We start from the raw sequence: 111,120 nt of genomic DNA, 5'->3' as shown, positions 1-111,120 counted from the left end.
CCACCCACCCCATACGACAACGTCGGCCTTCAAGACCACAACCGGGTCTTGAAGGCCGACGTCACGCTAGGCCCCGGAATTAACCAACGGCATCGGACTCGAGACCGCGGGGCCCTCCTTCTCGTCAGCACCGGCGTCAGGGCGGCGCCGGTGCCTGGAAGCGGCGCCGGGGGGTGCGCCGCCTGCTTTTCGGCCCTGAACTCTGGCGGACGGGCGATCCGGGTGGTGACGGGACGATGCCGTTGTCTGCGCGGGGACTTGGGGGCTTCTGCGCATCGTGCGGGACGCCCTGGGCGTCCGCGACCGTTCGACCCGGCACTGGTGCTTTCTGCAGTTTTCCGCCGGCCGGCTCCGGGCGTCCCCGGAGCCGGCCGTTCTCTTGGGTGACCGGGCTGCTGTCCCCTGCCGTCCGGTCACTTACCTGGAGCGAGGTCCCACGGCGTTCGGCACGACCCGTACGCCTCATCGCTCCAGCGAGCCACGCGTGGTTCTGTCGGGCCCGCCCCTGGCTGGCACGGACAACCGACTCAACGAAGCGGTGCGCGGGCCGGTCACGCGCCGTACGGGTGAGGGCATGCTCGAACTCAGATGCGACCCCGGCAGAGCTCCAGCAGGGTCATGGCGAGGGCGGTGCCCGGCTTGCCCAGGGCGTCCCGGTAGTGGCCGAGGATCTCCATCTCGCGGGAGAGGTTCACCCGCCGTCCGCCGGAGGCGATCCGGGTCTGCTGGACGACGCCGGAGACGGCCATCCGCTCCTGGACGAGGCCGATGATCCGGTCGTCGAGCGCGTCGATGCGGTCCCGGGCGTCGGCGATGATCTGCTCCGGCCCCGCGACGGCCTGCTCCGGCCCTGTGGCGGCCTGCTCCGGCCCTGTGGCGGCCTGCTGCGGCTCTGTGGTGGTGGGGGTGCTCATGGTGTCGGGGCTCCTCGTGAGGTGGCTGAGGGATGCCCCGGATCGGCAGAACCCGGAAAACGACAGGCGCCCCGGGCCTTGTCGGCCCGGGGCGCCTGGGAAGTCGCTTGGCGTTGCTCAAGCAGGACGACCATGGCAGCCGGCGGGCCGGTTGCCATAGGTAAAGGCGAAGGTCGTCTGCGTGTGCATGCACCCAGTATGCCACGGCGCGGTCTGCCCGACCGGGGCGGGGCCCCGGCCGACGGGAGCTGCCCCACCGCACCCCCGTTAGAATCGGAGACACAGACCCCCGCCCAAACCGCCGGAAGGCACCCCGTGTCATCAGCGACTCCCGCTGCCGCCACCCCCGACACCGTCCTGGTCGTCGACTTCGGCGCGCAGTACGCCCAGCTCATCGCCCGTCGCGTCCGCGAGGCGCGGGTCTACAGCGAGATTGTGCCCAGCACCATGCCGGTCACCGAGATGCTCGCCAAGAACCCCGCGGCGATCATCCTCTCCGGTGGCCCCTCCTCGGTCTACGAGGAAGGCGCCCCGCGGCTCGACAGCGCGCTCTTCGAGGCCGGCGTCCCCGTCTTCGGCATGTGTTACGGCTTCCAGCTGATGGCGCAGGCCCTCGGCGGCACCGTCGACAACAACGGTGCCCGCGAGTACGGCCGTACCGACCTGCACGTCTCCCGCACCTCCTCCACCCTCTTCGAGGGCACCCCCGCCGAGCAGCACGTGTGGATGTCGCACGGCGACGCCTGCTCCGCCGCCCCCGAGGGCTTCACCGTCACCGCGTCCACGGACCTCGTCCCCGTGGCCGCCTTCGAGAACGACGAGAAGAAGCTCTACGGCGTCCAGTACCACCCCGAGGTCATGCACTCCACGCACGGCCAGCAGGTCATGGAGCACTTCCTCTACCGCGGCGCCGGCCTCCAGCCGAGCTGGACCACCGGCAACGTGATCGAGGAGCAGGTCGCCGCGATCCGTGAGCAGGTCGGCGACAAGCGCGCCATCTGTGGCCTGTCCGGCGGCGTGGACTCCGCCGTCGCCGCCGCCCTCGTGGCGAAGGCCATCGGCGACCAGCTGACCTGCGTGTACGTCGACCACGGCCTGATGCGCAAGGGCGAGACCGAGCAGGTCGAGAAGGACTTCGTGGCCGCGACCGGCGTCAAGCTGGTCGTCGTGGACGCCGAGGAGCGCTTCCTGACCGCGCTCAAGGGCGTCACCGAGCCCGAGGAGAAGCGGAAGATCATCGGCCGCGAGTTCATCCGCGTCTTCGAGCAGGCGCAGGCCGAGATCATCGCCGACGCGGGCCCGGCCGTGGAGTTCCTGGTCCAGGGCACCCTGTACCCGGACGTCGTCGAGTCCGGCGGCGGCACCGGCACCGCCAACATCAAGTCGCACCACAACGTCGGCGGCCTGCCCGAGGACCTCGAGTTCCAGCTGATCGAGCCGCTGCGCAAGCTGTTCAAGGACGAGGTCCGCATGGTCGGCCAGGAGCTCGGCCTGCCCGAGGAGATCGTCCAGCGCCAGCCCTTCCCCGGCCCCGGCCTCGGCATCCGCATCGTCGGCGAGGTCACCAAGGACCGCCTGGACCTGCTGCGCGACGCCGACGCGATCGCCCGCGAGGAACTGACCGCGGCCGGTCTCGACCGCCAGATCTGGCAGTGCCCGGTGGTCCTGCTCGCCGACGTCCGCAGCGTGGGCGTCCAGGGCGACGGCCGCACGTACGGCCACCCGATCGTCCTGCGCCCGGTCTCCTCCGAGGACGCCATGACCGCCGACTGGTCCCGGCTGCCGTACGACGTCCTCGGCCGCATCTCGACCCGCATCACCAACGAGGTCCGTGACGTCAACCGCGTCGTCCTCGACGTGACCTCGAAGCCCCCGGGCACCATCGAGTGGGAGTGAGCGCCGGCTCCGCGCGGGTCTGGCTCCGTGTGAACTGAGTTCCGCGTGAACTCAGTTCCATGTGAACCGAGCTGTGAACTGTGAGCTCCGTGTGAAAGAGGTGGAACGGCTACGGCTGTTCCGCCTCTTTCCCGTATCCGGCCCCGGCGAGAGCCTCTGTCGTGTTTGCTCCCCGTACGTGTTCTTCACCGCACGGCACTGCCCTTTTGCGCTGGCCGGGGGTAACTTCCGGCCGTACGCACAACCCGACGCTGGAGGACCTATGCACGGGCCCACTCCGCCCCTGCCGCTGCCCACCGACCAGCTGCGGTTCGCCATGCCGCCGATGCACGACTCGGCCGAGGACGAACGCCGGCACCGCAAGGAGCGGCTCGCGGGCGCGCTGCGGATCTTCGGGCGCTCCGGGCTGGAGGACGGGGTGTCCGGGCACATCACCGCGCGCGATCCGGAGTTCACCGACTGCTTCTGGGTCAACCCGTTCGGGATGCCGTTCAAGCACGTCACCGTCAGCGACCTGGTCCTCGTCAACCAGGACGGCCAGGTCGTCGAGGGCCGCTACCACGTCAACCAGGCCGCCTTCACCGTGCACGCCCAGGTGCACGCGGCCCGCCCGGACGTCGTCGCCGTCGCCCACTGCCATTCCGTGCACGGCCGCGCCCTCGCCGCGCTCGGCGACCTGATCGACCCCATCACCCAGGAGAGCTGCGCCTTCTACGAGGACATCGCCCTGTACGACGCCTACACCGGCGTCACCGTCGACACCGAGGAAGGCCGCCGTATCGCCGGCGCCCTCGGCTCCCGCAAGGCGCTCGTGCTGCGCAACCACGGGCTGCTCACCGTCGGGGACTCGGTGGACGCGGCGGCCTGGTGGTTCCTCTCCCTCGACCGGTCCTGCCAGGTCCAGCTGCTGGCCAGGGCCGCCGGCCGCCCGGTCCTCATCGACCACAGGCAGGCCGTCGCCACCCGCGAACAACTCGGCGGCGACCTGGTGGCCTGGATCAACTACCAGCCGCTGTGGCAGGACATCAGCCGCAGCGAACCGGACCTGCTGAGCTGACCCGGATCGGCTTCAGCCGAACCCCTTGAGCACCCCGTCGCGGCGCAGTTCGCCCAGTTCCCCCGGCCGGGTCAACACCGCGCACCGCGCTTCACCCGCCACACCCCGGACCGGTCGACCCCTACTGGCTCAGGTAGGGCACAATTCGCAGTCAATACAAGGGAGTTGCGGGGCCGGAGCGCGCACGGTGAGTGACGTCGGCCGCCGTGTCCTGGGTCATGGGGAAGGCAGGCGTCGGGCGTGGCGGTGCAGGAGGCGAGACAGGGCGCGGCAGCCGATGCCGTGGAGCCCCACGGGGGCGGCTGCACCTGCGGGGACTGCCCGCACGGGGCCCGCGAGGGACACCGGCGGGCCGTCGCCGCGTTCCTGCGCCGACGCGACGAGTTCGCCGCCGGACAGGGCCTGCCCGCGGCCGTGGCGCACTCGGCGTCGGCGTCCCGGCAGTGGGTCTCCGCCGAACTGGCCCAGCGCGCACAGGCCGTCGCCGAGCGCGCCCGCGCCGAGGGCGAGGCGTGGCTGGCCGGGCTGTGGCGGCGGACGGCGTACGTGGCGTGGGGCGCGGTCGCCGTCCTGCTGCTCGTCGAGGCGCTCACCGCGATCGGCGCGGGCTGGAGCAGCGCGCGCACGGCCGGGCTGGTCGCCGCGGTCCTCGTCGCGGGCACGCTGACCGCCGCCTCCTGGCTCCACCGGACGCGCGGCGGGGCGCTCGCCCCGGTGATCGGCGAGGACAACCGGATGTCCACCTCCCGCACGGTGGCCGCCGCCTGGGTGCTGTTCGTCGTCTACGCGATCCTGCTGCTGGCCGGCCGTCTGGCCGCCGCCTCCGACCCCGCCGACCGCGACACGCTGCTCTCCGGCCTCGACCTCGCGCACGGGGCGGGCACGGCGACCGTCCTCGCCGTGGTGTGCGGCATCGCCGTCCTGGTCCGCCGAGTGGTGGGACTGCGCGTCACCGGCCAGCGGCTGCAGAAGGTTCCGGCCCACCGCCCGCGCCCCGCCGACCTGCTGACCGACGACTCCGGCCGGGGCGCCTTCGCCGACATCCAGTACGTCGTCGTCAGCGCCGTCGCCCTGCTGTTCGCCGCCGTCCGGCTGGCCCGCCGCCCCGACCAGCTGCCCGACCTGCCCTGGGCGCTCGCGGTCGTGGTACTGATCTCCGCCGCGACCTACCTGGCCGGCAAGTACGCCGAGGGCGGCCGCCCGGTGATCCTCTCCGTGGTCCGCGCCCGCGAGCCCGGCGACCTGGACGGCCCGATCCGCACCGGCGACGACATCGAGATCCGCGGCACCTGCTTCGTCCCGCCCGGCGCACAGAGCGCCGACCGCCTCGCCCGGATGGTCGTCCGTATCGGCCGTCGACGTCCAGGTCCCGCTCGTCCCCGTCACCGGCGGCTTCCGCAACCCCACCGACACCGTCCTGACCGTCCCCGTTCCGGCCGAGGTGGAGCCGGGCCCGATGGAGGTCCAGGTGGTGACGGCGGCCGGGACGGCCACCAACCGGTACCCGGTCGAGGTGGCCGACTGACACCCCGGGCAGACCGAGCCCTGACCCACGTTCGCCCCGACCCATGTCCAGTGCGCCGGAATCCGGAAAAAAGTCCGGGACAGGATTGAACCATCCTCTCCCGTCATACGTATCGTCCCTGTGGGACTTGGCCACGGCGGGCGAGAGGCGGCTAGCAGCGATGACTCAAGGTATTCGAACCGACACGCGCACCACGCTACTGAACCGTGACCGCGGCTGGCGGGACACCGCGGCGCATTACGCCCTCCTTCCCCTGCGCGTCTTCCTCGGCGTCACTTTCGTCTACGCCGGTCTGGACAAGCTCACCGACAGCGCCTTCATGAAGTCCGGCGGCGCCGGCTCGATCGGCGAGACGATGCGCGGGGTCCGCAGCTCGGCGGCCATTCCGGCCATGGTCGACATGGCCCTGAAGAACCCGGTCGGCTTCGGCTACGCCGTCGCCCTCGGCGAGCTGGCCGTCGGCATCGGCATCCTCGTCGGGCTGTTCGGCCGGCTGGCCGCCCTCGGCGGCGCGCTGATCTCCCTCAGTCTGTGGCTCACCGTCAGCTGGTCCTCCACCCCCTACTACTACGGCAACGACCTCGCCTATCTGATGGCCTGGCTGCCCCTCGTCCTCGCGGGCACCCCCTATCTGTCCCTCGACGCGGCCCTGCGCTCCCGACGACGGCGCTGGACGGGCGGCTACTGAGCGGCTACTGAGCGGACCCCGGCAGAGACGACCCCGGTACCTCGGCGGGACCGCCCCCGGTACCTCGGCGGGACCGCCCCCGGCACCTCGGCGGGACCGCCCCCGGCACCTCGGCGGGACCGCCCCCGGTACCTCGGCAGGGACGACCCACGCAGGACCGATCCGGACACCGACTGCCCCCGGCAGGGCAGGCGGTCGCGTCCAGGGCCTACCCTTCGGCGGCACCGCGCCGTCTGCGCCGTACACCCCGGGCCACCCCCGCCGCGATGCCGGCCAGGCACAGCCCGCCCACGATCACCGGTATCGCCACGAACCACGGGATCTCCCACAGGCCCCGCGCGTCCCCCGCGTACAGGATGGCCGCGGCGGTCAGGGAGAGCCCGGCGACCAGCTTCCCGGGCTGGAACTCATGACGCAGCACGGCTGATCACCACCTGTCCGACGCCCACCTGGAGCGTGACCTTCAGCGTGCCTGTGCCTGTGCCTCTGCCCTTTGTGCCTGTGCCCGTGCCCTTGCCGCCCAGGGCCGGGTCCAGGGTGACGTCCTTGTGTCTGCCGGGCTGCACGTCCACGTCCTTCTTCCTGTTGTCACCGGGCAACCGGATGTCACCCACACCCACATCGATGCTCAGCCGCACGGTCGTGTCCGCCGGCACGATCACCTTCAGCCTGCCCGCGCCCACCTGGGCACGCGTGGCCACCGTCTGCCCCGTGCCAGGGTGGACCCTGGTCAGGTCCAGGGTGCCGACACCGGTGCCGAGGTCGTAGGCGGAGCGGACGTCCGCGGCGGCGACGGGCTTCCACGACGTCTCCTTCCAGTGCGACGTGATGTCCTTCGGCAGAGCCGCGGCGCCGACGAGCAGTGCCGCCGTGACAAGTGCCAGGAACACCGAGCCGGACCCGGTGCGCCCGAGGAACGCGCTGAGTGCGATGCCCAGCCCGAACACCGCGAGCGCGCAGGCCAGACCGATCTGCAAGCTGGTGCCGAGCGGACGCGTGTCCCAGGTCAGGCCGGAGCCCAGACCACCCGCCAGCAGGGCGGACAGGAACACACAGCCGCCGATCCAGTGCGGGCCGCGAGGGCCGCGCGGTCTCGGGGGGCCGGCGCTCGGGGTGCGTATGGACCCATGGGCGGTCCAGGGAGTCTCGATCCTGATGTCCAGGGCCGAGGCGAGGTCCTGTCTGCGGGTCTCGCCGGGCCCCCAGAGATATCCGGTGCCGCCGACGTGGGTGCCGTCCTTGACGATCGGGTCCCGCCACCAGGAGGGGAAGACGATGTCCATCGGCGGTGCCTGGGCCTCCGGCGGGGCGTCGGCGGCGGCCTGCGCGGACAGCGGATCGGGATCGGGAGCTCCCCGGCGTCTGGACCAGTACCCGGCGCTCGCCAGCAGCAGGGAGAGGACGACGGCGAAGGCCAGCACCCCGCCGTTGCGCAGCGTGGTCAGAATGATTCCGCAGCCGACCAGCGCGAACAGCACGGCGGCCAGGGCCTGTCCGTCCACCCGGCCCGTCAGCAGCTTGCGGACCTCGTTCTCCTCCTCGTCCTCGTACGGCACGAGGAGCCAGGCGAAGCCGTAGAAGATCAGGCCGACGCCGCCGGTCGCGGCCAGCACGGCCAGGGTGATCCGGTAGATCACCGGATCCATGTCGGTGTGCCGCCCCAGTCCCGCGCACACACCGGCGATCATCTTGTGCCGGCGGTCGCGGCGGAAGCGGGGCGGGGCCTCGGCTGCCGCGGCGGGCGCGGCATCCGACGGTCCGGTGCCCGGGGCCGGGCGCGGGCCGGAGCCGGGTCCCGGACCCGTCGCGGCGTGCTCGTGATCCGTCATGCGTCCATGGTGACGGGCCGCCGGTCGCGACGGCAGTCGGGACGACCCTGGACGAACCCTGATATCGGCCCCGAGACGAGACCGGGAGGTGTTCGAACCCGGCAAGGGACCCCGTTCCGGGCAGGCCGATCGGGGATCGGGGAGACCCGCTCGAAGATCAGGGGAGTCTAGGGGGTGTCGTTTGGATCATCCCGGCGTCGCGGGCCCTGGCACGCACATCTGCGGCGTTGTCGTCGATCGCCGACTCCCCCACGCTCGGCTTCGCTCGCGCGGGGGGACCCCCATCGCGTCGACTCCCTCCTCCGCCTTGCATCTGCACGCACCAGACCCCGCTCGGGTCGGCCGGTCCGCACTGTCGGTCCAGGCCGGCCTGATCCAAACGACACCCCCTAGGGGCCGGACCCTGATGCTCCGCCCCCGCGGGCATGTGACCATCGATGGCATGCCGGAAGCCGCAGCAGCGCCACTCGACGACCCGCGGCCGCCGCGCAAGCTCTACCGCAGCGGTGACGGCCGCTGGCTCGGCGGAGTGGCGCGGGGCCTCGCCGGGCATCTCGGGCTGCCCGTGGGATGGGTGCGACTCACCTTCGTCGGCCTGTCCATGGCCAACGGGCTCGGCGCGCTGCTGTACGCCGCGTTCTGGTTCTTCGTCCCGCTCGGCGTCGGCGGCGTCGGCGATCACAAGCCGTCGTCCATCGTCGGCACCGAGACCTCGCCGGACGGCCGCCGCAGACTGGTGGCCCGCAAGCCGGACAAGGGGCAGATCGTCGCCCTGCTCCTCATGGTCACCGTGTCCATCGTCTTCGTGGGCAGCGTCAACGTGACCAACCAGGCCAAGGCCTATCTCCTGCCCGCCGTCCTGGTCGCGGCCGGTGTCGCCCTGGTCTGGCGTCAGGCGGACAACGCCCGGCGGGCCCGCTGGGTCGAGGTCGGCAGCCGCCGGCGCACCCTCAGCCTGGTGCGGGCGGGCGCCGGTGTCCTGCTGGTCACCGCCGGCGTCTCCGCCATCTTCGTCCTGCAGGGCTCGGTGGCCCACCTCGGTGCGGTCCTGCAGGCCGCGATCATCGTCCTCGTCGGCATCACCCTGCTCGCCGGCCCCTACCTCGTCCGCATGACCCAGGACCTCTCCGAGGAACGCCTGATGCGCATCCGTGCGCAGGAGCGCGCCGAGGTCGCGGCCCATGTCCACGACTCCGTGCTGCACACCCTCACCCTGATCCAGCGCAACGCCGAGAGCGCGGCCGAGGTCCGCCGCCTGGCCCGCGCCCAGGAACGCGACCTGCGCACCTGGCTGTACAAGCCCGAGGGCACCGGCAAGGACGAGGCCGACGAGCCGGACACGGTCGCGGAGGCGGTCAGACGCAACGCCGCCGAGGTCGAGGACAAGCATGGCGTGCCCATCGAGGTCGTCGTGGTCGGCGACTGCCCGCTGGACGAGAGGACAGGGGCACAGATGCAGGCCGCGCGCGAGGCGATGGTGAACGCCGCCAAGTACGGTGGCGAGGGCGGTGCCGTACAGGTCTACGCCGAAGTCGAGGGAAGGACGGTCTTCGTGTCCGTCCGCGACCGCGGCCCCGGCTTCGACCTGGACTCGATACCCGCCGACCGCATGGGCGTCAGAGAATCGATCATCGGCCGCATGGAACGCAACGGCGGAACGGCCCGGCTGCGGTCGGTGCCGGACGGTGGCACGGAGGTCGAGCTGGAGATGGAGAGGGCGGAGAAGACGTCATGAGCGACGCGACCGAGGGGAACGGCACGACGGAGGCGGCGGAGGCGGCCGGGTCCGGACGCGCCGGCGGCGACGCGGGCGGGCGGCATGTACGGGTGGTGCTCGTCGACGACCACCGGATGTTCCGCACCGGCGTCCAGGCCGAGATCGGGCAGACCGCCGAGACCGGCGTCGAGGTGGTCGGGGAGGCGGCCGACGTCGATCAGGCGGTCACGGTCATCACCGCGACCCGACCCGAGGTGGTCCTCCTCGACGTCCACCTGCCGGGCGGCGGCGGAGTGGAAGTCCTGCGCCGGTGCACGCCGTTGATGGCGGACGCCGAGCAGCCCGTGCGCTTCCTCGCGCTGTCCGTGTCGGACGCGGCGGAGGACGTGATCGGGGTGATCCGGGGCGGCGCCCGCGGCTATGTCACCAAGACCATCACCGGCACCGACCTGATCGACTCGATCTTCCGGGTCCAGGAGGGCGACGCGGTCTTCTCCCCGCGCCTGGCCGGGTTCGTCCTGGACGCTTTCGCCTCCACCGACGCCCCGCCGGTCGACGAGGACCTGGACCGTCTCACCCAGCGCGAACGCGAGGTGCTGCGGCTGATCGCCCGGGGCTACGCCTACAAGGAGATCGCCAAGCAGCTGTTCATCTCCGTGAAGACGGTCGAGTCCCATGTCTCGGCGGTCCTGCGCAAGCTCCAGCTGTCCAACCGCCACGAGCTGACCCGGTGGGCGACGGCGCGGCGCCTGGTCTGACCCCTTACGGGGAGGCCGGCCTTTCGGGGGAGGCCGTTCCCTACGGGGCCGGTCCTTATGGGGGGCCGGTCTTTGCGGGGGAGGCTGGCCCTTGTGCGGGTGGACGGTCCTTGCGGGGGTGGCCGGTCCCTATGGGGAAGTCCGGGCCCTTGATGGGGGAGTCGGGCTCTTGCGGGGTCCTGCTCACGCCACCCGGGTCGCCCCCGCGAACGGCATCTCGTCGATCGGGGCCACGCGGACCGGCGCCGAGGGGTTCGGGGCGTGGATCATCCGGCCGTTGCCGATGTAGAGGCCGACGTGGCTGATGCCGGAGTAGAAGAACACCAGGTCGCCGGGCTGGAGTTGGGAGCGGGAGACGCGTTGGCCCGCGTTGATCTGGGCGTAGGTGGTGCGGGGCAGGGAAACGCCGGCGGAGCGGTAGGCGGCCTGGACCAGACCGGAGCAGTCGAAGGCGTTCGGGCCGGTCGCGCCCCACACATAGGGGCTGCCGAGCTTCTGGTAGGCGTAGGCGATGGCCGCCGCGGCCCGGGAGGTCGGCGCCGCGACGGCCTGGGTCTGCTCCAGCGGGTCCCGGGTGCCCGAGGCCTCGCGTGACGCACGGCCCGCCGCGGTGCCCGTGCCGTCGCCGTCGCCGGTGCCCGTGCCGTCGCCGGTGACCTCGGTCCGCTCGTGCGGAGTGAGCCGGTCCAGCAGCCTGCGTGCCTCCGCCAGCTTCTCGGTGACGTCCTTCTTGCGCCGCTTCAGTTCCGCCTGCCGCGACGTGAGCGATGTGAGTTCGACGCGGGCGGCGCCGCGTAACTGCTCGATCTGGCGCAGCTGTTCGCGGACCCGGGTCACCGTGCCTGCCTGCCTCTCGCCGGCCCGTTCGGCGAACGCGGCGCCGTCCAGGTACCTGTCGGGGTCGTCGGACAGCGCGAGCTGCCAGGCGGGGGAGAAACCGCCGTCCCGGTACTGCGCCGCCGCGAACGAACCCAGTGCCCGCCGGGCCGCGTTGAGCCCGGACTGCTTGCGGGCGGTCTCGTCCCGCAGGGAGTTCAGTCGCCGCCGGCTCGCCTCCGCCTTCTCCTTGGCGCCGTTGTACTTCTCCGTGGCGGCCTCCGCCTCCTGGTACAGCTTGTCCACCTTGGCCTTCACCTGCGCCGGTGTCAGCTGCGGCGCGGCGTGTCCCGTCCCGTCGAAGGCCGTCGCGGTGGCCGCGCCCGCCAGGGCGAGGGTGGCGGCCGTGCGGGCCGTGTTGCCGCCGAGCAAGCGCTGTCGGGGCTTTCGGTGCGCTGCCACCTCGACGTCACGTCCTTCCGTGGGACTCGTACGGCCGAGGACGCGTACGACCGGGCGGTGGGTACGTCAGGCGGCGGCCCGCACAGGGGAGCGGGCCGCCGCCGGACCTTCCTCGGCGGTGGTGGCCGGCTGCCGCCCCTGGCCCGGGCGGCGGTGAGGAGCCGGTCACCTGGGGGAGGACGCTAGGCCCGACTGTGACAGCTTGGTAACACGGTGTACGGAACTGGCTACGACGGGCCGGGGCATGACCGTATGTGAGCGGATTGCCGGGACGGAGGTGTCGTCTTCACGCGGCGTGATGACCGATGCGGGAAATGCGGGGCACCAGGAGGAAGCGGGGTGCTATGGGGCGCATATATGCAAGGGCCGCCGCGGTGACCCGGGCCCGGTGGCAGGTGGCCCCCGGGCCCCTGGTTAGGCTCCGGAGTCATGGACGTACTCATCCAACTCTTCGTCGGCCTCCACATCATCGGCATCGCCGCGCTGCTCGGCGGTTTCCTCACCCAGATGAAGGCGATGGGCCGGGGCACCGCCCGCTTCGTCCCGGGGATGCTGCACGGCGCGTTCACCATGCTGGCCACCGGCGTGGTCCTGGTCGGGCTCAACGAGGCCGACGACCACCACGTCAACACCGTCAAGATCGGCGTGAAGCTGGCCCTGCTGATCGTGATCCTCGGGCTGGTCTACGTGAAGCGCGACGAGGAGAAGATCGACAAGGGCGTGTTCGGGCTGGTCGGTGCGCTGACCATGACGAACATCTTCATCGCCGTGCTCTGGACGTGACGCCGGGCGTCCCCGTCCCCTCCCCGTCGGTACCGGTGCGCGCCGACAGCACCGCGCCGGCCGCCGCCGCGAGCCACGCGGCCACCGACACCCACACCAGCACCCGCCCCGGGCCCTTCAGCCAGTCGACGCCCAGGGCGTCCGCGACCGACAGCATGGCCGCCGCGGTCATCCCCAGGGGGAAGACCGTCGCCCATCGCCGCAGGTCGTAGCGCGGCCGCGGGTGCGTCACCTCGGCCACGACCAGGACGACGCACCAGGCCAGGTCAAGGGTGACCAGAGCGAGCGTCAGGGTGCGCAGGACGCCGTGGCCGTCGTCGTTCCACAGGTACAGCCGGGCGCTGTCGGCGGACAGCAGCTTCGCCCCCGCGAGCGCCGAGATGGCGAGCGCGCCGCCCGCGATCCAGTGGTCGCCGGCGCCCTCGACGACCTGCCGGTGGTCGAAGCGGGTCAGGGCGAGGCCGTAGAGCACCAGGCCCAGCCAGAACAGCGCCAGCGCGGCCCGCGCGAGCCACGCCGTCGTCTGCACGGCGGCCAGCGTGGCCGCCAGCACCGAGAGCCCCTGTGTGGCCACGCAGCACAGGAACACCGCGCCCGGCATGCGCGACGCCTCCCAGTGCCGTACGACGAGGACCAGCAGCACGGGCCACAGCAGCGCCGCGAGTGCCAGCAGCGCCTCGGCCAGGGTCTGCCGGCCCAGCACCGAGAGCTGGGTGCCGAGCACCGTCGTGGCGGCGACCGCGGTGAGCGCGCCCAGGCTCCGCGCCTCGGCCGCCCAGCGACGCCGGTGACCCGCCAGCCGTACGACGAAGACCGCGGCCAACGCCACCCAGGTGACGCAGGCCAGGACCAGGACGATCAGGGACAGCGTCTCGGCGCCCGCCAGATGCAGGCCGACCGACACGATGCCGGTCGCCATCACGGCGGCCCCAGTCGCCGGTGGACACTTCGTCCACCACGCGCTCACAGCCGAGACGTCGATCATGAGCCCGATGGTAGGGCGTGCCCACGCGCGTGGAGCCCGAAAAGGGACCCGGGACAAGGTGGGGGAGCGGGGGAGCAGGGGGAGACCGTCACCGACGCGATCGGGCCGTCAGACCGGCACTGCCCCCGCCTGCCGCCTGCTGCAGGCCGTCAGACCGCCGGCCTAATGGCCTGGCGGCCTGGCGGCCCGGACTTACTTCAGGTGCCGGTCGAAGAACCGGTCGCCGTTCTCCCTCTCGAACCACGGGGTGCCGAGGTGCCCGCCCAGATTGGCGTGCAGCGTCTTCTCCTTGCTGCCGAAGGCGTCGAACAGGTCCAGGGCCCGCTGCCGCGGGTTCCCCTCGTCGTCCCACTGCAGCAGGAGCAGCAGCGGGACGGTGACCTGCCGGGCTTCCTCGCGCTGGGCGCGGGGCACGTAACCCCCGGCGAAGAAACCGGCGGCCGCGATGCGCGGTTCGACCGCCGCGAGGCGGATGCCGAGGGCGGTCCACCCCGAGTACCCGACCGGGCCGCCGATCTCGGGCAGCGCGAGGAGGGCGTCCAGGGTGGTCCGCCATTCCGGGACCGCGTTCTCGACCAGTGGACCGACGAAGGACTCGAAGATCTCGTCGACCGGCTCGCCGACCCGCATCGCCCGGCGCAGGTCGGCGCGGGCCTGCTCGTCGGCGGCGGAACGGGGCCGGTCACCGCACCCGGGGGCGTCGATGGAGGCCACCGCGTAGCCGTACGCCGCGGAGAGCCGGGCGCGGGCCACCAGCCGGGGTTCCGCCTTGGGCAGGCCGTTGTTGTGGGCCATCAGGATCAGCGGGACCGGTGTGGCGGACTCAGGCGTCCACAGGGTGCCGGGGGTCTCGCCGAGGATGAACTCGCGCTCGAGGACGCCGTCGTCGAGGCGTTGTTCGGAAGTGAAGTGCATGGTCGTGCCTTTCGGGAGTGCGCGTGAACGGCGCTCCCGGACGACCTATCGCCCGACCGTGACCCCGGAGGGGAGCACCCATGTCGATATTGCGTTCACGGGTACCACCTCCTCGTTCTCTCGCACGGCCTCCGGAAAAGTAGCAGTGGCCGCCGTGGTCCGCCAACGGGTTTTCGCGGAGGGCTCCGTGGACGGCTCCGTGGCCGGATGCCACGGAGCCGCTCGCCGGCGGATCCGAAGCGGCTATGCCGCGCGCTCAGGTCCGAAGCCGTCCTGCGGCGCGCTCAGGTCCGAAGCCGTCCTGCGGCGCGCTCAGGTCCGAAGCCGTCCTGCGGCGCGCTCAGGCCGGGCGCACCACGCTGTGGATGATCGACGAGCCGGCGTAGTAGATCGACTCCTCGCGGACGTACGCGCCGGGCTTGGGCGCGTGGATCATCATGCCGTTGCCTATGTAGATGCCGACGTGGCTGATGTCGTCGTAGAAGAAGATCAGGTCGCCGGGCCGGGCGTCCGTCAGGGACACCGTGGTGCCCGCGGCGACCTGGTCGTACGTGGTGCGCGGGAGGCTGACGCCGGCGGCCTTCCAGGAGGCCTGGGTCAGGCCGGAGCAGTCGTACGAGCCCGGTCCGGTCGCGCCCCAGACGTACGGCTTGCCTATCTGGGCGCGGGCGAAGGCGATCGCCTTCTCGGCCTTGGTGGTCGACGTGCCGGTGGACGTCGAACCACCGGACGTGGAACCGCCCGACATCGATCCGCCGGACGTCGATCCGCCCGACGATGACGAACCGCCGGTGGTCGACGAACCGCCGGACGTGGACGACTCGCTGTCCTGCTGAGCCTGCGCCTCCGCCTGCTGGCGTGCCCGTTCCGCCGCCGCCTGCTTCTTCGCCAGCGCGGCAGCCTCGCGCGCGGCCTGCTCCTGCTTCTGCTTCTCGATGGCCGCGAGCCGCGCCTTCTCCTCGGCCGTCAGCTCGGACAGCAACTCGCGCGCGGAGGCGAGCTTCTTCTGGACGGTGGACTTGGTCGTCCGCAGTTCCCGCTGCGACTCGGAGAGGGTCTGGAGGCTCTCGGCGGCCTCCCGGCGCTTCTTCATGGTCGCGGACTGCTCGGTGACGTAGTCGTCGACCGCGGTCTTCTGCCGTGAGGTCAGCCGGTTCATCAGCTGGGTCTGGTCGAAGTAGTCCTGCGGGTCGTTCGCGAGCAGCAAGGTGGCGGTCTGGGGCGTGGCGGCCCCGGTCCGGTACTGGGCGGCGGCGAACGTGCCCAGCTCCTCGCGCGCCTGGTTCAGCCGCTCGGTGCGCTTGGCCACGTCGTCGCGCAGGGCGTCGACCTGCTTGCGCTGTCTGCCGGCCCGCTCCTTGGCGGCGTTGTACTTCTCGGTCGCCGACTCCGCCTGGCGGTAGAGGTCGTCGACCTTCTTCTCGACCTCCTCCACGCTCGGCTTCCCGCCGGCCGAGGGAGCGGCGTCGGCCGTCTGGGACAGCACGGCCACCGAGGTGAGGGCGGCGGTGGCGAGCATGGGGGTGCGAAGACCTGCTCCGAGCGTGCCCGAGGGGCGCGGCTTGCGGTGCGACGCCAAGGGAGGCGACTCCTTCCGTCTGCCGCCTACCGGGTTAGCTGTCGGGTTCGGGCGGGTGGTTCGGAAGGCTTGCCCTACGGCTCGCGTCCCGTGCGGAACGTGGGCCGATTCACCCCAGGGAACGGTGGGTCCCCGGCTCCGCGCGCCGCGCAGCGACGCGATGGACTCGGCGGAGGCCGCGCGACCCGGCGGGGTTCGCCGGTAACGGGCGTGCGGCCCGACCGGCAACCTAGCCAACTCGTGTGACTCGTGTGAAGGTTGGTGCACCATATGTCCGATACATTTTCGTGACCTTGTCGTGGGACCGCTCCCGGGTCACGAGGTGATTCCGCTGCGTGAGGGCCCGGTGGCCGCCGGAATACGGCAAGAACGCGCCCCGGCAAGGAAGATCGACCGCCCTGTCGAAGCGGCCGGGTTCCCGATGCGGCACCGGTTGTCAGTGCGGCGCCCTAGACTCGGAGAGCGATGAGCAGCCTCTTTGACGACAGCTTCCTGGCGGACCTCCAGAGCCCTCGCGGGCAGGAGGGGGAGCCCCCGCCGCCGCCCGAGGACGATCACGTTCCGGAGTCGATTCCGGACGATCTGTTCGGCGGGAAGTTCGACGCGCCCCTGGACCGCGACGATTACTACCGCGACGGCGCTCCCCGGCCTGCCCTCGACGCGGCGGCGCTCCTTGAGGGGCTGAACGAGAACCAGCGCGCCGCGGTCGTCCACGCCGGCTCCCCGCTGCTCATCGTCGCCGGCGCCGGTTCAGGCAAGACCCGTGTGCTGACGCACCGCATCGCCCACCTGCTCGCCGAGCGGCACGTGCACCCGGGCCAGATCCTCGCGATCACCTTCACCAACAAGGCCGCGGGCGAGATGAAGGAGCGCGTCGAGCAGCTCGTCGGCCCGCGCGCGAACGCGATGTGGGTCATGACCTTCCACAGCGCGTGCGTCCGCATCCTGCGCCGCGAGTCGAAGAGGCTCGGCTTCACCTCGTCCTTCTCGATCTACGACGCCGCCGACAGCAAGCGCCTGATGGCCCTGGTCTGCCGTGACCTGGACCTCGACCCCAAGCGCTTCCCGCCCAAGTCCTTCAGCGCCAAGATCAGCAACCTCAAGAACGAGCTGATCGACGAGGAGGACTTCGCCGCCCAGGCCACCGACGGCTTCGAGAAGACCCTCGCCCAGGCCTACGCGCTCTACCAGTCGCGGCTGCGCGAGGCCAACGCGCTCGACTTCGACGACCTGATCATGACGACCGTCAACCTGCTGCGCGCCTTCCCGGACGTCGCCGAGCACTACCGCCGCCGCTTCCGGCACATCCTCGTCGACGAGTACCAGGACACCAACCACGCCCAGTACGCCCTGGTGCGCGAGCTGGTCGGCACCGGCGAGCGCCCCGCCGCGGACGTGGACGCCCCGCCGGGAGAGCACGACCTCCCGCCCGCCGAACTGTGCGTCGTGGGTGACGCGGACCAGTCGATCTACGCCTTCCGCGGCGCGACCATCCGCAACATCCTCCAGTTCGAGGAGGACTACCCGAACGCGACGACGATCCTGCTGGAGCAGAACTACCGCTCCACGCAGACGATCCTGTCCGCCGCCAACGCGGTCATCGAGCGCAACGAGTCCCGTCGCCCGAAGAACCTGTGGACCAACGCGGGCCAGGGCGCGGGCATCGTCGGCTACGTCGCCGACACCGAGCACGACGAGGCCCAGTTCGTCGCCGACGAGATAGACCGTCTCACGGACGCGGGCGAGGCCAAGGCCGGCGACGTCGCCGTCTTCTACCGCACCAACGCTCAGTCCCGTGTCTTCGAAGAGGTCTTCATCCGCGTCGGCCTGCCCTACAAGGTCGTCGGCGGCGTCCGCTTCTACGAGCGCAAGGAGGTCCGGGACGTCCTGGCCTACCTGCGCGTCCTCGCCAACCCCGAGGACTCCGTGCCGCTGCGCCGCATCCTCAACGTCCCCAAGCGGGGCATCGGCGACCGCGCGGAGGCGATGATCGACGCCCTCTCGCAGCGCGAGAAGATCAGCTTCCCGCAGGCGCTGAAGCGGGTGGACGAGGCGTACGGCATGGCCGCGCGCTCCACCAACGCGGTCAAGCGGTTCAACACGCTGATGGAGGACCTGCGGACCATCGTGGAGTCGGGCGCCGGACCGGCGACCGTCCTGGAGGCCGTCCTCGAACGCACCGGGTACCTCGCCGAACTCCAGGCCTCCACCGACCCGCAGGACGAGACCCGCATCGAGAACCTCCAGGAACTCGCCGCCGTGGCCCTGGAGTTCGAGCAGGAGCGCGAGGAGGGGGAGCAGGGCACCCTGGCCGAGTTCCTGGAGAAGGTCGCCCTGGTCGCCGACTCCGACCAGATCCCCGACGAGGACGAGGACGGCTCCGGCGTCATCACGCTGATGACCCTGCACACCGCCAAGGGCCTGGAGTTCCCGGTCGTCTTCCTGACCGGCATGGAGGACGGCGTCTTCCCGCACATGCGCGCCCTCGGCCAGACCAAGGAGCTGGAGGAGGAGCGGCGCCTGGCGTACGTCGGCATCACGCGCGCGCGGGAGCGGCTCTACCTCACGCGGTCGGCGTTGCGCAGCGCCTGGGGCCAGCCGTCGTACAACCCGCCCTCCCGCTTCCTGGAGGAGATCCCGCCGGCCCACGTCGCGTGGAAGCGGACGGGGGCGCCCGCGCCCAAGCCGTCCGGCCCGGCCTCAGGGATCGCCGCCTCGCTGTCCTCGTCCCGCTCGCGTTCGTCGGCGGCGGGCGCGTCCGGGTTCGCCACCCGGCGGGCCTCCGAGAAGCCGGCGGTCGCGCTGGCCGTCGGCGACCGGGTCACCCACGACCAGTTCGGCCTCGGCACGGTCGTCGCGGTGGCCGGCGCGGACGACAAGGCCCAGGCCACGATCGACTTCGGGGACGGCAAGCCGAAGCGACTGCTGCTGCGGTACGCGCCGGTGGAAAAGCTGTAGGAGAGCGGGACGGCGGGAGCCCCGTCAGGAATGGCGCGGGCCCCGTGGGGAACGGCGGGGGCCACGCCGCCAGGAAGCGCTCAGGTCAGGAAGAACCCAGGTCGGGCAGAACCCAGGTCAGGCAGAACCCAGGTCGGGCAGAACTCAGATCGGGCAGAACCCAGGTCAGGAAGAACTCAGGTCGGGTCCAGGCCGTGGCTGCGCAGCCACGGCAGCGGGTCCACGGCCGCTCCGCCCGCCGGCCGTACCTCGAAGTGCAGGTGCGGGCCCGTGGAGTTGCCCGAGTTGCCCGAGTAGGCGACCGGTTCGCCGGCCTTGACGACCGTACCGGCGGTGACGCGGTAGCTGGAGAGGTGGCAGTACCAGGTCTCCGTGCCGTCCTTGGCCGTCACGATCATCATGTTGCCGTAGGCGCTGTTCCACTTCGTCGAGACGACGCCGTCGGTCGCCGACATCACCGTGGTGCCGTACGAGACGGGGAAGTCGATGCCCGTGTGCACGGACATCCAGTTCACACCCGCCTGTCCGAAGTAGGCGCTGAGCCCGCGCTGCATCACCGGCAGCGCGAACTTGGGGCGCAGCCGCTCCTTGAGCGCGGCCTCCGCGGCGGCCTTCTTCTTCTCCAGCGCCTGCTGTGTCCTGAGGTCGATGCGCTCCTGCGTACGGCTGGCCCGGTCGGCGAAGTCGTCGGCGCCCGCGGAGACCCTCTCGAGCTGGGTGTCCAGCTTGCTGTTGGCGACGGACGGCTTGACCGCGTGCGCGTCCGGGGCGGTCGCGGTGGTGTCCGTGCCGTCGTCGGTCAGGTGGCCGACGGAGGCGGCGGCGATACCGGCGACCCCCATCACACAGGCCGAGGGCACCGCGATGGTCAGCAGCGCGGAGCGCTTGGCAGGCGTACGGCGCCGGGAGCGGGCGGCGCCGCGCGAGCCCGCGGGCCGCACCGGAGCGGCCTCTTCCTGATCCTCGAGCAGCTCGGGGACGACGAGCGTCTCGCCGGTGGCACCCAACTCGTCCTCTTCGGAGGCCGGTTTGAGGGTCGGTTCCGCGAGGTCTTCGTAGGCGACGCCGTCGTAGGGGGTGTCCTGGTGAGACGTGTCCTCGTACGGCGTGTGCTCATACGGCGCGTGCTCGAAGGCGCCGGTCGCGTGCGGGTCGCCGACCTGCTCGAACGTGGCCGTGGCCGACGGGTCGAACGGTTCGGCGAGCTGCTCGTGCTCGACGGCCGTGCCGTCGGCGTTCCACTGCGTGGCGTCGTACGCACCCGTGTCGCCGGTCTGGGCGTCCCAGTACCACTGCTGCTGGGCCGGGTCCACGGCGGCGGTCTGGTCCGGCTGGAGCCAGGCGCTCGTGTCCCACTGACCGCTGACGTCGTTCCCGGTGGGCTGCGCGGGCACCGTCCAGCCGGTGGCGTCGTACGTGCCGGAGTCGTAGGCGGCGTGGTGCTGGGCTGTGTACGGGTCGTAGGCCGGGGACGGGGACGGGGATGAGGCGGTGCCGGTCTGCCAGTGCGTGGTGTCGTAGCTGCCGGTGGTCTGCGCGTCGCCCGGGAAGCCGCCGAAGAGCGGGTCGGTGTCGAAGGATCCGGTGCCGTTCGCGCCCGCCGCGAAACCGCCGGCGTCGTAACCGCCGTACGTGGTGAGGTCGTCGTAGGGGGCTTCCTGCGCTCCGTACGACGCGTAGTGCGCGGACGAGGCGTCGGAAGCCGGACCCGGGGTGGTCATGGTCCCCGAGGGGTGACGGTCGTTCACCAACTTCTCTTTCGCCTCGACAACAGGGGCTGCCAGAGCAGTGCGGTGACTGTACCCGGCGGTATGCGGGCGCGACAATCTTCGGCCGGTTTCGCGTGGGCCGGAAACGGGCATTCGGCCGTGTTTCGGGGGGTGACGGGCGCGACTTTGCCTTTGTGTTCGATGAATGTTCGACGTCGACAGGGGGCCGGATGAGTGCCGGGCGGGTGCTCGTGGGGTGCCGGACGGCATCCAATGACCGGTCCCGTGCCGGTGTTCGCGACTGTCACGCAGGCACCGGGTGACTCTCAAGTCGGCATCGGGTGCCCGTCGGTCCGGGGTCGGTCGGTCCGGGGCCGATCGGCCCTCACGCCACTGTCAGACCACCGGCGAGCAGATCGCCGGGGTGCGGGGCGTCGAGGGCCTCGCGTATGCCGGCCGCGACGGCGGGGTGCACGGGCAGGGCGAGGTGTCCGATGCCGGACACCCGGACGTTCTGCGCGTCCAGGTCGTCATGGTCGATGCAGGCCGCTTCCAGCGGGTCCATCACGGAGTCCAGGTCGCTCCAGAAGCTGACGAACCGCGTACGGCAGCCGGTCGCGGGCCGGGCCAGTTCCTCGAGGACCTCCGAGCCGGGGCGCATCTGCCGCACGATCGGATGGGCGTTGGCCAGCGGCACCGCCCGGGTCCCGGAGTGCGGGGTGCCCAGCGTGACCAGGGTGCGTACCCGCAGGTCACCGCCGAGGCGCTGGACGTAGTACCGCGCGATCAGGCCGCCGAGGCTGTGCCCCACGATGTCGACCCGGTCGCTGCCGGTGCGCTCGCAGATCTCCTCCACGTGCCGGCCCAGCAGTTCGGCCGCGGTGCGTATGTCGCAGGTCAGCGGAGAGTAGTTGAGCGACTCCACCCGCTGTCGACCGTGCTGTGCGAGGCTGCGGCGCAGCAGGACGAAGACCGAGCGGTTGTCGATGAAACCGTGCAGCAGGACGACCGGCGGGCCGGGCGCCACGGGCAGTGGTGTGGTCCCGTCCGGGCCCGGGAGCGCGGCAGGCCGGCGTTCCTGGGTGAAACCGGTCGGATAGAGCAGCAGGTGCCCGGCGAGGATCGCGGCCTCGAGCGCGGTGGCCTTGAGGAGTGTCACGGACAGAGAGGCCAGTCTGCCGGGCCACAGGCTCCGGCAGAGCGGGAGGAAGAGTGGCAGTACCCCGGTGACCTTCATTGGCCGACCTCCTGTCGGCACACGGGGAGGCGGCTCCGTCCCCCGTGTGCCCTGATGTCCCACCGTGTGATTTCCCCCTCGCCGCACACCGTGAAACTGCCGGTTGCGCGATGCTGGAGATAACGTTCGTTCACTTGCCGACGGGTGGCGGAACGTGCCATATGTGCGGTACTTGTCGGTACGGCGGGAGCAGTCGCTTCCGCGGTCGTTCGATGGAGGCAGTGATGGGTGTGGCAGCCGGTCCGATCCGTGTGGTGGTGGCCAAGCCGGGGCTCGACGGCCATGATCGCGGGGCCAAGGTCATCGCGCGGGCCCTGCGTGACGGTGGCATGGAGGTCATCTACACCGGGCTTCACCAGACCCCGGAACAGATCGTCGACACGGCCATCCAGGAGGACGCCGACGCGATCGGGCTGTCCATCCTGTCCGGCGCGCACAACACCCTCTTCGCCGCCGTCATCGACCTCCTCAAGGAGCGCGACGCGGCGGACATCCTCGTCTTCGGCGGCGGGATCATCCCGGAGGAGGACATCGCGCCGCTGAAGGAGAAGGGCGTCGCGGCGATCTTCACGCCCGGGGCGACGACCACGTCGATCGTGGAGTGGGTCCGCGAGAACGTGCGTCAGCCGGCGGCGTCCGGCGGCTGAGTCCCGGCCGGGCGCGGGCTGCCGGTGCCGGGCGGGCTCAACTCCTCGGCCATCGTCGCGCGCAGGCGCAGCGTGGTGACGAGGCGCTGGAAGGCCTCCGCCCAGTAGCCGCCCGCCCCGGGCGACGCGTCCTCCCGTTCGTCGGGTATCGCCAGCAGGCCGTCGAGACGGGCGGCCTCCGACGGGTCCAGGCACCGTTCGGCCAGGCCCATCACCCCGCTGAAACTCCAGGGGTAACTGCCGGCGTCCCGGGCGATGTTCAGGGCGTCCACGACCGCTCGGCCCAGCGGCGCCGTCCAGGGCACCGCGCACACCCCGAGCAGCTGGAACGCCTCCGACAGGCCGTGGGTGGCGATGAACCCGGCGACCCACGCCGCCCGTTCACCGGACTCCAGCGCGGCCAGCAGCTTCGCCCGCTCGGCGAGGGACACCGCGCCGGGACCGCCAGCCTCCGGCGCGGACGGTGCGCCGAGCAGCGCCCTCGACCACTCGGCGTCCCGCTGCCGCACCGCCGCCCGGCACCAGGCCGCGTGCAGCTCGTTCTGCCAGCCGTCCGCCACCGGCAGGCCCACGACCTGCTCGGGTGTACGTCCGCCGAGCCGGTCCGGCCAGGTGGTCAGCGGCGCCGCCTCCACCAACTGGCCCAGCCACCAGGATCTTTCCCCGCGGCCCGCCGGCGGTTTCGCCATGATGCCGTCCCGCTCCATACCGGGGTCGCATTCGTGCGGTGCCTCGACGACGATCGTGGGGGCGTCCCCGGTGCGGTCGACGGCGACGCACGCCCCGGCCCGCACCGCCATCCGCCCGGCGAGCGCGGACTTCGGCAGCGCGGACAGCAACTCGGCCGCCGTGGCACGCACGTTGCGGCTGCGGTCGGTCAACGCCTTTTCCAGGAAGGGCTCGTCCTCGGCGGACAGGCCCGTGCGCAGCGAGTCCAGGAACATCAGCCGGTCCTCCGCCCGCTCTGTGCTCCAGGTCGCGGCCAGCAGGTCGCGTGCGAAGTCGGGCGTACGCGCCCGCAGCGCGGCCAGCAGGGCGACCCGCTCCGCGAACAGACCCTCCTCCCACAGCTTGTGGACCGCGGAGGTGTCCCCGGGGTCCGGCAGGGCCGTGCCGCCGCCGGGCGCCGAACGCTGGGCGAACCGCCAGTCCGGGTTCAGCCTGGCCAGCCACAGCGCGCGCGGTCCCATGAACGCCAGCGCCGCCGGCCGCAGGTCCGTGCGGCCCCGGGCGGCGTCCAGCAGCGCAGGCAACGCCTGCGGCGGAGCCGCGTAACCGTGCGCGTTGGCCACCGCGAGCCACTGCGGCAGCAGCTCCATGAGGTCGGGCGAGGTGCCCCGCCGGCTGCCGCCCCCACCGGACCGGTCCGCCAGCAGCAACGCCAGCCTGCGCGCCGCCGCCTCGGGCAGCGCCGGCCGCGCGTCCTGCGGAGCGGGCTCCGGCCGCCGCGCCGCCCGCCCGGCACGGAGCCCGGCCCGCCGTCGTACGACCGCGACGGCGGCGGCGTCCAGGAGAGCGAGGGGTGCCTCCTGACCGGCCCTGGCCCCGGCCGGGGGGCGTCGGTCGGTGCCGAGGAGGGCGGTGGTGACCAGGTCTTCCCAGGACGACGAGGCGGGCAGACGCGGCTCGCTCGTGGCCGTCGAGGGGGATGGTGCCGTCGGAGTCCCGTGCACGAGGTTCCCTTCCGTTCCGTCGCAGTTGCCGGGGCGGGCCTGGGCAGGCCGGCGATGTGGGTCAGGTCAGTGACGTGGGTCAGGTCAGTGATATCGGGGTGCCCGCGGCCCGGGGCCAGGCGGTGAGCGGGGTGAAGCCGCGGTGCCCGCACTCGCCGAAGACCCTGACGGGGGCGCCGCCGGAGAGGGCGACCAGGCGCCACAGGCCCGGCCGTGAGCGGGCGGACGGGGTCAGCGGAAGCGCCGAGTCCGCCGTGGCGTCGGCCAGTTGCCAGGAGTCGGGCTGCTCGCCCGGCTGCGGTACGACCGCTTCCAGGGTGACCGGGACCGAGTCCAGCCAGGGATCCTCGCGCAGAGCCTCCCCGTAACGGGCCGCCGCCTCGGCCGTGGTCACGCCAGGCGGACGCGTCTCGGCGGGGAGCGGCGGTGCGTGCTGCTCGCCGAGCGCGGCACGCGGCTGACCGGAGCCCGGGAAGACGGACAGGTCCGCGTCCAGGGCCAGACCGACCGGCAGGGACAGCTCGGGCGCACGCCCGGCCGCGCCATAAGAAAGGAGCAGCCGCGTCTCGCCCGACTCGGTGCCGTGCAGCCAGATGCGGCGGGTCGTCAGTTTCGGGTCCGCCGTGTCGTACTGGGCGAGCACCAGCCAGCGGTCGCGCACCGGCGGGCCGTCCGCCGAGGCGGGCAGGCCGAGCCGGGAGCGGACCGTCGCCGCGAGGGAGTCAGGCAGCCCCTCGCGGCGCAGCCAGCCCTGGTCGAGCAGATGCAGCAGCGCGCACTCCTCCAGCAGCCGGGCCGGCCAGCCCGGACCGGACGCCGGTATCGCCCCCAACTCCCGCACCCGCGAGGCCAGTCCGGGGGCCTGCGCGTCGACCATGCGGGCCGCCGTCTCCTCCCACAGGCCGTATGCCGCCTGCTCGGCTGAGGCCAGGCCGCCGCGCAACAGGTCCGCCAGGCGCTGCTCCAGCTCCGTCGCACCCGCCGTGACCCGCTCGGCGCGGCGCTCCGCCCGGCGCCGCGCCGCCTCGGGGTCGGCGGAGGCGGACGCGGGACCGCCGCCGCCCTCCGGCCGTTTGCCCTCAGCCCGCTCGCGTCTGCCCGCGAGCCACTCCTCGGCCCAGTCCGGCGGCTCCGCCACCGCGGGCACCGCGTCGTCCCCGCTCGCCCACAGCAACAGCAGCCCGAGCGCGTGCTTGCACGGGAACTTCCGGCTCGGACAACTGCACTTGTACGCGGGCCCCGCCGCGTCCGCGAGGTCCACCACCGTCTGGTACGGCTTGCTGCCACTGCCCTTGCACAGGCCCCACACCGTCCCCTCCGCGCGACTGCCCGCCCCGGACCACGGCCCGGCCGTGCCCAGTTTGCTTCCCGCTTTGCGCGACGAGGCGTCAGGTGCCAGTGCCAGCACCTGGTCCGCACTCCAGCGCACCCCCTGCTGAGTCATGCCAACGACGTTAGATCCCCCCACTGACAATCGGCCCAGCGAGCGCATCTGTGCTGGTCAGAGCGATTGTCAGTGGCGTGGTGCACCGTTGGTGCCAGAACTCGAACCGGCCGAGCTGGAGGGGGCCTCAGCCATGACTGTGACCGTGGAACCGACGACCGCCGAACCGAACCCGAGCCAGGCGCCGCAGGCGTTGCGGCCGCACGCCGAGCACGCCTTCGCGGCCGAACTCGCCGCGCTCGCCGCCCAGGACGACCGCCCGCGCCCGGCCCGCTGGAAGCTGTCGCCGTGGGCGGTGGCGACGTACCTGCTCGGCGGCACCCTGCCGGACGGCACGGTGATCACCCCCAAGTACGTGGGCCCGCGCCGTCTCGTCGAGGTCGCCGTCACCACCCTGGCGACCGACCGCGCCCTGCTCCTGCTCGGCGTGCCCGGCACGGCCAAGACCTGGGTGTCCGAGCACCTCGCGGCAGCCGTCAGCGGCGACTCGACCCTGCTGGTCCAGGGCACCGCCGGCACCCCGGAGGAGGCCATCCGCTACGGCTGGAACTACGCGCAGCTGCTCGCGCACGGACCCAGCCGCGACGCCCTCGTGCCCAGCCCCGTCATGCGCGCCATGTCGGAGGGCATGACCGCCCGCGTGGAGGAACTGACCAGAATCCCGGCCGACGTCCAGGACACCCTGATCACGATCCTGTCCGAGAAGACCCTGCCCATCCCGGAACTGGGCCAGGAGGTGCAGGCGGTGCGCGGCTTCAACCTCATCGCCACCGCCAACGACCGCGACCGCGGGGTCAACGACCTCTCCAGCGCGCTGTGCCGCCGCTTCAACACCGTGGTGCTCCCGCTGCCGGAGAGCCCCGAGGCCGAGGTCGACATCGTCACGCGCCGTGTCGAGCAGATCGGCCGTTCCCTGGAACTGCCGGCCGCGCCCGACGGCATGGACGAGATCCGCCGGGTCGTCACCGTCTTCCGCGAGCTGCGCGACGGTGTCACCGCCGACGGCCGCACGAAACTGAAGTCGCCGAGCGGCACCCTGTCCACCGCCGAGGCGATCTCCGTCGTCACCAACGGGCTCGCCCTGGCCGCCCACTTCGGCGACGGAGTGCTGCGCTCCGCGGACGTCGCCGCCGGCATCCTCGGCGCCGTCGTCCGCGACCCGGCCGCCGACCGCGTCATCTGGCAGGAGTACCTGGAGACCGTCGTCCGCGAGCGCGACGGCTGGAAGGACTTCTACCGCGCCTGCCGCGAGGTGAGCGTGTGAGCGACGACGAGTCCCCGCGGGCAAGCGGGGAACACAGCGGGGAGCACCCCCTGCACGGCGGGGAGCACCCTCCGCACGGCGGGGCGTACGCGTCCGGACCGCTGCTGCTCGGCGTCCGGCACCACGGACCCGGCTCCGCGCGCGCGGTACGAGCGGCCCTGGACGCCGCCCGGCCCGCCGTCGTCCTCGTCGAAGGGCCGCCCGAGGCCGACCCGCTGATCCCGCTCGCCGCCGACCCCGGCCTGAGGCCCCCGGTCGCCCTCCTCGCCCACGCCGTGGACGAACCCGGCCGCTCGGCCTTCTGGCCGCTGGCCGAGTTCAGCCCCGAATGGGTCGCCATCCGGTGGGCCCTGGAGCACGACGTCCCGGCCCGCTTCATCGACCTGCCCGCCACGCACACGCTCGCGTGGGAGACCGAGGCCGAGGCGGACGCGCGGCAGGGCACAGGCGACGAACCCGACGCCGATCACGACCACGACGACCGCGACCATCACGACGACGGCCGCAACCGCGACCACCGCGACGACGGCCGCAACCGCGACCACCGCGACGACGGCCGCAACCGCGACCACCGCGACGACGGCCGCGACCACGACCCTCACGACGACGACCGCGACCACGATCCGCGTGTCGATCCGCTCGCCGTGCTCGCCGAGGCCGCCGGGTACGACGATCCCGAGCGCTGGTGGGAGGACGTCGTCGAGCACCGGGGGCCCGGACGGCGGGACCCGTTCGCGCCGTTCGCCGCGCTGGAAGAGGCCATGGGGGCGCTGCGGGAGCGGTACGGCGTCGGCGGACGGCAGCGCGACCTGGTGCGCGAGGCGCACATGCGGCTCCAAGTGCGGGCGGCGCGCAAGGAGTTCGGGGACGCGGTGGCCGTGGTGTGCGGGGCGTGGCACGTGCCCGCGCTGCGCGAGAAGGCGACCGTCACGGCGGACCGCGCCCTCCTCAAGGGGCTGCCCAGGACCAGGGCCGACCTGACCTGGGTGCCCTGGACGCACCGCAGGCTCGCCCGCTCCAGCGGCTACGGCGCGGGCATCGACGCGCCGGGCTGGTACGCGCACCTGTTCCGGGTACCGGACCGGCCGGTCGAGCGATGGCTGACCAAGGTGGCGGGACTGCTGCGCGAGGAGGACCGGATCGTGTCCTCCGCGCACATCATCGAGGCGGTGCGGCTGGCCGAGACCCTCGCGGCGATGCGCGGCCGTCCGCTGCCCGGCCTGGGCGAGACCACCGACGCCGTGCGCGCGGTGATGTGCGAGGGCTCGGACGTCCCGCTGTCCCTGGTCTACGACCGGCTGGTGGTCGGCGACGTGCTGGGGGAGGTGCCGGAGACGGCGCCGGCGGTGCCGTTGCAGCGCGACCTGGCCCGGGAGCAGCGCAGGCTTCGGCTCAAGCCGGAGGCGCTGGAACGCGAGCTGGAGCTGGACCTGCGCAAGGACACCGACACCGGCCGCAGCAGACTGCTGCACCGGCTGCGGCTGCTCGGCGTCGGCTGGGGCGAGCCCGCGCGGTCGCGGGAGAGCACGGGCACGTTCCGGGAGACCTGGCGGCTGCGCTGGGAGCCGGAGCTGTCGGTGCGGGTCGCCGAGGCCGGGGTGTGGGGGACCACCGTGCTCGCCGCCGCGACGGCCAAGGCCGAGGCGGACGCGACCTCGGCGGTCGCCCTCGCCGACGTCACCGCGCTCGCCGAACTGTGCCTGCTCGCCGGGCTGCCGGACGCGCTGCCCCTGGTGATGCAGGCGCTCGCCGACCGCGCGGCCCTCGACGCGGACGTCGGCCATCTGGCCCAGGCCCTGCCCGCCCTGGTCCGTTCCCTGCGCTACGGCGACGTGCGCGGCACCGACACCGGCGCCCTGGCCGGCGTCGCCGCGGGCCTCGCCGAGCGGGTCTTCGTCGGACTGCCACCGGCCTGTGCCGGGCTCGACGTGGAAGCGGCGGAGGAGATACGCGGCCACGTGGACGCCGTGCACGGCGCGGTGGGCCTCCTGGCCGAGACCCTGGCCGGCGCCTCGATCACCGCGCACGGAGACCTGCGCGCCCGCTGGCGCTCGGTGCTGCGGACGCTGGCGCTGCGGGACACCGTGCCGGGTGTCGTACGGGGACGTGCGGTACGGCTCCTGCTGGACGAGGGCGAGTGGGAGCCCGACGAGGCGGCACGCCTGATGGGTCTGGTGTTGTCGCCGGGGACGCCGCCCGCCGACGCCGCCGCGTGGATCGAGGGCTTCGTCGGCGGCGGGGGCGGCATGCTGCTGGTGCACGACGAGCGGCTGCTCGGCCTGGTCGACGCGTGGCTGACCGGGGTGCCCGCGGAGGCGTTCACGGACGTACTGCCCCTGCTGCGGCGCACCTTCTCGGCGTACGAGCCCGGGGTGCGCAGAACCCTCGGCGAACTGGTGCGGCGCGGACCGGGAAGTGGCACCGGACCGGGCGACCGGGCGACCGGTCTGCCTGGCCTGCCCGGCTTCGCGGCGGAGCCGGACGCCGGACGCGCCGACGCCGTACTGCCGGTGCTGCGCCTGCTGCTCGGGCTGGACGCGGGCGCGGATCGGGAGGCGGGGGATCCGGAGACGGGGCGTCGGAAGACGGCGGGCCCGGAGTCAGGGGAGCGAGAGACGGTGGGTCGGGAGGTGCCGGCCGGGGAGGCGGCGGCGCCGATGACGACGGACGACAACAGCTGTGCGGGGGTGGGCAGATGACGACCGGACCGAGGCAGGCTGAAGCGAGGAAGGCTGAACCGAGTCTGACTGAAGCGAGTCCGGCTGAACCGAGTCCGGCTGAACCGGGGCTCGTCGAGACCGGCGACCCCGCGCGCGAACGGCTGCGGCGCTGGCGGCTCGTGCTCGGCGGGGACCAGGCCGACGGCACCGGATGCGCGCTGTCCGGCCGGGACGCGGCGATGGACGGGACGCTGGCCGCGCTGTATGGCAAGGCGGACAAGGGGCAGGCGGGCCGGGACCGTTCGGCGGGGCTCGGTGCGTCGGCACCGTCCGTGGCGCGCTGGCTCGGGGACATCCGCACCTACTTCCCCTCCTCCGTCGTCCAGGTCATGCAGCGCGATGCCATCGACCGGCTCGGGCTGGCCTCGCTGCTGCTGGAGCCGGAGATGCTGGAGGCGGTCGAGGCGGACGTGCACCTGGTCGGCACGCTGCTCTCGCTCAACAAGGCGATGCCGGAGACGACGAAGGAGACGGCGCGGGCGGTCGTGCGCAAGGTGGTCGAGGACCTGGAGAAGCGGCTCGCGACCCGCACCCGGGCCACGCTCACCGGTGCCCTGGACCGCAGTGCCCGTACCAGTCGGCCGCGCCACCACGACATCGACTGGAACCGCACCATCGCGGCCAACCTCAAGCACTACCTGCCCGAGTACCGCACGATCGTGCCGGAACGGCTCATCGGGTACGGGCGGGCCGCGCAGTCCGTGAAGAAGGAGGTCGTCCTCTGTATCGACCAGTCCGGGTCGATGGCGGCGTCCGTGGTCTACGCGTCCGTGTTCGGGGCGGTGCTCGCCTCCATGCGGTCGATCGACACACGGCTGGTCGTGTTCGACACGGCGGTCGTCGATCTCACGGACCAACTGGACGACCCGGTCGACGTCCTCTTCGGCACCCAGCTCGGCGGCGGCACGGACATCAACCGGGCGCTGGCGTACTGCCAGTCGCAGATCACCCGCCCCGCCGAGACCGTCGTCGTCCTGATCAGCGACCTGTACGAGGGCGGCATACGTAACGAGATGCTCAAGCGGGTCGCGGCGATGAAGGCGTCCGGGGTGCAGTTCGTGGCGCTGCTCGCGCTGTCCGACGAGGGGGCGCCCGCGTACGACCGGGACCACGCGGCCGCGCTTGCCGCGCTCGGGGCACCGGCCTTCGCCTGCACCCCGGACCTGTTTCCCGAGGTGATGGCGGCCGCGATCGAGAAGCGGCCGTTGCCGATACCGGACACAGCGTGACGCGGTGCGGGAAGGTGCGGAAAAGGGGACATGGGTACTCATCGGTAACAGGGGGTTGCGCAACCTGAGGCGTCCCGTGCGAGGATCGACGCCGCCCGCGTCGTACCCCGTCGCCGTTCCGCCGCACGGGAGGAATCCCCTCTGTTGACCCTGCCAGCCACCCTTTTCGGCACCACCGTGCGCGTGTTGCGTACGGCGGCCGGACGGCGTGTGCTGCAACTGGTCCTGCTGGTCGGGGGTTTGTTCCTGCTCGGCTTCCTCTGCGGTGAGCAGGCGCACGCGGCCGAGGGGACGCCCGTGACCCCGGCGGCGCCGGTGGCACGCGCGGAACACGCGGCGCCCGTGGCCGAGTTGCTGTCGGAGGCCGGGCACCCGGGCAACTCGGACGCCATCGAGGCCGTACAGGGATCGGGCGGCAACACCCTGCGGGCCGTCACCTCACATGTCGTCAGCCCCGTTCTCGCCGTCACCGAGCGGGCGGTCACGCCCGTGCGGACGGTGGTCGACATGACGAATCGTTCCCTCGGCGAGGTCCAGGCGGAGGTTCCGGATCCGGCCGGCGCGCCCGATGTGGGTGCGCCGGGCCTTCCTGAGGTGACCGAGCCGCCGGTGCGGGAACTGCCGGTGCCGGTCGGCCTGGAGCCCCTGCCGGGGAAGCCTGGCGGAGGAACGGCGCACCCGCCGGTGCCGGCGGGCGGTCACCATCAGGGCGCCCACGCCAAGGCTCGTGCCGGCGCCGGTGTCGGCTCCGGTGCTGTGGTCGTACTGCCGTACGCCGCGCCGGGACCGTTCGCGCTCCCGGTGTCGAGCCTGCCCGCGCACCCGGTCGCCCACCGCGTGGGCACCCCCGCCGACGCCCCCGGCCGCCCCGTGCCGGCGCCCACCGGAGACCCGGACGGGGTGCTCGGCAAGCAGGTCGCCGACGGGAACTCGCTGCGGCACGGTGACGCGCAGGCCGTCGCTCCCGCAGGCCGGGCGCCGCTGCGGCTCGTGCCCGGTGCCGCCGCGCCCGTCGACGCGCCGCACACCAGGGAACGGCACCGGGACATCCCGGTCTTCCCCGGCTAGGCAGCAGGGCCGGCCCCCCGTCACGGATCAGCCGTGAGCGCCCACCACGGGCCTGCCGCGCGGGACGTGACAGGTCCGCCCGCCTCTGCCCGTCCGTCCGGACGCCCCGCCACCTCTGTGGCGCGCCGTCTCATCGGCCCGCCACATGATCGGCCCGCCACCTCCCGTGGTCGCGCGGCCCTTCGGCCCTCCAGCCCTCCGGCCCTCCGGCCTTTTGGCTCACCGGCCCTTGGCCCGGCGCTCCCCGGACGGAAACCCCAGCCCTTTCCGAAGCCGTCTCCGGAAGCCGTTTCCGAAGGATTTGACGCACACATGAACAAGAACATCCGTCGTTCGATCGTGATAGCCGCCGGTGTCACCGGTGCGTGGGCGCTCGGCTCGGCCGTTGCCAGCGCCGACGATCTGGCCATGCCGGCCGCCTCCGCGCCGCACGCCGCCCCCGGCAGCACCTCCGTCACGGGCGCCCTCACCAACACCGCCGACGGTGTCGTCACCGACGTCCGGGACACCGTGGCCGGCGTGCCGGGCGCGGTCACCGACCAGCACCGTCGTCTCGTCGAGGGGAACGTCGAGGGGAACACCGTGTCCGGCGCGAAGGTCAGGGGCGGCCAGGCGATCACCGGTGCTCGCGCGGCCCGCGCCGCACAGGCGCGGGTCCGGGCGGACGCGGCGCACGTGCAGGGCCGGGTCGGCCACAGCGCCCACCAGGTCACCCACACGGACGACCGTGTCACCCGCACGACCGCGCCCCTCGCCCACCAGATCGCCCCCTTCGCGCAGGACCTCGCCGGAACCCTCCAGGGCGCCGGTGGCCCGCCGGCCAGGCACGCGGTCGACGGCGCCGAGGGCGTCGCCCGGTCGGTCACCCCGACGTACGCGCAGCAGGCCGTCAGCCATCAGGCCGTCAGCCACCAGGACGTCGACCACCAGGGCAGCGCCAGTCACCAGGGCAGCGCCAGTCACCAGGGCAGCGCCAGTCACCAGGGCTGAGCCCCCTCTCGAAGGCCGAATACCCCGAACGACTTCGTGGGGTCGTCGGGCCCGGACGGCCGAATGCCGTCGGACCGTCCGGGCCGCTCCCCGCGGAGGGGCGAGTGGTCCCCATTGGGGTGGGGATCAACCGCCCCGGGTCCCCCAAGGGCCCGATCAGAGGCCTCACCGGGTCAACCCCAGCCCGGTGAGGCCTCGCCTCTTCCCGGTCGCCCGCCGGGGCACCGACCCAGCTCGCGGCACGCTGTGCCACGAATTCCGGCATCATGTGACAGGTATCACCGCTCGGGTGTGACCCTCGATTTAGGGCCTCCCCTCAAGCGGCGATAACCTGCGAGACGGACATGCCGCGCGCTCGGTCACCGTGTGCGCCTCCCTAGTGACAGCGGACGTCACGTTGCCCTTCGCGGCACGCCCACGCATCCAACGAACCGCGAGATCACTGATAGGGACGGAAGCGCGTGGACCTGTTCGAGTACCAGGCGAGGGACCTCTTCGCCAAGCACGATGTACCGGTGCTGGCCGGTGAAGTCATCGACACGCCTGAGGCGGCGCGCGCGATCACCGAGCGACTGGGCGGCAAGTCCGTCGTCAAGGCGCAGGTGAAGGTCGGTGGTCGCGGTAAGGCCGGTGGCGTCAAGCTGGCCGCCACGGCGGACGAGGCCGTCGCCCGTGCGACGGACATTCTCGGCATGGACATCAAGGGCCACACGGTCCACAAGGTCATGATCGCCGAGACCGCCCCGGAGATCGTCGAGGAGTACTACGTCTCCTACCTCCTCGACCGTGCCAACCGCACCTTCCTCTCCATCGCCTCCGTCGAGGGCGGCATGGAGATCGAGGAGGTGGCGGCCACCCGCCCGGAGGCCGTCGCGAAGACCGCGATCGACCCGATCGACGGCGTGGACGAGGCCAAGGCCCGCGAGATCGTCGCAGCCGCCAAGTTCCCGGCCGAGGTCGCGGACAAGGTCGCCAACGTCCTCGTCACGCTGTGGGACACCTTCATCAAGTCGGACGCCCTCCTCGTCGAGGTCAACCCGCTCGCGAAGGTCGCCTCGGGCGAGGTCATCGCCCTGGACGGCAAGGTGTCGCTCGACGACAACGCCGAGTTCCGCCACGACTGGGACGACCTGCACGACAAGGCCGCGGCCAACCCGCTCGAGGCCGCCGCCAAGGAGAAGAACCTCAACTACGTCAAGCTCGACGGTGAGGTCGGCATCATCGGCAACGGCGCGGGTCTCGTCATGAGCACCCTGGACGTCGTCGCGTACGCCGGAGAGAACCACGGCAACGTCAAGCCCGCCAACTTCCTGGACATCGGCGGTGGCGCCTCCGCCCAGGTCATGGCGAACGGCCTGGAGATCATCCTCGGCGACCCGGACGTCAAGTCCGTGTTCGTGAACGTCTTCGGCGGCATCACCGCCTGCGACGAGGTCGCCAACGGCATCGTGCAGGCCCTGAAGCTCCTCGAGGACCGTGGCGAGAACGTCACCAAGCCGCTCGTCGTCCGTCTCGACGGCAACAACGCCGAGCTCGGCCGGCAGATCCTCACGGACGCGAACCACCCGCTGGTGCAGCGCGTCGACACCATGGACGGCGCGGCCGACAAGGCCGCCGAGCTGGCCCACGCCGCCAAGTAAGCACTCAGGACGAGGACACAACACACCATGGCTATCTGGCTCAACAAGGACAGCAAGGTCATCGTCCAGGGCATGACCGGCGCCACGGGCATGAAGCACACCAAGCTCATGCTCGCTGACGGCACCAACGTCGTGGGCGGCGTCAACCCGCGCAAGGCGGGGCAGAAGGTCGACTTCGACGGCACCGAGGTGCCGGTCTTCGGCACTGTCAAGGAGGCCGTCGAGGCCACCGGCGCCAACGTCTCCGTCATCTTCGTGCCGGAGAAGTTCACCAAGGACGCGGTCGTCGAGGCCATCGACGCCGAGATCCCGCTGGCCGTCGTGATCACCGAGGGCATCGCCGTGCACGACACGGCCGCCTTCTGGGCGTACGCCGGCAAGAAGGGCAACAAGACCCGCATCATCGGCCCGAACTGCCCCGGTATCATCACCCCGGGCCAGTCGAACGTCGGCATCATCCCGGGCGACATCACGAAGCCGGGCCGCATCGGCCTGGTCTCGAAGTCCGGCACGCTGACCTACCAGATGATGTACGAGCTGCGTGACATCGGCTTCTCGACCGCCGTCGGCATCGGTGGCGACCCGATCATCGGCACCACGCACATCGACGCCCTGGCCGCGTTCCAGGACGACCCCGACACCGACCTGATCGTGATGATCGGTGAGATCGGTGGCGACGCCGAGGAGCGCGCGGCCGCGTTCATCAAGGAGAACGTGACCAAGCCGGTCGTCGGTTACGTCGCGGGCTTCACCGCCCCCGAGGGCAAGACCATGGGCCACGCCGGCGCCATCGTCTCCGGCTCCTCCGGCACCGCCCAGGCCAAGAAGGAGGCCCTGGAGGCCGCGGGCGTCAAGGTCGGCAAGACCCCGACCGAGACGGCCAAGCTGGCGCGCGAGATCCTCAGCGCCTGAGCGTCTCAGCTGAACGCAGGCAGGCCCGCCCCGATTTCATGGGGGCGGGCCTGCCTGCGTCTCCGCTCAGCGGCGCCGACCGGGTCCCCGCAGCCACGGCGGCCACACGGCCGACGGGGCTGCGACTCCCCAGGGGCGCGGGGAACCGCGCGGCCGGCCGCACCGGACCCTCACCTGAAGGCCGGCCGCACCGGACCCTCACCTGAAGGCCGGCCGCACCGGACCCGCACCCCACCGCGCCCCCAAACCCCACCGCGCCCCCAAACCCCACCGCGCCCCCAAACCCCACCGCGCCCCCAAACCCCACCGCGCCCCCACCTCACCGCGCCGTCGGAAAGACCCGTTCCGGTCCGCTCCCCGCCTCCCCCCGCAGCTTGGCCCGGAGGGCGACCTCGGCGGAGGACAGCGGCCCCATCGCCGGAGGCACCGGCACCCCACGGACCGCCTGCGCCGGGGCGATCGGCGGTTCGTAGTGGGTCGGCGCGGTCCGCAGCGTCAGCGTCGTCGCCCCGATGATCGTGACGGTGAACGCGATCGCCGCCCGCGTCCAGAAGACGTTCCGCCGCTCACCCACCGTCCGCACCGCCGTCGGCTGAGCGGAGCGCAACCGCTCCGTGGAGGCCAGTTCGGCGAGCCGCCGGTGCAGCGCGGCGGGATCGGCCAGCTCCGGGACACGCGCGGCCACGACCTGCCGCGCCCGGGTCAGCCGTCCGGCGGCGGCCGGCGTGCTCGCCTCCGTCTCCGCCGCAGTCTCCGGCAGGTCGAGCCCGACGCCGTCGTACAGCACGAGCGTGCGCCGGTACGACGGCGGCAGCGTGAGCAGCGCGCTCAGCAGGGCGCGGTCGGCGGGGTCGGCGGGGGGCGGTTCGGGGGAGCGGTAGCGGGGACGGAAGCGGTGCCACGGCGAGAGCGCGTACTCGTACGCCGTCGCCCGCACCCACCCGGCCGGGTCCCGGTCCCGGGCCACCTCGGGCCAGCGCTGCCAGGCCAGTTGGAAGGCCCGCTCCACCGCCTCCCGGGCCAGTTCGCGCCGCCCGGTGAGCAGGTAGCTCTGGCGTACGAGCGCGGGCGCGCAGAACGCGTACAGCGCGTCGAACGCCTGATCGGCTGTCAGCGAGGGCAGCACGGGTGGCGAAGGCACCGCTGGCGGTGAGGGGAGTGCGGGTGGCGAGGACCGTGCGGGTGGCGCGGGCGCCGCCTGTGCCGGTTCCTGACCCTCCGCCGGCTGTGCGAGCGCGGCGAGCAGGCGGGCGTACGCGTCGCGCTGGGGGCCGCCGGGGGCGCTCTTGCCCCGCTCCCACGCGCGTACCGTCGCCCGGCGGACGCCGAGCCGCGCGGCGACCTGAGTCTGCGTCAGCGAACCGGCCTCACGCAGGCGTCGGCGTTCCTTCGGCGGTGGCAGCGGACTGGTGGTGCTCTGCGTCACGACTCACCCCTCCGTGGGAAAAAGTACATAAACATATAATGAGCGACACATCCGGGCTTCGCGTGTTACGCCGGGAAAGCGCGTGTCGTTGGGAGCATGGCGGGCGTGATCCAGCTGACCGCTCGCCGTTCACCGTCCTCGTCGCCCCTGCTGGCGCGGGTGCGCGACCGTTCGCCCGGGTTCGCCGCGAGCCTGATGGGCGGGGTGCTCGCGGCCGGGCTCGGGCTCGGTGCGTTCGCCGCGCTCGTGATGGTGCTGTGGGTCAGTTCGCCGTACCCCGACAGCGGGCCGGGCAGCGCGCTGCACATGGCCACCGCGCTGTGGCTGCTGGCGCACGGCGTCGAACTCGCGCGCACCGACACGCTCTCCGGCACCGCGATGCCCGTCGGCGTGACCCCGCTGCTGCTGCTCGCGCTGCCGGTGTGGCTGCTGTACCGGGCGGGGCGCGACGCGACGGACGCGCCCGACACCCCCTACGGACTCGACGGACTCGACGGCCCGCCACCCGTCCCGGCACGTACGGCGTGGACGGGCGTCGTCCTCGGCTACCTCGGCGTCGGCGCGGCCGTCGCGCTGTACTGCTCAGGCGGCGAACTGCGCCCGGAGTGGGACTGGGTGACGACGTGTCTGCCGTCCGTGGCCGCGGGCGCGGCGGGGGCCGGCGTGTGGTCGGCGCACGGCCGCCCGCGCGAGCCGTTGCTGAGCCTGCTGCTGTCGCTGCTGTCGCTGCCGTTGCCGCCGGGGCCGGTGCGGCGGCGGGTGTCCGAGGGCGAGGCGCGGGCGTGGCTGGGTACGACCGTACGGGCCGCCGGGGCCGGTACGGCGATGCTGGTCGGGGGCGGTGCGCTGCTGCTCGCGGTGTCGCTGGTGTGGCACGGGGACGACGTCCGGGGCGCCTTCCCGCAGCTGACGGAGGGCTGGACCGGGCAGTTCGCGGTCCTGCTGCTCGGCGTCGTGCTGATCCCCAACGCGGCCGTGTGGTCGGCCTCCTACGCCCTCGGCCCCGGATTCGCCCTCGGCACCGGGCACACGGTCGACCCCCTCGCCTCCCACCCCGCCCCGCTCCTGCCCCCGTTCCCGCTGCTCGCCGCCGTACCGGACGCGGGCGCCGGAACCCCGCTCAACTGGGCGGCGGCCGTGGTGCCGGTGGCGGCCGGGGCGACGGTGGCGTGGTTCGTGGCACGGGCGGCGGTGGCGTCCGAGGAACGGCCCCCTGTCGCCTCGGCCGCCTCTAACGCCTCCAACGCCTCGTCCGCCTCGGCCCGCCCGGTGGACGCCCCGGCCCACTGGTCGGCCGGCCGGACCGCCGGCGCGCTGACCCTGGCCGCCCTGCTGAGCGCGGCGCTCCTCACCCTGCTCGCCATGCTGGCGGGCGGCCCGATGGGCGTGGCCGCGCTGTCCCGTTTCGGCCCGCCCGCGTGGCGGACCGGGGGAGCGACGGGACTCTGGATCGCGGTGATCGGCCTGCCCGTGACGCTGACCGTACGGGCATGGCGGCTGCACGGGACGGAGTCCGGGAGCAGGGCGGAGCGAAAGGCTCACAGAACAGCGAGCAGAACCGCGAACACTGCGAGCAGAACCGCGAACGCTGCGAACAGGGCCGCGAACAGGGCGGCCAAGAAGGCGGCCAAGAAGGCGGCGAAGCAGGCGGCCAAGGCGGTCAGGGCAGCCGCGAAGGCCGCCTCGACGGGCGCCGCGATGAGCGAGGCCGAGGCCATGGCCGGGCCGACGGCGAACGCGACCTCGGCCGGCGCCCCACCGTACCCGGTGCCTGCGCCCTTCGCCCCCGAGCCCGCCGAGGACGGCGACCTCTACGACTTCCTCCCGGCCGACGACCCGCACAGCACCCCGTACGACTCCCCGGACGCCACCCTGCACGGCGACGTGTACGCGTCGGCCTGGCAGCACGACGACCTCTCCCGCGCCTCCCGCTGGGCGGCCCTGCGCGAGGCCGCGACGGCTCCGGAGAGCCACGAGCCGGACCTCCTGCCCGACCGGCCCCCACCGCCGGAGCCACCGAGCTGACCCGTCACCGAGGTGTCGCCGAGGCGCCCCCGGCGACGTGTGCCGGCTCCTGTCAGCTGTTGCCGATGTCAGGTGTTGCCGACGCCCAGCATCCCCCGCAGCCCCTTCGGCAGAAGCTGGTCGCAGGACTGCTTGGCCTCGTGGGTGAGGGCGTCGCCGACGCAGGTGTAGTAGTCGCGGTAGACCAGCTGGACGGCGAAGACCGAGCCCACCAGGGTCAGGGTCAGGCAGGCCGCGAGCAGGCCGCCGATGGCCGCCGTCGTCTGCGGCCGGGGGCCCTGGGCCGGGCCGGGTGCGGCCGGTGCGGCGGGTGTGTCCGGGTCGGCGGGGCGGGGCTTGGCACGCAGGGCGCTGATGCCCCAGTACAGGGAGAGCGAGCCGAGCAGCAGGGCGATGTACGTCCAGCCGAACAGCACGAAGAAGACGCCCCACATGCCGGACAGCAGCGCGTACCGGGCGCGCCGCTGGTTGGGGTCCGTCGGGTCCCAGCGCATACGGGATCCGCCCGGACCCGGGCTCTCGGGGCCGCCGCCGGGCCGCTCGCCGAAGCCGCCGGGGGAGCGGCCGGGCTGCTGGTCGCTCCACTGGCCGCCCCACGGGCCGCCGCCGCGCGGGCCGCCCGCCGGGCCGGAGTCCGCGGAGCCCGTAGAGCCTGCGGAGCCCTCAGGGTGCCGCGGCTGCCACGGCTGGTCGGGGCTGCCCTCCGGAGGCGGTGCGAACGGGTTGTCGTCCTGCTGCCGGCCGCCGCGTCCGTCGCCGGTGCCGTCGCCGTCGCGCGGGGCCTCGGGCGGCGAGGCCGGCCGCTCCCGGAGCAGCACGGCACCACGCGCGCCTCCCCGGGCGGGGGGCGAAGGGAACGTGAGGAGTCGCAGGCTGCGATCGGGCATCAAAAGAGCGTCTTCCCCTAGGTGAATACGGCTGTCGCACATGAGCTTCCACCCCGTCAACGCACCGCGTGACGACCGCGTTCCCGAGGCTGTCTCTCCTTGATTCCCTGCGAACGCTACCTTCCGGCCACGCCCCCGTCCCGTGGGGGCCTCCCGGAGTGCCGGTATCGTTGCTGGCGGTCGGCCGCTTCGTAGACTTCCCCGTATACGGGGGCGCGAAGCATTCGTACGACTGTACAAACCGCCGGCCGGACAGACGGTCGGCACCATCGCTTTTCGAGAAAGGGCCCCATCGTGGCCGCCACCCCCCCTGGCCCCGCGGTCAAGCGCCTTGTCGTGCTGGTCTCCGGATCCGGCACCAATCTGCAGGCGCTCCTGGACGAGATCGAGCGCACCGGAGCCGAGTCGTACGGCGCGCGGATCGTCGCCGTCGGGGCCGACCGCGACGGCATCGAGAGCCTGGCCCGTGCCGAGCGGGCCGGGCTCGCGACGTTCGTGCGGAAGGTGAAGGACTACGGCAGCCGGGAGGAGTGGGACGCGGCCCTCGCCGAGGCGGTGGCGTCGTACGAGCCCGACCTCGTGGTCTCCGCCGGGTTCATGAAGATCGTCGGCAAGGAATTCCTCGCGCGGTTCGGCGGCCGGTTCGTCAACACCCACCCGGCCCTGCTGCCGAGTTTCCCGGGGGCTCACGGCGTGCGCGACGCGCTCGCGTACGGCGCCAAGGTCACCGGCTGCACCGTCCACTTCGTCGACGACGGTGTCGACACCGGGCCGATCATCGCCCAGGGCGTGGTCGAGGTCCGGGACGAGGACGACGAGAGCGCGCTGCACGAGCGCATCAAGGAAGTCGAGCGAAGGCTGCTCGTCGAGGTCGTGGGGCGGATCGCCCGGCACGGCCATCGCATTGAGGGACGAAAGGTAGTTATCCAGTGACCGCCACCGCCGAGAGCACCAAGCGGCCCATCCGACGCGCGCTCGTCAGCGTCTACGACAAGACCGGGCTGGAAGACCTCGCGCGCGGGCTGCACGAGGCCGGCGTGGAGCTGGTCTCCACCGGGTCCACGGCCGGCCGGATCGCCGCCGCCGGTGTCCCCGTCACCAAGGTCGAGGAGCTGACCGGCTTCCCCGAGTGCCTGGACGGCCGGGTCAAGACCCTGCACCCGAAGGTGCACGCGGGCATCCTGGCCGACCTGCGCCTGGACAGCCACCGCGAGCAGCTCGCCGAGCTGGGCGTGGAGCCGTTCGACCTCGTCGTCGTCAACCTCTACCCGTTCCGTGAGACCGTCGCCTCCGGCGCCTCGGACGACGAGTGCGTGGAGCAGATCGACATCGGCGGCCCCTCGATGGTCCGCGCCGCCGCCAAGAACCATCCGTCCGTGGCCGTGGTGACGAGCCCCGAGCGCTACGCCGACGTCCTCGCCGCCGCCCAGGCCGGCGGTTTCGACCTCGCCACCCGCCGGCGGCTGGCCGCCGAGGCCTTCCAGCACACCGCCGCCTACGACGTGGCCGTCGCCTCCTGGTTCGCCTCGTCCTACGCCCCCGCCGACGAGTCGGGCTTCCCGGACTTCCTCGGCGCCACGTTCGAGCGCGCGCACACCCTGCGCTACGGCGAGAACCCGCACCAGCCCGCCGCGCTGTACGTCACCGCCGACGGCACCGGTCTCGCGCAGGCCGAGCAGCTGCACGGCAAGGAGATGTCGTACAACAACTACACGGACACGGACGCAGCCCGCCGTGCCGCGTACGACCACGACGAGCCCTGTGTCGCGATCATCAAGCACGCGAACCCCTGCGGCATCGCGACCGGCGCGGACGTCGCCGAGGCGCACCGCAAGGCGCACGCCAGCGACCCGCTGTCCGCGTTCGGCGGCGTCATCGCCGTCAACCGGCCGGTCAGCAAGGAGATGGCCGAGCAGGTCGCGGAGATCTTCACTGAGGTCATCGTCGCCCCGGACTACGAGGACGGGGCCCTGGAGGCCCTCACCACGAAGAAGAACATCCGTGTGCTCAAGGCCCCGAACGGCCCGTGCAACCGGGTGGAGGCCAAGCAGATCGACGGCGGCCTGCTGCTCCAGGAGACCGACCGCCTCCAGGCCGACGGCGACGACCCGGCCAACTGGACGCTCGCCAGCGGCGAGGCCCTCTCCGCCGAGGAGCTGAAGGAGCTGGCCTTCGCCTGGAAGGCCTGCCGTGCCGTCAAGTCCAACGCGATCCTGCTCGCCAAGGACGGCGCCTCCGTCGGCGTCGGCATGGGCCAGGTCAACCGCGTCGACTCCTGCAAGCTGGCCGTCGAGCGGGCGGGCGAGGAGCGGGCGCGCGGCTCCTACGCGGCCTCCGACGCCTTCTTCCCCTTCCCCGACGGCCCCGGGATCCTCATCGCGGCCGGCGTGCGGGCGATCGTCCAGCCGGGCGGCTCGATCCGCGACGAGCAGGTGATCGAGGCGGCGAAGGAGGCCGGCGTGACCATGTACTTCACGGGCACGCGCCATTTCTTCCACTGAGCGGCTGAGTCCCTGAGTGCCTGAGCACCTCACGTACGCCTGAGCGTCGCACACAACGGAAGCGGCCTCCGGTTCCCCCTCGCGGGGGCCGGAGGCCGCTTCCGTTTTTCCGTCCAGTGCCCAGGGCGGCGGATCAGCCCTGGTTGCGGATGACGATCGAGCCGCAGATCTTGTCGGCGAACGTCTGGCGCTTGGCGTCCCACGCCGGCCACAGGTAGCCGAGGTAACAGGGCAGGCCGTCCACGATGTGCGCCAGCTGGCGCACGAACGCCATGCCGCCGCCGAGCGGCTGCCCCGTCTCCTCCTTGAGGGTGCGGATGTTCAGCGCCTTCTTGCCGACGGTCTGGCCGGTCTTGCCCTCCATGATCACCTGCCAGACGAACAGGCCGACCAGGCCGATGAAGCCGATGAGCGAGAGGATCGGGGTGTTCTTGCCCACGGCGATGAGGATGTAGGGCACCGCGTACACGAGCATGTCGACCAGCCGCGCGAGGAAGCGCTGACCCCAGTTGGCGTACGACGGCTGCGCCCCGTACCCCTGCTGCGGGTAGCCCGGGTAACCCGGCTGCTGCGGGTAGCCGTAACCCTGCTGCGGGGGCACGCCCTGCGGGGCCTGCGGGTGGCCGGGCTGCTGCTGCGGGTAGCCGTAACCCTGCTGCGGGTCCTGGGGCTGACCGTAAGGGGAGTTGGGCGAGCCGAAACTCATGGCGGATTCCTCCGATTTGCCTGCGGGGACGACGCGGAAGGCACGGAGGAACGTCACACATCGAGCGGTTTGCCCCCCACCGGACCGCGATACTGCGCCGTTCATCGTTATGGAGAGTCAAGTCGTTGTCCAGCCGGATTCGAGAGGTGTTGTGCAAGTGCAACATCAACGATCACCGGCGGACATCCGGGACGCGGCGGTGACATGACAGCGGCGGTCCGGCGGGACCCCGGATTGGAACCCGGGGCCCGTCATCCGCGAGGATGGTGTCATGACCGCCCAGATTCTCGATGGCAAGGCCACCGCAGCCGCGATCAAGTCCGATCTGACCGCCCGCGTGGCGGCGCTGAAGGAGAAGGGCATCACGCCCGGCCTCGGCACGATCCTCGTCGGGGACGACCCCGGCAGCCAGAAGTACGTCGCCGGCAAGCACCGCGACTGCGCCCAGGTCGGCATCGCCTCCATCCAGCGCGAACTGCCCGCCACGGCGACCCAGGAGGAGATCGAGGCCGTCGTCCGCGAGCTGAACGAGGACCCGGCCTGCACCGGCTACATCGTCCAGCTCCCGCTGCCCAAGGGCATCGACGAGAACCGGATCCTGGAGCTGATGGACCCGGACAAGGACGCGGACGGCCTGCACCCGATGAACCTGGGCCGGCTCGTCCTCAACGAGCCCGCCCCGCTGCCCTGCACCCCCAACGGCATCCTCGCCCTGCTGCGCGCCTACGGCGTGGAGACCAAGGGGGCCGAGGTCGTGGTCGTCGGCCGCGGTGTGACCATCGGGCGCTCGATGCCGCTGCTGCTCACCCGGCGCAGCGAGAACGCCACCGTGACGCAGTGCCACACCGGCACCCGTGACCTGGCCTACCACCTGAAGAAGGCCGACATCATCATCGCGGCGGCCGGCTCCGCGCACCTGATCCGCGCCGAGGACATCAAGCCGGGCGCGGCCGTCCTGGACGTCGGTGTCTCCCGCAACGCCGAGGGCAAGATCGTCGGTGACGTCCACCCGGGCGTGACCGAGGTGGCCGGCTGGATCTCCCCGAACCCCGGCGGAGTGGGCCCGATGACGCGTGCCGAACTGCTGGTCAACGTGGTCGAGGCGGCGGAGCGCAGTGCCGGCTGAGGACACCCGCCACAGCGCGGGACCGGCCGCCTCCGGCACCTCCGGCACCACCGGGGGCGCACGGCGGCCCACCCGCCGCTTCCCGCTGCTCACCAAGGACACCGCGCGCCCCGAGGGCGGCGGCCGGGCCGCCCGCGGCGACGCCCCGGCGCCCGCCCGGCAGTGGCCCATGCTGGTCGTGCTGGCCACGGCCGGCCTCGGCCTGCTGCTGACCGCGTTCGACCTTTTCCGCGTCGGCACCATGCTGGTCGGCATCGCCCTGCTGGCCGCGGCGGTCATGCGCTGGATACTGCCCAGCGTCGGCATGCTCGCCGTCCGCTCGCGGTTCACGGACATCGTCACCTGCGGCATATTGGGCCTGGTGATTGTCCTGCTCGCGCTGATGGCCCAGCCCAAGCCGTGGCTGGTCATCCCGTTCCTCAAGGGCACCCTGCACGTCACCCTCACCACGAAGTAGCGGCGCGCATTCCCGTCGCCCCAGGTGGGCGGCGTCCCGCCCCCTCCCCCGAGCCGGGGCGGGCCGCCGGTGTTCACCCTTCCCTGCTGTGAAGTGCCTGTTCAATGCCTGTCCGCGCGCTGTGGCACGGAAGTGACCGTTCCGGCACGGTGTCCGTGCCCTGCCACAGACGTGCGCGCACTGTCGACGTCCGACAGTTCGGGGATTACCTTGCGAAGACACCGTAGAACCGGCCCAACGTGACGAAGGCCGCCCATTCCTGACGGTCCGGTGGATCCCGGGGCGAGGGGTGCGAGAGTTGCGGGCGGTGGGCGCGGTGGGGGCGGTGCGGGCGTGGTCGCGCGGTGTCGGGGGGCGAGGGGGAAGCGATGCCTCGGTGGAATGCGTTGCCGGACGAACTGGACCCACAGATCAAGGAGTTCACCGGCCTGCTGCGGCGGCTCGTGGACCGTGTCGGCCTGAACGCCGCGACGCTGGCCGCCCGCACCGGCTACAGCGAGAGCTCCTGGGAGCATTACCTGAACGGCCGGCTGCTCGCCCCCAAGGCCGCGGTCATCGCCCTCGCCGAGGTCACCGGCACATCTCCCGTCCACCTCACCACGCTGTGGGAACTGGCCGAACGCGCCTGGAACCGGGCGCAGGCGCAGGCGCAGACACAGACACATCCGCGGTCACAGGCCGCGGGCGGTGATTCCGGCAGCGGCGGATCCGGCAGGCGGCGGTTGACGATGGTTCTCGCGGGGCTTGGCGGAGTGCTCGTCATCGTTGCCGGAGTCTTCGTCTTCACCTATCACGGCGGCCGGGACGGGCGCGAGCGGGCAAAGCCGTCGCCCTCCGCGGCCGTGCGCACGCACGTGAAGTTGCCCGCCGGGGTCAGGTGCGCCGGCTCCGCCTGCACGGGCAAGGACGCGGAGGCCATGGGGTGCGGCGGTGATCTGGTGACCACCGCGAAGACCGCCACCGTCGGCACGGTCACCCTGGAGGTCCGTTACAGCAGGGTCTGCGGCGCGGCCTGGGGCCGGATCACCGGTGCCGCGTCGGGCGACCGGGTGGAGGTCACGGTCGGCACGGTCCGTCAGGCCGGTGACATCACCGCCGGCGGGGACACCGTCGCCTACACACCGATGGTCGCCGTCAAGGACGCCTCCGCGGCCAGGGCCTGCGCGATCCTGGCCTCCGGACGGACGGGATGCACGAACTAGAGTGCTGGAGAGCTGGAGAGCTGGAGAGCTAGAGCGCTGGAGAAGGAGAAAGGGATGTGCGAAGTAGGCAGATATGGCCCGGCAGGGTGTATCAGTTCGGGTGAAATTCCGGGGACACGGGCATGGGCCGCCGGATCCTGGGCACGCGAACGGTACCCCCACGGGAGTCCGGTCAGCCGGTACCCCACGGACGGCGGCCGTCCTCGTCTCTCCGTTTCCCGGACGGACAGGCGGCCGCCGTCTTCTCCGTCGAGGACCCGCCACAGGCCCGCCGAGGGCTCCCCGGACGCCCAGTGGGCGTCCGCCGCAAGATCCGGTCTGTGGGGTGAGCCACAGGACCCCCCGGACGTCTCGCATGCTGGTTGCGCGATAGCCTGACCGCTGGATTCTCTTGACGCCAAGAGATCGATCACCCGCCGGGGCAGTGACGCCCCACCGCCAGCTGTCATACGGAGAACGCCATGACCCGCACTCCCGTGAACGTCACCGTCACCGGCGCGGCCGGCCAGATCGGTTACGCCCTGCTCTTCCGCATCGCCTCCGGCCAGCTGCTCGGCGCGGACGTGCCGGTCAGGCTCCGCCTTCTGGAGATCACCCCGGCGCTGAAGGCCGCCGAGGGCACCGCCATGGAGCTGGACGACTGCGCGTTCCCGCTGCTCCAGGGCATCGACATCTCGGACGACCCGAACGTCGCCTTCGACGGCGCCAACGTGGCCCTCCTGGTCGGCGCCCGCCCCCGCACCAAGGGCATGGAGCGCGGTGACCTCCTGGAGGCCAACGGCGGCATCTTCAAGCCGCAGGGCAAGGCCATCAACGACCACGCCGCGGACGACATCAAGGTCCTCGTCGTCGGCAACCCGGCCAACACCAACGCCCTGATCGCCCAGGCCGCCGCCCCGGACGTCCCGGCCGAGCGCTTCACCGCGATGACCCGCCTGGACCACAACCGCGCGCTGACCCAGCTCGCGAAGAAGACGGGCTCGACGGTCGCCGACATCAAGCGTCTGACCATCTGGGGCAACCACTCCGCCACCCAGTACCCGGACATCTTCCACGCCACGGTCGCCGGCAAGAACGCCGCCGAGGTCGTGAACGACGAGAAGTGGCTGGCCGAGGACTTCATCCCGACCGTCGCCAAGCGCGGTGCCGCGATCATCGAGGCCCGTGGCGCGTCCTCCGCCGCGTCGGCCGCCAACGCCGCGATCGACCACGTCCACACCTGGGTCAACGGCACCGCCGAGGGCAACTGGACCTCCATGGGCATCCCGTCGGACGGCTCCTACGGCGTCCCGGAGGGCCTCATCTCCTCCTTCCCGGTCACCACGAAGGACGGCAAGTACGAGATCGTCCAGGGCCTGGACATCAACGAGTTCTCCCGCACCCGCATCGACGCGTCGGTGCAGGAGCTGGCGGAGGAGCGCGAGGCTGTTCGCGCGCTCGGCCTGATCTGAGAACGCGTGCGGCGGTGACGCCGTAGAGCATCGTGGGCCCCGCTCCGGTTTCCTCCGGAGCGGGGCCCACGGGCGTTTCGGCGGTCCTGACATGTGTGCCCTGAGGCGTACGTCCGTTTAATCGCCTTTCCTTCCGTTAATTCAGTGACCCGGCGCACTTTCGGCCGGCGAATGCGCATGCCCCTCCAAGGCCAGGGCAGGCGGTCACGGTCCCCGAGCGTGACCCGAAAGTGACGCAGGGGCACGGAACAGGAGCGGAAGGCAATACCGATCATGGCGGACAGAACGGAACGACAGGCCCAGGCGACCATCCACGCGGGAGGCGAGTGGCTGGAATCGATCTCCGGCGCGACGCGCGAGATCCTCGACCCCGCGGACGCCCGGCCGTTCGCCGTGGTGGCCGAGGGCGACGAGAAGGACGCCGAGCGCGCGGTGGGCGCCGCCCGGCAGGCGTTCGACCACGGCCCCTGGCCCGGCACCCCCGTCGCCGAGCGCGCCGCCCTGCTGCGCCGCGTCGCCGGCCTCCTCGTGCGCGACCGCGAAACCCTCGGCCGGCTGGAGGCCCAGGACGCGGGCAAGACCGTCGAGGAGGGCCGTATCGACATCGACTGTGTCGCCGACGCCTTCCGCTACTTCGCGGACCTGGTCGCCGCCGAGGCCCCCGGCCGGGTCGTCGACGCGGGCTCACCCGGCATCCACAGCGTCGTCGTGCACGAGCCGGTCGGCGTCTGCGCGCTGATCACCCCCTGGAACTACCCCCTCCTCCAGGCCAGCTGGAAGATCGCCCCGGCGCTCGCCGCCGGCAACACCTTCGTGATCAAGCCCAGCGAGATCACCCCGATGACCACCATCGCGCTGATCGGGCTGCTGGAGGAGGCCGGGCTGCCCGCCGGCGTCGCCAACGTCGTCACCGGCCCCGGCCACACCGTCGGCGCCCGGCTCGCCGGCCACCCCGACGTCGACCTGGTCTCCTTCACCGGCGGCCTGGCCAGCGGCGTCAAGGTCGCCCAGGCCGCCGCCCCGGGCGTCAAGAAGGTCGCCCTCGAACTCGGCGGCAAGAACCCCAACGTGGTCTTCGCCGACGCCTGCGCCACCGAGGAGGGCTTCGACACCGCCGTCGACCAGGCCCTCAACGCCGCGTTCATCCACAGCGGCCAGGTCTGCTCGGCCGGTGGCCGTCTGATCGTCGAGGAGTCGGTGCGCGAGCGCTTCGTCGCCGAACTCGCCCGCCGGGCCCGGAAGATCAGGCTCGGGCGCGGCACCGCCGACGGCGTCGAGTGCGGCCCGCTCGTCTCCGAACAGCAGCGCGCCAAGGTCGAGGCGTACGTCGCCTCCGCGCTCGCCGAGGGCGCGGTGCCGCGCAGCGGCGGCAAGCGGCCCGAACCGGCCGAGGACCGCCCGGAAACCGGCTACTTCTACGAGCCGACCGTCCTCGACGGATGCCACCGCGAGATGAAGGTCGTACGCGAGGAGGTCTTCGGACCGGTCCTCACCGTCGAGACCTTCCGCACCGAGGACGAGGCGGTGCGCCTCGCCAACGACACCGAGTACGGCCTCGCCGGCGCCGTCTGGACCGCCGACGCCGGCCGGGCCCGCCGTGTCGCCGCGCGCCTGCGCCACGGCACCGTCTGGATCAACGACTTCCACCCCTACCTGCCGCAGGCGGAGTGGGGCGGCTTCGGCAAGAGCGGCGTGGGCCGCGAGCAGGGGCCGACCGGGCTCGCCGAGTACCGCGAGACCAAGCACGTCTACCAGAACCTGGCGCCCAGGCCGGTGCGCTGGTTCACGGGCTGAGCCGCCCCCCTCGACCCCCACACGACGTCCCCCGCCTTTCTGCGACGTCCCACCCCCCTTTGGAGCACCACCCCATGGCCCCCACGCCCGAGACCACCCACACCTACGACTACGTCGTCATCGGCGGCGGCACGGCGGGCTCCGTCATCGCCGCCCGCCTCACCGAGGACCCCGACGTCACCGTCGCCGTCATCGAGGGCGGCCCCACCGACGTCGACCGCGACGACGTGCTGACCCTGCGCCGCTGGATGGGCCTGCTCGGCGGCGACCTCGACTACGACTACCCCACGGTCGAGCAGCCCCGCGGCAACTCCCACATCCGGCACAGCCGCGCCCGCGTCCTCGGCGGCTGCTCCTCGCACAACACCCTGATCTCGTTCAAGCCGCTGCCGTCCGACTGGGACGAGTGGGAGGAGGCCGGGGCCAAGGGCTGGGGCGCCGTCCCCATGGAGGCCTACTTCGCGCGCCTCCTCAACAACGTCGTCCCCGTGGACGAGAAGGACCGCAACGCCATCGCCCGGGACTTCGTGGACGCCGCGCAGTCCGCGCTCGGCGTGCCCCGCGTCGAGGGCTTCAACAAGAAGCCGTTCACCGAGGGCGTCGGCTTCTTCGACCTCGCCTACCACCCCGAGAACAACAAGCGCTCCTCCGCCTCCGTCGCCTACCTGCACCCGGTGATGGGCCGGCGCCCCAACCTCCACATCCTGCTGGAGACCTGGGCGTACAGGCTGGAGCTGGACGGCACCCGCGCCGAGGGCGTCCACGTGCGCACCAAGGACGGCGAGGAACTGCTGATCCGCGCCCGCGACGAGGTCGTCCTGTGCGCGGGCGCCGTCGACTCCCCGCGCCTGCTGATGCACTCGGGCATCGGACCCCGCGAGGACCTGGAGGCGCTCGGCATCCCCGTCGTGCACGACCTTCCGGGCGTCGGCGAGAACCTGCTCGACCACCCCGAGTCGGTCATCGTCTGGGAGACCGACGGGCCGATACCGGAGAACTCCGCGATGGACTCCGACGCGGGCCTGTTCGTGCGCCGCGACCCCGAACACGCGGGCCCGGACCTGATGTTCCACTTCTACCAGATCCCGTTCACGGACAACCCGGAGCGACTGGGCTACGAGCGGCCCGAGTTCGGCGTCTCGATGACCCCCAACATCCCCAAGCCGAAGAGCCGCGGCCGCCTCTACCTGACCAGCGCCGACCCGTCCGTGAAACCCGCCCTGGACTTCCGCTACTTCACCGACGAGGACGACTACGACGCGCAGACCCTCGTCGACGGCATCCGCATCGCCCGCGAGATCGCCAGGACCGAACCGCTCGCCGGCTGGCTCAGGCGCGAAGTGGCCCCCGGCCCCGAGATCGTGGGTGACGAGGAGCTGAGCGAGTACGCCCGCAAGGCCGCGCACACCGTCTACCACCCCGCCGGCACCTGTCGGACGCGGCCTCCGGCCCGGCCGTCCGCCCGGCGACCTCGGGGTGAGCGGGCACATCGGCTGGTTCGTCCCGACGTACCTGGCCAGGCAGCACCCGGACATCACCGACTGGCGGAACCTGAACAAGTACGCCTCGCTCTTCCGCACCCCGGAGAGCGGCGGCAAGGGCCAGCTGATGGACGGCTCCCCGTCCTACGTCACCAACGACAAGGCGCTGGTGGACAACCTGAAGCTGGACTACCAGGTCGTCTTCGCCGGTTCCGAGGCGGCGCAGATCACCCAGATGAAGCAGTTCGCCAAGGACAGGAAGCCCTTCCTCACCCACTGGTACTCGCCCCAGTGGCTGTTCAGGAAGGTCCCGATGACGGAGGTGAAGCTGCCGGCGTACAAGGACGGCTGCGACGTGGACGCGGCCAAGGTCGCCTGCGCCTACCCGCACACCCCGCTGCAGAAGTACCTCAACGCCGACTTCGCGCAGTCCGGCGGCAAGGCGGCGGCCTTCCTGAGGAAGTTCCGGTGGACGACGGACGACCAGAACGAGGTCTCCCTGATGATCGCCGACCAGAAACTCAGGCCGCAGGAGGCCGCGAAGAAGTGGGTGGACAGCCACCGGTCCACATGGAAGCAGTGGCTGTCCTGACCGGGTTCAGCCCCGCGGCCCGCCCCCGGTCTCCCGCAGCCCGTCCGTGGCCTCCCGCATCCCGTCCGTGGTCTCCCGCAGCCCGGCCGCGATCTCCCGCAGCGCGGCCGTGGCCGCCCGCTGGAGTCCCGGCCCGAACGTGACGCGGGTGGCCCCGAGTTCGCCGAGTTCGGCGGGCGAGGGGCCCTCGCCGTCCAGCCGGGCCGCCATGTTCACCGGGCCCTGGATGCCCGACCGCAGCAGCGGCAGGACGGCGGTCGGCGCCAGGATCGGGTAGACGCAGTCGGCGCCCGCCGCCACGTACAGCGCGGCCCGCTCGATCGCCCGCTCCGGATCGCCGTCGCCGTGCAGGAACGTGTCGATCCGGGCGTTGACGAAGAGCCGGCCGGCGGCGGCCGAGCGGACCTCGGCGAGGAACTCGGCCTGCTCACGCGGGTCCTTCAGGACACCCCCGGCGGAGTCCTCCAGGTTGCACCCCACGGCCCCCGCCTCCAGCAGCCGCTCCACCAGCTCCTTGGGCGCGAGCCCGTACCCGCCCTCGACGTCCGCCGACACGGGCACGTCCACCGCGCGCGTGATCCGGGCCACCGCCGCGAACATCTCGCCGGCCGGGGTCGCCCCGTCCTCGTAGCCGAGACAGGCGGCCACGCCCGCGCTCGGCGTGGCCAGCGCCGGGAACCCGGCCGCCACGAACACCCGGGCGCTCGCCGCGTCCCAGGGCCCCGGCAGGACGAGAGGATCCCCCTGGACGCGCCCTCGGTGCAGGGCGCGGAACAGGTCCGCCCCGGTCACCGATGCCGGCCCGGCTGGTAGTGGCCGGGGACCATACGGGTGCTCACGCCGAAGCGGTTCCAGGCGTTGATCACCGTGATCGCGGCGATCAGCCGGGACAGCTCGGCCTCGTCGAACTGCTCGGCCGCCCTCGCGTACACCTCGTCGGGCACGAAGCCGTCGGTCAGGACGGTGATCGCCTCGGTCAGCTCGATCGCCGCCAGCTCCTTGTCCGTGTAGAAGTGCCGCGACTCCTCCCACGCGCTCAGCTGCACGATCCGCTCCACGCTCTCGCCGGCCGCGAGGGCGTCCTTGGTGTGCATGTCGAGGCAGAACGCGCAGTGGTTGATCTGCGAGGCGCGGATCTTCACCAGCTCGTACAGCTTGGGGTCCAGGCCCTGCCGGGCGGCGCCGTCCAGGCGGACCATCGCCTTGTAGACCTCGGGCGCGTGCTCGGTCCAGGCCAGCCGGGGGGCGTGTTCGGGGGCGTACTCGACGGTTTCCTGTGCTGTGCTCATGCCTCGACCCTAGGCACGGGAAAGCCCAGGAGTATGGTCCATTTCCATGGCGAGACCATGGGCCGCTTTCGGGGTCGACCTCCACCTGGAACCCGCCGGGACCAGCGGGTTGCGGCGCGGTCTGACCGACGCGCTGCGCGACGCGGCCCGCACCGGCCGGCTCGCCCCCGGCACCCGGCTGCCCTCCTCCCGCTCCCTCGCCGCCGACCTCGGCATCGCCCGCAACACCGTCGCCGAGGCCTACGCCGACCTGGTCGCCGAGGGCTGGCTCACCGCCCGCCAGGGCTCCGGCACCCGGGTCGCCGACCGGGCCGTGCCCGCGCCGTCGGCTCCCGAACCGGCACCACGGCGCCGCGAACCGGGCGCCCCCGTCCACAGCCTCATCCCCGGCAGCCCCGACCTCGCCGCGTTCCCGCGCACCGAGTGGCTCAAGGCCGCCCGCCGCGCCCTGGCCACGGCCCCCTTCCAGGCCCTCGGCTACGGCGACCCGCGCGGCACCCGCGAACTGCGCACCGCCCTCGCCGGCTATCTCGCCCGCGCCCGGGGCGTCCGGGCCGACCCCGGGTCGATCGTGATCACCGCGGGTTTCTCGCACGCGCTGCGGATCCTCGGCACGATGCTGCGGGCGCGCGGCGTGCGGACGGTGGCGGTGGAGTCGTACGGGCTCGACGACCACCGGGCGCTGCTGCGCGCCGCCGGACTGACGACACCCGCGCTGCCGTACGACCGGCTCGGCACGGACACCGGCGCGCTGACCGGCCAGGGCGCGGTCCTCCTGACCCCCGCCCACCAGTTCCCGATGGGCGTGCCGCTGCACCCCGACCGGCGCACCGCCGTCGTGGACTGGGCGCGGCGGACCGGCGCACTGGTCCTGGAGGACGACTACGACGGCGAGTTCCGCTACGACCGCCAGCCCGTCGGCGCGCTCCAGGGCCTCGCCCCCGACCGGGTCGTCCACCTCGGCACCACCAGCAAGTCCCTCGCTCCCGGGCTGCGGCTCGGCTGGATGGTCGTGCCGTCGCCCCTGCTGGACGAGGCGGTCGCGGCCAAGGGCCGGATCGACACCTGCGGTGTGCTGGACCAGCTGACCCTGGCCGAGTTCATCACCTCCGGCGCCTACGACCGCCACGTCCGCTCCGCCCGCCTGCGCTACCGCCGGCGCCGCGACGCCCTGACCGCCGCCGTCGCCGACCGCGCCCCCGAGATCCGCGTCAGCGGCATCGCCGCCGGCCTCCACGTCCTCCTCGGCCTGCCCCCGGGCACCGAATCCTCCGTGATCCAGGCCGCCGCCTGGCAGGGCCTCGCCCTCCAGGGCCTCTCCGCCCACCGCCACGAACAGGCCGTCGCCGAACCGCTGGACGCCCTGGTCGTCGGCTACGGAACCCCACCGGACAGCGCCTGGGCGGCAACACTTGAGGCACTGTGCCGGGTACTGCCCTGACCCCCGAACGAAATCACCGCCGGCGTCAACGAGCCGAAAGCGGCGCGGAGAACCGCGCGCCCAGCCACCCACGCCCACCGCACCTCACCCGGCGCCCCGCAGGCGAAATCACCGCCGGCGTCAGCGAGCCCGAAGGGGCGCGGGGAACTGCGCGACCAGCCACCCACGCCCCGCACCCGCCCACCGCACCTCACCCCCGTGCCCCGTAGGCGAACACCCCGCGGACCTCAGCGCACCGCCTCGTCCGCCGCCCCCACCGGCGCCTCCCCGAACCGTGCCAGCGCCAGCGCTCCGGCCACCGCGACGGCGAAGCCGAGCGCGGCCAGCCAGGTGAGGCCATCCCTGGTCCGGTCGCCGAGCCAGACCACCCCGACCGCCGCCGGACCGATCGTCTCGCCGATCACCATGCCGGCCGTCGCCGTCGTCACCGAGCCGCGCTGCAGGGCGGAGGTCAGCAGCACGAAGGCGGCGGCGCCGCCGACGAGGAGGGCGTAGGACGCCGGGTTGGTGAGCAGGCCGGACGGGCGCAGCGAGTCGATCAGACGGACCGAGACCTCCACCACCCCGAACCCGAAACCGGCACCCAGACCCAGCAGCAGCGCCCGCAGCCGCCCGGACAGCCGCCCGCCCAGCAGCGCGAGCACCAGCATGCCGACCGCCGTGGCGAGCATCGCCCACTTCAGGGCCCCCGACCCCGCCACGTCCCCCTCCGGGCCCGACGCCAGCCCCAGCATCGCGAGCCCGGCGCAGACCACGCCCACCGCACCCCACTCGGTCCCGCTGAGCCGCACCCGCAGCAGTCGCGCCGCGACCACCGCCGTCACGGCCAGACTCGACGCCAGGGCCGCGCCGACCGCGTAGATCGGAAGCGAGCGCAGCGCCGCGATCTGGAACAGGAAGCCGAGACCGTCCAGCGCGAGCCCGGTCAGATACCGCCACTGCCGCACCGCCCGCAGCAGCAGCGCCGCCTCGCCGCCCCCGCCCGTACCCGCCGCCCGCGCGGCCATCGCCTGCAACACCGTCGCCGTACCGAAGCAGACCGCCGCCCCGAGCGCGCACACCATTCCAAACAGCACGAAGCGACTGTAGGGGAGCCGGAGAACGCGGGGTCCCCCGTACGGACAATCACACCGGTCTCTAGGCTGGCCGACGCACACCGCAGCACATCCGACGGGGGAGACACCGATGGCGCCCGCACACCCACAGATACGCAGGCAACTGCGTTCCACCACGGTCGTCCTCGGCGGCATGGGCCTGCTCGCCGCCGCCCTGACCGCCTGCTCGTCCGACCCGGACAAGCGCTGCGTCGACCGGGGCAGCTACAACCTCGCCAAGGGCTACAAGGTCGTCTCCGACAAGAACTGCAGGTCGGCGAAGGCATACGTGAACAGCGACTGGTACTACGGCGGAAAGAAGAAGGGCTCCTGGGTCGACGGCGGCTCCTTCGTCAAGCCCCGCTCCGGCTCGGGCAGTTCCTCCGGCAGCAGCCACCACGGCGTCCACCGCGGCGGCTTCGGCGGCGGCCACGGCAGCTCCGGCGGCTGACCGGGGACTGGGCACCGGGGACTGGGCACCGGGAACTGGGCACCGGGAACTGGGCACCGGGAACTGGGAACCGAGCGGACACGGACACCGTCGCATGGAACGCCGTATCACCACCCCCCGCCCCGGCTGGCAGCAGACCGTCGAGGAACAGGGGCTCATCTATCCCCTGACCCGCCACCCCGACGACTCCCTGCGCCCCTACTGGGACGAGAGCGCCTACTACGTCTTCTCCCTGGAGGAGATCGAGGCTCTGGAGGAGACCGTCGAGGAACTGCACCGCATGTGCCTCACGGCCGCCGGGCACATCGTCACCACCGGCCGCCTCGCCGACCTCGGCATCACCGACCCGCGCGTCGCCGAGGCCGTCGCCGAGGCCTGGCACCGGCGCGCCGAACTCCCCTCCGTCTACGGCCGTTTCGACCTCCGCTACGACGGCACCGGTCCGGCGAAACTGCTGGAGTACAACGCCGACACCCCCACCTCGCTCGTGGAGGCCGCCTCCCCGCAGTGGTTCTGGATGGAGGAGCGCTTCCCCGGCGCCGACCAGTGGAACTCCCTGCACGAACGCCTGGTCGACGCCTGGCGGAAGCAGGCCGCCCTGCTCCCGCCCGGCAGCCCCCTGCACTTCGCGCACTCCGCCGTCGACGAACTCGGCGAGGACCTGATGACGGTCGCCTATCTGAAGGAGACCGCCGAACAGGCGGGCCTTCAGACCGACTGGATCTCCATGGAGGAGATCGGCTGGGACACCCTCTCCGGCCGCTTCGTCGACAACCAGCTCCGGTTCATCCGCGCCGTCTTCAAGCTGTACCCCTGGGAGTGGCTCACCACGGACGCCTTCGCCGGGCACGTCCTGGACACGCTCGACAACGGCGGCGGCACCGGCTCCACGATGTGGATCGAGCCCGCCTGGAAGATGCTGCTCAGCAACAAGGCCCTGCTGGCGATCCTCTGGGAGCTGTACCCCGGCCACCCCAGCCTGCTGCCCGCCTACCTGGACGGCCCGCGCGAGCTGGCGGGGACGGCCGGATACGTCGCCAAGCCCCTGCTCGGCCGGGAGGGCGCGGGCGTCACCGTGCACGAGCCCGGCGCCCCGGCCGTCCTGCGGGACGAGCCCTGCTGCTACCAGCGACTCGCGCCGCTCCCGGCCTTCGACGGCAACCACGTCGTCCTCGGCGCCTGGGTCGTCCAGGACGAGTCGGCGGGCCTCGGCATCCGCGAGTCCTCGGGCCTGATCACCGACGAGTACGCCCGCTTCCTGCCACACGGGATCCTCTGAACCCCCTCTTCAACTCTCCGGGCCCTTCGAAGCGACTCTCCGGGCCCTCTGAGCCCCCTCCGAGCCTTCTCAACCCTCTGACCGGCCGGTTTTCGCCCGCATGGTGGACGTCCGGCCGAGTCCGCCCGGCGTGGCCGGTAGGCTGGCCGCGGGCCGTGACTGGCGCGCTGGGATGGGACGGACCATCGGGGAGCGGCCCGGTGGGAATCAGTGCCGTGCGCCTGGGCCGAACGTGAACGCTGTACGCACACCGTCCGGAGGTCCCCATGCCAGAGCAGCAGCCTCTCTCCAGCGAGTCCACCGCCTTCCGCGCCGCCCTCGACGTCATCCGCGCCGTCGAACCGCGGGTCGCCGACGCCATCGGCCAGGAGGTGCACGACCAGCGCGAGATGCTCAAGCTGATCGCCTCCGAGAACTACGCCTCCCCGGCCACGCTGCTCGCGATGGGCAACTGGTTCAGCGACAAGTACGCCGAGGGCACAGTCGGCCGCCGCTTCTACGCCGGCTGCCGCAACGTCGACACCGTCGAGTCCCTCGCCGCCGAGCACGCCAAGGCCCTCTTCGGTGCCCAGCACGCCTACGTCCAGCCGCACTCCGGCATCGACGCCAACCTCGTCGCCTTCTGGGCCGTCCTCGCCCAGCGCGTGGAGGCCCCCGCGCTGGAGAAGGCCGGCGTCCGCCAGGTCAACGAGCTGACCGAGGCCGACTGGGCCGAGCTGCGCCAGGCCTTCGGCAACCAGCGCATGCTCGGCATGTCCCTGGACGCCGGCGGCCACCTCACCCACGGCTTCCGCCCGAACATCTCCGGCAAGATGTTCGACCAGCGCTCCTACGGCACCGACCCGGTCACCGGCCTGATCGACTACGAGGCGCTGCGCGACCAGGCCCGTGACTTCAAGCCCCTGATCATCGTCGCGGGCTACTCGGCGTACCCCCGGCTGGTGAACTTCCGGATCATGCGCGAGATCGCCGACGAGGTCGGCGCGACCCTCATGGTCGACATGGCCCACTTCGCGGGCCTGGTCGCGGGCAAGGTCCTGACCGGCGACTTCGACCCGGTCCCGCACGCCCAGATCGTCACCACGACGACCCACAAGTCGCTGCGCGGCCCGCGCGGCGGCATGGTCCTGTGCGACGACTCCCTCAAGGACCAGGTCGACCGCGGCTGCCCGATGGTCCTCGGCGGCCCGCTCCCGCACGTCATGGCCGCGAAGGCCGTCGCCCTCGCCGAGGCCCGGCAGCCCTCCTTCCAGGACTACGCCCAGCGCATCGTCGACAACTCCCGCGCCCTCGCCGAGGGCCTCATGCGGCGCGGTGCCACCCTGGTCACCGGCGGCACGGACAACCACCTCAACCTGATCGACGTGGCCGGCTCCTACGGTCTCACCGGCCGCCAGGCCGAGGCGGCGCTGCTCGACTCCGGCATCGTCACCAACCGCAACGCCATCCCGGCCGACCCGAACGGCGCCTGGTACACCTCCGGCATCCGCATCGGCACCCCGGCGCTGACCACGCGGGGTCTCGGCACCGCGGAGATGGACGAGGTCGCCGGTCTCATCGACCGCGTCCTCACCACCACCGAGCCGGGCACCACCAAGTCGGGCGCCCCGTCCAAGGCGTCGCACGTCCTGGACGAGAAGGTCGCCGAGGAGATCGCCCAGCGGGCGACCGACCTCGTGGCGGGCTTCCCGCTCTACCCGGAGGTCGACCTGGGCTGAGCGCCCACACCTTCCAGGCGGCGATCAGAGGTCGATCAGCTGCTGACGCGGTCCCTCCCGCGGCGGGCCGGCACCGTGCCGGCCCGCCGCGCGGCGTATCAGGAACCCCGCGGCGACCCCGACCAGCAGGCCGGGCACCGCCCACCGGACACCGTCCGGCACCCGCCCCCGGTCCTTCGCCGCCGGCCGCGCGCCGGAACCCAGCAGACCCGCACGGTCCAGTCGCCGGAACACCTCCTGCGGGGCCCGATGCCAGCGGATGTCGTCGTCCACCACGTCCGGCGAGGGGTCCGAACGCACCCAGGCGGTACCGTCGGCCGCGACGAACAGCTGGTCCTGCCGTTCCATGGCGACGTCCCCGCCCGGCGCCCGCCGCGTCTGCGGCCAGCCCCCGACGCCCGTCAGACCCCACAGGACCGTGACGCGCACCGCCGGATACCGCCCGTCGGTCCAGGCCCGCGGCACCGGCTCCGTGCCCACGGAGGCCGGCTGCAGCAACTGCCGGAAGCGGGCGAAGTCCGGCTCACCGGAGCGCAGCGTCCGTGTCCGCCCGGTGTCGCCCGAGACGACCAGCGCCAGATCGGGCCCGTCACCGGCGGCCCGGGGCGCGGCGGACGCCGGCGGAGCGACGACCAGCGCCACGGACGCCACCAGCGCCGACCACGCCACCAGCCCTGGCCACGCCACCAGTGACGGCCGCCACGGCACGAGCCGGGCGAGCCACGCCACCACGCGTCCGCCACCCCGCCCACTCGGCCCACCCCGCCCACTCGGCCCACCCCGCCCACTCGGCCCACCGCGCGACCCCATGATTCCCCCTCCGCGTTCTCATCCTCGGCACACCGCACCCCTTGGTACACCGCCCGTGCCCCATCGGTACCCATCACGTCGCGGCCAGTTCCGGATCGGGTCCGGACACCTGAGAGAATGGTGAGCATGGCCTCTGATCGACCCCGCGTGCTCTCCGGCATCCAGCCCACCGCCGGCTCGTTCCACCTCGGCAACTACCTCGGCGCCGTCCGCCAGTGGGTGGCCCTGCAGGAGTCCCACGACGCCTTCTACATGGTCGTCGACCTGCACGCCATCACGGTTCCGCAGGACCCGGCCGAGCTGCGCGCCAACACCCGGCTGGCAGCGGCCCAGTTGCTGGCCGCCGGCCTGGACCCGGACCGCTGCACCCTCTTCGTGCAGAGCCATGTCCCCGAGCACGCCCAGCTCGCCTGGATCATGAACTGCCTCACCGGCTTCGGCGAGGCCAGCCGCATGACCCAGTTCAAGGACAAGTCCGCCAAGCAGGGCGCCGACCGGGCGAGCGTCGGCCTGTTCACGTACCCGGTCCTCCAGGTCGCGGACATCCTGCTGTACCAGGCGAACGAGGTGCCGGTCGGCGAGGACCAGCGCCAGCACATCGAGCTGACCCGTGACCTGGCCGAGCGCTTCAACGGCCGGTTCGGGCAGACCTTCGTGGTCCCGTCGCCGTACATCCTCAAGGAGACGGCGAAGATCTACGACCTCCAGGACCCGTCGATCAAGATGAGCAAGTCGGCGTCCACGCCGAAGGGCCTGATCAACCTGCTCGACGAGCCGAAGACGACGGCCAAGAAGGTCAAGAGCGCCGTCACCGACACCGACACCGTGATCCGCTACGACGCGGAGAACAAGCCGGGCGTGTCGAACCTGCTCACCATCTACTCCACCCTCACCGGCACGTCGATCGCCGAGCTGGAGCGGGAGTACGAGGGCAAGATGTACGGCGCGCTCAAGACGGACCTCGCCGAGGTCATGGTCGAGTTCGTGACGCCGTTCCGGGAGCGCACCCAGCAGTACCTGGACGACCCCGAGACGCTGGACTCGGTCCTGGCCAAGGGCGCCGAGAAGGCCCGTGCCGTCGCCGCGGAGACCCTTGCCCAGGCGTACGACAGGGTGGGTTTCCTGCCGGCGAAGCACTGACCGGCGCCCCCGGAGCACACCGGGGCGCGAGGGCGTACGGCCGGACATCCGTCCGGGCGGGCAGAGCGCTGCACATCACTTCCGTTGTGCCTGCCCACAGGACCGCTGTGGCCGTACAGTCGATAGGCGATGGCCGAGACGGAACGCCGGCCGAGCGGACGTCACACGACGACAGCGGACGTCACACGACGACAGCAGACATCACACGACGACAGCAGACATCACACGACGACGGGAGACGACGTGGGGACCGTAACGATCGGCGTGTCGATCGCGGTCCCGGAGCCCCACGGCAGCCTGCTCCAGGAGCTGCGCGCGGGCTTCGGCGACGCCGCGGCTCACGGCATCCCCACGCATGTCACCCTGCTGCCGCCGACCGAGGTCGAGGAGACGGCGCTGCCGGCCGTCGAGGCGTACCTCACCGAGGTCGCGGCGACCGGCCGGCCGTTCCCGATGCGGCTGTCCGGGACGGGCACCTTCCGTCCCCTGTCGCCGGTCGTCTACGTGCGTGTCGTGCAGGGCGGCGAGGACTGCGCCCTGCTCCAGCAGCGGGTGCGCGACACCTCCGGTCCTGTGGCGCGCGAGCTGCAGTTCCCGTACCACCCGCACGTCACCGTGGCCCACGGCATCGAGGAGGCGGCGATGGACCGCGCCTTCGAGGAGCTGGCCGGATTCGAGGCCGCGTGGCCGTGCACCGGGTTCGCGCTGTACGAGCAGGGCCCGGACGGGGTGTGGCGCAAGCTGCGGGAGTACACCTTCGGCGGCTCCGTCGTACCCCCGCAGGCGGGCCCCGTCGAGCAGGACAGCGTCGCCAGCCTGTAGCCCGACCCCCCGGCGCCGGGCCGGCACCCTCCTCGGCCCGGCCGGGACCGGCCGCCTCGGCCCGGCCGTGTCAGACCGGCCGTGTCAGACCGGCAGTCTCCGGAAAAGCGCGCGCGGCGCGTGCCGCAGCACGGACATCACCACGCGCAGCGACCCCGGCACCCACACCGTCTCCGAGCGGCGCCGCAGGCCCAGCTCGACGGCGGCGGCGACCGCGTCCGGGGTGGTGGCGAGCGGGGCCGGGGGCAGGTCGGCCGTCATCCTCGTACGGACGAATCCGGGGCGTACGACCATGACGTGCACGCCCGTGCCGTACAGGGCGTCCCCGAGGCCCTGCGCGAAGGCGTCCAGGCCGGCCTTGCTGGAGCCGTAGATGAAGTCGGCGCGGCGCACCCGCTCGCCGGCGGCGGAGGAGAGCACCACGAGGGAGCCGTGGCCCTGGTTCTGCAGGGCGCGGGCGCTGAACAGGCCGGCCGATACCGCCCCGGTGTAGTTCGTCTGGGCGACCTGGACCGCGCGCAGCGGCTCGCGCTCGTCGTGCGCCTGGTCGCCGAGGATGCCGAAGGCCAGCAGCACCATGTCGATGTCGCCCTCGGCGAAGACCTTCCCGAGGACCGTCTCGTGGGACGCGGGGTCGAGGGCGTCGAAGACGACGGTCCGGACGTTCGCGCCGAGGCCGCGCAGGCTCTCGGCGGCCTGTTCCAGGGCGGGCGTGGGGCGGCCCGCGAGCCAGACGGTGCGGGTGCGGCGGGCGATCAGCCGGCGGGCGGTGGCCAGCGCGATCTCGGACGTGCCGCCGAGGACGAGCAGGGACTGGGGAGGACCGAAGGCACCAGACATGCCGGTGACCGTATCGCCCACATATGGGCGATACGACATAAGGCGGCGGGAAGCGGCGCCGCGCTCCCCGCAATGGGTGATTAATTAGGGGCATGGACTGGCTGAAGAAGCTGCCCGGGATAGGGCCGATCGTCACCTGGCTGACGGGCACGCACGCCTGGAAGGCGTACGAACGGCTGGACCGGGTGAAGTGGACGCGGCTCGCTGCCGCCATGACGTTCGTCAGCTTCATCGCGCTGTTCCCGCTGCTCACCCTGGCCGCCGCGATCACCGCGGCCACGCTCAGCCCGTCCCGGCAGAAGTCCGTCGAGAACCGGATCGCCGATCAGTTCCCGGGCCTGGGCGAGCAGTTGAACGTCGGCTCCCTGGTGCACAACGCCGGCACGGTCGGCGGCATCGCGGGTGCCGTGCTGCTGCTCACCGGTATCGGCTGGGTCGGCCAGGTGCGCGACTGTCTGCGGGTGGTGTGGCAGCTGCCCGACCGCGAGCAGAACCCGATCGTCGCCAAGGTCAAGGACGCCGTGGTGCTGATCGGACTCGGCGGCGCCCTGCTGGTGACGCTGGCCGCCTCCACGTTCGCCTCGGGCGCCGTCGGCGTGCTCTCACGGCACCTCGGCCTGGCCGAGCACGGCTGGGGAACCCTGCTGCTGCGGCTCGTCGCGTTCGCCGTCGCCGTGTTCGCCGACTTCCTGGTGCTGCTCTACGTGCTGACCCTGCTGCCCGGGGTCGAGCCGCCGCGCCGCCGCCTGGTGGTGGCCGCGCTCATCGGCGCGGTCGGCTTCGAACTGCTCAAGCTGCTGCTGAGCGGCTACATCCAGGGCATCGCCGCGAAGAGCATGTACGGCGCGTTCGGCGTGCCCGTGGCGTTGCTGCTGTGGATCAACTTCACCTCGAAACTCGTCCTGTACTGCGCCGCCTGGACGGCGACGCAGAGCGAGGACGACGATGTGGCCGAGGCGGCTGCGGAAGCGGAGTCGGGCCCGGCGGGCGGGGCGGCGGGGGTCAGGGGCGCGTCCGACGGCGCATCAGGTCCGGCAGCGGCCAACGGCGGTTGACCAGGTAGGCCCCGCCGCCGAGCAGCACCAGCAGCCCGGCGATGATGCTCAGGGCGATCCCGACGCCGCTGGCGCCGCCCGCCGTGGTCGAGGACGCCACCGGCTTCGTGCCGCCGGTGCTGTGGGCCGCCGTCCCGGCGGAGGCGGACGGGGAGGCGCTGGTCCCGCCGGAGGGCTGCGCGCTCTTCGGCGGGACCAGTTCGCCGACCGGCGTGACCTTCCCGGCCGCCTGGAAGCCCCAGTCGAGGAGCTTCGAGGTCTCCTTGTAGACCTCGTTGTGCTCGTGCTTCTCCGGGTTCATCACCGTGACCAGCAGCACCTTGCCGTTGCGTTCGGCGACGCCGGTGAAGGTGGCGCCCGCGTTGGTGGTGTTGCCGTTCTTCACGCCCGCGATGCCCTGGTAGACGGGCACGTCCACGTCGCCGCTCAGCATCCGGTTGGTGTTCTGGATCTCGAAGGTCTCGCGGACCGGCTTGCCCTTGCCGTTCTTCGCCATGTCGCCGGGGAACTTGGCCCGGACCGTGGAGCAGTACTCCCGGAAGTCCTTCTTCTGCAGCCCGGAACGGGCGAACAGGGTCAGGTCGTAGGCGGAGGACAGCTGGCCCTTGGCGTCGTAGCCGTCGGGCGAGACCACATGCGTGTCGAGGGCCTGGAGTTCGGTGGCGTGCGCCTGCATGTCGCCGACGGTCTTCCTGACGCCGTCGTTCATCGCGGACAGCACGTGCACGGCGTCGTTGCCGGAACGCAGGAAGACGCCGAGCCACAGGTCGTGGACCGTGTAGGTCTGGTTCTCCTTTATCCCGACCAGGCTGGAACCCGACCCCATGCCGGCCAGGTCGCCGGGCGCGACCCGGTGCTCCATCGTCTTCGGGAACCTGGGCAGCAGGGTGTCCGCGAACAGCATCTTCAGCGTGCTCGCGGGGGGCAGCCGCCAGTGCGCGTTGTGGCTCGCGAGCACCTCCCCGGACTCCGCGTCGGAGACGATCCAGGAGCGGGCGGTGAGGTCCTTGGGGAGGACGGGGACGCCGGGAGCCAGGTCCACCTGCGTACCGGGCTGCCCGAGCCGGGCGCCGCCCACCTGCGACATGAGCGCCGGGGGAGTGGCCGTCGGGCTCGCCGAGGGGGCACTCGGAGCCGCGAGGGCGGCCGGCGCGGCGCCAACGGCAGTGACAGAAAGGGACAACAGGGTGGCCGAGGTGATCAACAGGGATCGCCTGACGGTCTTCTTCGGTACGGACACGACCGAGAACGTACCCGCCACGCGCCCCGAAGTCCCACGCACCTCCCCACCCCGGACACGGATCCCCTCCGGGTGCAGCTGGTTCATCCGGATCACCTTTCACAAGCAACTGACCGTCACGACAGCGGAACCAGGAGAAAGATCAGGTCACACACATGACACCGTTGGTCGTCCTCCCCTCTGTAGAGCACGTGGACACGGTCAGGGTTGCCCTCCGCGCGGGTGCGTTTCCCGTTGAGCGAGCGGCGGGGTGGCGGTCACGCGACGACGAAGTCCGGCTGGGAGCGGGCGATGTACTGCCGTTCGTGTTCGAGTCGACCGTGGAATTCCCCGTAGGCGTCGAAGTCGCCGTTGCGAGGTCATGGCGATCGGCAGGTCGATGGCCTGGCAGAGGTCGCGGGCGCGCATCGGCCGGCCCTCGTCGGCCAGGGCGTTGAGGATCTGCCGGTAGGCGGGGTGGTCCGGGATGTCGGGGCGGTCCGGCCCGGCGGCGGGTGAGGGCAGCGGTAGAGCGAGGAGGGTCTTACGGGTGATGTGCAGGTTCTCGTTCTCCGCATCGATCTCGCCGAGCTGCCGGGTGAGCCCTTCGATACTGGCCCTCAACTGCTCAGCCTGATCAACCAGTTCGCGCTCGCGGGTTTCGATGTGTTCCAGGATGGCTTTGACCTGTGGGTTCTCACTCATGCGGTCCTCCAGGAGGCGAGGGTGGCTCCGGTGAGACGGCGACTCATGACGGAGGTCATCGCCCACAGGACGCGGGAGCGGGAGGAGGCGGGACGGTGTTCGTAGTCGCGTACGAGACGGCGATAGAACATCAGGATCCCGTTCGTCTGCTCCACGATCCACCGCTTGGCCTGCACGACGAAGCCTTTGTCGGCCGGGTTGCGCTCGACGATCTCGACGTCGATGCCCACGTTCTTGCCGTGCTCGACGACCTTCTTCTTGAAGCCCTGGCCGGCCAGAGCCTTGGTCACCGTGTCGCAGGGGGCATGGCTGGCGGCCGTGCAAAGCGGACTTGTGCGCGCTGCCGGTGAGGAGTGGTTCGGGTGGGTGCTCGGCTTCCGTGGCCGGGTTGGTGGTGGGGCGAGGGCGGCCGTCATGGCGGGGATGTCAGGCCGGAGGTCTGCCCTGGAGGGCAGGGGTTGCTGTGGGGGCCGGGTTTGGGTGGGGGTGGCGTCTAGCGTGGGTGGGTGTGTCTGGTGTTCCCGGGCTCATTTCGCTGGTGTGGGGAGGGTGTTGGGTGGTGGGGCTGCTCGGTGGTCTTCCCGGCTGGTGTGCCGGTGCCGGTGTGGGTCTGCTAATGAGAGGCGGGACGCTCCGTGGGTGATCTGCAGATGCCGGGTGTGGTGGCGTGGGTGGCTGATGTGGTGGTGGGTGAGGCGTTTCCGAGGGGGTCGGAGTCGGGGTTGGCGGCGTTGGGGGCTGCGTGGTCGGCGGGTGGGCGGGAGTTGGCGGTGTTGGGGTCGGGGCTGGGTGCGTCGGCCTCAGTGGTGTCGCAGAGCGTGGGGGGTGATGTCGAGGCGGACTTCCGTGACTTCGCAACACAGTTGGAGTCGTTGGTGCCGGGGATGGCGCAGGCGGCGTTCGAGTTGGGGGATCTGGCGGACTCGACGGCTGTGCGGGTGGAGTACACCAAAGCGATGATCATTGTGCAGACGGTTCTGGTGGGTCTGCAGATTCTGCATTTCGCGTTGTGGGCGCCGGAGGAGATCCCGGCGGCGATCACGGGTGGCCGGGTGGCGGTCCGGGAGCTTGTGAAGCGTCTGGCGGTGTCGGTGGGGATCGGCGCCGCGCTGAACGTGGGCAGTGACGTGCTGGTCCAGGTCGGGCAGTTCCTGGCGGGACACCGCCACGCCTGGGACACGGACGCCACCGTCTCCGCCGTGGAGTCGGGTGTGATCGGTGGTGCGGTGGGTGGTGTGGTGTTCGGTCTGGGCGGCATGCTCAGGCCGGCGTTCGCGCACTCACTGCTGGGCAAGCTGGCCCTGGGCGCGGTGACCGGCGGCGTGACCGAGGGTGTCTCCTACGGGATCTGGGGCGGGGACACGTCCGCGTTCGGGTCGGCGGTCACCTCCGGGTTCATCGGCGCGATCGAGGGCGGCAGCAAATTCCGCCTTGGACGCCATGCCGACGGCACCGGCCCGCTGAACGCCCTTCACCTGCGCACTGCCCGCCTGCGCCTGCCCGGCACCGGCCACACCACCGACACCACCGCCGGCCTCCTCACCACCTCCGGGACGGGCGTCCTCCTCACCGGCACGGCCGAAGTCCTCGGGACCGCCGGGATTGCCGGCGCCCTTGACGACACTGCCGGCATGGGCCGGACCTTCGACGCTGCCGGCGCCGCCACTGGCACCGGTCACGGAAACAGCCGCACCGGCATCAGCACCGGCAGCGGCGTTAGCACCGGCGGCAGGGGTGTCCGTGACTCTGTCGGGGGTGCCCGGGAAGAGTCGGACGCGGGGCCGGGTGTGTCCGCAGGCGTGGCGGGGAAAGCCCGGACGGGTCTGGACACACTCAAGGCCACCACCGTGCGCACCAGCAGCGCTGGCGCGGACGCGAGCAACAGCAACGATCTCTACACAGCCCGCAACCACACCACCGCGACGACAACCGAAACGGCCGCGGCACGCACCGCGACCACGACCACGGCGGGGGCGGGGGCCGTGAGGGGGCGTGCGGTTTCTGTGCGGGGCGGGGAGCAGACACCGGACGGTCTTGTGCCGGGCCGGCCGGTCACCGTCGCGGCGGGCGGCCACAGCACCGCCGTGCACGGCATCCCCGCCGGGGACAGCGCCGGGGACAGCGCTGCGGGCATGGCCGCAGGCGTTGCCTCCAAGAACGCGGACGGGCCGGGCGGCTTGCTGCCGGGCCATCCCGGCAGCACCGCCCGGGCCGGCCTCGACGGGGTCGTGCACCGCGCCACCGGCCCGGCCACCGCAGGCACGCCGTCCACCACGGCCGGGGCCACCGGCCCACGCCCCGGACCTGCCACCGGCACGGCCGGCACCATCACAACCACCGCGGCCACCGCGACCGTCACGGGTACCGGTACCGGGCGGCCTGGGGCAGCAGCCCCCGCACCAGCAGACAGCACCACCCCCCCACCCGGCAGCCCCGGCCCTCTCACCCACGACACCCGCCGCACCAGCGACAGCCCGCTCACCGCTGACGGCGGTCTGCCCGGCTTCGGGACAGACCAGCCCGCACCCCATGCCCCGCCACCCGCCGGCCCGGTCCCGGACACCCACCGTCCCACCAGCACCTTCACCGGAACCGGCCACGACGAACTCACCGCCCGCAGCATCCACAGCGAACTGACCCGACTGCTGCGCCCGTCCCCGCCCGACCCGGCCGTCCTCAGCAACACCATGAAAACCGCAGCCCGCACAGCACGGGCCGCACACGGCGACGAGATCGCCGACGCCATCCACACCACCGCCGAACTCATCGCCGCACACGGACCCGGCTACACCCACCACCTCGGCACAGCCCTGACCAGGCTCGCCCGCCTCGCCGCCGAAACCCTCGGCAACCAGCGCAACACCCCCACCATCGCCGCCAGGACCACCGACCTCCTCCTCACCGGCCACCCCACCCGCACACTCGGCGGAACCCCAACACAACACACCCAGAACAACCAGAACAACCACGCCCAGCCACACCCCACCACCAGCACCACCAACCCCCACACCACCCACGACAGCAACTCCACCGACCAGAACAACCACACCAACAGCCCCGCAAACCCCGTCACCGAGGACCCCTACACAGACCTCTTCGGAGACCCCATCACCCCCGCACCCTCCCTCCACCTCCCTCCCCTCCCCGGCACCACCGCGTTCTCCCTCCCCGGCCCAGCCGAACCCCACCCCACCCCACCGAACCCCACCGCACCCCGGCACCCCACCCCCATCAACGCCGACGACTACCTCCCCCCCGTCCCCAGCGAGGCCGCCACCCACACACTCGGCCCGGAACTCGCCCACCGCCCCTGGAACACACCACCCGACACCGGATTCCTCCCCGGCGAACTCCCCGCCCTCACCCCCCAGCAGACAACCGAACTCCACACCTACCTCCAACAACACCCCCACATCACCTTCGGCCAAGTACACGACCACATCCGACAAACCATGCAACACCCCCACCGCGTCATCAAGAAAAAAGACGGCGACGAAACACACCCCCTCTCCGGACAACCCATCACCCTCACCCCCCAACAACTCCACACCCTCCACCGACAACACCCACACCAACAACAACACGCACCCGAACCGGTGGAACCAACCCCCCAACCCACCCCAGTCCAGAACTTCGACTACGTCAGCATTGCCGCGAAAAGTTTCAGAAATAGGCCTGAACTGTACGCCCGGGCCCTCAGGGAATGGCGTGTCGCGTATCCGCGCACGGAAAAGTTCCACAAAAAAACTGTATGGATTCTCCGCGGCCCTAATGGCGAGAGCATCAAAGTTCCTCTCGGCCAGCATTTTATCGACAGAAAGCAAAAAGATGGGGATCCGTTGAAGATTTCAAGAACTGAGATGGAGGCGCTGAAAGAAATCAGATTTCCAGATCTGGACAGATTCGACGTGAGCGGCAAAGTTGAATGGGGCGCTTTCCGCGATAATGCTTACGCAGCCCTGGACGCCTTCGTCAAACAGCATCCCGGTGACAGGCTTAATAGAGGGACAGAGGTATGGATATCGCGCCCTGACGGACAGAAGATCCTCGTCCAGGTCGGAAAATATTTCAATCGTATTCGATCGGGTACGTCTCTTCCGGACGAGGTGTGGGAGAACTTGAAAAAAGCCCAGTACGGCCCCAGGGAGAAATTCGCGAACTACGGCACTGCGAAAGGCGGGCCCGTCAGAGGATCGGCAATCCGACAGTACAGGAAATTCGATCCAGAAGAAGACAAATATGCCAGAGCTGTTGAGCGTTTTTTCGACCGGTATCCAGCCGCAGGAATAGTCGCCCGTACGAAAGTGAATGATGTCCCCCGGCCCGACGGCACAACGGAAACCGTTAACCTCGGCGCGTACCTGCGCTATATGATAGGGAAAAAAGGGTTGCCTCCGAGGCTGTACGACCTGCTCGCCCTTCATAGTTACCCGCGCCTGAAAGAGGCTACGCGTGGTCCGGAGCTGAGCGAGATCTACTCCCCGGCCGGCCGGCCATTGCTTCGCCACCGTGACCCGGACGGGCCGGGCACGTCGGGTGGTGTGGTGTCGAGTGTGGTGTTGGTGCGGGTAGCGGGTGGGGGGCGGGAGTACTGGCGGGTCGATCATCGTGCGGACGGTTCTGTGGGCTGGTTCCGTCCTGGCAGCCGTGAAACCCTGAGTGAGTTGCCGGCGGGTGTGGAGGTTCTGGGGCAGGCGGGCGCGGCGGCGGCTGGTGGTGGGGTGCGTGCGGCGTTGGAGGAGGATCCGATCCCGCCGGACGGGAACTGTTTCTACGCCACGCTCGGTGTCCTTCTCGGTGAGGGCAACAGTCACGAGACGGCCGTCGAACTGCGTCGGGCTGTCGTGGAGTGGTTCGACCGTGACGAGGGCCGGCACGTGCGGGAACTGGCCGCCGCGTTCGGCGACCTCGACGAACTGCGGTACACCATCGCCACCGACGGGGCCTGGGCCGGCGGGGGCGGCGACCTCGCCCCCTACATCGCCGCCAACGCCCTGCGCGCCACCCTCCACATCCACCACGCGACCAACACCACCACCATCACCCCCCTCACCCACACCCACGACGGCCAGCCCCTGCCCCCACCCACCCGAACCTTCCACCTCCACCTCCGCAACAACCACTACACCCTCACCACCCCCAACCCCACCCCACCGGCCCCCACCCCACCGGCCCCCACCCCACCAGCCGCCACCGACACCTCCATGGACACGGATCGACCCGTTTCCGGTCAAACACCCGGCGGGCCCATTCCCAGCCAGGCCGACCCCGACCGCATGGCCGGCTTCTTCGACCCCGCTCTGCTCGCCGACACCACCGCGCCTGTCCTGGAGGCAGGACCCGGCGGGACCGCCTGGAGATCGGGTCCGGGCGACGCTTCGCACAGCGTGGACGAATTCTTCGATCCCTCCCTGCTCGATACCCGTGCCGCCCACGACGACCCCATGGACAGCACCGCGCCTGAGCACATGGACGTCGACACGGGTGTACCGGCCTGGCCTTTCACGGACAGGCCGTTCACGGATGCCACGCAGGCACCCTTCCCGGCCACATGGCCCACAAACGGGACAGCCCTGCCCGACCCCTTGTTCGACCTGAGCTTCCTCGACAACCTCCAGAACCCCTACCTCACAGCCGACCCCACCTACCACATCCCACTGGATCCACAGGCCACAGCATTCCAGGACACTCTCCACGGCATAACCGACAGCGGCCTCCGCGACGCAATGGCCCCTGGCCGGCCCGTTCCGAACCACTACACGAACCCGCTCGAGCCCTACCTGGGTGCCGGCACGACTGACTCCGGCATCTACCAGGAGATCGACGCAGCCCCCGGCACACACGCGCCCGCCCCACCCCCTCCACACACCACACCCCCCCACCCGGCCCCACAGCCCACAGACGCAACAACCCCACCCGGCCCCACGACCGACCGGAACCCCCTCAACCCCAACATCTACCAAGTACACACCCCCGACCTCGCCGAACAACTCCACCAAGCCCTCCACCAAGCCCGCAACACAACACCCCCCAACCCCCGCGAAATCACAGCCCTCGAAAAAGCTCTCACACACGCACAAACCACCCACACCACACACCACAACACCCACACCCCCAACGACGACGGCCTACCCGACTTCACCACCACCCTCCACCCACCACACACCACCCCCAACACACCAACCCACAACCATCCCAACCACACCAGCACCAGCACCGGGTCCGTCCCGCCCAACGGTCACACCACCAGCGCCCACCACGACGCCACCCGTGACACCGACACCACGGCCCCCACAAGCCCGGACCCCTACCCGCCACTGGGGTCTGCCGCACGATCGGGTGACATCTGAAGTGGCTTGCCCTGTAGGGCAAGTGGGAAGGATGTCGCTGTGCCGAAGCCTTATCCGGAAGAGTTCCGCCAGGACGTCGTGCGGGTCGCGAGGAACCGCGGCCCAGGTGTGACGGTCGAGCTCTAGTGGAGATCGGTCGCCTGCGCCGCGGAGGTCGCGCGGACGGCTCCCGTCATCCGGCGCGCCTGCCCGTGGAGACGTAGAGCGTGATCGGGTTCGTGGCGGGCGCGGCTTCGGAGCCGGGCGCGGGTGTCTGGCCGACCACCGTGCCCTTCCCCCACTTCTGCTCGTCCCGGTGCCGGACGGTGAACGCCCAGCCGGCCGCGTCCAGGCAGGTCCGCGCCGAGTCGAAGGATACGAACCTCAGGTCCGGCATGCGGACCGTGACTTCGCCGCCTGCACTGACATGCCCCGTCGCGTGGGTGCAGTTGCTCGGCTTCACCACCAGGCGCGGATCACCGAGTTTGACTGAAGCGCCCCCTCCGGTGCCGTGGGCCGCCGCCAGCAGCGCGGCCGACACCAGGACCACGCCGGCCGAGCCGAAGGCGATGAGCGGGATCTTCTTGCCCCGGGCGCGGCGCGGCGGCCTCGGGGCGGAGGACCCGCCTGGCGGACGCGGTGTCGCCTGCGGGGCCCACCGGCCGTTCGGTGGCGGGGCGGGGGCCGCTGGCCCGCCGATCGGTGCGGGCGCCGTCCCGGCGTTCGGGCTCCGGACGGTGACAGGCGGCAAGGGTGCGCCCGTGACAGGCGGCAAGGCCGCTCCGGTGTCCAGTGGGAGGGCCGCTCCGGTGGCTGATGGGACGGCCACGCTGTCGACCACCGTCGCGATCCGCTCGCACTCCTGGCGCATTTCGGCCGCGGTGAGGAAGCGGTCGGAGGGGTCCTTGCGCAGGGCCCGGCCGATCAGCGTGTCCACCGCCGGAGGCAGCGACGGATTGACGGACGAGGGCGCCGACGGCTCCTCCTGCACATGCCGGTAGACCATCGCCAGGGGCGAGTCGCCGTCGAACAGCAGCCGTCCGGTGAGCAGTTCGAAGAGCATGCAGCCGACCGAGTACAGGTCGGAGCGTTCGTCGACGCCGCGCCCCATCGCCTGCTCCGGCGAGAGGTACTGAGGGGTGCCGACGACCGTGCCGGCCTGCGTGAGGGACGCCGCGTCCTGCTCCAGCGCCCGAGCGATACCGAAGTCCATCACCTTGACCACGCCCTTCGCGGTCACCATCACGTTCCCCGGTTTGATGTCGCGGTGGACGAGCCCCGTCCGGTGGCTCTCCGCCAGTGCCGCCAGGACTTCCCCGGTGATTCTCAGCGCCTTGGCCGCGGGCATGTGGCCGTACCTGGCCCTGTCCTCGCCGAGTTCCTGCCACAGCGGCTTGCCGTCGACGTACTCCATGACGATGAACGGCACCGACAAGCCCTCGATGACGTCCTCTCCTGAGTCGAAGACCGAGACGATGTTGGTGTGGCTGAGCCCGGCAACCGCCAGCGCTTCGCGCCGGAAGCGCTCGCGGAGGGACTGCTGGTGGCCCAGGTCGCCGCGGAGCACCTTCACCGCGACCGGGCGCTTCAGCACGGTGTCGTACCCCAGATGGACCGAGGCCATGCCGCCCTTGCCCAGCAGCCGGCTCAGCCGGTAGCGGCCACCCCCGACGCTCCTGTCGGCGACCTCGTCCTGCGCTTCACCGCTCATGCCAGGCTTCCTTCGACCTCTCGATGCACTGCGTGATCCTGTCTCAGCCGTTCACTGACCCCCGCCGGTCCGCGGAGCCGCCCGCCGCGGATGCGGCGGGCGGCTCCGCGGGCGTCAACTGCCCTGCCTACTCGACGTAGGCGGTGCCGGCGCTCTGGGACGGGCCGGCGTCGCCCGCGGACACCACCGCCGGCAGAACCTTCATGCCGGTGGGAGACACCGCGAACCAGGTGCCGCCGACGCCTTCGCCGTTGGTCTGGCCCGGTGCGGTGTCCTTGCTGAACCGGTAGACGGGCCAGCCGCCGATGGTGACCTGCAGGCCGCCGTCGTTCCGCCGGACCACGCCGATCTCGGACTTCGGCACGCCGTCGACGAAGATCTTGGAGCCCGGACCGACCAGGACCGGCGGCCACGTGGTGGCGCAGGCGCCGTCGCAGTTGGACGTGGACGGCTTTGCCGTGTCCTTGTCGAACCGGTAGAGGGTGAAACCGGCCGCGTCGTGCACGATCGGGTTCAGGCCGCCCGCCGAGCCGGCCGTCAACTGGACCCACTTCTTCGCCGCGGGGTCGCTGTGGGACCCCTGGTAGAAGTCGCCCGTGTTCTTGGGCGCGTGGTTCTGGGCGGCCGTGCCGTTCTGGTAGCCGATCCCGGTGGAGTCGGTGCCGGCGGAGGAGGGCAGGGCCTTCCCCCCGGTCGGCGTCACGCCGAACCAGGTGCCGCCGACGCCTTCGCCGTTGGTCTGGCCCGGTGCGGTGTCCTTGCTGAACCGGTAGACGGGCCAGCCGCCGATGGTGACCTGCAGGCCGCCGTCGTTCCGCCGGACCACGCCGATCTCGGACCTCGGCACGCCGTCGGTGAAGATCTTGGAGCCCGGACGGACCAGGACCGGCGGCCACGTGGTGGCGCAGGCGCCGTCGCAGTTGGACGTGGACGGCTTTGCCGTGTCCTTGTCGAACCGGTAGAGGGTGAAACCGGCCGCGTCGTGCACGACGGGGTTCAGCTTTCCTGCCGCGCCGGCGCTCAGCTGCACCCACTGCATGGCGGCGCGGGAGTTGCGGGGGCCGTGGTAGAAGTCGCCGGTGTTGGCGGGGGCGTGGTTCTCCTTGGCCGTTCCGGTCTTGAAGTCCAGTGACGCGAGGGCCTTCTTGGCGACGGCGGCGCCGGCGGACAGGGGTGCCTTCGCGGCATGGGACACCGAGGAGCTGTCGACCGGCCCGCAGGCGGTGAGAGCGATGGTTCCGACGGTGACGGTGGCGGCCAGCAGGGTGAGTCGATGACGCAACACGGTTGTGCACTCCTATGGTTCGCTCCGGACTGTCCGGGGTCGACACGCCGGAGCACGTACCGCAGGACGCTTTCGGGTCAACCGTGCACCGTTCTGATACACAACGCAGACCGATCCGTGGTGTTTGGCCCGGCGGACCATTCAGGACCCTCGCGGAACCCCTCGCGGTTCCGCACCGACTGCCGTGATCCTCGCCTCATTCCCCCGTTGAACCACGAACGCGGCGGCGTCGTTTCCACTTTCGCCAGCCGGAGTACCGGCCCATTTACGGAGGTATCACCATGAACGCCCGGATCAGCACCCGCCGCTCCACGGCCCTGACCATGGTGGGCCTGGCGGCTGTCGCAGCCGCCGCGCTCACGGCGTGCAACCCGTCGACCCAGGACGGTGCCGCCCAGTCGTCCGCGTCGCAGAGCGGTTCCCCCTCGTCGTCCATGCCGGGTATGGCCGGTACGGCGAACATGCCCGTGGCGCACATGTCCCAGTACAACCCCACCAACCTGGCCGGCTCGACCTTCTACGCCTCGGTCCTCAGCGGGCTGAACGAGATTCCCGACGCCTCGGGGAAGAAGACGGGCGACAAGGACGGCACCGCGCTGGCCCTGATGCGCATCCAGGGCGACCAGGTCTCGTTCGCGTTCACCTGGAACGGCATCGGCACCCCCACCGCCGGTCACATCCACGCCGGCGCGGCCGGCACCGACGGCGACGTGAAGATCCCGTTCTTCACCAGCAAGCTGCCCGACGGCAAGAGCCAGGTGTACGGCACCGTCAAGGTCGCCGACCGGCAACTGCTCGCCGACATCAAGGCGCACCCGCAGAACTTCTACTTCAACCTGCACACCGCCGAGTTCCCCGGAGGCGCCGTGCGCGGCCAGGTCTTCGGCGTGCCGATGCGCTTCAATCTGCTCAGCGCGCTCCGCGACACCAGCGTGAAGTCCGTGATCAAGGGTCACCAGATCTACGCCTGCACCACGGGCGCCGGCGGGGCGACCGCGTTCACCCAGGACAACGTCGACGCCGACCTGCAGGGCGGTATCAAGCACACCTTCCTGAAGGCCGGCCCCGCCGGTCCGCCGCAGTGGGTGGCCCCGGACGGCTCGGCCGTCGCGGGCAAGGTGCTGGAGAAGATCGACAACGGTCCCGGGAACATCCCGGTACTGGCGCTCCAGGCAGTCCAGGAGGGCTCCGCACACGGTGTGCTGTCCCACACCGAGGCGGTGTTCCGGCTCAACACCAAGGGCGGAGTCGCGCCGGGGGGCACCTGTGACGCCAAGGCCCAGCCGAAGGTCTCCGTGCCGTACACCGCCGACTACCTCTTCCTCGGCGGCGCCCACTGACATCGGTCACGGCCCCCTGCCTCGCCGCTGTCGGAGCGGGGGCGGGGCCGGCTCCGACACAGCGGGTCCCGGGTGCAACAAGTCCGCACTTCCAGGCACTTCGCCTGTCCCGAGGGGCCGGTATCGAAATGTTCGTGGCACTCTGACCAGGTGCGAAGACGAATACGAGCCAACGCGGCGACGCTGGGCCTGACGGCCGTCGCCGTAGTCGCGGTGCTCATGGCGGCACTGGTGTTCATCAACGCCGGCGGCATGAAGCTGGCCACGGGTGCCTCCGAGGTGGGGCCCTTCCCCCGCGACTTCACCGACATCCGGAAGGTCCCCGTCGCAGCCGAACCCGTTCCCGGGCCCGACGCGTCACGGGGCACGGTGACGCAGGACTGCGGCCGCAACCAGGAAGAGCACCGCAACGCCGACAACGTCGTGGTCTCTCCCGGCCTGCCCCAAGGCGCACACCACACCCACGACTACGTGGGCAACCTCTCCACCACGGCCTTCTCGACCGACAAGAGCCTGGCGCGGGCGTCGACGACCTGCAGGAACGGCGACCGCTCCACGTACTACTGGCCGGTGCTGCGCCGCCAGGACCGGCCAGGACCGACCGGCGCGTACCACGGCAACATCGGCCAGATCCTGGACCCGGTCTCGGTCACCGTCCAGTACCTCGGCAACCCGGCGAGTGCGGTCGTCCCGATGCCGAGGTTCCTGCGGATGCTCACCGGCGATCCGGTGGCGGGCACCGTGGGAACCGCCCATGCCCATGCCCAGTGGGGCTGCTCCGGGTTTCCCGGAAGGCTCACCATGCAATATCCCCGATGCCCGGCCGGCAGCCGGACCCTGCGCAGGCTGGACTTCCCCAGCTGCTGGAACGGCCTGGACACCGACAGCTTCGACCACCGCACCCACGTGGTCTTCCCCGCCGCCGGCGGCGTCTGCCCACCCGGTACCTTCCCCGTCCCGCAGGTGCGCATCGAGGTCGCCTACGACGTGGCCCCGGGCGTGCCCATCGCGCTGGACGCCTTCGAGGAGCAGAAGCACAACCCGGACACCGACCACGCCGGATTCGTCGACGTGATGACCGACCGTCAGATGGCGGCCGTGGTGACCTGCCTCAACGACGGCCGGCACTGCTGATTTTCTACGGGTTCCCGTGAACCCTTTTCGGCCCGCACTCGTGTTAGGCGGGGACATCCTCAAGGGACAGGACGGAGCGAGTGGATGACGGCATTGCGGTCCCGCACTCGACAGAGCGCGAGTGACGAGGCACTGATCCGTGCGCTCTACGAAGAACACGGCAGGGCCCTCCTGGCCTACGCGACGCGGCTGACCGGCGACCGCGTCGCCGCCGAGGACGTGGTCCAGGAGACGCTGATCCGGGCCTGGCGGCATCCGGAGGCCCTGACCGACGGGAGGGCCACGGTACGCGGCTGGCTGCTGACCGTGACCCGCAACATCGTCATCGACCGCTACCGGGCAAAGGCGGCACGTCCCACCGAGGTCGCCGAGTCGCCGTCCTCCGTTCCGGTCCAGCGGGACCACGCGGACGCGATCGTGGACTCGCTGGACATGATGGAGGCCCTCGCCCAGCTGTCGCCCGAGCATCGCAACGTGCTGGTGGAGCTGTACTACCGGGGCCGTACGGTGCCGGAAGCGGCGGAGCAACTGGGAGTGCCGGCCGGTACGGTCAAGTCCCGGGCGCACTACGCTCTCAAGGCACTTCGCGGGTTCTATCCGAACAAGGCCGACCGAGGCGGCAAGCTCCAGGAGGTGGCCGCATGACGACGCAACAGCACCGCAACGAGTTGCTCGGAGCGTACGTTCTCGGGGTGCTCGGCGACGAGGAGGCCAGGCAGGTCGAGGAGCATCTGGCGTCCTGCCAGGAATGCCGGACGGAGGTGGCCGAGATGCGTCTGCTGGAGGAAGCCCTCGGTGAGGTACCGCCGGAGGCGTTCCTGGACGGTCCGCCCGACGATGCGGACCTGCTGCTGCAGCGCACCCTGCGGCAGGCCCGCTCGGAGCGGACGGCGTCACAGCGACGCCGGTCGTTCACGATCGGCATGGCGGCTGCGGCCTCGGCGGCCGTGGTCTTCCTCGGTGGCTACCTGGTATCCGGCACCGGGTCGTCCGGGGCGACCGCGCAGCGGCCCCCGGTGACGACGACCGCCGGACCCACGACCGTCACGCCGCCGGCCGGCGTCAAGGTGGCGTCGGGCGTCGACCCGGTCACCCAGGCGCGCATGGTCGTCAAGGTGACCCCGGCCGCCGGCTGGGTACGGCTCAACGCCGCGGTATCCGGAGTCCCCGCGGGCCAGCGCTGCCGCCTGGTGGTCGTCTCGAAGGACGGCAGCCGGTCGGTGGCCGGCAGCTGGATCGTCGGCAAGGACGGCCACGGCGGGGGCAAGGGTGCCGACCTCGACGGTTCCGCGTCGATCGCGCCGCACGACGTCTCCTCGGTCGTCGTGGAGAACGAAGCGGGGAAGAAGTTCGTCAGCGTGCAGGTGTGATCAGCGCGCCGCCCCGCCCGTGATCCTCCCCCGTGGATCACGGGCGGGGCTTTTCCGCGTGCGCGCGCACGCCCCGGAAGCCGATGACGCCAATGGCGGTGCCTAGGATGAGCGACGTGATCGCAAGGGTGAGATGGACCCAGAAGTACGTGGTGGGGCTGCCGTTCTCAAAGGCGAGCCCGCTCGCATCCTTGGCCAGGTTCTTGATGAACGTCGTCCAGACCACCCAGGACCACACGCCGAAGGCGAGCAGGAACCAGGAGACGGGGCGGCTGAGTTTCATGGAGGGGCGTCCTCTGCTGCGGGGGAGCGATGCCCTGCCAGTGTCCTACCAGCGCACACGTGCCCTGCCGTGGGGGGTGCCGGCCACATGCTCACGGATCACTTTCGTCGGGTTGCGCGGGCCGCGCGCGCTGCGCCGGTCGTCATAGCGGGGGATACGGCAGCGTGGTCATCGTCTTCGCGCTCGTCGCGCTGATCGTCCTGGCCGTCCTGGTCCTGGGGCACTGGTACGTGTGGCGCCGTCTGGTCCGTGACACGACGCGCGGGCCCGGACCCGCCCGCCGGGCCGGCACCGCGGTGTTCACGGCGGGGCCGGTGCTGATGGTCGCGGCCCTGGTCGCCGAGCGTTCCGGCGCGCCTTTCTGGCTGCAGCGCACGCTGGCCTGGCCCGGTTTCCTGTGGATGGCCCTGGCGCTGTACCTGCTGCTCGCGGTGGCGGCGGGGGAGGTCGTACGGCCCCTGCTGCGGCGCGTGCTGGAGCGCGGGACGGCGCGCGAGTCCGTGCGGGATCGGGAGTCCGTGCCGGTCCCGGCGCCCGCTGCACCTGCCTCGTCCTTGCCGGTCCCGGCGCCCGCTGCCCCTGCCTCGTCCTTGCCGGTCCCGGCGCCCGCTGCCCCCGCCTCGTCCGTGCCGGACACCACGCCCGCCCCGGCACCTTCGTCAGTGCCCACCCGCCGCCTCTTCGTCTCCCGTGTCGTCGGTGGCGCGGTGGCCGCCGCCGCTGTCGGGACGGTCGGCCTCGGTACGTACGGCGTGCTGCGCGGGCCGCAGGTGAGGCGGGTCACCGTGCCGCTGGCCAAGCTGCCGCGCGCCGCGCACGGGTTCCGGATCGCGGTCGTCAGCGACATCCACCTGGGCCCGGTCCTGGGCCGGGACTTCGCGCAAAGGGTCGTCGACACGGTCAACTCGACGCAGCCCGACCTGATCGCGGTCGTCGGCGACCTGGTGGACGGCAGCGTCAAGGACCTCGGTCCGGCCGCCGCTCCCCTCGCCCGGCTCACCGCACGGCACGGCGCCTACTTCGTCACCGGCAACCACGAGTACTTCTCCGGGGCCGACCAGTGGGTCGCCGAGGTGCGCACGCTCGGCCTGCACCCGTTGGAGAACGCCCGCACCGCACTGCCGTACTTCGACCTGGCCGGGGTCAACGACCTCCAGGGTGAGAGCGAGGGGGAGGGCCCCGACTTCGGCAAGGCGCTCGGCGACCGGGACCCGGCGCGCGCGTGCGTGCTGATGGCCCACCAGCCGGTGCAGATCCACGAGGCCGTACGGCACGGCGTCGACCTCCAGCTCTCCGGCCACACCCACGGCGGCCAGCTCTGGCCCGGCAGCCTGATCGCGGCAGCCGCCAACCCGACCGTGTCCGGTCTCGACCGCTACGGCGACACGCAGTTGTACGTCAGCCGCGGCGCGGGCGCCTGGGGACCGCCCACGCGCGTGGGGGCGCCCTCGGACGTGACGGTGATCGAACTGGCCTCCACGCGCGCGTAACCGCAGGCCGCGAGCCTGGCGGCAACCCGGCGGGAGCCCAGCCGGAAACCCCGGCGGAAACCCCGGCGGAAACCGCTTCCCCTCCTGCGAAGGGGCTGTGAAACACAGCCGTAAACATTATGTCGGTAAGTTCTTGTTCATCTGTTCGGACCCCCCTTCCGCCAGGTGAGACACGTGTGATTAGGTGAGCCGCGCCACTGGGGGAGTGGCGAAATTGTGCTGGTCCAGGGGTAGGGCCTTGGAGGCCTGGGGAGGGCACCACCATGCGATCTGTTCGCATGCGCATTCTGTTGACACTGCTTGTACTCGCCGTAGTCGGCGTCGGCGCCTGGCAGTTGCTTCCGTCGCAGCAGAACAAGAACAAGACCATCACCGTCGGAACGACGGACGCCGTCACGGCACTGGATCCGGCAGGCGCTTATGACGCCGGTTCCTGGGCGTTGTTCAGCAACGTCTTCCAGTCCTTGCTGACCTTCGAACCGGGAGGTGTGGCACCGGTCCCGGACGCGGCGAAGAGCTGCGCCTTCGAGGGCAGCGGCCTGCGGGTCTACCAGTGCAGGCTGCGTGAGGACATCACGTTCCCGAGCGGGCGCAAGATGACCGCCGAGGACGTGAAGTACTCGTTCGACCGGGTCAAGAAGATCAACTCGCCGGTCGGTCCGGCGTCTCTCTTCTCCACACTCGGCTCGGTGACCGCCGACAACGACACGACGGTCACCTTCCACCTGTCCTCTCCGGACGCCACCTTCCCGCAGAAGGTCGCCACGGGCGCCGGCGCCATCGTCGACAAGGACATGTACCCGGCCGACCGGCTGCGCGCGGACTTCGGCGTCGACGGCACCGGCCCGTACACGCTGGCGTCGTACACGAAGGACAAGAAGGCGGTCCTCACGCCGTACACGAACTACCGGGGCTTCATCGACGGCACCGGCCCGCCGGTCGACCTGCTGTACTACCCCGACTCCGCGTCGCTCGACCGCGCCTGGAAGGGCAAGCAGATCGACGTGGCCACCCGGACGCTGCCCCCGGACGTGCTGTCCGGGCTCAACCCGAGCGACCCGAACCACCGGGTCACCGAGTCCGACAGCGCCGAGACCCGCAACCTGTACCTCAACACCCGGGCGAATTCCCCGCTGCACGACGTACAGGTGCGCCGCGCGATGGCCTGGCTGGTCAACCGTGAGCAGCTGGCCGCCACCGTCTACAAGGGCACGGTCGACCCGCTCTACTCGCTGATCCCGACCGGTATCACCGGCCACACGACGTCCTTCTTCGACGCCTACCCGACGCAGAACGCCAAGAAGGCGCGGGAGTTGCTCACCGAGGCCGGGGTGAAGCTGCCGGTGCGCTTCACCTTCGGTTACGGCAAGGGCCGGGGCGCGGGCGCGGAGGAGGCCGCCGCGCTGAAGAAGCAGCTGGAGGCCGACGGCCTGTTCAAGGTCGACATCCAGGGCTACGAGTGGACCGACTTCCAAAAGCGCTGGGCCGCCGGGAAGATGGACGCTTGGGCGGTCGGCTGGGTGGCGGACTACCCGGACCCGGACACCTTCGGCGCCTCGCTCGTCGGCACCGGTTCCACCATGAGCACCGGCTACAGCAACAAGGCGGTCGACTCCCTCATCCTGGACAGTCAGCAGTACGCGGACCGGGGCCGGGCGGCCACGGACTTCCGCACCATCCAGGCTGATGTGGCCACCGACGTGCCGCTGATCCCGCTGTGGCAGCGCAAGGAGTACGTGGTCAGCACCGAGGCCGTCGGCGGCGGCCAGAACCTCTTCGACGGCACGGGCGTGTTCCGCCTGTGGCGCCTGGAGTGGATCTGATCCACGCCGACGACCGGATCTGATCCACCGTCCGTGACGTCAGGTACCCGCCCCGGCTCCGGCCGGGGCGCGGTCAGTTCTCGCGCCGCGCCCTGGCCCCCGGGTCGGGCAGGGCCTTCGTCATGCCCGGCAGGAAGTCCGTGAACAGCTCATGGACCTCCAGGACCAGCGGGCGCAGCACCCGGAACCGCGCCAGGGCGACCCCGCGCGCGGTCAGCCGCGCCCCGCGCCTGGCCAGCCGGTAGCTGCGCTCGTACCCCTCGGTGCGGTCGAAGACCCAGTACAGGACGAGCCCCATCTGCGAGAGCCACATCAACTCGGGCAGCACGTCCCGCAGTTCGGGCGCCACCTTCGACTTGGAGCCGGCCAGCACCTCGCGGTGCACGCTGATCGCCTGCTCGCGGGCGTGCTCGCTCTCCGGGGAGAAGGGGCTGAGCGGGCTGTCGGGGTCGGCGGCGTTCTTGAAGAACTGGACCGCGAACTCGTGGTACGGCCGGGCGATGTCCAGCCATGCCGTCAGCACACCGGCGAGCCGCGCCTCCAGGTCGGTCTCCCGGTCCAGGATCTCCCGGACCGCCACCTGGTGATCGGCGGCGATCCGGTCGTAGAAGCCCTGGATCAGGTGCTCCTTGCCCGCGAAGTAGTAGTAGGCGTTGCCGACGGAGACCCCGGCCTCCGTGGCGATGGCCCGCATCGTCGTCTTGTCGTAGCCCCGCTCCTGGAACAGCCGCATCGCGGTCTCCAGGATCAGCGCACGGGTCTGCTCGGACTTGGACTGGGGTCCGGCCGCCTCGGGGCCGTCGTTCTTCGCGGGCACCAGAAGAGCCTAACGACTGGGGCGGGGTGCCACGGCCCGGGATCTCAGCCCCTGCCCGCCAAGCGGGATTCCCGGCCCCTGCCCGCCAAGCTGGATCTCAGCCCCTGCGCGCCAACTCGGGCCGCTTCGTGTAGTCCGTGAAGCCCAGGACGTTGCCCCAGGGATCGGCGATCTCCACGGTCCAGCCGGTGGCTCCGGAGAAGGGCTCGTCCAGCGGGGTGATCCCGGCGTCGGCCAGCCGGTGCGCGGCCGCTCGGGCGTCCGGCACCTCCAGCCAGAGCCGGGGCGAGGGCCAGGGCGGCGACCGGTGCCCCACCGCCTCCTCGGCGCGCAGCAGGATCCCCGGGGTCTCCCCGCCGACCTTCAGCTGGGCGATCCCGGCCGCGTCGAACCGGAATCCCAGGGTGAACCCGGCCCGCTCGTAGAAGTGCACGGCCTCGCCGAGGTCCCCGACGGGCAGCAGCACGTTGTCGAACCCGAGCAGCTCGTACGACTCTTCGTCTGACATGTCGTCAGATTAAGCGGAAGCCGCCCGGAAGCGAGGAGCCCCACCGGTGAGGATCCGGCGGGGCTCCCTCGGAAGGCGGGACGGACCTGCATCCGACCTACGTCGGACCTACATGCTGCTCAGCGAGCGGGCGTAGTTGATCTGGCCCATGACGGCCTGGAAGGCGTCCGGGCTGTGCGCCGGGATCATCGTGGAGTGGTGCCGGCCGGCACTGGTCACGGTGACCTGGATGTAGCCCGTGGTCTTCTTCTCCTTCATCAGCAGGAAGAGCAGACCGAGCAGGCAGAACAGGAAGAAGATGATGGCGAGCACGATGGCGTGCGTCGGCATCTTCTCCTCGGTGTGCGACATGTCGGTGGCGTTCCACACCGCGCCGCGCAGCGGCAACTGGCCTGCCGGGGTGACGATCTGATCGCCCGTCACCGTGATGTCGCCGATGGTCAGCAGCGGAGCGCCGCCCATCGGCATCGGGGCGCCGCCCATCGCCATCGCGGCGGGGTCCTGCGGGTGCGGGAAGCCGTACCCCTGCTCCACGGGCGCGGGGTAGCCGTACCCGGGCGGGCCCTGCGGCGCGGCCGGGTAGCCGTAGGCCGGTGTTCCCTGCGGCAACGGCTGCGGCGGGAACCCCGGGGGCTGCGTGGGGGCAACCGGAGGCTGCGCGGGGGCCGCGGGAGGCTGCTCGGGACCCCACTGGTTCGCGCCGTTGTGCGGATTCGGCTCGGTCATGCTCTCGTCCCCCTGATGGTGGCTGTGTCGGATCGAGGTGTCATCCTGCCAGTACCCCGCTCCGGGATGCACAGAGCCCCGTTCCCGGTACGAAAACCGGGAACGGGGCCCACGCCGGCACAGCCGGACGGAGATCAGAAGCGGCGCGTGATCAGGGCGCGCTTGACTTCCTGGATCGCCTTGGTGACCTCGATGCCACGCGGGCAGGCGTCCGTGCAGTTGAACGTCGTACGGCAACGCCACACGCCGTCACGGTCGTTGAGGATCTCCAGGCGCTGCTCGGCCGCCTCGTCACGGCTGTCGAAGATGAAGCGGTGGGCGTTCACGATCGCGGCCGGACCGAAGTACTGGCCGTCGTTCCAGAACACCGGGCAGGACGAGGTGCACGCGGCGCACAGGATGCACTTGGTGGTGTCGTCGAACCGCTCGCGGTCCTCGGCGGACTGCAGACGCTCGCGCGTCGGCTCGTTCGTCTCCTTGGTGATGAGGAACGGCATGACGTCCCGGTACGCCTGGAAGAACGGCTCCATGTCGACCACGAGGTCCTTCAGGGCCGTCAGACCCTTGATGGGCTCGACCGTGATCGGCTTCTCGGGGTTGACGTCCTTGATGAGCGTCTTGCAGGCCAGACGGTTCTTGCCGTTGATCCGCATGGCGTCCGAGCCGCAGATGCCGTGGGCGCAGGAGCGGCGGAAGGTCAGCGTGCCGTCCAGGTCCCACTTGATCTTGTTGAGACCGTCGAGGACGCGCTCCTTCGGGTCCATCTCCAGCTGGAAGTCCTCCCAGTGGACCTCCGCCGAGACCTCCGGGTTGAACCGGCGGATCCGCAGGGTGACCGTGATGTAGGGGGACGCCGCGGCCTCCGCCTCCACCTTGTCCAGAACAGGGGTAGCCATCAGTACTTACGCTCCATCGGCTGGTAGCGGGTCTGGACGACCGGCTTGTAGTCGAGACGGACGGTTTCCGAGCCGTCGTTGCCGACCTCGCGGTACGCCATGGTGTGGCGCATGAAGTTGACGTCGTCGCGGTTCGGGTAGTCCTCGCGGTAGTGACCGCCGCGGGACTCCTTGCGGGCGAGGGCGGACACGGCCATGACCTCGGCCAGTTCGAGCAGGTTGCCCAGCTCGATGGCCTCCAGCAGGTCCGTGTTGAACCGCTTGCCCTTGTCCTGGATCGACACGTTCTTGTAGCGCTCGCGCAGCTCGGCGACCTTCTCGACCGCCGTCTTGATCGTCTGCTCGGTGCGGAACACCATGACGTTGGCGTCCATGGTCTCCTGCAGCTCACGGCGGATCTGGGCGACCCGCTCGTTGCCGGTGGAGGAGCGCAGCTGCTCGATCTGCTCGACGACGAACGCCTCCGGGTTCTCCGGCAGCTCGACGAAGTCGGCCCTGTGCGCGTACTCGGCGGCGGCGATGCCGGCGCGGCGGCCGAACACGTTGATGTCCAGCAGCGAGTTGGTGCCGAGGCGGTTGGCGCCGTGCACGGAGACACAGGCGACCTCGCCGGCCGCGTACAGGCCCGGGACGACGGTGGTGTTGTCCGAGAGGACCTCACCCTCGACGTTCGTCGGGATGCCGCCCATCGCGTAGTGCGCGGTCGGCTGGATGGGGATCGGGTCCGTGTAGGGCTCGATGCCGAGGTACGTACGCGCGAACTCGGTGATGTCCGGGAGCTTGGCGTCCAGCTGCTCCGGCGGAAGGTGGGTCAGGTCCAGGTAGACGTGGTCGCCCTCGGGACCGCAGCCGCGGCCCTCGCGGATCTCCGTGTAGATGGAGCGGGAGACGACGTCACGGGACGCGAGGTCCTTCATGACCGGCGCGTACTTCTCCATGAAGCGCTCGCCGTCCTTGTTGCGGAGGATGCCGCCCTCACCACGGGCGCCCTCCGTCAGCAGGATGCCCATGCGCCAGATGCCGGTCGGGTGGAACTGGAAGAACTCCATGTCCTCCAGCGGCAGACCCCGGCGGTAGCACGCGGCCTGGCCGTCACCGGTCAGGGTGTGCGCGTTGGAGGTCACCTTGAAGAACTTGCCGGTGCCGCCGGAGGCGTAGATGACCGACTTCGCCTGGAAGAGGTGGATCTCACCGGTGGCCAGCTCGTAGGCGACGACACCGGCCGAGTGCTTGACGCCGTCGACCTCGGTGATCAGCTGGTCCAGGACGTAGAACTCGTTGAAGAACTCCACGCCCTCCTTGACGCAGTTCTGGTACAGCGTCTGGAGGATCATGTGGCCGGTGCGGTCGGCCGCGTAGCACGCGCGGCGGACCGGGGCCTCGCCGTGGTTGCGGGAGTGGCCGCCGAAGCGGCGCTGGTCGATCTCACCCTTGGGCGTCCGGTTGAACGGCAGGCCCATCCTCTCCAGGTCGAGGACCGCGTCGATGGCCTCCTTCGCCAGGATCTCGGCGGCGTCCTGGTCGACCAGGTAGTCACCGCCCTTGATCGTGTCGAAGGTGTGCCACTCCCAGTTGTCCTCCTCCACGTTGGCGAGCGCGGCGGCCATGCCGCCCTGCGCGGCGCCCGTGTGGGAGCGGGTCGGGTAGAGCTTCGTCAGGACCGCGGTGCGGCTGCGCTTCGTCGACTCGATGGCCGCGCGCATGCCCGCGCCACCGGCGCCGACGATGACGGTGTCGTACTTGTGGATCTTCATGATTCTCGCAGCCCCGTGCCTAGCGGATGTTCGGGTCGAAGGTGAAGATCACCAGCGTGCCCAGCAGGATGGTGAACACCGTGGCCGTGTAGAGCAGAGCCTTCAGCCACAGCCGGGTGTTCGCGCGCTCCGCGTAGTCGTTGATGACCGTGCGCAGGCCGTTGGCGCCGTGCAGCATCGCGAGCCACAGCATCGCCAGGTCCCACACCTGCCAGAACGGGGACGCCCAGCGGCCGGCCACGAAGGCGAAGCCGATCTTGGAGACGCCGCCGTCCAGCACCAGCTGGATCAGCAGGTGGCCGATGACCAGGACGACCAGGACGACGCCGGACAGGCGCATGAACAGCCAGGCGGCCATCTCGAAGTTGCCCCGCGTGGACTTCGGGGTCTTCTTCGTGCGCCGGCGCGGAGCCTCGATCAGCGGGGCCGGGTTGTCGACGTTGTACACGGGGGTGCCCTCGACGGGGCCGACTCCGGACACGGTGGTTTCAGTCGTGGACATGGGCGTCAGCTCCCGAACAGAACACGAGCGGCGTGGCCGAGAACGGGGTAGATCGCCCCGACCATCAGGACGACCCAGACACCGACGACGGTCCAGAGCATCTGCTTCTGGTAGCGCGGGCCCTTCGACCAGAAGTCGACGGCGATGACGCGCAGGCCGTTGAGCGCGTGGAAGAGGATGGCGGCGACGAGGCCGTACTCCAGCAACGCGACGATCGGCGTCTTGTAGGTGGCTACGACCTTGTCGTAGTCCTCGGGGCTGACACGGACGAGAGCGGTGTCCAGCACGTGAACGAACAGGAAGAAGAAGATGAGGACACCGGTGACTCGATGAGCCACCCAGGACCACATGCCTTCCCGGCCGCGGTACAGCGTTCCAGCCGGCACGGAAGTTCCCTCCGGGGAGCGGGGACTAGGGCCGCGCCGGCTTCACGGTCGGTCGGGCCCGGCCGGGTACGGTCCACCGGCCCCCAGCATCGTAGCGATGCGCCGCGCCGTGCCTGACAGGGGGCCTACCTTGTGTGATCAAAGTGGCACCGGACGGGCTAGAGATGTGGCATCCGGGGTGGTGTGTGCGGTTCCCTGCCGGGTGCGGGCGCGCTGTGACCGTTCGCGCCCCGCGGCGCAGCCGCTGGTGGATGCGGCCCCGCGCCCCTGAGGAGGTGGGCCAGCCGCCCTCCCGCGAGGCGCCGCAGTTCCTCCGCGGCTATGACCCGTTCCTCCTCGGGATCGTTCACCAATCGTGATCGGATGGCTTCGAGGATGCGGTCGATGGCTTCGTCCGGGTGAGCGTCGCCCAGATAGATGACGAACGCGTGTCCGAATCGGGCCTCGTAGGCGGCGTGGGCCGCGCCCAGGGCCATGTGGGCGGCCGAGTAGGTGTCCGCGGGAAGCTCGGGGAGCGACTCGCCGGCGAGGGCTTCCGAGAGGTCGCCGGGGGAGAGGTCGTACGCCGCCTCGTCCGCCGCCGCCAGGAGGGCGCCCAGGTCGGGGTACGGGCGGTGGTCGGCGAGTCGGCGGGACCAGTGCGGGCTGCGCAGGCAGTGCAGGAGGAGGGCTCGGGCCTCGGTGGCGGGGGCCGCGTTGAAGGCGTCGAGCGGCTTGGGGAGACAGGGCGGGCGATGCGCTGGCAGCGTGGGTCCTCGCGTCACATGTGGTGTGGCAGGGGATGCTGTGAGTGGCAGGGGATGCTGTGAAAGGTGTGTCGTCAGGTTATCGAGAGTGATCACAGTGTGTCCGGTGGATGCCCGAATTTCACTCGAACGGCAGAGTTTCGGAACGCCTCGATGACGTATGGATGGTCGATCGGCCGTACGTTGATCAGGTGAGTCAGCACAGACGCCGCTCTTCGGCGCGGCAGGTCAAACGGAAGCGGGCGGTGGTCGCGGCCGCGGTCGTCGGGACCGTCGCGGTCGGCGTGGGCGTCGGCCTGTGGGCCTCGGCGGGCGAGGGCACCCGCGGCGTCGTGGACGTCGGCGAGGCCGCCCCGAGTCCGTCACCCAGCCGGTCCTACCCGATGTCCGAGGCGCCGAGCACGATCCCCGCCGTGCGTTCCCACACCCCCGCGCGCGGCCCCGGCTGGGGGCCCCACAAGGGGGCGCGGGTGCTGGTGAGCGACCCGAAACTGGCCGACGAGGGCCTGCTGGTGGCCGGCGAGCTGGGCCTCGACTACGCGGGCCAGAAGGACGACGCGCGGTCCGGGGACGTACGGCTCGCGCTCGGCGGGAGCGGCAACCCCGAGTCGTACACCGTGAACGTGCACGACGGGCGGGTCGACATCAGCGGGCCGGGCGAGGCGGGCGTCTTCTACGGCACCCGCACCCTGAAGCAGGAGGTGCACGGCGGCGGCACGGCCCCGGAGGGCGTCGTACGCGACGAACCCGCCAAGCCGGTGCGCGGCTTCATGCTCGACATCGCGCGCAAACCGTTCTCCGAGACGTGGATCGAGGACCGGATACGTGAGCTGGGCGATCTGAAGTTCAACGAACTGGGGCTGCACTTCTCCGACGACCAGGCCTTCCGGATCGAGTCCAGCACCCACCCCGAGATCGTCTCCAAGGACCATCTGACCAAGGCGCAGGTCAAGAAGATCGTCGACCTGGCGGCCTCCCGGCACATCACCGTCGTCCCCGAGATCGACTCGCCCGGACACCTGGGCGCGGTGCTCGCCGCCCACCCCGACCTGCAGCTGCGCAACGTGAACGGCGTTCCGACGCGCGGCGCGATCGACATCTCCAAGCCCGCCTCCGCGCAGATCGTCGACGATCTGCTGAACGAGTACGCCGGGCTCTTCACCGGCGGCCAGTGGCACCTGGGCGGCGACGAGTACCAGGCCCTGACCGTCTCCGACCCGGGTGCCTCCTTCCCGCAGCTCGCGGCGGCGGCCCAGCGGAAGTACGGCTCCGGCGCGACCGTCGGCGACCTCGCCACCGGCTGGATGAACGACCGCGCCGCCACCGTACGGGCCCACCAACGCACCATCAGGGCGTGGAACGACGGCTTCTTCCGCGGCACGTCCGTACAGGTCGACAAGGACCTCCAGGTCGCCTACTGGACCGGCAAGGAGATCGGTGCCACGGAGCCGGTGAGGTACCTGGACGACGGACGCGAGCTGATCAACTACAACGACGAGTTCCTCTACTACGTGCTCGGCGAGCCGCAGACCTTCGTCTACCCGACCGGGCAGCGCATCTACGAGCAGTGGACCCCGCGGGTGGTGCGCGGCACGACCGCCGTTCCGGCGCGGTACGACGGGCAGATCCTCGGCGGGTCGTTCGCGGTGTGGTGCGACGTCCCCGACGCGCAGACCGAGGCGCAGGTCGCCGCGGGCATCCGGATGCCGCTGCGGGCCACCGCGCAGAAGCTGTGGGACCCGCGCGAGCCGAGCCTGACCTGGGCCGAGTTCACGAAGCTGGCGGACCGGCTGGGCTGAGTTCACGAAGCCGGCGGACCGGCCGGGCCGAGGGCGTCCCGGAGCCGCGGAGCGCCAGGGCCCGCCCTCACGATCATTCGCATGCAGCACCGGCGGGCGCTCGCGGGCCCCGTCCTTGGCTGAAAAACGCCCGCTGTGACACTCCCGGGCCGATCCACGCAGTAAGGGGAAGTGCGGGCTCCGTGCAAAGGCCGGGCCCCGGTTTTGGAGGCTTCCATGAGCCTGATGGAACTGATCGCGCAGGCCGACGACCGTGGACTGGCGGCCGGCGGGCTGGCCTGTTCCGATCGGTGTGTCCCCCTGCTGGGCGGCGACGACGAGCTGCTGCGCCCGCTGTGGGCCCACCTAGCCGACGGCTCCGACTGGTCCGCGAGCCTGGACAAGGCGCGCGGCACGCTCGCCCCGGCCGGCCCCGGCGAGGACGAGGCGGCACGGCTCGCCCGCCGCATGCTGGAAGCCGCCCCGGCCGAGCGCACCGGCGACGCGGTACGGGCCTGGGCCGACGCCTGCTCCGTCGCCTCCCTGCTCATCCACCGGCAGCTCGACCCCGCCGTCGACGAGAACACCCCCGCCGACGACGTGGACGACGAACGCGCCGGCGGCCCGGAGAGCGTCTCCCCGCTGGTCTCCGCCGAACTGCGCCGCCAGATCCTCGTCCTCGAAGTCCTCGCCGGGCACGGCGCGCACGGCCTGCGCCGCGCCCTGGACGTCACCGTCGAGGGCCGGCGGGTCCTGCGCGCGGTGGTCTCGCGCCGGGAACGGCTGGCGTAGCGGCCGCAGTCTGCGCGCTCGACTCCCCCCGGCCGTCCGTACCGCCCGAATTCCGACCCGGGCAGCCGCAAACCCGGTTTCCCGGGGGAGTCCTGTGCGCGTCCTGCACCTGAGGTGGGGCGGTCCTGCGCCGGTTGCCGCACCGGCGGCGAACAGGGTGACGGATCCCAGGTCGGGACCGCTCTTCCCTATGTGACAGCGCAGCACGTGACAGCACAGACGCAGACCAGGCCGCCCGCCGCGGCGAAGCCCGCGCGATGGGCCGCGGACGCGGTGGCCGCCATGCGCGAGGGCGCGCGGGTGCGGCTCGACTACTCGGCACAGAGCCTGTGGCGGGTCGACCGCATGATCGAGGAGATCCGGCGCGAGGGGCCGCCGTACGAGGCGGTCGAGAACGTGCTGCGCGGATTCGGCGCCTACGCCGGCGAGGTCATCGTCCGGCAGACCGGAGCCCAGTGGTGGGCGACCGGCGGCGACCACTGGGTCCGCACGCCCGACGGCCGGCTGTGGGACCCCGTGGACGAGGCCCGGCGCGCGTACGCCGGCAACGGCTCACTGCGCCTGCTGTGCCGGGACGCCACCGCCGGCGGATGAACCGGCGCCGGGCCCCGCTCGCAGCGGGCGGGACCCGGCCCGTACGTCGCACAAGGCCGTGCGGCCCGGTACGCGGATCGCACGGAACCCATCATCCGGCGGACTCTGACCCCGACCCCGACCCCGACCCCGACTCCGCCTCTGACTCTGACTGCGCCGGTGTCGCCGACGGGAGTTCCGCCTGGCAGGTGGCCCGGCCGAACCGCCCGTACGCGGACGCGGTCTGCACGTGATTGCCGCGCACGGCGAGCGAACAACTCGCCTGCCCGCCCTTCTCGCCGAGCGTGATCGAGACCAACGGCGGCCTGCCGAGCGGCACGTGGACGGTCTTCTTCCACGGCAGGGTCACCGCGTGGTCCACGGTCGCCGTCCCGGCCCCGCTGCTGCCCTGGTAGGCGATGTCGGCGGTGCCGTCACCGGTGACCTCGTACGTCACCGCGGCCGTCGGGGCGGAGGGTCTGGCCGGCTTGTCCTCGCTGTCGAGCACGCCGTAGAGGACGAGTCCGGTGCACACGGCGAGCAGGGCGGCGCCGATGAGGAGACCGGTGCGATCGGGGTGGGAGGCGCGCGCCGGCTCGTCGGGCGCGGAGTTGTCGTCGGAACTCCCGTCGAACGCCTTGGTGTCGGCGGCAGCGTCCGCCGTCGTTTCCCGCTCTTCAGCGCCCATGAAAAGTCCCTTGTGAATCGGTCGCTCGAATTCGCGCGCACCTGCCGGAATTCCCGGATCCGGGCTCTTATACAGGACGCGGGACGGCGCCTGCCAGTGGCCGGACAAACCGGGCGCCGATTTACCGCGATGGGTGAACTTTCGGGATTCGCGAACTCAGTTGACATGCCATCACTCGTGTGACTAAAACCGCGGCGCCGCTACGTCTGACCTCCTCTGATGAGGTCGGTCGAATGTTTAGCGGTCGATGTTTATGACGACTGACACAAGGAAAGGGTTGCGGTGAAACCCAGATTGGGCAGGCTTATAGCGTGCCTTGTGGTATCCGCGGTGGTTGGTACCGCGTTGCCGCAGGTCGCTTATGCGGCGTCCGGTTCGGACGACGGTGACGGCGGTGGCGGAAAGGGGATTGTCGACACCGTCAAGGGTTGGTTCGGCGACGACGATCACCCGCTCGTCGAGCCGCCGTCCCACAACGAGCTGGACGTGGCCGACCGGCAGAAGCTGCCGAGGGGCGTGAAGGCTCCGAAGGCGAAGCGGGTCAAGGAGCTGACGGGCCGGCGCACCTCGACGGCTCGGTTCTGGCAGATGTCGGACGGCCGGGTGCAGGCGGAGCTGTCGGCGGTGCCGACGTCGTACCGCTCGGGCTCGGGCAAGAAGGCGTCCTGGAAGTCGATCGACACCGCCGTCCACGCGACGGACGCGAAGGGCTTCGACTACGCCAACACGACCAACGAGGGCCGGAGTTGGTTCGGCTCGGACGCCGGTCACCTGGTCCGGTTCCGGTCGCCGGACGGCCGTACGGTCACGCTGGGCCTCAAGGGCGCGGGCGGTGCGCTGAAGCCGTCGGTGAAGGGCTCGACGGTCACGTACAAGGACGCGGTGAACGGCGCGGACCTGGAGTACGGCGTCGGTCCGGGCCGGGTGAAGGAGAACATCACCCTCGCCGAACGCCCCACCGGTCCACTGAAGTTCACGTTCACGCTGGACACCGACGGTCTGGTGCCGCGCGCCCGTAAGGACGGGTCGGTGGCGCTGTTCGGTGCGCTGCCGAACACGCCGGTCATGGTGATTCCGGCGCCGTTCATGACGGACGCGAAGAAGGCCGACACGTCGGTCTTCGGCAGGACGTACAGCACGGCCGTGCGGCAGAAGCTCACGAAGGACGGCACGTCCTGGAAGCTGACCGTGACGCCGGACGCGAAGTGGCTGGCGTCGAAGGACCGCCAGTACCCGGTCGTCATCGACCCGACGATCACGATCGCGCCGTCGCCGTCGGAGTCGCAGGACACGATGGTCCTGTCGGACCAGGCGGCGACGAACTTCAACACGAGCTGGAAGCTGTCGGTGGGCCGTACGGCCACCGGTACGGCCCGCTCCCTGATCAAGTTCCCGTTGAGCGAGATCCCCTCGGGCACGAAGATCGACTCGGCGCGCCTGGAGATGTACTTCGACAACGCGCACGACGGCGGCGGCACGAAGGTGCCGGTCGAGGTGCACCGGGCGACCGGCGCCTGGGACGAGTCGACGGCGACCTGGAGCAACACCAGTGCGCTGGCGGGTGAGCTGTCCGGCACCAGTTACACGGTGGACGACGGTGACGCGGGCACCACGGCCGCGTCGGGATCCTGGCCGGTGTCGACGTCGACGCTCGCGCAGTACGCGGTCGGCGGCGACTACCACTACAACAAGGACGCGGTCGCCGGGGACACGTACACCTGGCAGCCGAACATCAAGGACGCGGGCAGCTACCAGGTCGACGTGCACTACGTCTCGGCGACCGACCGTGCGACGAACGCCCCGTACTCGGTGACGTCGAAGACCGGTACGACCACGTACACGGTGAACCAGCAGTCCGGCACCAACGGTGTGTGGGCTCCGCTGGCGGGCGGTGCGCAGATCGACTTCGCCGCGGGTACGGCGGGCAAGGTCGTGCTCGGTGACGGGCCGGCGTCCGCGTCGACGGCGGTGATCGCGGACGCGGCCCGTTTCACCAACCCGGCGATGATCAACAAGGACATCGGCGAGTACAGCCAGTGGCACAAGTTCCCGGTGACGGACACGGTGCAGCAGTGGCTGGACGGTTCGTCGGTGAACAACGGGTTCGTGCTGAAGGCGGCGGACGAGTCGACGGCCGGCCCGGTCGGCGGCCCGCGCTACGAGGCAGGTGACGGCGACTACGGCGGCGAGACCTCCACGATCCCGCGCCTGACGGTCACCTACGGCAAGGTCGGCACCGCGCTCGACTCGCCGACCGTGGTGCACTCCACGGGCCCCGAGCTGAGCTGGAAGGCCTACGCGAACACGACCGGTGACCCGGGCAACGACATCGTCGAGTACCAGCTGCACCGTTCCACGCAGCAGGCGTTCACGCCGTCGGCGGCCACGCTCGTGGCGCCGGTCTCGAAGTCGGTGACGGCGTACACGGACACCACCGCGACCCCGACGCCGGATTCGTCGTCGGAGGAGATCGGGCGGTCGTACTACTACCAGCTGGCGGTGAAGACGAAGAGCGGCCAGCTCCTCGGTTCGCCGACCCGCATCGTGGGTGTGCCGAAGGCGGGCCGCACGATGCGCCTGATCCAGGGCTCGGCGGGCGCGGTCACGGACACCACCCTGTCCTCCGCGACCCCGACGACCAACCTGGACACGATCGGCCGGGACGGTGTGGGCCAGAAGTGGCTGAGCGTGGGCAACAACACGCCCACCAACACCACCGAGAAGACCCGCGCGGTGCTGAAGTTCCCGACCACCGCGATCCCCACCACCGCCACGGTGCTGGAGTCCCGGCTGTTCCTGTGGGGCGCGGAGACCACCACCAAGACCAACGGTGCGATCTACGAACTCCACGGCCTGAACAAGGACTTCACCGAGACCCAGGCCACCTGGAACAACGCCAACACCACCACCGCCTGGACCGCGGCGGGCGGCGACTACTCCGGGACCGTCTCCGACACCGTCGCCACGGTCTCGGACGTCGGCCGGCACTGGTGGGACGCGACCTCCCTCACCCAGGGCTGGACCCGCACCCCCACCTCCAACCACGGCGCCCTGGTCAAGCTGAAGGACGAGACGGCCACCGGCCCCCAGGAACAGACCATGTTCCTGGCCTCGGAGGCCGCCGACCCGCAGATCGGCCCGCTGCTGCGCGTGATCTACGTCGACTCCACCACGGACGACACGTACTACGCGCCGCAGACCCCGGCCCGTATGACCCCCAACTCCACCTACACGGTGGACTTCACGGTCACGAACACCACCAACGCCGCCTGGGCGACGGGTGAGCGGGTGCTGTCGTACACCTGGCAGCTCCCCGACGGCACGGACATGACGACGGGCGGCAACCAGCTCTCCACCGCCGTCCCGGCGCTGTCGCCCGGCCAGTCGGCGACGATCCAGGCGCAGGTCAAGACGCCGATCAACTCGGACACGGGCAGCAAGCGCACCAAGTACGTGCTCGGCTGGGACGTCAAGAAGGTCGCGGACGGCTCCTGGCTTTCGGCCGGCACGGGTGGCATCCCGGCCCTGAAGCAGAACGTGGCGGTCGAGGACCCGACCTCGAACGCGCTGGGCCTGGAGAAGTTCTACTCCTACACCGGCAAGAACACCGGTGCCGGCGCGACGGTCATGAACAACCTGGCCTCGGGCAACACCGTGTGGTCGTACAACGCGTTCACCAACCCGGGGCGTGGTCTGACGACGTTCGCGCGGTTCTCGTACAACTCGCTGGACACCGACAACCCGAACGGTGGCGCGGGTGCGGGCTGGTCGGCGCAGCTGGGCGGGCCGATCCGGCTCGGTGCGGCGCTGGACTTCCATCCCAACCCGGTGCAGAACGCGACCGAGATCCGGCTTCCCGACGGTGACGGCACCACGCACGTCTTCACCAAGCAGCCGGACGGATCGTGGAAGGCCCCGGCGGGCGTCCACTACCGCATCACCATGAAGTCGGGCCTGGACTGCACCCCGGCGAAGGACCCGGTGCCGGACGCGTGGACGCTGCTGCGTCCGGACGGTACGCGGTTCTTCTTCGGCTGTGACGGCTACCTGACGTCTGTCGTGGACAAGAACGGCAACACGCAGACGTACACCTACGAGCAGCACAAGACCCAGGGCAAGGCGGCGAAGTTCCTCGCCTACGTCACCGACCCGGCGGGCCGGCAGTCCCTGACGCTCGACTACTACCAGAAGGGCGACGCGTCGTACGACTACATCGACGGCACGGGCGCCAAGGTCACCGGCACCAACCTGACCGACCCGGACATCTACGACCACGTGAAGTCCGTCACGGACATCTCGGGCCGCAAGGTCTCCTTCCTCTACACGGTCCAGGGCCTGCTGGGGCGGTTCACCGACGGTGACGGCTCCGCCCAGCCGAAGAACTTCACGTTCACCTACGACGCCACCCAGGGCAACAAGAACGTCAAGCTGGTCAAGGCCACGGATCCGCGCGGCCACGACACCAGCTTGGTCTACAACGAGCCGAAGGCGGGCGACGACCCCAAGTACCACTGGTGGACGAAGACCGTCACCGACCGCCTCGGCGGTGACACCGGCTTCGTCTACGCCGCCGACACCACGAACACCAAGTTCACCGACACCACGGTCACGGACGCCGAGACGCACGCCACGAAGTACGTCACCGACGACTTCGGCCGCCCGGTCCAGACGACCAACGCCAAGTCCCAGACCACGAAGATGAGCTGGGACGCCGACAACAACGTCACCTACCTGGAGGAGGACAACGGCGCAAGGACCGCGTACTGCTACGACCAGAAGACGGGCTACCCGCTCTGGCAGCGCGACGCGGAGAACAACAAGGCGGGCGTGCCCGACCAGTCGGCCACCTGCGTCACGGACAGCTCCAAGTGGCCTGCGAACGCGGCGAAGTACGAGTACCAGACCCGCGCCGACGGCTTCTCGGCGGACCTGTACCGCAAGACGTCGCCCGAGGGCCGCGCCTGGCAGTTCGGCTACGACGCGTTCGGGAACCTGAAGACGGTCACCGACCCCAAGGGCGTCGCGACCACCACGGTCCCGGACGACTACACCACGAAGTACGACTACGACGCCTACGGCGAGCTGACCAGGGCGACCGACGCCAACGGCAATCCGACGACCTACGGCGACTTCACGCCGGTCGGCTACCCGAACACCATCACGGACGCGCTGAACACGTCGACCACGTACGTCTACGACGAGCGCGGCCAGGTCACCCAGGTCACCGACGCGCTGGGCAAGAAGACGCTGCAGACGTACGACACGTACGGGCGTCCGCTGGCCAAGTCGGTGCCCAAGGACCAGGACGCCGGTGTCCTGATCACCACCCCCGCGCCGGTGTACGACGCCAACGACAACATCACGTCCTCCACCGCTGCCAACGGTGCGGTGATGACGGCGGCGTACGACTCCGCGGACCAGATGGTCTCGTCGACGGACCCCACGGACACGCCGGGCGGTCCCGAGCGCAGGACCGACTACACGTACGACAAGGTCGGCAACCTCAGGACGACGACCGAGCCCAAGGGCACGGCGACGACGACGGACCCCACCGACTACGTCACCACCCACACCTACGACGAGATCTACGAGCCCGTCTCGGTGGTCAACTCCGCCGGGGACAAGATCTCCTACGAGTACGACGGCGTCGGCAACCTGGTCACGGTCATCGACCCGAAGAAGAACGCGACCACGGACCCCGCCGACTACACCTCCAAGACCGCCTACGACCTGAACCACCGGTCCGTATCGGTCACCGACGCGCTGGGCAGGGTCAGCTCGCGCACCTATGACAAGGACTCGCTGGTCGTCGCCAGCAAGGACGCCGAGAACAACCAGACCCTGATCACCTACGACGAGAGGGGCAAGCAGACCGAGGTCAAGGTCCCGCACGAGGGCACCACGACACGGTCGACCAAGTACGAGTACGACCAGGCCGGCAACACCACCAAGGTGATCACTCCGCGTGGTGTGCAGACGGCGAACGCCGACGACTTCACCTCGCGCACCGAGTACGACGCGCTGAACCGCCCGGTGAAGCAGTTCCAGCCGTACGACCCGGCGGACGCCCGCTACAACGACCCGAACGTCTACACCGCGACGTCCTACGACGCGGTGGGCCGGGTCGCCAAGACCTCGGCGCCGCCGTCCGAGGGGCAGACGGTCCGCAACGACACCACGTACTCGTACTTCGACAACGGCTGGACCAAGTCGTCGACGGATCCGTGGGACATCGTCACCACGTACGACTACAACGAGCTGGGCCGGCAGACCGCCCGTACCCTCACCTCGGCGGGAGGCTCGTCCAACCGCACGATGAGCTGGTCGTTCTACCCGGACGGCAAGCTGAAGTCGAAGTCGGACGACGGTGTGCCGGTGGGCAGCGCGGTCGCGCTCGTCGACAACTCGGACACCCAGAACACCAGCTCCACCGGTACCTGGACGAAGAGTGACAAGGCCGGCCAGCAGGGCTACGACCACCAGGTCCACGCCGCCGGAACCGGGACCGACGCGTTCACCTGGACGCTGAACATCCCCAAGGACGGCACGTACACGGCCTATGTGAAGTACCCGCAGGTCACCGGTGCCGCGACGGCCGCCAAGTACACGGTCACCAAGTCCGACGGCACGACCACGGACGTGGTCCGCGACCAGAACGCGGCCCCGGGCACCTGGGTCGATCTCGGCTCGTTCGCCTTCGCGCAGGGCAACGCGGCCAAGCTCCAGCTGTTCCAGAACAGCGCGGGCGCGGTCGTCGCCGACGGCGTCAAGCTCGTCCGCGACAACTCGGCCGACACGGACGACGAGAAGCACACCTTCGCCTACGCCTACGACGTCAACGGCAACCTGACGTCGATCGACGACACCTCACCCGGTGCGCCGATCGACGCCTACGCCATCGCGTACACGGGCCTGGACCAGATCCAGAAGGTCACCGAGTCGCTGGCGGGCACGGCGAAGAAGTCCACCTCCTACACCTACGACGCCAACAGCCAGCCGGAGACGGTCACTCACCCCGACCAGTTCTCCAAGTACACCTACGATGCCCGTGATCTGACCGCGACGGTCTCGGTCGGCACCTCGCCGACGGACACGTCCGCCAAGGTCACGTCGTACACGTACACCGATCGCGGCCAGGTCCTGAAGGAGACCAAGAACAACGGCAACACGGTCGACAGCACCTACTTCCTCGACGGCGCGCTCAAGTCCACCGTGGAGAAGAAGGCCGGCGGCACCGTGGTGGCCTCGCACACCTACGCCTACGACGCCAACGGCAACAAGTCGCAGGACGTCGCGAGGAAGATGAACGCCGACAACCACGCGGCGTACCTCGACTCCACCACCGACTTCACCTACGACCCGGTCGACCGGCTCACCAGGTCGGTCAAGACCGGCAACGGCGCGTCGACCGACACATACGTCAACGACGACAACTCCAACGTCGTCAGCCAGACGGTCGGGGGCACGTCCACGGCCTTCACCTACGACCGCAACCGGCTGCAGAGCGCGTCCGTCGCGGGTACGTCGTTCCAGTACGACTACGACCCGTTCGGCCGCCAGGAGTCGGTCACCAGCAACGGCAAGGTCGTCGGGCGCAGCGTGTACGACGGCTTCGACCACGTCGTCGAGTCCCAGAAGACGGACGGGACCGGCACGATGAAGTCGACGAAGTACACCTTCGACCCGCTCGACCGCACCCTGTCCAAGACCGCCGACGGCAAGACCACGGACTTCGAGTACCTGGGTCTTTCCGGCGAGGTCCTGGACGAGAAGGTCGCCGGCCAACTGTCCAAGTCCTTCCAGTACAGCCCGTGGGGCCAGCGCCTGTCCCAGGTCAAGCAGAACACCGACGGGACGACCGAGGACACCTACTACAGCTACAACAGCCACACCGACGTCGACGCGGTGACCGACAAGAACGGTGACACCAAGGCCACTTACGGCTACACCGCCTACGGAAGCGACGACACCTCCGAGTTCACCGGCATCGACAAGCCCGACGCCCAGAACCCCGCCAAGGAGGACTACAACCCCTACCGGTACAACGGCAAGCGCTGGGACGCCCAGTCCGGCACGTACGACATGGGCTTCCGCGACTACAGCCCGGGTCTGAACCGCTTCACCTCCCGGGACATGTACACCGGAGCGCTGGCCGACATGGGCCTCGGCGCCGACCCGTTCACCGGAAACCGCTACGCCTTCGGCGGCGGCAACCCGGTGAGCAACGTCGAACTGGACGGTCACTTCTTCCTCGTCGACGACGTGGTCGAAGTCGCGGCCGTGGTGGTCGTGGTCGCCGCGGTCGCGACGTACGCGGTCGCGACCAACCATGACGTGCAGACCTCCATCAACGACACCTTCGACGCGATCACGTCGGGTATCGGGGACCTCTTCAGCAGCGACGGCGAGGACGAACCGGATCCCGCGCCGGCTCCCCGGCCGCGTCCCGGTCCGGTGCCCGGGGACGGTTCGGGCACGGACAACAAGAAGCGGTGCGAGGACGACCCCAAGTCGAGCCGCTTCCAGTACCAGTCGCTGGACGGGGAGGGCCGCGCCCAGGGCGCGACCGCGCTGATCTGCCCGAGCGACCTGAAGGCCCCGCTCGCGAGCCGGGACGACGGCGGCTCGGTGAACGTGTACGGGTTCCCGGACCCGGCGCAGAACACCCCCCGGTCGGGGAAGGGCAACATCTTCGACCGCACGCACATCGTCGGTGACAAGGTGAGCGGCGACTGGGTGAACGAGAACCTGTTCACCGGGTTCAAGCGCATGAACCGGAGCGGCATGCGGCGCTGTGAGATCAAGATGGAGAAGCAGCTCGCGGCCGGGAAGTGGGTCATGTACACCGGTAAGGTCAACTACAGCCATACCACTGGATATGCGGACAGCATCACGATGTCCGCCTATACGGAGGACGGAGTACTGTTCAACAACATCGTGGTCGAGAACAGCCCGGAATGGCAGACGACATGCTGAGGATCGAAGAGCTGGAGGCCGCGCTTCCGGCGATGACGCCGTGGCGTGTCCCCGGGGGGCGCGGCGTGGACTGGGCCGCCCTTGAGGCGGACCTCGGGACGGCGCTGCCCTCGGACTTCCGCGCTCTGGCGGAGGCGTATCCGGTGCTGGTCGTCGACGACTTCCTCACGGTGTCCCTGCCGGTCCCCGGCGCCGAGGCGTCCTGGGCGTCCGAGTCCAGGGACGACGAGATCCTTCAGGACTGGTACGAGATGGACGACATGGAGGGCTATGTCCCCTTCCCCCAGCCGGGAGGCCTGATCGGCTGGGCGTCGTCCAATTCGGGGGACGTCTTCTACTGGAAGACGAGTCCCGCGGACCCGGACGCGTGGCCGGTGGTCGTCCGCACGGACAACGCCGACTGGATCGAGTTCCCGGTCGGTGCCGTGGAGTTCCTGGCCGGCGTGTACGGGCGCACCATCGACGTACCGGGCATGCCGGGGAACTTCCCCGGCGACTTCCCGAAAGTGCTGGGCCTGGACGACCGTATCGACTGATCGGCCGCTGAGCTCCCGCCCCATGTGAAAGAACGATCGCCCCCGGGATTCCCCGGGGGCGATCGCCATGGGGCACCCGGGTCCTCGTCGTCGGGTGGCTGGTGAGCGGCGGACGCGCGGCCAGGTAAGAAGGTTGCGCATCCGGTGAGAGATTCCATGTGGCGATTGACACGTCCATGACCTGTGATGCGGGAGAGGTGGATTCCGCTTGATGATCACGGGGGATTGGCCGACCGCTCCCCCTGGCCTGAGCGAAGGGGGAACGTTGTCATGGGTGAAGTGGACACGCGACCGCGGGCGAGCGACATGCGCGGCTGCGCGGCCGCGTTCGTCGCCCGCGCCACCGCCCGCAGCCGGCTGCCGCTGGACTACTCCGAGGGCAGCCTGCGGGTCGTGGACTTCCTGATCGACGGACTGCGCAAGGGCGGCGCCGGCCGGCAACGGGCGCTGAACCCACTGCTCGGGCTCGGGGCGTACGTCGGTGAGGTGCTGGTGCGCCGCGCCGGCGCGGTGTGGCTGGACTTCGACGCCGAGCAGCGCGTCTACTTCGGCCAGCCGGTGGGGGTGCGGATGCCCGACGGCCGGGTGTGGAACCCGCTGGGCAAGGTGGTCAACCGCTTCGAAGGGGGCGGCCCGGAGGACTCCTTGCAGACCTTCTGGCTGACCCTGCACGGGCGGGCGCGCCGGGATCCGGGCTGACCCGCGCCGCCCGCGCCGCCCGTGCCGGTCAGTCCGCCGTGACTCTCCAGTAGCCGATGCGCGAAGTCCGGTTCGTCCGTGCGGTCGCATCCGGAGCCACCGCTGTCGTGCAACCGGCCCTCGTTCTGGCCGTCCGCCGGTTCTCGGGCGGGGGGGAAGACGCGAAGGCGGGGGCCGGGTCCGGGGCGGCGAGCATCTGGTCAACTGCCCGACGTAGTAAGCCAAGGCGCTCGTCAGCGACTTCAACCGGTGGCCCGCCACGCCCGGTTGTGTCTCCGTGCCGCGCGGGTCGTACTCCGGCGGGACTCGGGCGGAGCTGGGATCGACCCGTGAGCTGTGACATTTCTGTTCGCCGTGACGCTGATGTCCCTGGGGGGCGCGGGACACGGGACGGTCGTGTCGCGCCGTGCTGATGACGCCATGAGCTTCGAGCACAGGCCCGCACAGGGGCGCGTGTTCGGTACGGACGAGTACGGACGAGGACGGTTCTTGGGCCACGGAGGGGAACGTCGGCGCGTGCAGGCGTACGACGGTGAACTGGGGGCGGCCGTCGCGCGGGCCCAGGACGGGGACGAGGCCGCCTTCGCGGTCGCGTACCGCATCGTCCAGCCGGGGCTGCTCGGCTATCTGCGCGGCCTGGTCGGCGACGAAGCCGAGGACGTGGCCGCCGACGCCTGGCTGGAGATCGCCCGTGACCTGGGACGGTTCAAGGGCGACAGCGCCGGGTTCCGCGGCTGGACCGCGACCATCGCCCGGCACCGCGCCCTGGACCATCTGCGCAGACTGCGGGTACGGCCCCGGGCGACCACGCTCGAACAGGACGTACTGGACCTGCCCGGACCGCAGAGCACCCACGACCAGGCGCTGGAGTCCCTGTCCACCGCGCATGCCCTTGAGATGGTCGGCGCGCTGCCGCGCGACCAGGCCGAGGCGGTGCTGCTGAGGGTCGTGGTCGGCCTGGACGGACCGGCCGCCGCACGTGTCCTCGGCAAGCGGCCCGGCGCGGTGCGTACGGCCGCCTACCGGGGGCTGAAACGGCTCGCCCGCCAGCTGGGCGTTCAGGGCGGCACGGACGAAGGTGTGACGGATGGGGGCCCCAGCACGCTGGGGGAGTCGAAATGAAGCATGCGCGACAGCGTGCGGCGTGACGTGGTGGAACGGCTCCCACGCCGCACGGATGAACGCCGGCGGCTGGGGGCCGTATGAATCCGGGGATGCCGGGTGCATCCCGCGGGGCAGAAAGCACGTGACAGACGGCGCGTGACACACAGATCGGACAGGGACGGGAACTGACATGGGTGAGCGGCACAGCGACGGTGGACGTCCCGGCCGTCGGCACGTACACCCCGGTGGCGACACGCCCCACGCAGCCCGGTCCGCCGACGTCCCCGCCCCCGGCGCCACGGACGCCCGGCTGGAGGCGAGCCTCGTCGCCGCCCTGCGCGCCGCCGGTCCCGTCGACCCCGCCGCCGAGCAGCGCGCCCTGGCCGCGTTCCGTACCGCGCGGGACGAGGGTCTGCACGGCCCGCACCGGGCGCGGACCCGGCGCCGGGACGACTGGCGCCCCCGGGAGCCGCGGCGCCTGGGGCTGTCGGTGAAGGCCACGCTCTCGGTGTTCGTCGCGAGCCTCGCGCTGGGCGGTGTCGCCGTGGCGGCGATCGGCGCGGCCGACTCCTCCTCGCACAGCGCCGACGCCGACAAGGAGCACGCGAAGCCGGGGGCGAGCGCCCCGGAGCGGGCCGGTGCCGGCGCCTCGGCCGGGTCGTCCGCCGCGCCCTCGGCGCGCCCGGACCACCCGGACACCGCCAAGGACACGCTGGCGCACTGCCGCGCGTACGAGCAGGTGCGGGGCCGGGGCAAGGCGCTCGACTCCACGGCCTGGCAGCGGCTGCTGACGGCCGCGGGCGGCGAGGACCAGGTCACCGCCTACTGCGCCGACCAGTTGGCGCGGGCGGCCGAGAGCCGAAGCAACGGCCAGGGCGGCAGCGGACAGAGCAGCAGCGGACAGAGCGGCAGCGGCCAGGGCGCCGGGCAGGGCAACGGCCGCAGCAACGGGCGAAACGCCGGCAACGGCACCAGCACCGACGCCGGCACCACGTCGGGCAACAGCGGCAACGCGAACAACAGCAGCGAGACGAGCAACAGCTCGGAGACGAACAACAGCTCACGGGGCTGAAGCCCGATCCGCCGCCACCACCCACCGCGCCGCCGGCCGCCCGGATCAGTGCCCGAGCCTCGTCCTCCAGCCGGCGGGTGATGGGCATCCTCGCGGATGCCGTGCTCGCCCAGCTGGGTGCCCTGGATGCGGGGGCTCGCGGCGGGGGCGGCTCGGCGCGTCGGTCTGGGGGGTGGACGCCGAGGCAACGGCCGGGGCCGCCACCCCCCACAGGAGAGGCCCCGGCCGTCGCGCGGCACGGGCCGCGCGGCGGCCCGTACTTAGCTCAGCGCCGAGCGTGCTCTTTCTGTCACACCCTGACCCGGAACCGGGCGCACTGTGTCGCGGTCACGAGTTAGTTGCATCTTCTACGGACATGGACGAGCAGCGCTTTAACGCCGTAACGTGCCTTTCGCGCCGACCGAAGGACGGGCGTAAAAGGGAGTGCGGTGCTGGGGGACGACGCGGAGCTGACCACCGCGGTGCGTGCGGCACAGGACGGAGACGAGACCGCTTTCCGTACCGTGTACCGCGCGGTGCACCCGCGGCTGCTCGGATACGTGCGCACACTCGTCGGGGATCCGGACGCGGAGGACGTCGCGTCGGAGACCTGGCTGCAGATCGCCCGGGACCTCGACCGCTTCAGCGGCGACGCCGACCGGTTCCGCGGCTGGGCCGCCCGGATCGCCCGCAACCGCGCCCTTGACCACATACGCATGCGCGGCCGACGTCCCGCGATAGGCGGCGACGAGAGCGAGCTGGCCGGCCGGGCCGCCGAGTCCGACACGGCCGGCGAGGCCCTTGAGGCCCTGACCACCGACTGCACTCTCTCGCTCATCGCGCGTCTCCCGCAGGACCAGGCCGAGGCGGTCGTCCTGCGCGTGGTGGTCGGCCTCGACGCCAAGTCGGCGGCCGAGACGCTCGGCAAGCGCGCGGGCGCGGTGCGCACCGCCGCGCACCGCGGCCTCAAGCGGCTCGCGGAGCTGCTGGGCGAGGATCCGGAATCGGCGGGCGTGCTCGAAGCGCTTCCGCCCCAGCGAGAACCGCGCGGAGGCGCGGTGGCGTCCGCACGTGTGACGCATACGGGTGCGCGGACGCAGAAGGACATGTGATGGCCGACGAGCACAACAAGTGGCTGAACCGTGAGACGGCCGAACGTCTGCTGCGCGGTGAGTCGCTGGAAGCCGTCGACGCCCCCGCCCCCGGCCGGGCGCACCGGCTCGCCGAGGCGCTCGGCGCACTCTCCGCCGAAGCGGCTCCCGCGACCGGTGAACTCCCCGGTGAACAGGCCGCGTTGAACGCGTTCCGCGAGAACCGCAAGGCCCGCGAGAACCGCAAGGCCCGCGAGGTCCGCAAGGCCCGCGAGGTCCGTAAAGCCCGTGAGGCGACCGCTGCCGAGGGCGCCCCCGACGTCGCAGCCGCGAGCCGCCGCCTCGGTCTGCCCGCACCCGAGATCGACGCGGGCCTGGTCCGTATCGGCGCCCCGCCCCGTACCGGAACCCGCCCCCGCCGTCCCCGCTGGGCCCGCCCGGTCCGGCTGGCGCTCGCCGCGGCGCTGGTCGCCGGCACGCTCGGCGGGGTCGCGGTGGCCGCGGGCGCCGGTGTGCTGCCCACCCCGTTCCACCATGCGCGGCCCGCGCCCGGCGTCTCCGTTCCCGCCGGCGAGATCTCGGGGCAGCCGTCCGAGCCGCCGGCCTCGCCGGACCTCGGCTCCGCCACGGCCACGCCCGGCGGCGGCGCGGACGGTTCCTCCCGCGGCGCGTCCTCCGACGAGTCCCCCGCCGGGCACCAGGGCAGGGGCGAGGGCGCCCGGCCGGGCTCAGGCGCCGCCTCCGGGAAGCACGGCACCTGGTGGAAGAAGTCCGCCACCGCCTGCCGTGCCCTGCGCGACGGCAAGGAGTTGGGCGCCGGCCGCAAGCGGGTCCTGGCGAACCGGGCGGGCGGTCCGGCGCGTGTGCGCACGTACTGCAAGGCCGTGCTGACCGCCGAGGACAACAACACCTCCCCGGGCGAGGGCGGCAGGGGTGACGGCAGGAGCGGCGACGGCAGGGACAGGGCAGACGGGAGCGGCCGGGGCGGTGCGGACGACGTCCACGAGGGCCGGTACCGCGGACACGACGGCAAGCACCGTCGTCCGCGTGCCCGTGCGGCCTCTCCCGCCGCCCAGGCCGTCGCGCCGCCGCGTCCCGACCGGCCGGCCGGCACCCCGGGCGCCTCGCCGAGCCCCTCGTGACTCCGCCCGATCACCTCTGTGACCTGTGGTTTTCTCGATCCCGCAATTTTTTCCGCGCGAGGTGTGACGTTTCCGGACCGCGCCACGCAGTAATGAGTGAGCCGACTGGTCATCGGCCGTCGCACTGAGCCGGGGTTCCCCCCGTACCTGCGGCTCGTGCATCTCGGCGCGGGCGGGACACGTTCCCCCGGTCCCGCCCGCGCCCCCGAACCTCTCCCGCCGGCCCGCCCGGCACACCTCACCAGTACACGACGACCTTGTCGCCGTTGCGCACCTGCGCGAACAGCTGGGCGATCGCCGTCTCGTCCCGCACGTTGACACAGCCGTGCGAGCCGCCCGCGTAGCCGCGTGCCGCGAAGTCGTAGGAGTAGTGCACCGCCTGGCCCCCGCTGAAGAACATGGCGTACGGCATCGGCGAGTGGTAGAGCGTGGACACGTGGTGCCGTGACTTCCAGTAGACGTGGAACACACCCTCACGGGTCGGGGTGTACTGGCTGCCGAAGCGGACGGACATCGTCGACACGGTCCGCCCGTCGACCATCCAGCGCAGCGTCCGGCTGTTCTTGCTGATGCACAGCACCCGGCCGGTCAGGCAGCGCGGGTCGGGCGCGGCGGCCGGCTGACCGCCCATCAGGTACAGCTCCCACGTCCCCGGCCGGTGCGTCATCGCCTGCAGCCGCCGCCAGGTGACGGTGTCCGTCTCACCCGTCGGGGGCAGTCCGCGCTTGCCCTGGAAGCCCTTGACGGCCTGCTCGGTCAGATCGTCGTAGCTCCCCGTCGGCCCGTCGAACAGCCAGGCGACCTGGCGCAGCCGGGCCTGCAGCTCGCGCACACCCGGACCGCTGTCCCCGCGCGACCACAGGACGGCGGGCGCGGGCTGCGTGGGCTGCATGGGCTGCATGGGCTGCGCGGGCTTGGCGGCGGAGGTGCCCGATGCCGTCCCGCTCCCGCCGGAGCCGTCCTCGGCCGTCCGGGTGGGGTCGGGAGCGCGACTGGAGGGCAGTTCGACATGGACGGGCGAGCGGCCCTTGCCGTCGGCGCCCTGGGGCTGCACGGTGCAGCCGCACAGCGCGGCGAGGGCGGCGCACGAGACGAGTACGGCGGCTGGTCTCCCCGGGATCCTCATGCCGGGGATGTTTCCCCGCGTGAGCGCCGGCGAACTACGGGGCATGGTGGGGAGGGACGAAACGGACCGCTGGAGGCATCCATGGCGCACGAGTCGGAGTCGGGGCTGCCGATCGAACCGGTCTACGGGCCGGCGGCCCTGGCCGGCTGGGACCCGGCCGAGAAGCTGGGCGAACCGGGGGCGTACCCGTACACCCGCGGGGTGTACCCGACCATGTACACCGGCCGACCCTGGACCATGCGCCAGTACGCGGGTTTCGGTACGGCCGCCGAGTCCAACGCCCGCTACCGGCAGCTGATCGCCCACGGCACCACCGGCCTGTCGGTCGCCTTCGACCTGCCCACCCAGATGGGCCACGACTCCGACGCGCCGCTCGCGCACGGCGAGGTCGGCAAGGTGGGCGTGGCGATCGACTCCATCGAGGACATGAGGGTGCTGTTCGACGGCATCCCGCTGGACCAGGTGTCGACGTCGATGACGATCAACGCGCCGGCCGCCCTGTTGCTGCTCCTCTACCAGCTCGTCGCGGAGGAACAGGGGATCGGCGCGGACCGGCTGACCGGCACCGTCCAGAACGACGTCCTCAAGGAGTACATCGCGCGCGGGACGTACATCTTCCCGCCGAAGCCCTCCCTGCGCCTGACCGCCGACATCTTCAAGTACTGCACCGCCGAGATCCCGAGGTGGAACACCATCTCGATCTCCGGCTACCACATGGCCGAGGCGGGCGCGTCGCCCGCGCAGGAGATCGCGTTCACGCTCGCCGACGGCATCGAGTACGTCCGTACGGCGGTCGCGGCCGGCATGGACGTCGACGACTTCGCCCCCCGTCTGTCCTTCTTCTTCGTGGCCCGTACGACGCTGCTGGAGGAGGTCGCCAAGTTCCGCGCGGCGCGGCGGATCTGGGCCCGGGTGATGCGGGAGGACTTCGGCGCCCGCGACCCGAAGTCCTGGATGCTGCGCTTCCACACCCAGACGGCCGGGGTCCAGCTGACGGCCCAGCAGCCGGAGGTGAACCTCGTCCGGGTCGCGGTGCAGGCCCTCGGCGCCGTTCTGGGCGGCACCCAGTCCCTGCACACCAACTCCTTCGACGAGGCGATCGCGCTGCCCACGGACAAGAGCGCGCGGCTCGCGCTGCGCACCCAGCAGGTGCTGGCGTACGAGACGGACGTACCGGCGACGGTGGACCCGTTCGCGGGCTCCTACGCGGTCGAGGCGCTGACCGACGAGGTCGAGGCGGCCGCGTTGGACCTGATGCGCAGGGTCGAGGACCTCGGCGGCGCGGAGGCGGCGATCGAGCGGGGCTTCCAGAAGGCCGAGATCGAGCGCAGCGCGTACCGCGTCGCCCAGGAGACGGACTCCGGGGAGCGGGTGGTCGTGGGCGTCAACCGCTTCCGGCTGGACGAGGAGGAGCCGTACGCGCCCCTGCGTGTGGACCCGGCCATCGAGGCCCGCCAGGCGGCACGGCTGGCCGGGCTGCGGGCCGACCGGGACCAGGGGGCGGTGGACGCGGCGCTGGCCGCGCTGAAGAAGACGGCGCAGGGGGAGGAGAACGTGCTCTACCCGATGAAGGAGGCGCTGCGGGCGCGGGCGACGGTGGGGGAGGTGTGCAACGCACTGCGAGAGGTGTGGGGAAGTTATGTCCCGAATGTCGCCTTTTGAGGAGTGCCTCATGTGCGTTTCGGGCGCCGCGTGTTCATCCTCCGGACGGGCACTGCTGACAGGCGCACGTCCGTGCGACACTCCTTACCATGTTCGGTGTCATCGATCTCCCCACCTACCTGGCAGGCCTCGTCCTGATCGTCCTGCTGCCCGGTCCCAACTCCCTCTACGTCCTGTCCGTGGCCGCCCGGCGCGGTGTGCGGGCCGGTTACACCGCCGCCGCCGGGGTGTTCTGCGGGGACACCGTCCTGATGACACTGTCGGCGGCCGGGGTCGCCTCCCTGCTGCAGGCGAACGCCGTGCTGTTCGGGATCGTGAAGTACGCCGGCGCCGGCTATCTGACCTGGCTGGCGATCGGGATGATGCGGGCCGCCCTGGGCATGTGGCGCAGCCGGCGCGAGCAGGCCGCCCCCGAGGACGCGCCCCTCGCGGCGAACGAGGAGCGGCCCTACCGCCGGGCCCTGGTCGTCAGCCTCTTCAACCCCAAGGCGATCCTGTTCTTCGTCGCCTTCTTCGTGCAGTTCGTCGACCCGGGCTACGCCTACCCCGCCCTCTCCTTCGTCGTCCTCGGCGCGTTCGCCCAGGTCGCCAGCTTCCTGTACCTCAGCGCGCTGATATTCGGCGGCACCCGCCTGGCGGCCGCCTTCCGCCGCCGCAAGCGGCTGTCCGCGACGGCCACGTCCGCGGCCGGCGCGCTGTTCCTGGGCTTCGCGGTGAAGCTGTCGCTCGCGAGTTCCTAGCGCCCGCCGGGGCCGAGTTGGCGTGTCTGTCTCCCTGTCTCTCTGTCTCTCTGTCTCTCTGTCCGCCTGTCCGCCTGTCTGCCTGTCTGCTCGTCGTCGGGGCAGCCGCGCCGGCAGGCTGAATTTGCGCCGTGATCGAAGTCCTCTTGACTGGCGATCACGGTGCTTTTAGCGTTCCGAGGCGTACCAGGCGCAATCGGAAGACCGGCACACTGTTGACCGGGGCGCGGTGGGGAGGGGTCCGTAATGCTCGATTTATCGATGCCTGAATTCCTGGAACTTCGCATCCCGTCACGCCGTTGACGGTTTCTCGACCACATCACTGCACGTGCTTTTCCTGGCCTGTTCCTGTGCGTTTTCTCTGAATTCAGCAAGGGGGATAGTGCGAATGCGATCACGTTCACGTGTCAAAACTCCTGCGGGGCCCGGTAGACGCAGACCCCGGGGAACCACCACCACAGCCATGGCGCTCCTGGCCCTCGGTCTTGCCGCGCTCGGCAGCGCGCCCGCGCAGGCGGCACCCACGACGACCAGGCAACTCGACTACCGCGGGCACCAGTTCGCCGTGCCGACCGCCTGGAAGGTGGTCGACCTCGAGGAGGACCCGAGCGCCTGTGTTCGCTTCGACCAGCACGCGGTCTATCTGGGACATCCAGGTGCGGAGCAGGACTGCCCCGGTCACGCGGTGGGCCGCACCGAGGCGCTGCTCGTCGAGCCGGACGACAACACCGCCGCGGAGCAGGGCACGGTGGCCTATCCCGGCGAACACTAATACCGAGCCTCAGCGGACCGGGTCCGGATCACCGCCACCTACGACACCGCTCCGACGCTCGTACGTACCATCCTGACGAACGCCGGTATTCCAGCGGCGGCACCCCGTGTCCAGCGCGAGGCCCCGGTTCCCTCGGCTGCCGCGGCCACCCTGCCGGCCACCGCCACCAATTACACCGGCAAAGGCTTCGACACCTGTACGGCGCCCTCGTCCGGTGCCATGGACAACTGGCGCGCGAGTTCGCCGTACGGCGCGGTCGGCATTTACCGGGACTCTTGCAGAAAGCCCCGGCGTTCACGCCGGGGATGAAAGGCACCTCAGGACTGCTCTGACCCGCAGGCTAGAGCGGACGTTTTTGCTGCTC

The 111,120-nt window shown here is 71.2% G+C and carries 85 protein-coding genes, 3 pseudogenes and 2 riboswitches; of the genes and pseudogenes, 53 read left to right on the top strand and 35 right to left on the bottom strand.

Features of this window, described 5'->3' with window-relative positions; genetic code table 11:
* Positions 1 to 584: 584 nt before the first annotated feature.
* Entirely contained in the window at positions 585 to 914 is a 330-nt protein-coding gene (locus ACGFYV_RS29415; protein WP_393881529.1) for a chorismate mutase, read from the bottom strand.
* 315 nt (positions 915 to 1,229) lie between these two features.
* Between ACGFYV_RS29415 and guaA the strand changes: the two genes are divergently transcribed.
* From guaA to ACGFYV_RS29395, 4 genes and pseudogenes are all read left to right on the top strand, one after another.
* Positions 1,230 to 2,810: a glutamine-hydrolyzing GMP synthase gene (gene guaA / locus ACGFYV_RS29410; RefSeq protein WP_393881528.1), complete on the top strand. Its 1,581-nt coding sequence runs from the start codon at positions 1,230 to 1,232 to the stop codon at positions 2,808 to 2,810.
* A 262-nt stretch (positions 2,811 to 3,072) separates the two neighbouring features.
* The gene (locus ACGFYV_RS29405; RefSeq protein ID WP_393881527.1) at positions 3,073 to 3,867 is read left to right on the top strand and encodes a class II aldolase/adducin family protein; all 795 of its coding nucleotides are present in this window, start codon (positions 3,073 to 3,075) and stop codon (positions 3,865 to 3,867) included.
* Positions 3,868 to 4,107: 240 nt separating this feature from the next.
* A pseudogene (locus ACGFYV_RS29400) lies at positions 4,108 to 5,392 on the top strand (hypothetical protein).
* Positions 5,393 to 5,552: 160 nt separating this feature from the next.
* Positions 5,553 to 6,080, top strand: a complete 528-nt coding sequence (locus tag ACGFYV_RS29395) for a DoxX family protein (protein ID WP_393881526.1) — start codon at positions 5,553 to 5,555, stop codon at positions 6,078 to 6,080.
* A 208-nt stretch (positions 6,081 to 6,288) separates the two neighbouring features.
* Here the strand turns inward: ACGFYV_RS29395 and ACGFYV_RS29390 are convergent, their stop codons facing one another.
* Both ACGFYV_RS29390 and ACGFYV_RS29385 read right to left on the bottom strand, forming a co-directional pair.
* The gene (locus ACGFYV_RS29390; RefSeq protein WP_393881525.1) at positions 6,289 to 6,501 is read right to left on the bottom strand and encodes a hypothetical protein; all 213 of its coding nucleotides are present in this window, start codon (positions 6,499 to 6,501) and stop codon (positions 6,289 to 6,291) included.
* Positions 6,488 to 7,909, bottom strand: a complete 1,422-nt coding sequence (locus tag ACGFYV_RS29385; protein ID WP_393881524.1) for a PspC domain-containing protein — start codon at positions 7,907 to 7,909, stop codon at positions 6,488 to 6,490. The genes ACGFYV_RS29390 and ACGFYV_RS29385 overlap by 14 nt, the downstream gene beginning before the upstream one ends.
* 442 nt (positions 7,910 to 8,351) lie before the next feature.
* Here ACGFYV_RS29385 and ACGFYV_RS29380 point away from each other — a divergent pair, with 442 nt between their 5' ends.
* Together ACGFYV_RS29380 and ACGFYV_RS29375 are read left to right on the top strand one after the other, a co-directional pair.
* Positions 8,352 to 9,644 (top strand): PspC domain-containing protein, encoded by a 1,293-nt coding sequence (locus tag ACGFYV_RS29380; protein ID WP_393881523.1) that lies wholly within the window; start codon positions 8,352 to 8,354, stop codon positions 9,642 to 9,644.
* Positions 9,641 to 10,384: a LuxR C-terminal-related transcriptional regulator gene (locus tag ACGFYV_RS29375; RefSeq protein WP_393881522.1), complete on the top strand. Its 744-nt coding sequence runs from the start codon at positions 9,641 to 9,643 to the stop codon at positions 10,382 to 10,384. The genes ACGFYV_RS29380 and ACGFYV_RS29375 overlap by 4 nt, the downstream gene beginning before the upstream one ends.
* 183 nt (positions 10,385 to 10,567) lie before the next feature.
* Here ACGFYV_RS29375 and ACGFYV_RS29370 read toward each other — a convergent pair whose 3' ends face one another.
* The gene (locus ACGFYV_RS29370; protein ID WP_393881521.1) at positions 10,568 to 11,662 is read right to left on the bottom strand and encodes an NlpC/P60 family protein; all 1,095 of its coding nucleotides are present in this window, start codon (positions 11,660 to 11,662) and stop codon (positions 10,568 to 10,570) included.
* Between the two features lie 429 nt (positions 11,663 to 12,091).
* Between ACGFYV_RS29370 and ACGFYV_RS29365 the strand changes: the two genes are divergently transcribed.
* Positions 12,092 to 12,445: a hypothetical protein gene (locus ACGFYV_RS29365; protein WP_393881520.1), complete on the top strand. Its 354-nt coding sequence runs from the start codon at positions 12,092 to 12,094 to the stop codon at positions 12,443 to 12,445.
* Here the strand turns inward: ACGFYV_RS29365 and ACGFYV_RS29360 are convergent.
* From ACGFYV_RS29360 to ACGFYV_RS29350, 3 genes are all read right to left on the bottom strand, one after another.
* Positions 12,423 to 13,430, bottom strand: coding sequence for a tellurite resistance/C4-dicarboxylate transporter family protein (locus tag ACGFYV_RS29360; protein ID WP_393881519.1), 1,008 nt, complete (start codon positions 13,428 to 13,430; stop codon positions 12,423 to 12,425). The genes ACGFYV_RS29365 and ACGFYV_RS29360 overlap by 23 nt on opposite strands.
* A gap of 192 nt (positions 13,431 to 13,622) precedes the next feature.
* Positions 13,623 to 14,345 (bottom strand): dienelactone hydrolase family protein, encoded by a 723-nt coding sequence (locus ACGFYV_RS29355; protein ID WP_393881518.1) that lies wholly within the window; start codon positions 14,343 to 14,345, stop codon positions 13,623 to 13,625.
* Between the two features lie 340 nt (positions 14,346 to 14,685).
* Positions 14,686 to 15,924: an NlpC/P60 family protein gene (locus ACGFYV_RS29350; protein ID WP_393881517.1), complete on the bottom strand. Its 1,239-nt coding sequence runs from the start codon at positions 15,922 to 15,924 to the stop codon at positions 14,686 to 14,688.
* A gap of 7 nt (positions 15,925 to 15,931) precedes the next feature.
* Positions 15,932 to 16,106, bottom strand: a riboswitch (cyclic di-AMP (ydaO/yuaA leader).
* Positions 16,107 to 16,389: 283 nt separating this feature from the next.
* On the opposite strand from ACGFYV_RS29350, the gene pcrA reads away from it, so the two are divergent.
* Positions 16,390 to 18,882, top strand: coding sequence for a DNA helicase PcrA (gene pcrA, locus ACGFYV_RS29345; protein WP_393881516.1), 2,493 nt, complete (start codon positions 16,390 to 16,392; stop codon positions 18,880 to 18,882).
* A gap of 176 nt (positions 18,883 to 19,058) precedes the next feature.
* Here pcrA and ACGFYV_RS29340 read toward each other — a convergent pair whose 3' ends face one another.
* Together ACGFYV_RS29340 and ACGFYV_RS29335 are read right to left on the bottom strand one after the other, a co-directional pair.
* Complete coding sequence (locus ACGFYV_RS29340) at positions 19,059 to 20,630, bottom strand: peptidoglycan DD-metalloendopeptidase family protein (protein WP_393881515.1); 1,572 nt, start codon at positions 20,628 to 20,630, stop codon at positions 19,059 to 19,061.
* A gap of 346 nt (positions 20,631 to 20,976) precedes the next feature.
* Entirely contained in the window at positions 20,977 to 21,828 is an 852-nt protein-coding gene (locus tag ACGFYV_RS29335) for an esterase/lipase family protein (RefSeq protein ID WP_393881514.1), read from the bottom strand.
* A gap of 224 nt (positions 21,829 to 22,052) precedes the next feature.
* On the opposite strand from ACGFYV_RS29335, the gene ACGFYV_RS29330 reads away from it, so the two are divergent.
* On the top strand, positions 22,053 to 22,475 hold the full coding sequence (locus tag ACGFYV_RS29330) for a cobalamin B12-binding domain-containing protein (protein WP_393881513.1): 423 nt from the start codon (positions 22,053 to 22,055) through the stop codon (positions 22,473 to 22,475).
* On the opposite strand, the gene ACGFYV_RS29325 is transcribed toward ACGFYV_RS29330, so the two are convergent.
* Positions 22,451 to 24,094 (bottom strand): DUF5691 domain-containing protein, encoded by a 1,644-nt coding sequence (locus ACGFYV_RS29325; RefSeq protein WP_393881535.1) that lies wholly within the window; start codon positions 24,092 to 24,094, stop codon positions 22,451 to 22,453. The genes ACGFYV_RS29330 and ACGFYV_RS29325 overlap by 25 nt on opposite strands.
* 133 nt (positions 24,095 to 24,227) lie before the next feature.
* Complete coding sequence (locus ACGFYV_RS29320; protein ID WP_393881512.1) at positions 24,228 to 25,592, bottom strand: SWIM zinc finger domain-containing protein; 1,365 nt, start codon at positions 25,590 to 25,592, stop codon at positions 24,228 to 24,230.
* Between the two features lie 133 nt (positions 25,593 to 25,725).
* Between ACGFYV_RS29320 and ACGFYV_RS29315 the strand changes: the two genes are divergently transcribed.
* The 7 genes from ACGFYV_RS29315 (at position 25,726) to sucD (ending at position 35,415) form a co-directional block, all read left to right on the top strand.
* The gene (locus ACGFYV_RS29315; RefSeq protein ID WP_393881511.1) at positions 25,726 to 26,856 is read left to right on the top strand and encodes an AAA family ATPase; all 1,131 of its coding nucleotides are present in this window, start codon (positions 25,726 to 25,728) and stop codon (positions 26,854 to 26,856) included.
* 50 nt (positions 26,857 to 26,906) lie between these two features.
* A complete protein-coding gene (locus ACGFYV_RS29310) occupies positions 26,907 to 29,555 on the top strand; it encodes a DUF5682 family protein (RefSeq protein WP_393881534.1) in 2,649 nt (882 codons plus the stop codon).
* Positions 29,552 to 30,805, top strand: coding sequence for a VWA domain-containing protein (locus ACGFYV_RS29305; protein WP_393881510.1), 1,254 nt, complete (start codon positions 29,552 to 29,554; stop codon positions 30,803 to 30,805). Before ACGFYV_RS29310 ends, ACGFYV_RS29305 begins: the two co-directional genes overlap by 4 nt.
* Positions 30,806 to 30,949: 144 nt before the next feature.
* Complete coding sequence (locus tag ACGFYV_RS29300) at positions 30,950 to 31,873, top strand: hypothetical protein (protein WP_393881509.1); 924 nt, start codon at positions 30,950 to 30,952, stop codon at positions 31,871 to 31,873.
* Between the two features lie 312 nt (positions 31,874 to 32,185).
* Complete coding sequence (locus ACGFYV_RS29295; protein WP_393881508.1) at positions 32,186 to 32,863, top strand: hypothetical protein; 678 nt, start codon at positions 32,186 to 32,188, stop codon at positions 32,861 to 32,863.
* A gap of 461 nt (positions 32,864 to 33,324) precedes the next feature.
* On the top strand, positions 33,325 to 34,503 hold the full coding sequence (gene sucC / locus ACGFYV_RS29290) for an ADP-forming succinate--CoA ligase subunit beta (RefSeq protein ID WP_393881507.1): 1,179 nt from the start codon (positions 33,325 to 33,327) through the stop codon (positions 34,501 to 34,503).
* A gap of 27 nt (positions 34,504 to 34,530) precedes the next feature.
* Positions 34,531 to 35,415 carry a succinate--CoA ligase subunit alpha gene (sucD, locus tag ACGFYV_RS29285; RefSeq protein ID WP_393881506.1) on the top strand — a complete coding sequence of 295 codons (885 nt, stop codon included), beginning with the start codon at positions 34,531 to 34,533 and terminating at the stop codon, positions 35,413 to 35,415.
* 319 nt (positions 35,416 to 35,734) lie between these two features.
* Here sucD and ACGFYV_RS29280 read toward each other — a convergent pair whose 3' ends face one another.
* The gene (locus tag ACGFYV_RS29280) at positions 35,735 to 36,841 is read right to left on the bottom strand and encodes a helix-turn-helix domain-containing protein (protein WP_393881505.1); all 1,107 of its coding nucleotides are present in this window, start codon (positions 36,839 to 36,841) and stop codon (positions 35,735 to 35,737) included.
* 96 nt (positions 36,842 to 36,937) lie between these two features.
* On the opposite strand from ACGFYV_RS29280, the gene ACGFYV_RS29275 reads away from it, so the two are divergent.
* Positions 36,938 to 38,866: a DUF6350 family protein gene (locus ACGFYV_RS29275; protein ID WP_393881504.1), complete on the top strand. Its 1,929-nt coding sequence runs from the start codon at positions 36,938 to 36,940 to the stop codon at positions 38,864 to 38,866.
* A 68-nt stretch (positions 38,867 to 38,934) separates the two neighbouring features.
* On the opposite strand, the gene ACGFYV_RS29270 is transcribed toward ACGFYV_RS29275, so the two are convergent.
* The gene (locus ACGFYV_RS29270; RefSeq protein ID WP_393881503.1) at positions 38,935 to 39,753 is read right to left on the bottom strand and encodes a hypothetical protein; all 819 of its coding nucleotides are present in this window, start codon (positions 39,751 to 39,753) and stop codon (positions 38,935 to 38,937) included.
* A gap of 294 nt (positions 39,754 to 40,047) precedes the next feature.
* On the opposite strand from ACGFYV_RS29270, the gene purN reads away from it, so the two are divergent.
* Positions 40,048 to 40,686 carry a phosphoribosylglycinamide formyltransferase gene (gene purN / locus ACGFYV_RS29265; RefSeq protein ID WP_393881502.1) on the top strand — a complete coding sequence of 213 codons (639 nt, stop codon included), beginning with the start codon at positions 40,048 to 40,050 and terminating at the stop codon, positions 40,684 to 40,686.
* On the top strand, positions 40,683 to 42,254 hold the full coding sequence (gene purH / locus ACGFYV_RS29260) for a bifunctional phosphoribosylaminoimidazolecarboxamide formyltransferase/IMP cyclohydrolase (RefSeq protein WP_393881501.1): 1,572 nt from the start codon (positions 40,683 to 40,685) through the stop codon (positions 42,252 to 42,254). The genes purN and purH overlap by 4 nt, the downstream gene beginning before the upstream one ends.
* A gap of 133 nt (positions 42,255 to 42,387) precedes the next feature.
* Here purH and ACGFYV_RS29255 read toward each other — a convergent pair whose 3' ends face one another.
* Positions 42,388 to 42,960, bottom strand: coding sequence for an RDD family protein (locus tag ACGFYV_RS29255; RefSeq protein WP_393881500.1), 573 nt, complete (start codon positions 42,958 to 42,960; stop codon positions 42,388 to 42,390).
* A 271-nt stretch (positions 42,961 to 43,231) separates the two neighbouring features.
* On the opposite strand from ACGFYV_RS29255, the gene ACGFYV_RS29250 reads away from it, so the two are divergent.
* The 7 genes and pseudogenes from ACGFYV_RS29250 to ACGFYV_RS29220 form a co-directional block, all read left to right on the top strand.
* Entirely contained in the window at positions 43,232 to 44,086 is an 855-nt protein-coding gene (locus ACGFYV_RS29250) for a bifunctional methylenetetrahydrofolate dehydrogenase/methenyltetrahydrofolate cyclohydrolase (protein WP_393881499.1), read from the top strand.
* The gene (locus ACGFYV_RS29245) at positions 44,076 to 44,543 is read left to right on the top strand and encodes a DUF3017 domain-containing protein (RefSeq protein WP_393881498.1); all 468 of its coding nucleotides are present in this window, start codon (positions 44,076 to 44,078) and stop codon (positions 44,541 to 44,543) included. The genes ACGFYV_RS29250 and ACGFYV_RS29245 overlap by 11 nt, the downstream gene beginning before the upstream one ends.
* A gap of 368 nt (positions 44,544 to 44,911) precedes the next feature.
* A complete protein-coding gene (locus ACGFYV_RS29240; protein ID WP_393881497.1) occupies positions 44,912 to 45,745 on the top strand; it encodes an XRE family transcriptional regulator in 834 nt (277 codons plus the stop codon).
* A 461-nt stretch (positions 45,746 to 46,206) separates the two neighbouring features.
* A complete protein-coding gene (locus tag ACGFYV_RS29235) occupies positions 46,207 to 47,196 on the top strand; it encodes a malate dehydrogenase (RefSeq protein WP_393881496.1) in 990 nt (329 codons plus the stop codon).
* Positions 47,197 to 47,469: 273 nt separating this feature from the next.
* Positions 47,470 to 48,990, top strand: coding sequence for an aldehyde dehydrogenase family protein (locus ACGFYV_RS29230; protein ID WP_393881495.1), 1,521 nt, complete (start codon positions 47,470 to 47,472; stop codon positions 48,988 to 48,990).
* A 74-nt stretch (positions 48,991 to 49,064) separates the two neighbouring features.
* Positions 49,065 to 50,426: pseudogene (locus ACGFYV_RS29225) on the top strand (GMC family oxidoreductase); the annotation flags it as partial.
* A gap of 28 nt (positions 50,427 to 50,454) precedes the next feature.
* A pseudogene (locus tag ACGFYV_RS29220) lies at positions 50,455 to 51,063 on the top strand (glycine betaine ABC transporter substrate-binding protein); the annotation flags it as partial.
* A 6-nt stretch (positions 51,064 to 51,069) separates the two neighbouring features.
* On the opposite strand, the gene ACGFYV_RS29215 reads toward ACGFYV_RS29220, so the two are convergent.
* Both ACGFYV_RS29215 and ACGFYV_RS29210 read right to left on the bottom strand, forming a co-directional pair.
* Positions 51,070 to 51,855 carry an isocitrate lyase/phosphoenolpyruvate mutase family protein gene (locus ACGFYV_RS29215; RefSeq protein ID WP_393881494.1) on the bottom strand — a complete coding sequence of 262 codons (786 nt, stop codon included), beginning with the start codon at positions 51,853 to 51,855 and terminating at the stop codon, positions 51,070 to 51,072.
* Positions 51,852 to 52,352: a carboxymuconolactone decarboxylase family protein gene (locus ACGFYV_RS29210; protein ID WP_393881493.1), complete on the bottom strand. Its 501-nt coding sequence runs from the start codon at positions 52,350 to 52,352 to the stop codon at positions 51,852 to 51,854. Before ACGFYV_RS29210 ends, ACGFYV_RS29215 begins: the two co-directional genes overlap by 4 nt.
* Positions 52,353 to 52,398: 46 nt before the next feature.
* Here ACGFYV_RS29210 and ACGFYV_RS29205 point away from each other — a divergent pair, with 46 nt between their 5' ends.
* Positions 52,399 to 53,793 carry a PLP-dependent aminotransferase family protein gene (locus ACGFYV_RS29205; RefSeq protein WP_393881492.1) on the top strand — a complete coding sequence of 465 codons (1,395 nt, stop codon included), beginning with the start codon at positions 52,399 to 52,401 and terminating at the stop codon, positions 53,791 to 53,793.
* A gap of 227 nt (positions 53,794 to 54,020) precedes the next feature.
* Here the strand turns inward: ACGFYV_RS29205 and ACGFYV_RS29200 are convergent, their stop codons facing one another.
* Positions 54,021 to 54,857, bottom strand: coding sequence for a DMT family transporter (locus tag ACGFYV_RS29200; RefSeq protein ID WP_393881533.1), 837 nt, complete (start codon positions 54,855 to 54,857; stop codon positions 54,021 to 54,023).
* A gap of 121 nt (positions 54,858 to 54,978) precedes the next feature.
* On the opposite strand from ACGFYV_RS29200, the gene ACGFYV_RS29195 reads away from it, so the two are divergent.
* From ACGFYV_RS29195 to ACGFYV_RS29185, 3 genes are all read left to right on the top strand, one after another.
* On the top strand, positions 54,979 to 55,338 hold the full coding sequence (locus ACGFYV_RS29195) for a hypothetical protein (RefSeq protein WP_393881491.1): 360 nt from the start codon (positions 54,979 to 54,981) through the stop codon (positions 55,336 to 55,338).
* Between the two features lie 94 nt (positions 55,339 to 55,432).
* Positions 55,433 to 56,617 carry a glutathionylspermidine synthase family protein gene (locus ACGFYV_RS29190; RefSeq protein WP_393881490.1) on the top strand — a complete coding sequence of 395 codons (1,185 nt, stop codon included), beginning with the start codon at positions 55,433 to 55,435 and terminating at the stop codon, positions 56,615 to 56,617.
* A gap of 145 nt (positions 56,618 to 56,762) precedes the next feature.
* Positions 56,763 to 56,851, top strand: a riboswitch (ZMP/ZTP riboswitch).
* A 32-nt stretch (positions 56,852 to 56,883) separates the two neighbouring features.
* Entirely contained in the window at positions 56,884 to 58,335 is a 1,452-nt protein-coding gene (locus tag ACGFYV_RS29185; protein WP_393881489.1) for a glycine hydroxymethyltransferase, read from the top strand.
* Positions 58,336 to 58,359: 24 nt separating this feature from the next.
* On the opposite strand, the gene ACGFYV_RS29180 is transcribed toward ACGFYV_RS29185, so the two are convergent.
* Positions 58,360 to 58,971 (bottom strand): hypothetical protein, encoded by a 612-nt coding sequence (locus ACGFYV_RS29180; protein ID WP_393881532.1) that lies wholly within the window; start codon positions 58,969 to 58,971, stop codon positions 58,360 to 58,362.
* 300 nt (positions 58,972 to 59,271) lie between these two features.
* On the opposite strand from ACGFYV_RS29180, the gene trpS reads away from it, so the two are divergent.
* Positions 59,272 to 60,285, top strand: coding sequence for a tryptophan--tRNA ligase (trpS, locus tag ACGFYV_RS29175; RefSeq protein ID WP_393881488.1), 1,014 nt, complete (start codon positions 59,272 to 59,274; stop codon positions 60,283 to 60,285).
* 243 nt (positions 60,286 to 60,528) lie between these two features.
* Positions 60,529 to 61,107: a 2'-5' RNA ligase family protein gene (locus ACGFYV_RS29170; protein WP_393881487.1), complete on the top strand. Its 579-nt coding sequence runs from the start codon at positions 60,529 to 60,531 to the stop codon at positions 61,105 to 61,107.
* Positions 61,108 to 61,191: 84 nt separating this feature from the next.
* Here the strand turns inward: ACGFYV_RS29170 and ACGFYV_RS29165 are convergent, their stop codons facing one another.
* Entirely contained in the window at positions 61,192 to 61,947 is a 756-nt protein-coding gene (locus tag ACGFYV_RS29165) for a decaprenylphospho-beta-D-erythro-pentofuranosid-2-ulose 2-reductase (RefSeq protein WP_393881486.1), read from the bottom strand.
* 92 nt (positions 61,948 to 62,039) lie between these two features.
* On the opposite strand from ACGFYV_RS29165, the gene ACGFYV_RS29160 reads away from it, so the two are divergent.
* Positions 62,040 to 63,002: a YihY/virulence factor BrkB family protein gene (locus ACGFYV_RS29160; protein WP_393881485.1), complete on the top strand. Its 963-nt coding sequence runs from the start codon at positions 62,040 to 62,042 to the stop codon at positions 63,000 to 63,002.
* On the opposite strand, the gene ACGFYV_RS29155 is transcribed toward ACGFYV_RS29160, so the two are convergent.
* The 3 genes from ACGFYV_RS29155 to ACGFYV_RS29145 form a co-directional block, all read right to left on the bottom strand.
* Complete coding sequence (locus ACGFYV_RS29155; protein WP_393881484.1) at positions 62,950 to 64,242, bottom strand: D-alanyl-D-alanine carboxypeptidase family protein; 1,293 nt, start codon at positions 64,240 to 64,242, stop codon at positions 62,950 to 62,952. The two genes, ACGFYV_RS29160 and ACGFYV_RS29155, sit on opposite strands and share 53 nt — an antisense overlap.
* Before the next feature lie 201 nt (positions 64,243 to 64,443).
* Complete coding sequence (locus ACGFYV_RS29150) at positions 64,444 to 64,926, bottom strand: hypothetical protein (RefSeq protein WP_393881483.1); 483 nt, start codon at positions 64,924 to 64,926, stop codon at positions 64,444 to 64,446.
* Positions 64,923 to 65,216, bottom strand: coding sequence for a restriction endonuclease (locus ACGFYV_RS29145; RefSeq protein WP_393881482.1), 294 nt, complete (start codon positions 65,214 to 65,216; stop codon positions 64,923 to 64,925). The genes ACGFYV_RS29150 and ACGFYV_RS29145 overlap by 4 nt, the downstream gene beginning before the upstream one ends.
* A gap of 345 nt (positions 65,217 to 65,561) precedes the next feature.
* On the opposite strand from ACGFYV_RS29145, the gene ACGFYV_RS29140 reads away from it, so the two are divergent.
* The gene (locus ACGFYV_RS29140; protein ID WP_393881481.1) at positions 65,562 to 71,276 is read left to right on the top strand and encodes a hypothetical protein; all 5,715 of its coding nucleotides are present in this window, start codon (positions 65,562 to 65,564) and stop codon (positions 71,274 to 71,276) included.
* 172 nt (positions 71,277 to 71,448) lie between these two features.
* Here the strand turns inward: ACGFYV_RS29140 and ACGFYV_RS29135 are convergent, their stop codons facing one another.
* Both ACGFYV_RS29135 and ACGFYV_RS29130 read right to left on the bottom strand, forming a co-directional pair.
* Positions 71,449 to 72,966 carry a protein kinase gene (locus ACGFYV_RS29135; protein WP_393881480.1) on the bottom strand — a complete coding sequence of 506 codons (1,518 nt, stop codon included), beginning with the start codon at positions 72,964 to 72,966 and terminating at the stop codon, positions 71,449 to 71,451.
* Positions 72,967 to 73,093: 127 nt separating this feature from the next.
* Complete coding sequence (locus ACGFYV_RS29130) at positions 73,094 to 74,251, bottom strand: hypothetical protein (protein WP_393881479.1); 1,158 nt, start codon at positions 74,249 to 74,251, stop codon at positions 73,094 to 73,096.
* A gap of 281 nt (positions 74,252 to 74,532) precedes the next feature.
* Here ACGFYV_RS29130 and ACGFYV_RS29125 point away from each other — a divergent pair, with 281 nt between their 5' ends.
* The 4 genes from ACGFYV_RS29125 to ACGFYV_RS29110 all read left to right on the top strand — a co-directional run bounded on the left by ACGFYV_RS29125 (position 74,533) and on the right by ACGFYV_RS29110 (position 78,095).
* The gene (locus tag ACGFYV_RS29125) at positions 74,533 to 75,591 is read left to right on the top strand and encodes a CHRD domain-containing protein (protein WP_393881478.1); all 1,059 of its coding nucleotides are present in this window, start codon (positions 74,533 to 74,535) and stop codon (positions 75,589 to 75,591) included.
* 150 nt (positions 75,592 to 75,741) lie between these two features.
* Positions 75,742 to 76,725 carry a DUF1996 domain-containing protein gene (locus ACGFYV_RS29120; protein WP_393881477.1) on the top strand — a complete coding sequence of 328 codons (984 nt, stop codon included), beginning with the start codon at positions 75,742 to 75,744 and terminating at the stop codon, positions 76,723 to 76,725.
* A gap of 84 nt (positions 76,726 to 76,809) precedes the next feature.
* Positions 76,810 to 77,370, top strand: coding sequence for a sigma-70 family RNA polymerase sigma factor (locus tag ACGFYV_RS29115; protein ID WP_393881476.1), 561 nt, complete (start codon positions 76,810 to 76,812; stop codon positions 77,368 to 77,370).
* Positions 77,367 to 78,095: an anti-sigma factor family protein gene (locus ACGFYV_RS29110; protein ID WP_393881475.1), complete on the top strand. Its 729-nt coding sequence runs from the start codon at positions 77,367 to 77,369 to the stop codon at positions 78,093 to 78,095. Before ACGFYV_RS29115 ends, ACGFYV_RS29110 begins: the two co-directional genes overlap by 4 nt.
* 37 nt (positions 78,096 to 78,132) lie before the next feature.
* On the opposite strand, the gene ACGFYV_RS29105 is transcribed toward ACGFYV_RS29110, so the two are convergent.
* Entirely contained in the window at positions 78,133 to 78,378 is a 246-nt protein-coding gene (locus ACGFYV_RS29105) for an SCO4848 family membrane protein (protein ID WP_393881474.1), read from the bottom strand.
* Between the two features lie 164 nt (positions 78,379 to 78,542).
* On the opposite strand from ACGFYV_RS29105, the gene ACGFYV_RS29100 reads away from it, so the two are divergent.
* Both ACGFYV_RS29100 and ACGFYV_RS29095 read left to right on the top strand, forming a co-directional pair.
* Positions 78,543 to 79,868: a metallophosphoesterase gene (locus tag ACGFYV_RS29100; RefSeq protein ID WP_393881473.1), complete on the top strand. Its 1,326-nt coding sequence runs from the start codon at positions 78,543 to 78,545 to the stop codon at positions 79,866 to 79,868.
* A gap of 263 nt (positions 79,869 to 80,131) precedes the next feature.
* The gene (locus ACGFYV_RS29095; protein WP_393881472.1) at positions 80,132 to 81,691 is read left to right on the top strand and encodes an ABC transporter substrate-binding protein; all 1,560 of its coding nucleotides are present in this window, start codon (positions 80,132 to 80,134) and stop codon (positions 81,689 to 81,691) included.
* A gap of 73 nt (positions 81,692 to 81,764) precedes the next feature.
* On the opposite strand, the gene ACGFYV_RS29090 is transcribed toward ACGFYV_RS29095, so the two are convergent.
* The 8 genes from ACGFYV_RS29090 to ACGFYV_RS29055 all read right to left on the bottom strand — a co-directional run bounded on the left by ACGFYV_RS29090 (position 81,765) and on the right by ACGFYV_RS29055 (position 88,044).
* Positions 81,765 to 82,508 carry a TetR/AcrR family transcriptional regulator gene (locus tag ACGFYV_RS29090; RefSeq protein ID WP_393881471.1) on the bottom strand — a complete coding sequence of 248 codons (744 nt, stop codon included), beginning with the start codon at positions 82,506 to 82,508 and terminating at the stop codon, positions 81,765 to 81,767.
* A 97-nt stretch (positions 82,509 to 82,605) separates the two neighbouring features.
* Positions 82,606 to 83,016, bottom strand: a complete 411-nt coding sequence (locus tag ACGFYV_RS29085) for a VOC family protein (RefSeq protein WP_393881470.1) — start codon at positions 83,014 to 83,016, stop codon at positions 82,606 to 82,608.
* 108 nt (positions 83,017 to 83,124) lie between these two features.
* Complete coding sequence (locus ACGFYV_RS29080; RefSeq protein ID WP_393881469.1) at positions 83,125 to 83,742, bottom strand: hypothetical protein; 618 nt, start codon at positions 83,740 to 83,742, stop codon at positions 83,125 to 83,127.
* Between the two features lie 134 nt (positions 83,743 to 83,876).
* Entirely contained in the window at positions 83,877 to 84,638 is a 762-nt protein-coding gene (locus tag ACGFYV_RS29075) for a succinate dehydrogenase iron-sulfur subunit (protein ID WP_393881468.1), read from the bottom strand.
* Positions 84,638 to 86,392 (bottom strand): succinate dehydrogenase flavoprotein subunit, encoded by a 1,755-nt coding sequence (gene sdhA / locus ACGFYV_RS29070; protein ID WP_393881467.1) that lies wholly within the window; start codon positions 86,390 to 86,392, stop codon positions 84,638 to 84,640. The genes ACGFYV_RS29075 and sdhA overlap by 1 nt, the downstream gene beginning before the upstream one ends.
* 19 nt (positions 86,393 to 86,411) lie before the next feature.
* A complete protein-coding gene (locus tag ACGFYV_RS29065; protein ID WP_393881466.1) occupies positions 86,412 to 86,894 on the bottom strand; it encodes a succinate dehydrogenase hydrophobic membrane anchor subunit in 483 nt (160 codons plus the stop codon).
* A gap of 5 nt (positions 86,895 to 86,899) precedes the next feature.
* On the bottom strand, positions 86,900 to 87,280 hold the full coding sequence (gene sdhC, locus ACGFYV_RS29060) for a succinate dehydrogenase, cytochrome b556 subunit (RefSeq protein WP_362312441.1): 381 nt from the start codon (positions 87,278 to 87,280) through the stop codon (positions 86,900 to 86,902).
* A gap of 158 nt (positions 87,281 to 87,438) precedes the next feature.
* Complete coding sequence (locus tag ACGFYV_RS29055) at positions 87,439 to 88,044, bottom strand: 2-oxo-4-hydroxy-4-carboxy-5-ureidoimidazoline decarboxylase (protein WP_393881465.1); 606 nt, start codon at positions 88,042 to 88,044, stop codon at positions 87,439 to 87,441.
* A 173-nt stretch (positions 88,045 to 88,217) separates the two neighbouring features.
* Here ACGFYV_RS29055 and ACGFYV_RS29050 point away from each other — a divergent pair, with 173 nt between their 5' ends.
* The 3 genes from ACGFYV_RS29050 (at position 88,218) to ACGFYV_RS29040 (ending at position 91,190) form a co-directional block, all read left to right on the top strand.
* The gene (locus ACGFYV_RS29050; protein WP_393881464.1) at positions 88,218 to 89,825 is read left to right on the top strand and encodes a glycoside hydrolase family 20 protein; all 1,608 of its coding nucleotides are present in this window, start codon (positions 88,218 to 88,220) and stop codon (positions 89,823 to 89,825) included.
* A gap of 216 nt (positions 89,826 to 90,041) precedes the next feature.
* The gene (locus ACGFYV_RS29045; protein WP_393881463.1) at positions 90,042 to 90,596 is read left to right on the top strand and encodes a hypothetical protein; all 555 of its coding nucleotides are present in this window, start codon (positions 90,042 to 90,044) and stop codon (positions 90,594 to 90,596) included.
* 207 nt (positions 90,597 to 90,803) lie between these two features.
* Positions 90,804 to 91,190, top strand: a complete 387-nt coding sequence (locus ACGFYV_RS29040; RefSeq protein ID WP_393881462.1) for a DUF6278 family protein — start codon at positions 90,804 to 90,806, stop codon at positions 91,188 to 91,190.
* Between the two features lie 91 nt (positions 91,191 to 91,281).
* Here ACGFYV_RS29040 and ACGFYV_RS29035 read toward each other — a convergent pair whose 3' ends face one another.
* On the bottom strand, positions 91,282 to 91,857 hold the full coding sequence (locus ACGFYV_RS29035) for a hypothetical protein (protein WP_393881461.1): 576 nt from the start codon (positions 91,855 to 91,857) through the stop codon (positions 91,282 to 91,284).
* Positions 91,858 to 93,150: 1,293 nt separating this feature from the next.
* Between ACGFYV_RS29035 and ACGFYV_RS29030 the strand changes: the two genes are divergently transcribed.
* The 7 genes from ACGFYV_RS29030 (at position 93,151) to ACGFYV_RS29000 (ending at position 106,456) form a co-directional block, all read left to right on the top strand.
* Positions 93,151 to 100,833 carry a DNRLRE domain-containing protein gene (locus ACGFYV_RS29030; protein WP_393881531.1) on the top strand — a complete coding sequence of 2,561 codons (7,683 nt, stop codon included), beginning with the start codon at positions 93,151 to 93,153 and terminating at the stop codon, positions 100,831 to 100,833.
* Complete coding sequence (locus ACGFYV_RS29025; protein WP_393881460.1) at positions 100,815 to 101,369, top strand: SMI1/KNR4 family protein; 555 nt, start codon at positions 100,815 to 100,817, stop codon at positions 101,367 to 101,369. The genes ACGFYV_RS29030 and ACGFYV_RS29025 overlap by 19 nt, the downstream gene beginning before the upstream one ends.
* A 270-nt stretch (positions 101,370 to 101,639) precedes the next feature.
* Positions 101,640 to 102,068: a hypothetical protein gene (locus ACGFYV_RS29020; protein WP_393881459.1), complete on the top strand. Its 429-nt coding sequence runs from the start codon at positions 101,640 to 101,642 to the stop codon at positions 102,066 to 102,068.
* A 489-nt stretch (positions 102,069 to 102,557) separates the two neighbouring features.
* Entirely contained in the window at positions 102,558 to 103,190 is a 633-nt protein-coding gene (locus tag ACGFYV_RS29015; protein WP_393881530.1) for an RNA polymerase sigma factor, read from the top strand.
* 172 nt (positions 103,191 to 103,362) lie between these two features.
* Positions 103,363 to 104,244 carry a hypothetical protein gene (locus ACGFYV_RS29010; RefSeq protein WP_393881458.1) on the top strand — a complete coding sequence of 294 codons (882 nt, stop codon included), beginning with the start codon at positions 103,363 to 103,365 and terminating at the stop codon, positions 104,242 to 104,244.
* Positions 104,245 to 104,672: 428 nt separating this feature from the next.
* Entirely contained in the window at positions 104,673 to 105,335 is a 663-nt protein-coding gene (locus tag ACGFYV_RS29005; protein ID WP_393881457.1) for an RNA polymerase sigma factor, read from the top strand.
* Positions 105,335 to 106,456, top strand: a complete 1,122-nt coding sequence (locus tag ACGFYV_RS29000) for a hypothetical protein (protein ID WP_393881456.1) — start codon at positions 105,335 to 105,337, stop codon at positions 106,454 to 106,456. The genes ACGFYV_RS29005 and ACGFYV_RS29000 overlap by 1 nt, the downstream gene beginning before the upstream one ends.
* A gap of 238 nt (positions 106,457 to 106,694) precedes the next feature.
* On the opposite strand, the gene ACGFYV_RS28995 is transcribed toward ACGFYV_RS29000, so the two are convergent.
* On the bottom strand, positions 106,695 to 107,582 hold the full coding sequence (locus ACGFYV_RS28995; RefSeq protein WP_393881455.1) for a L,D-transpeptidase family protein: 888 nt from the start codon (positions 107,580 to 107,582) through the stop codon (positions 106,695 to 106,697).
* A gap of 81 nt (positions 107,583 to 107,663) precedes the next feature.
* On the opposite strand from ACGFYV_RS28995, the gene ACGFYV_RS28990 reads away from it, so the two are divergent.
* From ACGFYV_RS28990 to ACGFYV_RS28980, 3 genes are all read left to right on the top strand, one after another.
* The gene (locus tag ACGFYV_RS28990) at positions 107,664 to 109,244 is read left to right on the top strand and encodes a methylmalonyl-CoA mutase (RefSeq protein WP_393881454.1); all 1,581 of its coding nucleotides are present in this window, start codon (positions 107,664 to 107,666) and stop codon (positions 109,242 to 109,244) included.
* A gap of 89 nt (positions 109,245 to 109,333) precedes the next feature.
* Complete coding sequence (gene leuE, locus ACGFYV_RS28985) at positions 109,334 to 109,984, top strand: leucine efflux protein LeuE (protein ID WP_393881453.1); 651 nt, start codon at positions 109,334 to 109,336, stop codon at positions 109,982 to 109,984.
* A gap of 463 nt (positions 109,985 to 110,447) precedes the next feature.
* The gene (locus ACGFYV_RS28980; RefSeq protein WP_393881452.1) at positions 110,448 to 110,756 is read left to right on the top strand and encodes a hypothetical protein; all 309 of its coding nucleotides are present in this window, start codon (positions 110,448 to 110,450) and stop codon (positions 110,754 to 110,756) included.
* Positions 110,757 to 111,120: the final 364 nt, after the last annotated feature.

Source organism: Streptomyces sp. NPDC048297, from assembly GCF_043201585.1.
Lineage (GTDB): Bacteria > Actinomycetota > Actinomycetes > Streptomycetales > Streptomycetaceae > Streptomyces.
The sequence above is the reverse complement of the archived record's forward strand: the minus strand, read 5'-3'. Positions and strand labels throughout refer to the sequence as shown.

Bases quoted from the DNA above. Each gene is read 5' to 3' on its own strand.
- ACGFYV_RS29205 (WP_393881492.1), top strand. From the start codon at position 52,399: ATGGCGAGACCATGGGCCGCTTTCGGGGTCGACCTCCACCTGGAACCC.
- ACGFYV_RS29330 (WP_393881513.1), top strand. From the start codon at position 22,053: ATGGGTGTGGCAGCCGGTCCGATCCGTGTGGTGGTGGCCAAGCCGGGG.
- ACGFYV_RS29165 (WP_393881486.1), bottom strand. From the start codon at position 61,947: ATGTCTGGTGCCTTCGGTCCTCCCCAGTCCCTGCTCGTCCTCGGCGGC.
- ACGFYV_RS29105 (WP_393881474.1), bottom strand. From the start codon at position 78,378: ATGAAACTCAGCCGCCCCGTCTCCTGGTTCCTGCTCGCCTTCGGCGTG.
- ACGFYV_RS29200 (WP_393881533.1), bottom strand. From the start codon at position 54,857: ATGGTGTGCGCGCTCGGGGCGGCGGTCTGCTTCGGTACGGCGACGGTG.
- ACGFYV_RS29135 (WP_393881480.1), bottom strand. From the start codon at position 72,966: ATGAGCGGTGAAGCGCAGGACGAGGTCGCCGACAGGAGCGTCGGGGGT.
- ACGFYV_RS29160 (WP_393881485.1), top strand. From the start codon at position 62,040: ATGGACTGGCTGAAGAAGCTGCCCGGGATAGGGCCGATCGTCACCTGG.
- leuE (WP_393881453.1), top strand. From the start codon at position 109,334: ATGTTCGGTGTCATCGATCTCCCCACCTACCTGGCAGGCCTCGTCCTG.
- ACGFYV_RS29025 (WP_393881460.1), top strand. From the start codon at position 100,815: ATGGCAGACGACATGCTGAGGATCGAAGAGCTGGAGGCCGCGCTTCCG.
- ACGFYV_RS29275 (WP_393881504.1), top strand. From the start codon at position 36,938: ATGGCGGGCGTGATCCAGCTGACCGCTCGCCGTTCACCGTCCTCGTCG.
- sdhA (WP_393881467.1), bottom strand. From the start codon at position 86,392: ATGAAGATCCACAAGTACGACACCGTCATCGTCGGCGCCGGTGGCGCG.
- ACGFYV_RS29240 (WP_393881497.1), top strand. From the start codon at position 44,912: ATGCCTCGGTGGAATGCGTTGCCGGACGAACTGGACCCACAGATCAAG.
- ACGFYV_RS29075 (WP_393881468.1), bottom strand. From the start codon at position 84,638: ATGGCTACCCCTGTTCTGGACAAGGTGGAGGCGGAGGCCGCGGCGTCC.
- ACGFYV_RS29320 (WP_393881512.1), bottom strand. From the start codon at position 25,592: ATGACTCAGCAGGGGGTGCGCTGGAGTGCGGACCAGGTGCTGGCACTG.
- pcrA (WP_393881516.1), top strand. From the start codon at position 16,390: ATGAGCAGCCTCTTTGACGACAGCTTCCTGGCGGACCTCCAGAGCCCT.
- ACGFYV_RS29315 (WP_393881511.1), top strand. From the start codon at position 25,726: ATGACTGTGACCGTGGAACCGACGACCGCCGAACCGAACCCGAGCCAG.
- ACGFYV_RS29360 (WP_393881519.1), bottom strand. From the start codon at position 13,430: ATGATCGACGTCTCGGCTGTGAGCGCGTGGTGGACGAAGTGTCCACCG.
- ACGFYV_RS29415 (WP_393881529.1), bottom strand. From the start codon at position 914: ATGAGCACCCCCACCACCACAGAGCCGCAGCAGGCCGCCACAGGGCCG.
- ACGFYV_RS29295 (WP_393881508.1), top strand. From the start codon at position 32,186: ATGAACAAGAACATCCGTCGTTCGATCGTGATAGCCGCCGGTGTCACC.
- ACGFYV_RS29365 (WP_393881520.1), top strand. From the start codon at position 12,092: ATGGACGTACTCATCCAACTCTTCGTCGGCCTCCACATCATCGGCATC.
- ACGFYV_RS29065 (WP_393881466.1), bottom strand. From the start codon at position 86,894: ATGTCCACGACTGAAACCACCGTGTCCGGAGTCGGCCCCGTCGAGGGC.
- ACGFYV_RS29230 (WP_393881495.1), top strand. From the start codon at position 47,470: ATGGCGGACAGAACGGAACGACAGGCCCAGGCGACCATCCACGCGGGA.
- sucD (WP_393881506.1), top strand. From the start codon at position 34,531: ATGGCTATCTGGCTCAACAAGGACAGCAAGGTCATCGTCCAGGGCATG.
- ACGFYV_RS29150 (WP_393881483.1), bottom strand. From the start codon at position 64,926: ATGAGTGAGAACCCACAGGTCAAAGCCATCCTGGAACACATCGAAACC.
- ACGFYV_RS29385 (WP_393881524.1), bottom strand. From the start codon at position 7,909: ATGACGGATCACGAGCACGCCGCGACGGGTCCGGGACCCGGCTCCGGC.
- ACGFYV_RS29045 (WP_393881463.1), top strand. From the start codon at position 90,042: ATGAGCCTGATGGAACTGATCGCGCAGGCCGACGACCGTGGACTGGCG.
- ACGFYV_RS29235 (WP_393881496.1), top strand. From the start codon at position 46,207: ATGACCCGCACTCCCGTGAACGTCACCGTCACCGGCGCGGCCGGCCAG.
- ACGFYV_RS29185 (WP_393881489.1), top strand. From the start codon at position 56,884: ATGCCAGAGCAGCAGCCTCTCTCCAGCGAGTCCACCGCCTTCCGCGCC.
- ACGFYV_RS29305 (WP_393881510.1), top strand. From the start codon at position 29,552: ATGACGACCGGACCGAGGCAGGCTGAAGCGAGGAAGGCTGAACCGAGT.
- ACGFYV_RS29190 (WP_393881490.1), top strand. From the start codon at position 55,433: ATGGAACGCCGTATCACCACCCCCCGCCCCGGCTGGCAGCAGACCGTC.
- ACGFYV_RS29270 (WP_393881503.1), bottom strand. From the start codon at position 39,753: ATGCCCGATCGCAGCCTGCGACTCCTCACGTTCCCTTCGCCCCCCGCC.
- ACGFYV_RS29110 (WP_393881475.1), top strand. From the start codon at position 77,367: ATGACGACGCAACAGCACCGCAACGAGTTGCTCGGAGCGTACGTTCTC.
- ACGFYV_RS29395 (WP_393881526.1), top strand. From the start codon at position 5,553: ATGACTCAAGGTATTCGAACCGACACGCGCACCACGCTACTGAACCGT.
- ACGFYV_RS29035 (WP_393881461.1), bottom strand. From the start codon at position 91,857: ATGGGCGCTGAAGAGCGGGAAACGACGGCGGACGCTGCCGCCGACACC.
- ACGFYV_RS29380 (WP_393881523.1), top strand. From the start codon at position 8,352: ATGCCGGAAGCCGCAGCAGCGCCACTCGACGACCCGCGGCCGCCGCGC.
- ACGFYV_RS29355 (WP_393881518.1), bottom strand. From the start codon at position 14,345: ATGCACTTCACTTCCGAACAACGCCTCGACGACGGCGTCCTCGAGCGC.
- ACGFYV_RS29010 (WP_393881458.1), top strand. From the start codon at position 103,363: ATGGGTGAGCGGCACAGCGACGGTGGACGTCCCGGCCGTCGGCACGTA.
- ACGFYV_RS29020 (WP_393881459.1), top strand. From the start codon at position 101,640: ATGGGTGAAGTGGACACGCGACCGCGGGCGAGCGACATGCGCGGCTGC.
- ACGFYV_RS29080 (WP_393881469.1), bottom strand. From the start codon at position 83,742: ATGACCGAGCCGAATCCGCACAACGGCGCGAACCAGTGGGGTCCCGAG.
- trpS (WP_393881488.1), top strand. From the start codon at position 59,272: ATGGCCTCTGATCGACCCCGCGTGCTCTCCGGCATCCAGCCCACCGCC.
- ACGFYV_RS29030 (WP_393881531.1), top strand. From the start codon at position 93,151: ATGGTCCTGTCGGACCAGGCGGCGACGAACTTCAACACGAGCTGGAAG.
- ACGFYV_RS28980 (WP_393881452.1), top strand. From the start codon at position 110,448: ATGGCGCTCCTGGCCCTCGGTCTTGCCGCGCTCGGCAGCGCGCCCGCG.
- ACGFYV_RS29085 (WP_393881470.1), bottom strand. From the start codon at position 83,016: ATGTCAGACGAAGAGTCGTACGAGCTGCTCGGGTTCGACAACGTGCTG.
- ACGFYV_RS29335 (WP_393881514.1), bottom strand. From the start codon at position 21,828: ATGAAGGTCACCGGGGTACTGCCACTCTTCCTCCCGCTCTGCCGGAGC.
- ACGFYV_RS29210 (WP_393881493.1), bottom strand. From the start codon at position 52,352: ATGAGCACAGCACAGGAAACCGTCGAGTACGCCCCCGAACACGCCCCC.
- ACGFYV_RS29375 (WP_393881522.1), top strand. From the start codon at position 9,641: ATGAGCGACGCGACCGAGGGGAACGGCACGACGGAGGCGGCGGAGGCG.
- ACGFYV_RS28995 (WP_393881455.1), bottom strand. From the start codon at position 107,582: ATGAGGATCCCGGGGAGACCAGCCGCCGTACTCGTCTCGTGCGCCGCC.
- ACGFYV_RS29195 (WP_393881491.1), top strand. From the start codon at position 54,979: ATGGCGCCCGCACACCCACAGATACGCAGGCAACTGCGTTCCACCACG.
- ACGFYV_RS29000 (WP_393881456.1), top strand. From the start codon at position 105,335: ATGGCCGACGAGCACAACAAGTGGCTGAACCGTGAGACGGCCGAACGT.
- ACGFYV_RS29115 (WP_393881476.1), top strand. From the start codon at position 76,810: ATGACGGCATTGCGGTCCCGCACTCGACAGAGCGCGAGTGACGAGGCA.
- ACGFYV_RS29250 (WP_393881499.1), top strand. From the start codon at position 43,232: ATGACCGCCCAGATTCTCGATGGCAAGGCCACCGCAGCCGCGATCAAG.
- ACGFYV_RS29125 (WP_393881478.1), top strand. From the start codon at position 74,533: ATGAACGCCCGGATCAGCACCCGCCGCTCCACGGCCCTGACCATGGTG.
- ACGFYV_RS29405 (WP_393881527.1), top strand. From the start codon at position 3,073: ATGCACGGGCCCACTCCGCCCCTGCCGCTGCCCACCGACCAGCTGCGG.
- ACGFYV_RS29255 (WP_393881500.1), bottom strand. From the start codon at position 42,960: ATGAGTTTCGGCTCGCCCAACTCCCCTTACGGTCAGCCCCAGGACCCG.
- ACGFYV_RS29095 (WP_393881472.1), top strand. From the start codon at position 80,132: ATGCGATCTGTTCGCATGCGCATTCTGTTGACACTGCTTGTACTCGCC.
- ACGFYV_RS28990 (WP_393881454.1), top strand. From the start codon at position 107,664: ATGGCGCACGAGTCGGAGTCGGGGCTGCCGATCGAACCGGTCTACGGG.